Annotated in this window: 113 protein-coding genes and 1 tRNA gene (2 of these 114 only partly in view); 71 read left to right on the top strand and 43 right to left on the bottom strand. The window is 61.4% G+C overall.

Features of this window, described 5'->3' with window-relative positions:
• Together ACXYMO_RS16295 and ACXYMO_RS16290 are read left to right on the top strand one after the other, a co-directional pair.
• Nucleotides 1-519, top strand: partial view of a trypsin-like serine peptidase gene (locus ACXYMO_RS16295; protein ID WP_458879789.1) — the 3' portion only. 315 nt of this gene lie to the left of the window's left edge; only the last 519 of its 834 coding nucleotides appear in the window; its start codon lies beyond the left edge, outside the window; its stop codon occupies nt 517-519.
• Between the two features lie 135 nt (nt 520-654).
• Nucleotides 655-1122, top strand: a complete 468-nt coding sequence (locus ACXYMO_RS16290; RefSeq protein WP_458879788.1) for an Hsp20 family protein — start codon at nt 655-657, stop codon at nt 1120-1122.
• A 75-nt stretch (nt 1123-1197) separates the two neighbouring features.
• On the opposite strand, the gene ACXYMO_RS16285 is transcribed toward ACXYMO_RS16290, so the two are convergent.
• Nucleotides 1198-3162 (bottom strand): vWA domain-containing protein, encoded by a 1965-nt coding sequence (locus ACXYMO_RS16285; protein WP_458879787.1) that lies wholly within the window; start codon nt 3160-3162, stop codon nt 1198-1200.
• A complete protein-coding gene (locus tag ACXYMO_RS16280) occupies nt 3159-3695 on the bottom strand; it encodes an RNA polymerase sigma factor (RefSeq protein ID WP_458879786.1) in 537 nt (178 codons plus the stop codon). Before ACXYMO_RS16280 ends, ACXYMO_RS16285 begins: the two co-directional genes overlap by 4 nt.
• A gap of 189 nt (nt 3696-3884) precedes the next feature.
• On the opposite strand from ACXYMO_RS16280, the gene trhA reads away from it, so the two are divergent.
• Nucleotides 3885-4532, top strand: coding sequence for a PAQR family membrane homeostasis protein TrhA (trhA, locus tag ACXYMO_RS16275; protein WP_458879785.1), 648 nt, complete (start codon nt 3885-3887; stop codon nt 4530-4532).
• Between the two features lie 161 nt (nt 4533-4693).
• On the opposite strand, the gene ACXYMO_RS16270 is transcribed toward trhA, so the two are convergent.
• The gene (locus ACXYMO_RS16270; protein ID WP_458879784.1) at nt 4694-6169 is read right to left on the bottom strand and encodes an NAD-dependent succinate-semialdehyde dehydrogenase; all 1476 of its coding nucleotides are present in this window, start codon (nt 6167-6169) and stop codon (nt 4694-4696) included.
• Between the two features lie 84 nt (nt 6170-6253).
• On the opposite strand from ACXYMO_RS16270, the gene ACXYMO_RS16265 reads away from it, so the two are divergent.
• Nucleotides 6254-7045, top strand: a complete 792-nt coding sequence (locus ACXYMO_RS16265) for an alpha/beta hydrolase (RefSeq protein ID WP_458879783.1) — start codon at nt 6254-6256, stop codon at nt 7043-7045.
• Between the two features lie 22 nt (nt 7046-7067).
• On the opposite strand, the gene ACXYMO_RS16260 is transcribed toward ACXYMO_RS16265, so the two are convergent.
• Entirely contained in the window at nt 7068-8204 is a 1137-nt protein-coding gene (locus ACXYMO_RS16260; protein WP_458879782.1) for a Hint domain-containing protein, read from the bottom strand.
• A gap of 324 nt (nt 8205-8528) precedes the next feature.
• Between ACXYMO_RS16260 and ACXYMO_RS16255 the strand changes: the two genes are divergently transcribed.
• From ACXYMO_RS16255 to ACXYMO_RS16215, 9 genes are all read left to right on the top strand, one after another.
• Nucleotides 8529-9737, top strand: coding sequence for an aminopeptidase P family protein (locus ACXYMO_RS16255; protein WP_458879781.1), 1209 nt, complete (start codon nt 8529-8531; stop codon nt 9735-9737).
• Nucleotides 9738-9940: 203 nt separating this feature from the next.
• Entirely contained in the window at nt 9941-11017 is a 1077-nt protein-coding gene (locus ACXYMO_RS16250; RefSeq protein ID WP_458879780.1) for a hypothetical protein, read from the top strand.
• A 51-nt stretch (nt 11018-11068) separates the two neighbouring features.
• Complete coding sequence (locus ACXYMO_RS16245; protein ID WP_458879779.1) at nt 11069-11317, top strand: hypothetical protein; 249 nt, start codon at nt 11069-11071, stop codon at nt 11315-11317.
• The gene (locus ACXYMO_RS16240; RefSeq protein WP_458879778.1) at nt 11318-12439 is read left to right on the top strand and encodes a hypothetical protein; all 1122 of its coding nucleotides are present in this window, start codon (nt 11318-11320) and stop codon (nt 12437-12439) included.
• A gap of 57 nt (nt 12440-12496) precedes the next feature.
• Entirely contained in the window at nt 12497-14440 is a 1944-nt protein-coding gene (locus ACXYMO_RS16235; protein WP_458879777.1) for an AAA family ATPase, read from the top strand.
• A gap of 96 nt (nt 14441-14536) precedes the next feature.
• Nucleotides 14537-14830, top strand: coding sequence for a hypothetical protein (locus ACXYMO_RS16230; protein WP_458879776.1), 294 nt, complete (start codon nt 14537-14539; stop codon nt 14828-14830).
• Complete coding sequence (locus ACXYMO_RS16225) at nt 14827-16173, top strand: DUF6638 family protein (RefSeq protein WP_458879775.1); 1347 nt, start codon at nt 14827-14829, stop codon at nt 16171-16173. Before ACXYMO_RS16230 ends, ACXYMO_RS16225 begins: the two co-directional genes overlap by 4 nt.
• Nucleotides 16174-16175: 2 nt before the next feature.
• Nucleotides 16176-16451: a hypothetical protein gene (locus tag ACXYMO_RS16220; protein ID WP_458879774.1), complete on the top strand. Its 276-nt coding sequence runs from the start codon at nt 16176-16178 to the stop codon at nt 16449-16451.
• Between the two features lie 10 nt (nt 16452-16461).
• Nucleotides 16462-17139, top strand: a complete 678-nt coding sequence (locus tag ACXYMO_RS16215; RefSeq protein WP_458879773.1) for a DUF1523 family protein — start codon at nt 16462-16464, stop codon at nt 17137-17139.
• Between the two features lie 103 nt (nt 17140-17242).
• Here the strand turns inward: ACXYMO_RS16215 and ACXYMO_RS16210 are convergent, their stop codons facing one another.
• A complete protein-coding gene (locus tag ACXYMO_RS16210; protein WP_458879772.1) occupies nt 17243-18820 on the bottom strand; it encodes a DUF5928 domain-containing protein in 1578 nt (525 codons plus the stop codon).
• 258 nt (nt 18821-19078) lie between these two features.
• On the opposite strand from ACXYMO_RS16210, the gene ACXYMO_RS16205 reads away from it, so the two are divergent.
• The 5 genes from ACXYMO_RS16205 (at nt 19079) to ACXYMO_RS16185 (ending at nt 23078) form a co-directional block, all read left to right on the top strand.
• Nucleotides 19079-19897, top strand: coding sequence for a sulfotransferase family protein (locus tag ACXYMO_RS16205; protein WP_458879771.1), 819 nt, complete (start codon nt 19079-19081; stop codon nt 19895-19897).
• A gap of 141 nt (nt 19898-20038) precedes the next feature.
• Complete coding sequence (gene smpB, locus ACXYMO_RS16200; RefSeq protein ID WP_458879770.1) at nt 20039-20515, top strand: SsrA-binding protein SmpB; 477 nt, start codon at nt 20039-20041, stop codon at nt 20513-20515.
• 143 nt (nt 20516-20658) lie between these two features.
• The gene (locus ACXYMO_RS16195) at nt 20659-20940 is read left to right on the top strand and encodes a hypothetical protein (RefSeq protein ID WP_458879769.1); all 282 of its coding nucleotides are present in this window, start codon (nt 20659-20661) and stop codon (nt 20938-20940) included.
• Nucleotides 20941-21036: 96 nt separating this feature from the next.
• The gene (gene sseA / locus ACXYMO_RS16190; protein ID WP_458879768.1) at nt 21037-21894 is read left to right on the top strand and encodes a 3-mercaptopyruvate sulfurtransferase; all 858 of its coding nucleotides are present in this window, start codon (nt 21037-21039) and stop codon (nt 21892-21894) included.
• Nucleotides 21894-23078: an amino acid aminotransferase gene (locus ACXYMO_RS16185; RefSeq protein WP_458879767.1), complete on the top strand. Its 1185-nt coding sequence runs from the start codon at nt 21894-21896 to the stop codon at nt 23076-23078. Before sseA ends, ACXYMO_RS16185 begins: the two co-directional genes overlap by 1 nt.
• 214 nt (nt 23079-23292) lie before the next feature.
• Here ACXYMO_RS16185 and ACXYMO_RS16180 read toward each other — a convergent pair whose 3' ends face one another.
• Nucleotides 23293-24630 carry an ammonium transporter gene (locus tag ACXYMO_RS16180; protein WP_458879766.1) on the bottom strand — a complete coding sequence of 446 codons (1338 nt, stop codon included), beginning with the start codon at nt 24628-24630 and terminating at the stop codon, nt 23293-23295.
• Nucleotides 24631-24660: 30 nt separating this feature from the next.
• Entirely contained in the window at nt 24661-24999 is a 339-nt protein-coding gene (locus tag ACXYMO_RS16175; RefSeq protein ID WP_458879765.1) for a P-II family nitrogen regulator, read from the bottom strand.
• A 252-nt stretch (nt 25000-25251) separates the two neighbouring features.
• On the opposite strand from ACXYMO_RS16175, the gene ACXYMO_RS16170 reads away from it, so the two are divergent.
• Complete coding sequence (locus tag ACXYMO_RS16170; protein WP_458879764.1) at nt 25252-27474, top strand: transglycosylase domain-containing protein; 2223 nt, start codon at nt 25252-25254, stop codon at nt 27472-27474.
• A 6-nt stretch (nt 27475-27480) separates the two neighbouring features.
• On the opposite strand, the gene ACXYMO_RS16165 is transcribed toward ACXYMO_RS16170, so the two are convergent.
• Together ACXYMO_RS16165 and ACXYMO_RS16160 are read right to left on the bottom strand one after the other, a co-directional pair.
• On the bottom strand, nt 27481-28074 hold the full coding sequence (locus ACXYMO_RS16165) for an MlaC/ttg2D family ABC transporter substrate-binding protein (RefSeq protein ID WP_458879763.1): 594 nt from the start codon (nt 28072-28074) through the stop codon (nt 27481-27483).
• Between the two features lie 4 nt (nt 28075-28078).
• Entirely contained in the window at nt 28079-28861 is a 783-nt protein-coding gene (locus ACXYMO_RS16160) for an MlaA family lipoprotein (RefSeq protein WP_458879762.1), read from the bottom strand.
• Between the two features lie 220 nt (nt 28862-29081).
• Here ACXYMO_RS16160 and ACXYMO_RS16155 point away from each other — a divergent pair, with 220 nt between their 5' ends.
• The 6 genes from ACXYMO_RS16155 (at nt 29082) to ACXYMO_RS16130 (ending at nt 34933) form a co-directional block, all read left to right on the top strand.
• Nucleotides 29082-30806 (top strand): type I secretion system permease/ATPase, encoded by a 1725-nt coding sequence (locus ACXYMO_RS16155; protein WP_458879761.1) that lies wholly within the window; start codon nt 29082-29084, stop codon nt 30804-30806.
• Nucleotides 30803-32104, top strand: coding sequence for an HlyD family type I secretion periplasmic adaptor subunit (locus ACXYMO_RS16150; protein WP_458879760.1), 1302 nt, complete (start codon nt 30803-30805; stop codon nt 32102-32104). The genes ACXYMO_RS16155 and ACXYMO_RS16150 overlap by 4 nt, the downstream gene beginning before the upstream one ends.
• A 68-nt stretch (nt 32105-32172) precedes the next feature.
• Nucleotides 32173-32631, top strand: coding sequence for a RidA family protein (locus ACXYMO_RS16145; protein WP_458879759.1), 459 nt, complete (start codon nt 32173-32175; stop codon nt 32629-32631).
• Nucleotides 32628-33398 (top strand): glycerophosphodiester phosphodiesterase family protein, encoded by a 771-nt coding sequence (locus ACXYMO_RS16140; protein ID WP_458879758.1) that lies wholly within the window; start codon nt 32628-32630, stop codon nt 33396-33398. The genes ACXYMO_RS16145 and ACXYMO_RS16140 overlap by 4 nt, the downstream gene beginning before the upstream one ends.
• Before the next feature lie 48 nt (nt 33399-33446).
• Nucleotides 33447-34634, top strand: coding sequence for a GNAT family N-acetyltransferase (locus ACXYMO_RS16135; RefSeq protein ID WP_458879757.1), 1188 nt, complete (start codon nt 33447-33449; stop codon nt 34632-34634).
• Nucleotides 34631-34933, top strand: coding sequence for a 4a-hydroxytetrahydrobiopterin dehydratase (locus ACXYMO_RS16130; RefSeq protein ID WP_458879756.1), 303 nt, complete (start codon nt 34631-34633; stop codon nt 34931-34933). Before ACXYMO_RS16135 ends, ACXYMO_RS16130 begins: the two co-directional genes overlap by 4 nt.
• Before the next feature lie 42 nt (nt 34934-34975).
• On the opposite strand, the gene ACXYMO_RS16125 is transcribed toward ACXYMO_RS16130, so the two are convergent.
• Nucleotides 34976-35464, bottom strand: a complete 489-nt coding sequence (locus ACXYMO_RS16125; protein WP_458879755.1) for a redoxin family protein — start codon at nt 35462-35464, stop codon at nt 34976-34978.
• A gap of 91 nt (nt 35465-35555) precedes the next feature.
• Between ACXYMO_RS16125 and ACXYMO_RS16120 the strand changes: the two genes are divergently transcribed.
• Genes ACXYMO_RS16120 through ACXYMO_RS16110 form a run of 3 tightly spaced genes read left to right on the top strand, consistent with a single transcriptional unit; the run spans nt 35556 to nt 37959 of the window.
• Complete coding sequence (locus tag ACXYMO_RS16120; protein ID WP_458879754.1) at nt 35556-36767, top strand: NAD(P)/FAD-dependent oxidoreductase; 1212 nt, start codon at nt 35556-35558, stop codon at nt 36765-36767.
• A complete protein-coding gene (rsmD, locus tag ACXYMO_RS16115) occupies nt 36764-37318 on the top strand; it encodes a 16S rRNA (guanine(966)-N(2))-methyltransferase RsmD (protein WP_458879753.1) in 555 nt (184 codons plus the stop codon). Before ACXYMO_RS16120 ends, rsmD begins: the two co-directional genes overlap by 4 nt.
• Nucleotides 37315-37959 (top strand): HAD family hydrolase, encoded by a 645-nt coding sequence (locus ACXYMO_RS16110; RefSeq protein WP_458879752.1) that lies wholly within the window; start codon nt 37315-37317, stop codon nt 37957-37959. The genes rsmD and ACXYMO_RS16110 overlap by 4 nt, the downstream gene beginning before the upstream one ends.
• 11 nt (nt 37960-37970) lie before the next feature.
• On the opposite strand, the gene map is transcribed toward ACXYMO_RS16110, so the two are convergent.
• Both map and sfsA read right to left on the bottom strand, forming a co-directional pair.
• Nucleotides 37971-38795, bottom strand: coding sequence for a type I methionyl aminopeptidase (map, locus tag ACXYMO_RS16105; protein WP_458879751.1), 825 nt, complete (start codon nt 38793-38795; stop codon nt 37971-37973).
• A gap of 51 nt (nt 38796-38846) precedes the next feature.
• Nucleotides 38847-39551: a DNA/RNA nuclease SfsA gene (gene sfsA / locus ACXYMO_RS16100; RefSeq protein WP_458879750.1), complete on the bottom strand. Its 705-nt coding sequence runs from the start codon at nt 39549-39551 to the stop codon at nt 38847-38849.
• 48 nt (nt 39552-39599) lie between these two features.
• On the opposite strand from sfsA, the gene ACXYMO_RS16095 reads away from it, so the two are divergent.
• Genes ACXYMO_RS16095 through ACXYMO_RS16080 form a run of 4 tightly spaced genes read left to right on the top strand, consistent with a single transcriptional unit; the run spans nt 39600 to nt 42578 of the window.
• Entirely contained in the window at nt 39600-40325 is a 726-nt protein-coding gene (locus ACXYMO_RS16095) for a competence/damage-inducible protein A (RefSeq protein WP_458879749.1), read from the top strand.
• On the top strand, nt 40325-41056 hold the full coding sequence (locus ACXYMO_RS16090; RefSeq protein ID WP_458879748.1) for a GNAT family N-acetyltransferase: 732 nt from the start codon (nt 40325-40327) through the stop codon (nt 41054-41056). Before ACXYMO_RS16095 ends, ACXYMO_RS16090 begins: the two co-directional genes overlap by 1 nt.
• Nucleotides 41053-41625 (top strand): peroxidase-related enzyme, encoded by a 573-nt coding sequence (locus ACXYMO_RS16085; RefSeq protein ID WP_458879747.1) that lies wholly within the window; start codon nt 41053-41055, stop codon nt 41623-41625. The genes ACXYMO_RS16090 and ACXYMO_RS16085 overlap by 4 nt, the downstream gene beginning before the upstream one ends.
• On the top strand, nt 41622-42578 hold the full coding sequence (locus ACXYMO_RS16080) for an OmpA family protein (RefSeq protein ID WP_458879746.1): 957 nt from the start codon (nt 41622-41624) through the stop codon (nt 42576-42578). Before ACXYMO_RS16085 ends, ACXYMO_RS16080 begins: the two co-directional genes overlap by 4 nt.
• Before the next feature lie 5 nt (nt 42579-42583).
• Here the strand turns inward: ACXYMO_RS16080 and ACXYMO_RS16075 are convergent, their stop codons facing one another.
• Nucleotides 42584-44611 (bottom strand): FAD-dependent oxidoreductase, encoded by a 2028-nt coding sequence (locus tag ACXYMO_RS16075; protein WP_458879745.1) that lies wholly within the window; start codon nt 44609-44611, stop codon nt 42584-42586.
• A gap of 303 nt (nt 44612-44914) precedes the next feature.
• On the opposite strand from ACXYMO_RS16075, the gene ACXYMO_RS16070 reads away from it, so the two are divergent.
• Both ACXYMO_RS16070 and ACXYMO_RS16065 read left to right on the top strand, forming a co-directional pair.
• The gene (locus tag ACXYMO_RS16070) at nt 44915-45397 is read left to right on the top strand and encodes an RNA pyrophosphohydrolase (RefSeq protein ID WP_458879744.1); all 483 of its coding nucleotides are present in this window, start codon (nt 44915-44917) and stop codon (nt 45395-45397) included.
• Complete coding sequence (locus ACXYMO_RS16065) at nt 45394-45885, top strand: hypothetical protein (RefSeq protein WP_458879743.1); 492 nt, start codon at nt 45394-45396, stop codon at nt 45883-45885. The genes ACXYMO_RS16070 and ACXYMO_RS16065 overlap by 4 nt, the downstream gene beginning before the upstream one ends.
• On the opposite strand, the gene ACXYMO_RS16060 is transcribed toward ACXYMO_RS16065, so the two are convergent.
• The 3 genes from ACXYMO_RS16060 to nth are packed head-to-tail and all read right to left on the bottom strand — an operon-like array spanning nt 45882 to nt 48113.
• Nucleotides 45882-46481, bottom strand: coding sequence for a GNAT family N-acetyltransferase (locus tag ACXYMO_RS16060; protein ID WP_458879742.1), 600 nt, complete (start codon nt 46479-46481; stop codon nt 45882-45884). The genes ACXYMO_RS16065 and ACXYMO_RS16060 overlap by 4 nt on opposite strands.
• Before the next feature lies 1 nt (nt 46482).
• Nucleotides 46483-47472, bottom strand: coding sequence for an adenosine kinase (locus ACXYMO_RS16055; protein WP_458879741.1), 990 nt, complete (start codon nt 47470-47472; stop codon nt 46483-46485).
• A complete protein-coding gene (gene nth, locus ACXYMO_RS16050; protein ID WP_458879740.1) occupies nt 47469-48113 on the bottom strand; it encodes an endonuclease III in 645 nt (214 codons plus the stop codon). Before nth ends, ACXYMO_RS16055 begins: the two co-directional genes overlap by 4 nt.
• A gap of 278 nt (nt 48114-48391) precedes the next feature.
• Here nth and ACXYMO_RS16045 point away from each other — a divergent pair, with 278 nt between their 5' ends.
• From ACXYMO_RS16045 to ACXYMO_RS16030, 4 genes are all read left to right on the top strand, one after another.
• A complete protein-coding gene (locus ACXYMO_RS16045; RefSeq protein WP_458879739.1) occupies nt 48392-49345 on the top strand; it encodes a calcium/sodium antiporter in 954 nt (317 codons plus the stop codon).
• A gap of 223 nt (nt 49346-49568) precedes the next feature.
• On the top strand, nt 49569-50420 hold the full coding sequence (locus ACXYMO_RS16040) for a methylated-DNA--[protein]-cysteine S-methyltransferase (RefSeq protein WP_458879738.1): 852 nt from the start codon (nt 49569-49571) through the stop codon (nt 50418-50420).
• Between the two features lie 130 nt (nt 50421-50550).
• On the top strand, nt 50551-51207 hold the full coding sequence (locus ACXYMO_RS16035; protein ID WP_458879737.1) for an OmpA family protein: 657 nt from the start codon (nt 50551-50553) through the stop codon (nt 51205-51207).
• Between the two features lie 108 nt (nt 51208-51315).
• On the top strand, nt 51316-51858 hold the full coding sequence (locus ACXYMO_RS16030; protein WP_458879736.1) for an NADPH-dependent FMN reductase: 543 nt from the start codon (nt 51316-51318) through the stop codon (nt 51856-51858).
• A gap of 8 nt (nt 51859-51866) precedes the next feature.
• Here the strand turns inward: ACXYMO_RS16030 and ACXYMO_RS16025 are convergent, their stop codons facing one another.
• Entirely contained in the window at nt 51867-52265 is a 399-nt protein-coding gene (locus tag ACXYMO_RS16025) for a VOC family protein (protein ID WP_458879735.1), read from the bottom strand.
• Nucleotides 52266-52306: 41 nt separating this feature from the next.
• Between ACXYMO_RS16025 and ACXYMO_RS16020 the strand changes: the two genes are divergently transcribed.
• Entirely contained in the window at nt 52307-53122 is an 816-nt protein-coding gene (locus tag ACXYMO_RS16020) for an HTD2 family dehydratase (RefSeq protein ID WP_458879734.1), read from the top strand.
• On the opposite strand, the gene ACXYMO_RS16015 is transcribed toward ACXYMO_RS16020, so the two are convergent.
• The gene (locus ACXYMO_RS16015) at nt 53114-54148 is read right to left on the bottom strand and encodes an NAD(P)/FAD-dependent oxidoreductase (protein ID WP_458879842.1); all 1035 of its coding nucleotides are present in this window, start codon (nt 54146-54148) and stop codon (nt 53114-53116) included. The two genes, ACXYMO_RS16020 and ACXYMO_RS16015, sit on opposite strands and share 9 nt — an antisense overlap.
• Before the next feature lie 63 nt (nt 54149-54211).
• Between ACXYMO_RS16015 and mnmD the strand changes: the two genes are divergently transcribed.
• Together mnmD and ACXYMO_RS16005 are read left to right on the top strand one after the other, a co-directional pair.
• Complete coding sequence (mnmD, locus tag ACXYMO_RS16010; RefSeq protein ID WP_458879733.1) at nt 54212-54883, top strand: tRNA (5-methylaminomethyl-2-thiouridine)(34)-methyltransferase MnmD; 672 nt, start codon at nt 54212-54214, stop codon at nt 54881-54883.
• Nucleotides 54880-55752, top strand: a complete 873-nt coding sequence (locus ACXYMO_RS16005; RefSeq protein ID WP_458879732.1) for a DMT family transporter — start codon at nt 54880-54882, stop codon at nt 55750-55752. Before mnmD ends, ACXYMO_RS16005 begins: the two co-directional genes overlap by 4 nt.
• Here ACXYMO_RS16005 and ACXYMO_RS16000 read toward each other — a convergent pair.
• Nucleotides 55726-57696 (bottom strand): lytic transglycosylase domain-containing protein, encoded by a 1971-nt coding sequence (locus tag ACXYMO_RS16000; protein ID WP_458879731.1) that lies wholly within the window; start codon nt 57694-57696, stop codon nt 55726-55728. The two genes, ACXYMO_RS16005 and ACXYMO_RS16000, sit on opposite strands and share 27 nt — an antisense overlap.
• Before the next feature lie 141 nt (nt 57697-57837).
• On the opposite strand from ACXYMO_RS16000, the gene dapA reads away from it, so the two are divergent.
• Nucleotides 57838-58713, top strand: a complete 876-nt coding sequence (dapA, locus tag ACXYMO_RS15995) for a 4-hydroxy-tetrahydrodipicolinate synthase (RefSeq protein WP_458879730.1) — start codon at nt 57838-57840, stop codon at nt 58711-58713.
• A 303-nt stretch (nt 58714-59016) separates the two neighbouring features.
• Nucleotides 59017-60459, top strand: coding sequence for a hypothetical protein (locus ACXYMO_RS15990; RefSeq protein WP_458879729.1), 1443 nt, complete (start codon nt 59017-59019; stop codon nt 60457-60459).
• Between the two features lie 123 nt (nt 60460-60582).
• Here the strand turns inward: ACXYMO_RS15990 and ACXYMO_RS15985 are convergent, their stop codons facing one another.
• The 7 genes from ACXYMO_RS15985 to ACXYMO_RS15955 form a co-directional block, all read right to left on the bottom strand.
• Nucleotides 60583-61110, bottom strand: a complete 528-nt coding sequence (locus ACXYMO_RS15985) for a helix-turn-helix transcriptional regulator (protein WP_458879728.1) — start codon at nt 61108-61110, stop codon at nt 60583-60585.
• A gap of 39 nt (nt 61111-61149) precedes the next feature.
• Complete coding sequence (locus ACXYMO_RS15980; protein WP_458879727.1) at nt 61150-61674, bottom strand: cytochrome b/b6 domain-containing protein; 525 nt, start codon at nt 61672-61674, stop codon at nt 61150-61152.
• A 62-nt stretch (nt 61675-61736) separates the two neighbouring features.
• Nucleotides 61737-61988: a PepSY domain-containing protein gene (locus ACXYMO_RS15975; protein ID WP_458879726.1), complete on the bottom strand. Its 252-nt coding sequence runs from the start codon at nt 61986-61988 to the stop codon at nt 61737-61739.
• Between the two features lie 163 nt (nt 61989-62151).
• Complete coding sequence (locus ACXYMO_RS15970) at nt 62152-63024, bottom strand: dimethyl sulfoxide reductase anchor subunit family protein (RefSeq protein ID WP_458879725.1); 873 nt, start codon at nt 63022-63024, stop codon at nt 62152-62154.
• 1 nt (nt 63025) lies between these two features.
• Entirely contained in the window at nt 63026-63763 is a 738-nt protein-coding gene (locus ACXYMO_RS15965; protein ID WP_458879724.1) for a 4Fe-4S dicluster domain-containing protein, read from the bottom strand.
• A gap of 85 nt (nt 63764-63848) precedes the next feature.
• Complete coding sequence (locus ACXYMO_RS15960) at nt 63849-66665, bottom strand: molybdopterin oxidoreductase family protein (protein WP_458879723.1); 2817 nt, start codon at nt 66663-66665, stop codon at nt 63849-63851.
• 122 nt (nt 66666-66787) lie between these two features.
• Nucleotides 66788-67921: a citrate/2-methylcitrate synthase gene (locus ACXYMO_RS15955; protein ID WP_458879722.1), complete on the bottom strand. Its 1134-nt coding sequence runs from the start codon at nt 67919-67921 to the stop codon at nt 66788-66790.
• 35 nt (nt 67922-67956) lie between these two features.
• Between ACXYMO_RS15955 and ACXYMO_RS15950 the strand changes: the two genes are divergently transcribed.
• The gene (locus tag ACXYMO_RS15950; RefSeq protein ID WP_458879721.1) at nt 67957-68808 is read left to right on the top strand and encodes a phosphate acyltransferase; all 852 of its coding nucleotides are present in this window, start codon (nt 67957-67959) and stop codon (nt 68806-68808) included.
• A gap of 6 nt (nt 68809-68814) precedes the next feature.
• On the opposite strand, the gene xsc is transcribed toward ACXYMO_RS15950, so the two are convergent.
• Both xsc and pdxR read right to left on the bottom strand, forming a co-directional pair.
• A complete protein-coding gene (gene xsc / locus ACXYMO_RS15945) occupies nt 68815-70590 on the bottom strand; it encodes a sulfoacetaldehyde acetyltransferase (RefSeq protein WP_458879720.1) in 1776 nt (591 codons plus the stop codon).
• Nucleotides 70591-70709: 119 nt separating this feature from the next.
• The gene (pdxR, locus tag ACXYMO_RS15940) at nt 70710-72167 is read right to left on the bottom strand and encodes a MocR-like pyridoxine biosynthesis transcription factor PdxR (protein WP_458879719.1); all 1458 of its coding nucleotides are present in this window, start codon (nt 72165-72167) and stop codon (nt 70710-70712) included.
• A 134-nt stretch (nt 72168-72301) separates the two neighbouring features.
• Between pdxR and ACXYMO_RS15935 the strand changes: the two genes are divergently transcribed.
• The gene (locus ACXYMO_RS15935; RefSeq protein WP_458879718.1) at nt 72302-72610 is read left to right on the top strand and encodes an ArsR/SmtB family transcription factor; all 309 of its coding nucleotides are present in this window, start codon (nt 72302-72304) and stop codon (nt 72608-72610) included.
• On the top strand, nt 72603-73631 hold the full coding sequence (locus ACXYMO_RS15930) for a permease (RefSeq protein ID WP_458879717.1): 1029 nt from the start codon (nt 72603-72605) through the stop codon (nt 73629-73631). The genes ACXYMO_RS15935 and ACXYMO_RS15930 overlap by 8 nt, the downstream gene beginning before the upstream one ends.
• 38 nt (nt 73632-73669) lie before the next feature.
• Here the strand turns inward: ACXYMO_RS15930 and ACXYMO_RS15925 are convergent, their stop codons facing one another.
• On the bottom strand, nt 73670-75061 hold the full coding sequence (locus tag ACXYMO_RS15925) for an aminotransferase family protein (RefSeq protein WP_458879716.1): 1392 nt from the start codon (nt 75059-75061) through the stop codon (nt 73670-73672).
• A gap of 381 nt (nt 75062-75442) precedes the next feature.
• On the opposite strand from ACXYMO_RS15925, the gene ACXYMO_RS15920 reads away from it, so the two are divergent.
• The 3 genes from ACXYMO_RS15920 (at nt 75443) to ACXYMO_RS15910 (ending at nt 78608) form a co-directional block, all read left to right on the top strand.
• Nucleotides 75443-76453 (top strand): taurine ABC transporter substrate-binding protein, encoded by a 1011-nt coding sequence (locus ACXYMO_RS15920; protein ID WP_458879715.1) that lies wholly within the window; start codon nt 75443-75445, stop codon nt 76451-76453.
• Between the two features lie 83 nt (nt 76454-76536).
• The gene (locus ACXYMO_RS15915) at nt 76537-77343 is read left to right on the top strand and encodes a taurine ABC transporter ATP-binding protein (protein WP_458879714.1); all 807 of its coding nucleotides are present in this window, start codon (nt 76537-76539) and stop codon (nt 77341-77343) included.
• Nucleotides 77340-78608: an ABC transporter permease gene (locus tag ACXYMO_RS15910; protein ID WP_458879713.1), complete on the top strand. Its 1269-nt coding sequence runs from the start codon at nt 77340-77342 to the stop codon at nt 78606-78608. Before ACXYMO_RS15915 ends, ACXYMO_RS15910 begins: the two co-directional genes overlap by 4 nt.
• 4 nt (nt 78609-78612) lie before the next feature.
• Here the strand turns inward: ACXYMO_RS15910 and ACXYMO_RS15905 are convergent, their stop codons facing one another.
• Genes ACXYMO_RS15905 through ACXYMO_RS15895 form a run of 3 tightly spaced genes read right to left on the bottom strand, consistent with a single transcriptional unit; the run spans nt 78613 to nt 81702 of the window.
• Nucleotides 78613-79665 (bottom strand): ABC transporter substrate-binding protein, encoded by a 1053-nt coding sequence (locus ACXYMO_RS15905; RefSeq protein ID WP_458879712.1) that lies wholly within the window; start codon nt 79663-79665, stop codon nt 78613-78615.
• The gene (locus tag ACXYMO_RS15900) at nt 79662-81038 is read right to left on the bottom strand and encodes a sensor histidine kinase (RefSeq protein WP_458879711.1); all 1377 of its coding nucleotides are present in this window, start codon (nt 81036-81038) and stop codon (nt 79662-79664) included. Before ACXYMO_RS15900 ends, ACXYMO_RS15905 begins: the two co-directional genes overlap by 4 nt.
• Nucleotides 81031-81702, bottom strand: coding sequence for a response regulator (locus tag ACXYMO_RS15895; RefSeq protein WP_458879710.1), 672 nt, complete (start codon nt 81700-81702; stop codon nt 81031-81033). Before ACXYMO_RS15895 ends, ACXYMO_RS15900 begins: the two co-directional genes overlap by 8 nt.
• A 147-nt stretch (nt 81703-81849) precedes the next feature.
• On the opposite strand from ACXYMO_RS15895, the gene ACXYMO_RS15890 reads away from it, so the two are divergent.
• The 3 genes from ACXYMO_RS15890 to ACXYMO_RS15880 all read left to right on the top strand — a co-directional run bounded on the left by ACXYMO_RS15890 (nt 81850) and on the right by ACXYMO_RS15880 (nt 84879).
• Complete coding sequence (locus tag ACXYMO_RS15890; protein WP_458879709.1) at nt 81850-82839, top strand: Bug family tripartite tricarboxylate transporter substrate binding protein; 990 nt, start codon at nt 81850-81852, stop codon at nt 82837-82839.
• A 66-nt stretch (nt 82840-82905) separates the two neighbouring features.
• Entirely contained in the window at nt 82906-83337 is a 432-nt protein-coding gene (locus ACXYMO_RS15885; RefSeq protein ID WP_458879708.1) for a tripartite tricarboxylate transporter TctB family protein, read from the top strand.
• Nucleotides 83338-83346: 9 nt separating this feature from the next.
• Nucleotides 83347-84879 (top strand): tripartite tricarboxylate transporter permease, encoded by a 1533-nt coding sequence (locus ACXYMO_RS15880; protein WP_458879707.1) that lies wholly within the window; start codon nt 83347-83349, stop codon nt 84877-84879.
• A gap of 171 nt (nt 84880-85050) precedes the next feature.
• On the opposite strand, the gene ACXYMO_RS15875 is transcribed toward ACXYMO_RS15880, so the two are convergent.
• Together ACXYMO_RS15875 and ACXYMO_RS15870 are read right to left on the bottom strand one after the other, a co-directional pair.
• Nucleotides 85051-85126: transfer RNA gene (locus ACXYMO_RS15875), tRNA-Ala, on the bottom strand.
• 78 nt (nt 85127-85204) lie between these two features.
• A complete protein-coding gene (locus ACXYMO_RS15870; protein WP_458879706.1) occupies nt 85205-85531 on the bottom strand; it encodes a TIGR02300 family protein in 327 nt (108 codons plus the stop codon).
• Between the two features lie 101 nt (nt 85532-85632).
• Between ACXYMO_RS15870 and ACXYMO_RS15865 the strand changes: the two genes are divergently transcribed.
• The 5 genes from ACXYMO_RS15865 (at nt 85633) to ACXYMO_RS15845 (ending at nt 89821) form a co-directional block, all read left to right on the top strand.
• Nucleotides 85633-86331 (top strand): M48 family metallopeptidase, encoded by a 699-nt coding sequence (locus ACXYMO_RS15865; protein ID WP_458879705.1) that lies wholly within the window; start codon nt 85633-85635, stop codon nt 86329-86331.
• 38 nt (nt 86332-86369) lie between these two features.
• The gene (locus tag ACXYMO_RS15860; protein WP_458879704.1) at nt 86370-87017 is read left to right on the top strand and encodes a GntR family transcriptional regulator; all 648 of its coding nucleotides are present in this window, start codon (nt 86370-86372) and stop codon (nt 87015-87017) included.
• A gap of 181 nt (nt 87018-87198) precedes the next feature.
• Nucleotides 87199-88212, top strand: coding sequence for an ABC transporter substrate-binding protein (locus tag ACXYMO_RS15855; RefSeq protein WP_458879703.1), 1014 nt, complete (start codon nt 87199-87201; stop codon nt 88210-88212).
• A 42-nt stretch (nt 88213-88254) separates the two neighbouring features.
• A complete protein-coding gene (locus ACXYMO_RS15850; protein ID WP_458879702.1) occupies nt 88255-89022 on the top strand; it encodes an ABC transporter ATP-binding protein in 768 nt (255 codons plus the stop codon).
• A complete protein-coding gene (locus ACXYMO_RS15845; RefSeq protein ID WP_458879701.1) occupies nt 89015-89821 on the top strand; it encodes an ABC transporter permease in 807 nt (268 codons plus the stop codon). Before ACXYMO_RS15850 ends, ACXYMO_RS15845 begins: the two co-directional genes overlap by 8 nt.
• Nucleotides 89822-89864: 43 nt before the next feature.
• On the opposite strand, the gene ACXYMO_RS15840 is transcribed toward ACXYMO_RS15845, so the two are convergent.
• Nucleotides 89865-90827: an acetyl-CoA carboxylase carboxyltransferase subunit alpha gene (locus ACXYMO_RS15840; protein ID WP_458879700.1), complete on the bottom strand. Its 963-nt coding sequence runs from the start codon at nt 90825-90827 to the stop codon at nt 89865-89867.
• 81 nt (nt 90828-90908) lie between these two features.
• A complete protein-coding gene (locus tag ACXYMO_RS15835) occupies nt 90909-91505 on the bottom strand; it encodes a LysE family translocator (protein WP_458879699.1) in 597 nt (198 codons plus the stop codon).
• A gap of 72 nt (nt 91506-91577) precedes the next feature.
• On the opposite strand from ACXYMO_RS15835, the gene ACXYMO_RS15830 reads away from it, so the two are divergent.
• Nucleotides 91578-92030, top strand: a complete 453-nt coding sequence (locus ACXYMO_RS15830) for an Lrp/AsnC family transcriptional regulator (RefSeq protein WP_458879841.1) — start codon at nt 91578-91580, stop codon at nt 92028-92030.
• A gap of 42 nt (nt 92031-92072) precedes the next feature.
• Here ACXYMO_RS15830 and ACXYMO_RS15825 read toward each other — a convergent pair whose 3' ends face one another.
• Nucleotides 92073-93029: an L-malyl-CoA/beta-methylmalyl-CoA lyase gene (locus ACXYMO_RS15825; protein WP_458879698.1), complete on the bottom strand. Its 957-nt coding sequence runs from the start codon at nt 93027-93029 to the stop codon at nt 92073-92075.
• 274 nt (nt 93030-93303) lie between these two features.
• On the opposite strand from ACXYMO_RS15825, the gene dgcN reads away from it, so the two are divergent.
• The 5 genes from dgcN (at nt 93304) to ACXYMO_RS15800 (ending at nt 97688) form a co-directional block, all read left to right on the top strand.
• Nucleotides 93304-94305 (top strand): N-acetyltransferase DgcN, encoded by a 1002-nt coding sequence (dgcN, locus tag ACXYMO_RS15820; RefSeq protein ID WP_458879697.1) that lies wholly within the window; start codon nt 93304-93306, stop codon nt 94303-94305.
• Between the two features lie 42 nt (nt 94306-94347).
• The gene (dgcA, locus tag ACXYMO_RS15815) at nt 94348-95313 is read left to right on the top strand and encodes an N-acetyl-D-Glu racemase DgcA (protein ID WP_458879696.1); all 966 of its coding nucleotides are present in this window, start codon (nt 94348-94350) and stop codon (nt 95311-95313) included.
• Nucleotides 95314-95323: 10 nt separating this feature from the next.
• The gene (locus ACXYMO_RS15810; RefSeq protein ID WP_458879695.1) at nt 95324-96184 is read left to right on the top strand and encodes a D-amino-acid transaminase; all 861 of its coding nucleotides are present in this window, start codon (nt 95324-95326) and stop codon (nt 96182-96184) included.
• A 36-nt stretch (nt 96185-96220) separates the two neighbouring features.
• Nucleotides 96221-96646, top strand: a complete 426-nt coding sequence (locus tag ACXYMO_RS15805; protein ID WP_458879694.1) for an EamA family transporter — start codon at nt 96221-96223, stop codon at nt 96644-96646.
• An 85-nt stretch (nt 96647-96731) separates the two neighbouring features.
• Nucleotides 96732-97688, top strand: a complete 957-nt coding sequence (locus ACXYMO_RS15800; protein WP_458879693.1) for an alpha/beta fold hydrolase — start codon at nt 96732-96734, stop codon at nt 97686-97688.
• 2 nt (nt 97689-97690) lie between these two features.
• On the opposite strand, the gene ACXYMO_RS15795 is transcribed toward ACXYMO_RS15800, so the two are convergent.
• Nucleotides 97691-98005, bottom strand: coding sequence for a DUF1244 domain-containing protein (locus tag ACXYMO_RS15795; RefSeq protein WP_458879692.1), 315 nt, complete (start codon nt 98003-98005; stop codon nt 97691-97693).
• Nucleotides 98006-98082: 77 nt separating this feature from the next.
• Nucleotides 98083-98820, bottom strand: a complete 738-nt coding sequence (locus ACXYMO_RS15790; RefSeq protein WP_458879691.1) for an N-formylglutamate amidohydrolase — start codon at nt 98818-98820, stop codon at nt 98083-98085.
• A 115-nt stretch (nt 98821-98935) separates the two neighbouring features.
• Here ACXYMO_RS15790 and pyk point away from each other — a divergent pair, with 115 nt between their 5' ends.
• The 4 genes from pyk to rplT all read left to right on the top strand — a co-directional run bounded on the left by pyk (nt 98936) and on the right by rplT (nt 101335).
• Nucleotides 98936-100381: a pyruvate kinase gene (pyk, locus tag ACXYMO_RS15785; RefSeq protein ID WP_458879690.1), complete on the top strand. Its 1446-nt coding sequence runs from the start codon at nt 98936-98938 to the stop codon at nt 100379-100381.
• Between the two features lie 34 nt (nt 100382-100415).
• Nucleotides 100416-100640, top strand: a complete 225-nt coding sequence (locus tag ACXYMO_RS15780; RefSeq protein WP_458879689.1) for a hypothetical protein — start codon at nt 100416-100418, stop codon at nt 100638-100640.
• Nucleotides 100641-100753: 113 nt separating this feature from the next.
• Entirely contained in the window at nt 100754-100954 is a 201-nt protein-coding gene (rpmI, locus tag ACXYMO_RS15775) for a 50S ribosomal protein L35 (RefSeq protein WP_120634484.1), read from the top strand.
• Nucleotides 100955-100969: 15 nt separating this feature from the next.
• Nucleotides 100970-101335, top strand: coding sequence for a 50S ribosomal protein L20 (gene rplT, locus ACXYMO_RS15770; protein ID WP_458879688.1), 366 nt, complete (start codon nt 100970-100972; stop codon nt 101333-101335).
• Between the two features lie 60 nt (nt 101336-101395).
• On the opposite strand, the gene ACXYMO_RS15765 is transcribed toward rplT, so the two are convergent.
• The 4 genes from ACXYMO_RS15765 to ACXYMO_RS15750 all read right to left on the bottom strand — a co-directional run bounded on the left by ACXYMO_RS15765 (nt 101396) and on the right by ACXYMO_RS15750 (nt 106425).
• A complete protein-coding gene (locus ACXYMO_RS15765; protein WP_458879687.1) occupies nt 101396-102436 on the bottom strand; it encodes a hypothetical protein in 1041 nt (346 codons plus the stop codon).
• Nucleotides 102437-102462: 26 nt separating this feature from the next.
• A complete protein-coding gene (locus ACXYMO_RS15760; RefSeq protein WP_458879686.1) occupies nt 102463-103968 on the bottom strand; it encodes a hypothetical protein in 1506 nt (501 codons plus the stop codon).
• 114 nt (nt 103969-104082) lie between these two features.
• Nucleotides 104083-105255 carry a YbfB/YjiJ family MFS transporter gene (locus ACXYMO_RS15755; RefSeq protein ID WP_458879685.1) on the bottom strand — a complete coding sequence of 391 codons (1173 nt, stop codon included), beginning with the start codon at nt 105253-105255 and terminating at the stop codon, nt 104083-104085.
• A 24-nt stretch (nt 105256-105279) separates the two neighbouring features.
• Complete coding sequence (locus ACXYMO_RS15750; protein WP_458879684.1) at nt 105280-106425, bottom strand: serine hydrolase domain-containing protein; 1146 nt, start codon at nt 106423-106425, stop codon at nt 105280-105282.
• Between the two features lie 128 nt (nt 106426-106553).
• Between ACXYMO_RS15750 and pheS the strand changes: the two genes are divergently transcribed.
• The 4 genes in view from pheS to ACXYMO_RS15730 are tightly spaced (at most 40 nt apart) and all read left to right on the top strand, a layout consistent with a single transcriptional unit that may run on beyond the window.
• A complete protein-coding gene (pheS, locus tag ACXYMO_RS15745) occupies nt 106554-107627 on the top strand; it encodes a phenylalanine--tRNA ligase subunit alpha (protein WP_458879683.1) in 1074 nt (357 codons plus the stop codon).
• The gene (locus ACXYMO_RS15740) at nt 107624-107965 is read left to right on the top strand and encodes a DUF2513 domain-containing protein (RefSeq protein WP_458879682.1); all 342 of its coding nucleotides are present in this window, start codon (nt 107624-107626) and stop codon (nt 107963-107965) included. The genes pheS and ACXYMO_RS15740 overlap by 4 nt, the downstream gene beginning before the upstream one ends.
• Nucleotides 107962-110358 (top strand): phenylalanine--tRNA ligase subunit beta, encoded by a 2397-nt coding sequence (pheT, locus tag ACXYMO_RS15735; RefSeq protein WP_458879681.1) that lies wholly within the window; start codon nt 107962-107964, stop codon nt 110356-110358. Before ACXYMO_RS15740 ends, pheT begins: the two co-directional genes overlap by 4 nt.
• A gap of 40 nt (nt 110359-110398) precedes the next feature.
• Nucleotides 110399-110808 carry the 5' portion of a YtoQ family protein gene (locus tag ACXYMO_RS15730; RefSeq protein ID WP_458879680.1) on the top strand. 40 nt of this gene lie beyond the right edge of the window, so the window shows 410 of its 450 coding nt (coding positions 1-410); it begins with the start codon at nt 110399-110401; its stop codon lies off the right edge, out of view.

Below are 110808 nucleotides of genomic sequence, written 5' to 3'. Positions count from 1 at the left end.
CGCACGGTGGCCCACATCGCCGCCCATTCGGAATACCTGCCGCGGGCGGGTGTGAATGCCGAGAACGTGCGCTTTGATGTGGCGCTGCTTCAACTCAGCGCGCCGATCTACAGTTCGGATGCCGATCCATTTGTTCTCCATACCGGGCCCATCGGCAGCAGCCAGGTCAGCGTCGTTTCCTATGGCAAAGGCCGGGCCGAGGCGCTGTCGCGCCAGAATGCCTGCCAGATACTGGGGCGCGAACGTGATCTGATCGCCTTTGATTGCGATGTGACCTACGGATCGTCCGGGGCGCCGGTTTTCGTCAAGAGCGGCAGCCGCTCGCGCATTCTGTCGATTATTTCCAGCGGAAATCTCAGCAAGGAGAACAAGACTTCCTTCGGGATGGTCCTGCCCACCGTGGTGGCTGAGCTGAAATCGCAATTGCGCCGCTCGGCGCCGCGCCTGTCCTCGGGGGCCCGCCGCATTACCGTGGACAGCGGCAAAAGCATCACGGGCGCAAAATTCGTGCGGCCCTGACAGGGTCTTGAAACCCGAAAATTCCATGCCCATCTGAACAGTGTCGGAATGCCTCTATAGGGTTCCGGCGCAAGGTATATGCCCGTCCGAAACGGAGGGCTCATGTAAATCGCTCAACTGATGAGGATACACAAAATGCGTACGTTTGATTTTGCACCCCTGCACCGTGCAACCGTCGGCTTTGACCAGTTTGCCGACCTGATGGACCGGGTCCTGACAAATGATGTCAGCCAGCCGACCTATCCCCCCTATAACATCGAAAAAACCGCTGCGGATGCGTATCGCATCTCGATCGCCGTTGCCGGATTTTCGGAATCCGACCTGATGGTCGAGGTCAAGGACAAGAGCCTGGTTGTCTCGGCCAAAAAGGCCGATGACGATGGCGAGCGGACCTTCCTGCATCGTGGGATCGCCACCCGCGCATTTGAGCGCCGGTTCCATCTGGCCGACCATGTCCGCGTGACCGGGGCCAGCCATGTCGATGGCATGTTGCATATCGATCTGGAACGCGAAGTGCCCGAAGCACTGAAACCGCGCCGGATTGAAATTGCCAGCGCCAAACCGGTCGAGACCGACGTGGTCGACGCCAAAGCGGTCAACTAAGGTCTCCTCCCCAACGGCTGACCGTTCAGGGCCCGGGCGCATTTGCGTCCGGGCCTTTCTGTTTTGGTCGGGCGGCTATCTTTGCGACAGGCTTTGAGCCAGGCGTATCAGTTGCACCGCTTCGGCGCGGTAGCCGAAGGCATCCGCGCCCTTGTTGGCGCTTGCCAGCGCGATTGCGTCACCCCAGCTCCAATCCCCCAGATAGGTCGACCCCCGCAGAAGTTGGCCGAACCCGGCAACGGCGATGGCAAACCCGGCATCGGGGTGCGGCTCCAGGTTGGCCGTGATCGGCATTTCGATCAGACGGCTGTCACGGTCGCCCGGCGCCTTGTACCGCAGTCTGAGGAACCCCAGCTCGTCGCTCTGCGCCGGGCGGTCCGCACCGGAGCGATAGCGCAGCGGGTCAGTCAGTTGTGCAGGCGATCCGATCGGCGTCACCTCGTAAAGTGCGGTCACCTGGTGCCCGGCCCCGATATCGCCCGCGTCGACCTTGTCATTGTTGAAATCCTCGCGTCGCAGGGCGCGGGTTTCGTACCCGATCAGGCGGTATTCGGCGATTTGGGCCGGGTTGAATTCGACCTGGATTTTCACATCATCCGCAATCGGGAACAGCGCGCCGCTCAACTGATCGACAAGCACCTTTTGCGCCTCGCTCAGCGTATCGATATAGGCCGCCGTGCCGTTTCCGTTCTGCGCCAGCGCCTGCATGGTGGCATCGTCCAGATTGCCCCGGCCAAAACCCAGAACGCTAAGATAAGTCCCGCTGTCCCGTTTCCCGGCGATGAAATCCTTCAGCGCGTCGGGATCCGACAGGCCGACGTTGAAATCGCCATCCGTGGCGAGAATGACGCGGCTCACCTCGCCATCGTCGGTCATGCCCTCGGCCACGGTATAGGCCTGTTGCAACCCGGCCTGCCCGGCGGTCGATCCGCCAGTGCCCAGCCGGTCCAGCGCATTCAGGATCGTTTCACGGCTCGCCGCGGCGGTCGGTTCCAGCACCTGACCAGCACTGCCGGCATAGGCGACGATGGCCACTTGATCGGTGGGGCGCAGCTGGCCCAGCATCAGCGTAAAGGACCGTTTCAGCAGCGGTAGCTTGTTCGGAGAACTCATCGACCCGGATGTGTCGATCAGGAACACAAGGTTCAGCGGTGGACGCTCCTCCAGATCGGGCAATTCACCCTGGATGCCGATATGCACCAGTTGCGTGCCCGCGTTCCATGGGCTTGAGCTCACCGAAACGGTGGGGCGAAAGGCGTCGCCATTCTTAGGCGCGGCATAGTCATAAGGGAAATAGTTCATCATTTCCTCGACCCTTACCGCCTCTTTCGGGGGCAAAACGCCCTGCATCAGGGAATTACGCACCACGGAATAGGATGCCGTGTCCACGTCGATGGAAAAGGTCGAAACCGGGTCTTCGCTGACGATTTTGAGAGGATTGCTTTCAGTGTTCGAAAAGGTTTCGGAACCGGCTTCGGGCCGGGGAAGGAAGCTGTCATCGTCACGCGGAAGGGGGGCGGATATGCTGGACCGCTTGCGTACTTCAGCATTGGCCGCAGACTGGCCCAAAACCTCGCCACCCCGCGACACGCTTGTGTCTGCCAATTCACTCACGATCGCGGGGGCGGGCAGGGGCGTGGGTTTCGTCGCGGTCGGCGCCACTTGGGCCCGCAACTGCGCATCGCTGTCTGCGGCAACGATGGATCTGGGTAGCGCAGCTGGTTCCATTGACCCATCTTTGGCCGGAATTGTCTGCCTCATCTGCTCGCCCAGCGGCGTCAGAAAGATGAACCCGACGGCCACGATGGCAGTACTGGCGACCAAGGCGCCGCGCGATGTCATTACGTTGAACATATGTCGTACTCCTGTCCAAAGCCCCCCAGCGGGGCGATCAGACTTGGGACGCGCGCCGTCGCGCGATCCTTGGAGTTGTTCGAAATTTTTCTGCGCCAGCGCCAGATGCGCGGCCTTTTTCGCCCCGTCGGGCGCGGGGGTTGTGGATTTCATCGCCGCCTTCAAGTCATTCAGATGATCGCTCATGCCTGATCCTCCGTTTCTCGCAGGGCGCTGAGTTGTTTCTTGGCCTGTGACACCCGCCAGCTGATCGTACCCTCGGACACGCCCAGAATGGTGGCGGCTTCGGCGTGGGTCATGTCATCCAGCACTAGGGCCAGCGTGTCGCGCAGATCCTCGGGCAGACGGGCCAATGCCCCCATCAGCCAATCGACCTGCTGGGCGGTTTCTGCCAGTTCGGCCTGTCGTGCCTTTTCCCAGTCGCCCCACCCATCGGCGGTGCGTGCGTGGCTGGCTTGCCTCCGGCGGTGATCATGGGCGGCATTCACCGCGATACGGTAGAGCCACGTGGAAAACCGCGCCTCACCGCGAAACCCGGACAGCTTGCCGGGCAGGGCGGCGCAAATGTCCTGTGTCAGATCTTCGGCCTCGGCCCGGCTGCCGGTCAGGCGGAACGCCAATCCGAACAGCCCGTCATAGCGCCGTTCCAGCAGCGTCGAAAACGCCACCCCGTCGCCCCCCGCCGCCGCACGGGCCAGATCCTCATCACTTGAATTCATTCGCATCACGTTCCTTTGACGCGCGCGGTTGGTCAATCCTTGGGGAGAAGTACAAATTTTCTTAACGTGCTATGTCTGCTGTGCGGACGGAGCGGTCATCTGTCGCAGCTCCGAGATCCGGCGCGTCGAAAGAATGGACACTCCGTGTGACTGGATGTAGCGCCAGATAAACCTTTGCCGGGAACCAAGATGACGGAAACGACATATCCAAGCCCTGTCCATTCGCACCGCCATGCCGACATTGCCGTCCATGCGATCGGGCTTGTGGCGATACTGACGGCCGGCGGATTACTTGTTTCCAAATCAATCCTCGGCCTCGAACCTATACTGGTTTTTGCGGTCGTAGTTTACGTGCTTTGCGCGCTGGCATCCAATTTGGCATCCATCGCCTATCACTTTTCCACGTGGCACCACCGGCGCAAACTATTGCGACGCATTGATCACGCCGCGATCTACCCCAGCATTTCGGGTACTTTCACACCCTTTTTCGTATTGGCAGGCACGACATGGACTATGGCCTTGCTGTGGATTTGTTGGGGGCTGACAGCCTTGGCCGTCTGGAACAAGATCACGAACGAAACGGTAAAGTCACGATGGTCAACTGCATCCTACCTTGGACTGGGCGCAATTGGGTTGAGTGCCCTGCCTGACTTCACGAATGTACCTATCGCGACATTGTTGTGCATCTTGGCTGGGTCCGCCGCCTATGTAATTGGAACGGTGTTTTACGCCCGAAAATCCATGCCTTACCGGTATGCTGTTTGGCACAATTGGGTAAATATCGGCGGAGCGCTGATGTTTGCAGGCATATGGGTAGCCTTATCCACGCAATGGTAGATTTTGTAGAGGCAGGGAATATCTGTTTCGCAACCGGAGTGTTGAACATTGCAGTGGAATTATAGGTCTGCTTAGGGCTCAATCCAGACATCCACGGTGTCTTCGAACAAAAAACACCTCTCCGTTTCCGGAGAGGTGCATTTGGCAAACTGCTTTTCAGATCAGATCGACATGCAGAGGTATTTCATTTCCATGTATTCCTCGATCCCGTGGTGGCTGCCTTCGCGGCCCAGGCCGGATTGTTTGACTCCGCCGAAAGGCGCGACTTCAGTCGAGATGATGCCGGTGTTGATCCCGACCATCCCGTATTCCAAGGCTTCGGCCACCTTGTAAACGCGGCTGATATCCTTGGCATAGAAATAAGACGCCAGACCAAAGATCGTGTCATTGGCCATTTCGATCACTTCTTCCTCGGTCTCGAATTTGAACAGCGGGGCGAGGGGGCCGAATGTTTCGTCCTGCGCGACCATCATGTCCTGCGTGACACCCGTGACGATGGTCGGTTCAAAGAACGTCCCGCCCAGTTCGTGGGCCTTGCCGCCGGTCAGAACCGACCCGCCGTGCGAGGTGACGTCGTTGAGGTGTTCCTTGACCTTTTCCACCGCGTCATCGTTGATCAGCGGCCCGGTTGTTACGCCGGGGGTCAGCCCGTCACCGACGTTCAGTTTTTTCACCGCTGCGGTCAGTTTTTCGGCAAAGGCGTCATACACCCCGGCCTGAACGTAAATGCGGTTGGCACAGACGCAGGTCTGACCGTTGTTGCGGAACTTGCAGATCATCGCGCCTTCGACGGCGGCATCCAGATCGGCGTCGTCAAACACGATGAACGGAGCGTTCCCGCCCAATTCCATGCTGCATTTCATCACCTGGTCGGCGGCCTGTTTCAGCAGAATGCGGCCCACCTCGGTCGATCCGGTAAAGGTCAGTTTGCGCACCTTGGGGTTTTCGCAGAATTCCTTGCCGATGTCGCTGCTGCGCGATGACGGCACCACGTTGAACACGCCCGCCGGAATGCCCGCGCGTTCGGCCAGCACCCCCAGAACCAGCGCCGACAGCGGCGTTTCCGCCGCCGGGCGCGCCACGAACGCACAACCGGCCGCCAGCGCCGGTGCGGCCTTGCGCGTGATCATCGCGTTGGGAAAGTTCCACGGCGTGATCGAAGCGGCCACGCCGATGGGCTGTTTGATCACGGTGATCCGCTTGTCGCGCTGATGGCCGGGGATGGTTTCGCCGTAGACCCGTTTGGCCTCTTCCGCGAAGAATTCGACGAAGGACGCGCCATAGCCGATTTCGCCAACCGCCTCGGCGTGGGGCTTGCCCTGTTCGGCGGTCAGGATGGTGCCCAGATCATCGGCATGTTCCATCATCAGATCGAACCATTTGCGCAAAATCCCGGCACGTTCCTTGCCGGTCATGGCGGCCCATTCCTTTTGCGCGCCATAGGCGTGATTGATGGCCCCCGCGACCTGATCGCGGCTGAGGTCGGCCACATGCGCGATCACATCGCCGCGCGCCGGGTTGGTTACGCCGAACGTGCCATTGTCGCCATCGATCCACTTGCCCCCGACATAGGCCTTGGTGGCCAGAAGATCGGGGTCGTTCAGAAGGGATTTGAGATTGGTTGTGTCGTCCAGCATGGCAGGCTCCTCCGGTAATAACCACTCGCGAAGAAGAACCATTTGGGGCAGGGTTTGTCTAGGTCAACATCAAGGGACGATGGGATGGAACTGGACGATGCTTATGCCAATGCGGCGTATATTCCGCAGGCGGATACCTTTCCGCCGCGCTGGCAACAACAGGCCCGGGCCTTTGTCGACGGGCTGAGCGCGCAGGGGCGGGCGCGGATGGGTGTCAGCTATGGCGAGAGTGAGCGGAGCCGGTTCGACCTGTTCCTGCCCGAAAGCGCGCCCGCGGGCCTGATGATCTTTGTGCATGGGGGCTACTGGCTGCGGTTTGACCGGTCCTATTGGTCGCATCTGGCCGCCGGGGCGCTGGCGCGCGGCTGGGCGGTGGCAATGCCGTCCTATGACCTGTGTCCGGATGTGCGCATCGCCGACATCACCCGTCAGGTCGCCCGTGCGGTGCAGGTGATCGCTGAACATGTGGCCGGGCCCATCGCCTTGACCGGGCATTCGGCGGGCGGGCATCTTGCGGCGCGGATGCTGGCGCCGGGCATGTTGCCCGCGGATGTGGTGGCGCGGATCAGAACGGTTGTGCCAATCTCACCCGTGGCGGACCTGCGCCCGTTGCTGCGCACCTCGATGAACGCCGATTTCAGGATGGATGAACAGGCCGCCGCCGCCGAAAGCCCGGTGTTGCAGCCCGCACCGTCGGTGCCGGTGACAATCTGGGTCGGCGCCGATGAGCGCCCCGCATTTCTGGATCAGGCGCGCTGGCTGGCGCAGGCCTGGGGGGCCGATCAGGTCATCGTCCCCGGCAAGCACCATTTCGATGTGATCGAGGCATTGGAGGATCCGGACAGTCAGATCGTCCGCCTGCTGACAGAGATCTGAACCGAGTCAGGTCAACTTCGCGTCAAGACGCCAGTTCAAAGGCTTCTCTGGGTGTCGAAACAAACCCGGCTGCGATCACGGGCTTGCCGTTCTTGCCAAGGCGCGCGGCAAATTTCTTTTGCTGTCGCGGCGTTGGAATATGGCGTGCACTGGCGCTTAACCCAAACCGTTGGGCCATGTCGGGACAGGTTGCAAAGATGTTTTCTATGACCTCGTCGCCCAATCCGACGCGGGCCTCATCCCCGAGCAACAGCGTCTCTGCCGGAGCGCCATTCGCAAGAACGATTTCGTGGCGGTCGCACAAGATATGCCAATACGTGATCAAGCCCAGTTTCGGAGCGAGCGAAATACCCGGCAGGCCGACCAGTTTCTTGGCCGCAACCAGAACATCGGGCTGGTTGAACATACGCGCGGCCACGATGGAATTGGCCAGGATGCGATGTTGCGGCGAGACCCACAAATCCTGCTGCGGCAACCCGTTCCCCAATGCGCCTGCCTCGATCTGAACAGGGCGTGTCGCTTCGATGACGGCCACTGTGCGCGATCCGATCCAGCGGATTTTCTGCGCTCCGTGATCCAGGGTGTCGACGGTGTCGCCGACGGCCAGTTTTTCCACCGGCGTCTGACCCGAAGGCGTCGCCAACAGGGTGCCTTCGGCAAAACAGACCATGAAGGCGCTGAGCTGGCGGTCGCCGCTCAGCCCGCTCAGGTTGGTGTTCCTGTTTACACTGTCCAGTGTCAGGGACTGGATCGGTTTGGCCTCGAGGGCGGTCTGGTCGCCATTGGGCGAAAATTCGGGTGCCAGGTAGGTGTTGCCAGCGCTGTCCTGAAAAATCACCGCAGTGATTCCGGCGGTCGTGCCGTCGGTGTAGGTGATGGTCGCGTTGTAAATGGCCGTCCCGTCAAAAACCTGATCGGCCCCACCGTCGATGGTGAACGTTTCGGACGGAATATTATCCATGTCATAGGCGTTGTTTGTTCCACCGGCGAACCCGGTCGAACCCGGCGACAGCGACTGGATCTGTTCCCACAGGGGGTCAGTCACCGAGCCAATAGTAAGCCCGACCAGAGCGGCCGCGCCTTCGGCGTTGTTGTTGCCCTCGACAGTGTCGATATCGGCCTGAACACCGAGATACAAAACATTGAACGTTGTTGGCATCTTACCTTAGTTCCCATCGTTACGCGTCACCCGGGGCCGCTGGCCCGCTGGCGGATTCAGCCCCTTGTATCACCGCTGCGCGGAAAAGTGCAGTGATTATTAACAGATCATTAACGTTTGGGAGCAAGAAAAGTGGCGTTGATCATCCGGCGAGCATGGTGGTCAAAACAGGCCCGGCCGGATGCCCCGGCATGTTAAAAATCACTTGCTTCAGACCTGATTTCTGGGCACCTGTTCCGTGAACCGGTCGATGGCGTCGTTCGGTCGTGTTTTGCACCGTATTTGTCCTGAACGCCGGGACCTTTCTGCAAAGGAGGGTCAGCCATGACCGAACGTCCTGAAATGTACCGCTTTCACAACGGCGAAAAAGCCGTGCTGCCATTCGAGGTCGCCGAATACGAGGCGCGCATCACCGAGTTGCGCGAACGGATGGAGACAGCGGGTGCCACAGCGGCCGTATTCACGTCGATGCACAACATCGCCTATTATTCGGGGTTTCTCTATTGCGCCTTCGGCCGCCCCTATGGGCTGGTGGTGACGGAAACCGATTGCGTGACGATCAGTGCGGGAATCGATGCCGGGCAACCCTGGCGGCGGTGCTTTTGTGACAACATCACCTATACCGACTGGCAACGCGACAATTACTGGCGCGCGATCAAATCGGTCACCGGGACCGGCGGCATTGTCGGGTACGAGGGCGATCACCTGACACTGGTGCAGCGGGACAAGATGGAAGATTTCCTGCAGCCACTGACCATGGTCGATCTGTCCGAGACGACCATGCGCCAGAGAATGCACAAGTCCGAGGCCGAAATCGCCCTGATCCGCGAAGGTGCGCGGGTGGCGGATGTGGGCGGCTATGCGATCCGCGAGGCTGTGCGCGCCGGGGTGCGCGAAATCGACGTGGCCATGGCCGGGCGCGATGCGATGGAACTGGAAATCGCACGCGCGTTCCCGGAGGCCGAGTATCGCGATACATGGGTCTGGTTCCAGTCGGGGCTGAACACGGACGGTGCGCATAACCCGGTGACCGGCCGGGTGCTGGAGCGCGGCGATATCCTGTCGCTGAACACCTTTCCGATGATCTCGGGCTATTACACGGCGCTGGAGCGCACCCTGTTCGTGGGCGAAGTGGACGATGCGTCGCTGAAAATATGGGAGGCCAACGTGGCCGCCCATGAATACGGGATGAGCCTGCTGCAGCCCGGCGCCTCCTGTGCCGAGGTCACCGAAAAGATCAATGCCTTCTTTGCCGAACGCGACCTGCTGCAATATCGGACTTTTGGCTATGGCCATTCCTTCGGCGTGCTGTCGCATTACTATGGCCGTGAGGCCGGTCTGGAACTGCGCGAGGATATCGACACGGTTCTGGAGCCGGGCATGGTGATTTCGATGGAGCCGATGCTGACAATCGCACAGGGGCAGCCGGGTGCCGGGGGGTATCGGGAGCACGATATCCTTGTCATCACCGAGGGCGGGAACGAGGATATCACCAAATATCCCTATGGACCTGAGTTCAACGTGGTGGGGTGAAATTGAATGACCCCATCGGGGCCATGCCTCCGGCGGGAGTTTATCTTGCAAGATGAAGACAGGGCGCATCGGAATTTCGATGTGCCCTTCCTTTTGCGCTGCGGTTTTGCGACACTCCGGCCAAAATCCGCGAATGCGGGGATGTAAATCTCCATAACATTACCTAGGTGGTTGTTAAGGTATTAAAAAACGAGGAGCGATTGATGGTTGATTTTGAAGAAATGGTGCGTGAATCGCAGGAAAAGGTCAAAGCAAGTCAGGCCGAGATCCGGCAAATGACCAGCCGCATCGAAGCGGCGCGTGCAAAGATCGAAGCCGGGGAATCCGCCGATATCGACATCGAGAACGCGACCCTTGAGGACGTGCACGCCCATACGGACGTCATGAACGCCAATATCGCCGAGTTGATCATGGGGCTGGACGATGTGACATCGGCCTTTTCCAAGGATTTCGACGAGATGCGTTCGAAGACCGGCTGGGAAAGCTTTGTCGGTATCTTCAGCAACGCAAAATCGGAATCCATGCGCCAGGAACGGATGCGCACGGCGAGCATCGATGACAAGCTGCAGGACCTGATTTCGAAATCGGACATCATCGTGCAACTTCTGCAAGGGCAGCTGAGCATGCTGGAAGAGCAGAAGGTCAAGGTTGAAGGCAATCTTGTCGGCACGCTGGATGAGCGTGAATTCACCGTCGGGGAGCTGGAAACCCTGCGCGCCGAGATCGTGGCGATGGACCCCAAGATCATCGAACTGGAAAACAAGATCAGCGTCGAACAGGACGCCGCCGCGCGCACCAAGCTGGAAACCGAACTGGCCGAGTTGAACAATCAGTACAACCAGATGGTGCAGAACGAGCAGGTCAAGCTGGCCAAGTCCCAGACGCTGGAACGGTATATCGAAAAGGGCAAAACCTGGGTCGACAGCCTGCAGAACCAGGCGGCGACGCAGATGGTGCTGATCAACAAGTTGCAGACGGACACCAAGCAGCGGGTCGTTCTCTATGATGCACTTTCCAAATCGCTGAAAACCGCGCAGCAGCAGGACGTGGCCCACCGCATCAACGAGATCGGGGTCAAGACCGACCAGGAGGCCCAGACCGCCATGGCCTCGATCGGCACCGCGACCAATAAGAAGATGGCCGACATGCTGGAAGCGCACGAGGACCATATGGTGTTTGCGCGCGATGTGCTGGAAGCCAAGGCGAAGGCGGACGAACGTTTTGCCCGGCGGTTCTCGGCCATTGTCGAAAAGCATGACAAGAATCTGTATGGCGGATAGGCGGTTCAAATGTCGAACCAGACTGACAAGGGAACGTGCCAACAACGCGTCATGGGTGATCTGATCGCTCAAAGGATCATGATGATTTCGATCATGAGCCTGGTTGCGGGACTCGGTGTTGTCGCCGCCTTTGGCAAGACGTATCTGGAGCCGTTTGTGCTGGCCTTTCTGTTTGGGTGGGCGTTGCTGTTTGCGTTTTATGTCATTTATCCGCTTCTGCGTTTGGTATTGCGCAAGACGAAATATCAGGTCGCAGCGCTGGACCGGTTCGATGGCTGGCTTTTGGCCGAGGTCGAATGAATGACTGAAATTGCCGAAGACCATACCGGCCTGACGGACACGTTTTCGTCGCGCAGGTATTTCCGCAAGTTCGAAACCATCACCCAGCATTTGATGCGGGTGGCCGGGGTTCTTGAGGCCGAAGGCGCGATGACGAAGACCGAGGTCAAGATCCTGACCCGATACGCGATGGCACTTACCTTTACCTTTCGCGCGCTCAGCATGAAGTACCTGATGGTGGGGCGCGATACGGGGCGGTTCTTCGGCTCGCTTTCCATCGACACACGCGACAGCGGGTTTCCGGTGGTGACCGAGTTGATGACCATGGCCAACGACGCCCAGCAGGCGGCCAGCCATCTGGCCAACATGCCTGACGAAGGGGCGCTGAAAAACGACATGATCAGCGCAATTATCAGCGAACGCAGGGTCCCGACCAAGCTGCAATTTGCGATGTCGCAGCGGCTTTATTATCAGGAACTGCTCAAAGGGGAGCTGTTCTGGGTGCAGAACGATCCCGAATGCCAGTGGCTGGGCAATGTGGCGGACGACCGTCGAAAATTCCTGGTGCATTGGGCGACCTATGACAGCCAGACCAACCTGCCGGTGGTTTACTTGATGGACCTTGAGGATACCGGGCGCACGGCCCTGCCCAAGGACGAACGCCGCTGGCCCGAAGTTCAGGCGCATCTGACCGCACAGGCGTTGGGCGGGCTGAAACTGCTGACCATCGCCAAGGGGTTTGACGAGGATTTCGACGATCTGCACCCCAAGCGGCTGCGCCGTTATCACATCGGGCCGATGTACAGCCATGCGTTCACCCAACAGGCCGGACCGCTGAGCAAGGTGCTGGCCGATGCCAAATCGCCCGAGGGGCAGGATTGGGCGCTGGTCTGGACCCTTGAGGATTTGACCAGTGAACGGGTGATCGAGGAACGGTCCGGCTGGTTCGGGAGGGTCGAGCGTGAAGTGTTCGCGTTGGACCCGTTTGCCGGGCGCGGGGCCGATACCGGCGCCACGCTGACCGAGCGGTCGATCATCCTGCCCCAGCGCCCCTTTCAGGTGCTGGCGGAACAGAATCCGCCGGGGTTTGCCAGCGTGCGCAAATTCGTGGTCAGCCCACAGGGGCGGGTGTTGAGATACTGAGTTTTCCGCCTCCGGCGGGAGTTTATTTGGCAAGATGAAGATGGGAATATTTTTGATATGAGCCTGACCAGCGACCAGATGGAATTGCGTGAAGAGGACATCGTCAAACATTATCCGGCGGTCGAGGCGATGCTGGACGGGTTTGATCATACGCCGCGCATTGCCACCGCCACTGCCAGTGCGCCGGCCCAGGCACAGGAGCGGTCCTCGGGGATCGGGACGCGGCGGCGATTCCGCTCGACCACGCCCGGTCTGGTCACGCGGTCGACAGCGCGGCCCGAAGGTGTGCAGCTGATTGCGCGGATCGAGGCGTCGGATGGCGATGATGTTCTGACCTCGCCTCAGCAGGCGACCGTCATGCACACGCTGCGCCGGGCGCTGGCCATTTCCCTGGCCGTGGCACAGAATTTTTCCGAGGCAACGGCGCTGGCCGACCTGAAACGCGCCAATCTGGCCGGGGATCTGCCCGCGGCGCGCAAGACCGAATTTTCCGAGCTTTTGGCCGCCGAAGCGCTGATTTCGCTGTATGTCTTTGGCAATGCACTGGCCTACCTGCTGTCTTCGCACCTGGGCGAAGTCACGGTCGAGGTGGGCGAGGCGCAGGAAATTCTGACCGACAATGGGCAACTGGCCCTGCACGGCGCCCTGTGGGAGCTGGATCAGGACATGGCCAGCCATGCAACCGACGATGCGCGCCTTGTCGCGACGGTGTCGGCCTTTGCCGAACAGTTGATGGAAAAGGTCGCCCTGCGCGCCCAGACCGCCCCGCATCTTGAGGCGTTCAATGCCGCCGCCTGGCACATCGAATCCGACGATCTGACGATCCGGGGCTTTACCCCCGCGTCCAAGGCGAAATCGACCACCCTGACCATGACGTTCAAGAAGCCGAACGAGGTGGTGGGCAACCACATCGCCAAATACCAGGCGATGAAGCTGTCCAAGATGCTGATGGCCTATGATTTCGACCGCCGCCTGAACCCCTTTGCCGAACTGGGCGGGTTCATCTTTACCTTCATGGGCGATGGCAAGCCGGGCACCGGGAAAACCACGCTGATCCAGATGATGGCGGGGCTGATCAACGACTATTGCCTGAACGCGGGCTTTCCGTTCCGCTATCAGAACCTGAGCACCGACAATATCGACAGCTATCAGGGGAAATCGGGCCAGAACGCCAAGGCCTTCATCAACACCATCATCGACCCCGGCGTGATCGGCTTTGGCACCATCGACGACATCGACCAGCTGGCCGGCAAGCGCGGCGACCGGCAGTCATCTTCAGGGCAGCTGGAAATCACGGCCGTGCTTATGGAGAGCTTTGCCGGCGCCAATACGGTGGTGCGCGGGAACTGTACCTTCGGGATGTTCAGCAACTATCCCGAAAACGTCGACGATGCCCTGCGTCAGCGGGCCGGTGCACGGTTCCTGGTCGACGGACCGCAAACGCGCGAGGATTACATCGACATCCTCTATCTGCTGATGGGCAAAAACCACGACATCCCGCTGGGCGAGCACGAGGTTTACGCCGCACAGGAAATCAAAAAGGCCGTCGCCGCCAGTTTTGAAAGCCACGCCCGCCCGCACGAAGAGGGGCTGCTCAACGTGTTCGACCGCGTGCATGCCCAGGTGGGCGAACTCGACACCATCGCCAAGATGGGCACCTACCTGAAAGGTATTCAGGAGGCGGATGAACGGTTCACCGGGCGCGCGATCAAGAACATCACCGACGCGGTCAAGGTGCGGGCGATGGATTTCGAGCTGCCCGACGAATGGATGGAAAACCCCGACCTGTTCCTGTCCAAGGATTACGACACCAAGCGCGACATGATCGCCGACCTGCGCCAGCCAATCACCACCGAAATGGTGCTGCAGGAAATCAACCGCTATGCGGATTCTGAATTCCGCTATGCCGACAAGTCGGACGAGGTCGCGATCGAAAATATGGTGCGTGAGTTCGGACGTCAGGAGGAGGCGAAGAGAAGGTATTTGGAGGGGAAGGGGTGATGACAGTCAGAAAGGCGAAGGCGGATGATGTCTTATAGCGCTTTGACACTAGCCTATTCGCTGTGTGTGTTGCTCATTTCGTGGGCTGTTCTTTCCATGGCTTTGAAAGTGATGGATCGTTTGGGTCTATCGACCGCCGTTCCAATTTCATTAATGATGGCCTGCGTGTTTGCTTTGTTGGCGGCATTGAACGCACAGATGGCAAATTTTATTTCAACTAAATCCGTTCTTTATTCTCTGACGGGAAATATTTCAGTGCCGGAAGCACACGAAATAGGTGGTAATCTGCGAAAGAGTTGGATGCTTATTTTGTTGGTTTTCGCGTATGTGGCAAAACAGGTTTTTGGGAATGATGACGCGGCCCAACCAGGATTAGGTGAATCCTCATGAAACGCCTCATCCAACGCGGCCTGATGTATGGCAACCTGTTTCACGTCTCCAGCCCGGCGCTGGTGGACCGGTATAACCGTGCGCTGGAACATCTGACCGGCAAGACCACGCAACTGAGCGATTTCCACATCGACATTTCCGGTTTTTCCCCTGAAATTGGGGATGAGTTCGACGATAACCTTTATCTCAACCACAACGGCGTGAACCGGCAATTCATCCTGCTCAGCACCGATCAGAAACACTGCCCGCTGCTGCATGTGAAATTCTCGACCAGCCGCGACATCCTGCGCGATTTCATCAATGACAACGAGGCGCAGTTGTTCGCCCTGACGGCTACCGATGCCGTGGCGGGCGAGTTGGTGAATTCGGTCTTTGACGTGTCCGACCCGGCCAAACTGTTCGATATCTCACGCATCCGGATCGAGGCGGACACGACCCGCGGCACCCTGCGCCACGCTGAAAAGCTGGGCAAACTGGTGAACCGGTTCAAAACCGAGGAAGACGCCTGGTTCGACGATGTGCTGATCGCCGACATGATCACGCTGGCCGGGAAATCGGGCGATATTGCCCGCAACCCTGTCGAACTCAGGGCGCGCGAATACAATCAGCCCGATTTCTGGACCGCGCATTTCGGCGGGCTCTACCTGTTTCAGTCGGTCGATCACCCGGCCATCATCGCGCGCGGCGACAAAAGCGACCTGACCGGCCTGCCCATCAAATACGTGTTCAATTTCAAGGACCGGAACCAGATCGCCAAGTTCCTGGAATACAACGATCTGGTCGAACCCATCGTCAAGGCGCGCGGCATCGACGCCGCCGCGATCCTGCGCCAGAAGATGGATTTCATCGTGATCGACGCGGCGGCCGATCTGGGCCTTGACCTGACCGGGCTGACCCGCGCCGACCTGCGCCGCCTGGCACGTCAGAACGCCGCCGGCCTGCCGCCCGAATATCACGAGCTGCACGCGCTGGCGCGCTGGGCCGAAGAGGGCGGGAAATGGCCGCGCATCACATCGGATGATCCGGCCTATTTCTATTCCCTGCGCGCGGCCGATACCGAACACCACGATCTGGTCAACATGCTGCTGGCCGAACTGTCCCCGCTCGACATCCGCCAGCTGTTCATCTGCCACAAGGAGGTGTTCTATCACCACTACGCCACCTGGCCCGACGCCAAACGCGCCTTTGTGGCCGAGTTCCTGGAGCGCGAATATCAGGTGGACAAGGTCGGCGCGCGCGCGGCACTCTTCGGGCGCGAGGCCGACATGAAGGGCCGAACACCCAAGGCCCCCGAACAGGACCTCATCCGCAGGGTTGGCCCCTGGGGCACGGTAAGGAGATAGCAATGGGATTTCTCAGACTGATCGTCTTTGGCTTTATCGGCCTCAGCATCATCTACCTGATGATCGCGTTCTATTCCCGCTCGGTTCGGCGCGAAAAGCTTGAAAACCAATGGGCCGAAGATCACCCCGACGGCGGCGACCCCATTGCACGTGATGCCTTCATCAACGAAGGCATGGCGCGCTATCAATCGGGGATCCGCCCAAAACTGATCCTGCTGGTTTACGTCGTGCCCATGATCTTGGTCGCGGTTATCCACATCCTGACGACCTATTACTGAGGGCTCCGACATGCGTAAAATCAAAAGAACCTTCCTGCTGCTGGTCTTTCTGCTGGTCGGCGGATTGCTGCACTACGTGCTGCCTCAGCATGACATCGTCCGCATCACCTCGACCGAGGTGATCCGCATGGATTTCAACTGGCTCAACCGCCCCTTCTTTGCCCAGGCCGACAGCGGCACGTCTGACCTCTCGACCCGCGACATGCGCCTGATCAACACCGAAAAGAAAAAGACATGGCTGTTCGGGTTCGTCCCGCGCGACAGCACCCGGGTCATGGTCTATCGCAACGAAGATACCGGCTGGATCTGGCCGCCCTATTTCAAGTTCGACAGCTCGGACCTCCAGGCCCAGGCCGCCGCCAACATCTCCCCGGTGAACGATGAACGCTGGGCGGTGATCACCCATTACGGATGGCGCAACAAATACCTGACCATCTATCCCAATGCGATCGGCATCCGCCCGGTCTCGGGCCCGGATGTGACCGTCATCCCATGGTTCAACATCTTCTTCTTCATCTTCCTCGCTGTGGCCATCGGCTTCATCCGGTTGATGTGGCGGCAGTTCCGCGAGCGCACGATTGATCCGGCACTCCATGACCTGGAGGAACGCTTTGACACGGTCAGCGGCAGCTATTCGGAAAAGCGGGGACGCCTTGGCCGCTGGCTCGATTCCTGGCGCGCCAAGTAACCTTCATCTTGCCGAAAAAACTCCGGGGTTTGGGGCAGAGCCCCAATCCGCACGCAGTGCGGCCAACAAAAGAAATGCGCCGCCGGCGCACCGCTGGCCTGGGTCAGTCGGCAAAAAGATAATCGGTTTGCGCGATTTCCAGCGCCTTGTCGGTCGACAGGCTCAGGAATTCGGCCAGCTTCTCGGCGTTGGTCTCTGCCGAATCCGCTTCGGACATGCGCCCGTACCGGGCGAACCCGGCATCGCGGATACGGTCGGCCTCGTACACCATGTCATTTCGGATCGTGGGCAATAACCGTTCCAGCGTGGCCTGACTGGTCTGTTCCCCGGCCAATCCGACACGGCGCGCGTGACCGATCAGATACTCGTCGGAAAACACGCACTCGATCTCCAGCATCCGCGTGACTGATCGGTCGGAAAAGAAATCCTGCATCAGGTCAAGGTTGCCCGGGTCCATGCAGACGATCAGACGGTCCGTGTCGTAATATTCAAACAGCATCCGCATCAGTGCGCGGCGATGGCGCGTGCGTTTCTCCAGCGTTGCCTGAATGCCGCCCAGATCCGGCAGGGGCGTTTCCTCTTCGGTGAAAAGGTATTCGATGGCCGGCACATTCGTGACCTGCCGGATCCGCTCCAGCAGACGCTTGGCTACGTGCCATTTCTTGCAAACCACAATCATCAGTTCGCGCTCGCGCCCCAGTGAGCTTTCGGTTTCCCAGAACCGCGTGGCAAAGCGGCGCCCGACCCGGCCGCGCCCAGTCAGGAACTTGAACAGGCTGCGCCCTTCGTTGGAAATCTGAAAATGCACATCCGTCGCCGCATAAAGCCGGCCCAGCCGCGCCTTGAGCTCTTGCGCCTCGGGGCTGATCTTGCGGGCGAACAGGAAATCCTGGCTCAGCAACAGATCATAGTGGTCGTTGTAAAAGGTCACCGGCATTCCGTAGTCCGAAAACATCAGAAAGGTCAGCGTCCGGGTGCGAATTTCATCCTCGGGCACCAGGTGGCGCACCAGTGTCTGAAAGAACGTTTCATCCGGGATCCACGTGGTGCGAAAGAACCGCATGACATCGGGCCGCTGGCGCGTCATGTCCAGAATCCACTCGATCGTTTGCCGACGCAGGCACCACCACTGGCTGCCGATCTGAACCTGAATGTCGCTGGGCACCTCGCGGGTCAGTCCCAGCCGTTCCTGCAGTTTGTAGGATGCGTAAAACAGGCGTTTCTGGGTGCGCTCGTTGAACCAGTGACGATAGATCAGCCGGTCTTCCTTCATCCCGGTCTTGATCCAGTCGCTTTCGAAGAAATCGAAACTCTCGATGAAATCGACGTCGTTTTCATCGAGGAACCTGTGGGCATATTCCGCGGTCTTCACCGCCATGCAATCGCCCGACAGCATATAGAAATGGGTGGCGCGGGGAAATGCCTCGACCGCCGATTCTACTGCGTACAGGGTCGCCTGCACCAGTGACCATTCCCCCCACCCGCATTTGATCCGCTTGTGGGCAAAGGTGACGTTTGGGTTGTCCTCCAGCGCGGCGCGTATCTTGCGGTAATGTTCGGGCTTGGCGCTGGCGTCGAAATGGATCGACATGTAATCGCCCACGGCCGTCAGCCGCTGCGCCTGTTGAATGATCGCATCAGGGTCTTTGTGACACAGCAGGATATACGCGATTTTGGCCATGTCTTGTGCTGGACGCCTGTTGTTTGTTCGTCGTTTACATAGATAAAGATGAACACGCTTTGAATAAACCGGCTTTCCGTCGTTTTTTGTGCCCTGCGACCTGTCTGCGCCGGTCGGATGATGCAATGGCCGGGCGGGTGCGCATTTTTTTGATTTCCGGCGTGCCGTGGACCTTTCCAAAACAAGGTTTGTTTAGGCATTTCAAGGTTGCTATAAGCGGGTAACGAAAAAAGACGCGAACGTCTGGAGGCGAGGCAGATGGGGTTTCCGGGAACCTGGATGACCGAAACCGAGAGCATGGTTTATCGGGTTGTTCCGAAATGCGCCTGCTCGACCATCGGGCAGATCATGTATTATTCGGATCACGGCGAATTTTTCGACGGTGACATCCACGATGCCCAGTCAGGCATGCACAAGTGGGCGCTTGAGGCCAGTCAGGACCCGATCACCCGCAACGTGCAGAACCACGAATCCTATGCCTTTACCTGTGTGCGTAACCCCTACACCCGCATCCTGTCGTCGTTCTTTGACAAGATTTGCGGCATTCAGCGCAACGGCAAACGCTATCGCGGCAATCTGGTGCCGATGCTGATCTACAAATACGGGATCGAAGTCGGGGGCGAGGACGGCAAAGCCGACTTTGACCAGATCCAGTCGTTCCGCCGGTTCCTTCTGTTCGCGCGCGACACGATTCGCTGGCGTCGCCCGATGGACCCTGACATCCACTGGTCTGCCATGTCGGGCCACGTCAGCACCTTTATCGTGAACGGCGGCACCTACGACAAGATCGTCTGGACCGAGCATTTCAACGACGGCATGGACGAGGTTCTGAAATCAGTTGAAACGCCGCACGCGTTGGATTTGGCAACCATCCCCCGCTTCAATGAAAGCGAAGGACACGGCCCCAAGCGCGCGCATCCGGTCGAGGATTATTTCGACGACCTGTCGATGCATCTGGTCTATGAAATCTACAAGCGCGACTTTGACTTGTTCAAATACGATTTCGAGAATCCGGGGAACAAGATGCCGACCGGTGAGATTGATCTGGACGAGGTGCACGCAAAACTGGGCGACTGAGCCGGTTTTGCATGTCATGCAAATTGGGGCTTTGCCCCAAACCCCAGAGTTTATTGGCAAGATGAAGGGCGGGAGTATCATTTGCACGCCCGGTGGCGCGCATCTTGCGTCCGGGCAGTCCACCGCCTACATCTGCCAGCCATGGCACAGACAAAATCAGACCCCAACTATAAGGTGATCGCCGAGAACCGGCGGGCGCGGTTCGACTATGCCATCGAGGAGGATCTGGAATGCGGCATTCTGCTGGAAGGGTCCGAAGTGAAATCGTTGCGCCAGAATGGGGCCAATATCGCCGAAAGCTATGCGGCAGTCGAAGATGGCGAGCTGTGGTTGGTCAATTGCTATATTGCCCCTTATGACCAGGCCAAGACATTCCGCCACGAAGAACGCCGACGCCGCAAGTTGCTGGTGTCGCGGCGCGAATTGGCCAATCTCTGGAATGCGACCCAGCGCAAGGGCATGACGCTTGTGCCCATCGTGATGTATTTCAATCACAAGGGGTTGGCCAAGCTGAAGCTGGGCATCGCCAAAGGCAAAAAGAACTACGACAAGCGCGAAACACAGGCCAAACGGGATTGGTCGCGCCAGAAACAACGCCTGATGAAAGACAACGGTTAGAGCCGGTCGCATCCGGAACTGCCGCCCGCGCCCGGACGGGGAAGGCGGGTGAAAATTTCCCTGCCTGAAAAATTTGCATTGCATGGTATGTTTGCTCCCGCACGGGTCCCGCGAATGGGGCTGGGACAGGAGAGGAATACACTATGGAATTGATTATCGGTCTGCTTTCGGGCGCAGTCGGCGGCAACGTTGCCGGCGGACTTCTCAAGAATCTCAATCAGGGCGTTCTGATCAACTCGCTCTCGGGGATTGTCGGGGGCGGTCTGGGCTCGACCATTCTGGGCATGCTGGGCGGCGGTGACATGGCCGCGGCGGCCGGTGGCATGGATATTGGCACCATCATCTCGCAAGTGGCGGGCGGCGGTGTCGGCGGTGGCGTCGTGCTGGCCATTGTCGGTATGCTGCGCAACGCGATGAGCAAATAAGCTGCGACACCGGGTTGCCCCCTGACGGGGCAGCCCGGTCTTGCCTCGAACCGCCGTGAGTTGTAGGTCAAACCATGACCGAAAGAGGCGCGTCCGATGGCACATGATGATCCCAAAACCCTTGTTTCAACCGATTGGCTGGCGGCCCATCTGAAAGATCCCGATCTGCGGGTATTGGACGGATCGTGGTATCTGCCCGACGCGGGGCGCGACCCCAAGGCGGAATACGACGCGGCGCACATCCCCGGCGCCCGGTTTTTTGATATCGATGACATATCGGACCACCGTTCGGACCTGCCGCATATGGCGCCCCCGGTTGAGAAGTTCATGTCCCGGCTGCGCGCCATGGGCGTGGGCGATGGCCACCAGGTTGTGGTTTACGACGGTGCGGGCCTTTCGTCCGCTGCGCGGGTGTGGTGGTTGTTCCGCCTGATGGGGCAGACCAACGTGGCCGTTCTGGACGGCGGGCTGCCCAAATGGCAGGCCGAAGGGCGCGAGATCGAAGACATGCCGCCCGTGGTGCGCGACCGGCACATGACGGTACGGGTTCAGAACAGCCTGGTGCGCGATGTGACCCAGGTCTCGGCCGCGACCAAGCTGGGCGATCACGTTATCGTCGATGCGCGTTCGCCCGGGCGGTTCAAGGGCGAGGCCCCGGAGCCCCGCGAAGGGTTGCGCGGCGGGCATATTCCCGGATCGCGGAACGTGTATTTCATGGACCTGCTGAACAAGAACGGCACGATGAAATCACCCGATGAGTTGCGCGCCATTTTCGAAGCCGCCGGTGTTGATTTGTCCAAACCCGCCATAACCACCTGTGGGTCGGGGGTGACGGCCGCGGTTCTCAACCTTGCGATGGAGCGGATGGGGAAAAGTGACCATTCGCTTTATGATGGGTCCTGGGCCGAATGGGGTGCATTCTCGACTCTGCCAGTTGCCACCGGAGACGCGTGATGTTCGAACATCTGAAACCACAACCCGCCGACAAGATCCTGGCCCTGATGCAGGCCTTTCGCGAAGACCCGCGCAGCGACAAGATCGATCTGGGCGTCGGGGTCTACAAGAACGCCCAGGGCGTGACCCCGGTGATGCGGGCAATCAAGGCTGCAGAACACCGCCTGTGGGAAGAACAGACAAGCAAATCCTATGTCGGTTTGCTGGGCGATCCGGGGTTTGGCGATGTGATGATTGACCTGATCCTGGGGCGCTCGGTGCCGCGCGCCGCGGTGGCGGCCGCCGCGACCCCCGGCGGAACCGGCGCCGTGCGACAGGCGTTTGAACTGATCCGCATGGCGAACCCGCAGGCCCGCGTGTTCGTGTCCAACCCGACCTGGCCGAACCATACGTCGATCCTGAACTATCTGGGGATTGAGACCGTCACCTACCGCTATTTCGACAGTGCCACCGGCGGTGTCGATTTTGACGGAATGATCGAAGATATCAAAACTGCCCGCGCCGGGGATGTGATCCTGCTGCACGGGTGCTGTCACAACCCGACCGGGGCCAACCTGAACCCGGTGGAATGGCAGACCGTTGTCGAGGTCATGCAACAGACCGGTGCGATCCCGATGATCGATCTGGCCTATCAGGGTTTTGGCGACGGGCTTGAGGAAGACGCCGCCGCAACGCGGCTGGTTGCCGCGCAGATGCCGGAATGCCTGATCGCGGCCAGCTGTTCGAAGAACTTTGGCATCTACCGTGAGCGCACCGGATTGCTGATGACCATAGCGCAGGATCACACGCGGACCGGGTTGAACCAGGGTACGCTCGCGTTTTTGAACCGGCAGAATTACTCGTTTCCACCCGATCATGGTGCCCGTCTGGTGACGATGATCCTGAACGACACTGATCTGCGGGCCGACTGGGCCAGCGAACTTGAAGATGTGCGCCTGTCGATGTTGCGCCTGCGCAAATCGCTGGCGGATGAGCTTCAGCGCCTGTCCGGGTCCGATCGCTTCGGGTTTCTTGCGCAGCACCGGGGCATGTTCTCGCTTTTGGGGGCAAGTCCGGACAAGGTTGAAAAGCTGCGCGTCGAACACGGGATTTACATGGTGGGTGACAGCCGGATGAACATCGCCGGGCTGAACGCGGATACGGTTCCGATTCTGGCACAGGCGATCATCGACGCCGGGGTGTGAATGTACCACGGTGCAATCTGACAACCGACCGAATGCTCTGGTACGGGCGATCATATTTTCACACATGGTGAATATGTCGGTGTTACCCACGGCGCGCCTGATCTTTTTGTTATCCACCTCGGCGGTTTGCCCTGCGCGCCCTGTCCCAGCCCACGAAAAAAGGCCCCGGTGCTGCATCACCGGGGCCTTTCTTGGCTTTGTTGACTGGAATTGATCAGCCCTTGGAGAATTCCGGGTAGGCTTCCATGCCCAGCTCGGCCATGTCGAGCCCGTTGATCTCTTCCTCTTCGCCGACGCGGATACCCACGATGGCCTTGAGGATCAGCCAGACGATGCCCGAGGAGACGACAACAAAGGCGCCAACCACGATGATCGAGTAGAGCTGTTTGCCCAGGGACGCGTCACCATTGGTAAAGACAACCGCGATGGTGCCCCAGATACCGGCGAACAGGTGAACCGGGATCGCGCCGACGACATCGTCGATCTTGAGCTTGTCCAGGAACGGAACCGCGAACACGACGATGATACCACCCACGGCACCGATCAGCGTGGCAGACCCCAGACCGGGCGTCAGCGGCTCGGCGGTGATCGACACCAGACCGGCAAGTGCACCGTTCAGGATCATGGTCAGGTCCGGCTTCTTATAAAGAAGCTGGGTCAGGATCAGCGCGGCGATGGCGCCACCGGCGGCTGCGGCGTTGGTGTTGGCAAAGATGCGGCTGATGTCGGCGACGTTACCGGCAGTGTCCATGTAAAGCTGCGAACCGCCGTTGAATCCGAACCACCCCATCCACAGGATGAACGTACCCAAGGTGGCGAGGGCAAGGTTCGAACCGGGGATCGGAATGGTCTTGCCGTCCTTGTACTTGCCGATACGCGGCCCCAGGATGATCGCGCCTGTCAAAGCGGCCCAGCCACCGACCGAGTGCACAACGGTCGAACCGGCGAAGTCGAGGAAGTCGGTCACGCCTTCTTCACCTGGTGCCAGGAAACCACCGCCCCATTTCCAGGACGCCTGGATCGGATAGATCAGGGCGGTCAGGATGATGACGAAGATCAGGAACGGCCACAGTTTGATCCGTTCGGCCAGCGTGCCCGAAACGATCGATGCGGTGGTCGCACAGAACATCAGCTGAAAGAAGAAATCGGACCCAACCGACGCATAGGTCAGGTCGGTTTCGGTGTCCGCCAGGCCAACGGCCTCAAGGACGGCTGGGCTGAACGCACCGATGATGCCATTGATCGTCCATTCGTCGCCCGGATACATCAGGTTGTACCCGATCAGGTAATAGAACAGCGCCGCCAGCGAAAACAGCGCGATGTTCTTGGTCAGCTGCATGGTGACGTTCTTGGAACGCACCAGGCCCGCCTCGAGCATGGAAAAGCCGGCGGCCATCCAGAACACCAGGAACCCGGTGACCAAGAACATGAAGGTTGTAAAGATATAGCCGATTTCGCCGTTCGGCGGCGTCATGTCGGCCTCTTGTGTCAGGCCCAGCGTTGGCAGCGCGATCAGCGCGGCGGCAACGGGAAGTGTCTTGAGAAGTGTCATGAGTATTTGGTCCCTTGGCTCTGCTGTGCTTTACAGCGCGTCTTCGTTGGTTTCGCCGGTCCGCACGCGAACCGCCTGCAGTACATCCAGCACAAAGATTTTACCGTCGCCGATTTTACCGGTTTGCGCGGTTTTGGTGATCGTTTCTACAACCATGTCGGCCATGCCCGCCGAGACAACGATTTCCAGTTTGATCTTGGGTACGAAGTTCACTTCGTACTCGGCCCCGCGATAGATTTCGGTATGGCCCGACTGGGACCCGAAGCCTTTGATTTCCGTGACCATCATGCCGCGCACACCGGCTTCGGTCAGTGCTTCACGGACCTCTTCCAGCTTGAACGGCTTGATCGTTGCAATGATGAGTTTCACCTCTATCCCCTTCACTTGGCGGGTTCCCCCGCGTTTATCCCCGGCTAGATGGCGTCTTCATCGCTGAAATTGGAACATTCAGGCCTGCTGTTCGGGCGGGCAGTCCATCAAAGTTGCACAATTTTTGCACAAACTTTGGGGTTTGATTAATTTTTGTGCATGAAATGAATGCATCGCGGGTTGTGCAAGGCTCTACAAATCCCAATTGCCGGGGTAATGTGCGCAAAAGACAAAGGCCGGGCAGGGCTAAACATGAGCAACAAATCACCGCGAAAACCACCTCTGGTTGCCGACAAACGCTACCCATCGGCGATGCGGGGCGGTGCGTCTGCGAAACCCAAGGCCAAACCGAAAACAGCCGCGAAAAAGACGGCCGCCAAACCGGCGGCACGCAAGCGCAAGACAACGCGCAAGAAAAGCGGTCCGGGCGGCATTCGCGGCTTTTTCGGGGCTATTTTGGGCTGGATCCTACGCGTGATCTGGCGGCTCACATGGCGGTTCGGCCTAGTCGTCTGCCTGCTGGTCGGGCTGGCGGTCGGTTACATCTACACGACCCTACCCGACGTGCGCGACCTTTTTGACGGGCGCGCGCGCGGGTCGGTCACCCTTTTGGATCATACCGGTGCCGTTTTTGCCTGGCGCGGCGATCAGTTTGGCGGCGTGGTCACGGCCGGTTCGGTCTCGCCGAACCTGAAAAACGCGATCATCGCGACCGAGGACAAGCGGTTCTACCGGCATCTGGGCGTCAGCCCCCGCGGTGTGGCCAGCGCCGTGCGCATCAACCTGCGCGAAGGGCGCGGCCCCCTGTCGGGCAATGGGGGGTCGACCATCACCCAGCAGACGGCGAAACTTTTGTGTCTGGGTGTCGAATATGATCCCTCCGCATGGGAAAGCGAAGCGGCCTACGAGGCCGACTGCCGTCAGGGATCGCTGTGGCGCAAGGGGAAAGAGGCGATTTTCGCCCTCGCGATGGAAGCGAAATACTCCAAGGACGAAATCCTCACGATCTATATGAACCGCGCGTTCCTGGGGGCCGGCGCACGCGGGTTCGAGGCGGCCAGCCAGCGCTATTTCGGCAAGTCGGCGGCCAATGTCAGCCCGGCCGAGGCCGCGATGCTGGCCGGTCTGCTCAAGGCGCCCACGCGGTACGCCCCGACCAACAACCTTGAACGGTCGCAGAACCGCGCCGCCACGATCGTGCGGCTGATGAACGAACAGGGCTATCTGACCGATGCACAGGCCAAGGATGCCCAGGACAACCCCGCCGTTCTGTCCGAGGCCGCCGAGGCCAAGGCCGGCGGCTATTTCGCGGACTGGGTCATGTCCAGCGGCCCCGAGTTCCTGACCCGGAAAACGACCGAGGATGTGATCATCCGCACCACGCTGGACCGACGCCTGCAAACGGCGGCCGAGGATGCGATGCGTTTTGTTTTTGAAAACAAGGTGCGTGACGGGTCCAAGGCGCAGGCCGCCATCGTGGTGATGTCCGCCGACGGGGCCGTGCGCGCGATGGTGGGCGGGCGCAACACCAAGGTGTCAGGCGGCTTCAACCGCGCGACACAGGCCCTGCGCCAAACCGGATCGTCGTTCAAGCCGTTCGTTTATGCCACCGCGCTGGAATTGGGGTATTCGCCGCTGGATACGATAGTGGACGAACGGTTCTGCATGAACATTCCCGGTTCGGGCGAATGGTGCCCGGAAAACTATACGCGCAAGCATTACGGCCAGGTGACGCTGACCCGTGCACTCAAGGATTCGCTGAACGTGCCTGCGGTCAAGGTGTCGGAACGGGCGGGCCGCGATCTGGTGCGCCAGGTGGCCGACGGGTTTGGCATCAAAAGCGATCTGGCGCTTGGTCCGGCCCTTGCGCTGGGGGCATCGGAAAGCACGCTCATCGAGATGACAGGGGCCTATGCGGGAATTCTGAATGGCGGGTCATCGGTAAAACCCTACGGGCTTATTGACCTGAAACTGCTTGGGGACGCCGAACCGTTGATCGGAACCGAGGGCGGTATCGGTGAGCGGGTGATCCAGACCGCCGCAGCCGAACAGCTGATCTGGATGATGGAAAAGGTCGTCTCCGAAGGCACCGGCGGACGCGCCGCCATTCCGGGGTGGCAGGTGGCGGGCAAGACCGGCACGACACAGGCCGCGCGCGATGCCTGGTTCATCGGCTTTACTTCGCAATACGTGGCGGGTGTCTGGATGGGGTATGATGACAACACACCCCTGACCGGCGTCACCGGCAGCGGTCTGCCCGCTGAAATCTGGCATGAAACCATGGTGCGCGTGCACGAGGGTCTTACCCCGGCGCCGCTGCCCATGCGCCCGCCGCAGGGCCTTGCGCGGGCGCGCGACCCGGGGCCGGCCCGACAGAAAAAAGACCCGGTCGGCACGGTGATCGACCAGGTCCTGCGTGATATCTTTGGCGGTGGTGGCGGCGGCCAGGCCCCCAAGGTGGATTCCAACCGCTGACCGTGATCAGCTCAGTTTCGAGAGATCCTGAATAAGCAGGTCAATGTTGCCCTTGCGTTTGTCCAGCATCGCGCCAATCTCGGTGCGTTCGGTCAACAACAGGTTCACGCCTTCGATGAACATGTTGAAAAACAGGTTCTTGCCCGACTTGTCGGAAACAAGAAACGTTACTTCGAACGGCGCCTGTCCACTCAGATAGGCCATGCTTCGGATCTCATATCCGGCCTTGATCTTGCGGGAAGATTTGACTTCGATCCGGCCACCGATGAATTCGCGGAACCGCCTGCCATACTTGCCAGCGATGTAGCCCTGGAATGCGCGGGTAAAGGCCGTCAGCTGTGCTCTTGATGCGCGCCGCGCATCCACACCCAGCGCATATCGGGCCATGATCGGCACATCGGCGTAGCGCACGAAAATCTTTTCGAAGTCGCGGATCATCGACGCTTCGGACTTGCCCGATCCGATGACGCGGTTGATTTCGCCCACGATCGAGTCGACCAGCTGGCGCGCGCCGCTTTCGGACAGGGCAAGCGCAGGAACAGGAAGGGCCGTCAGGCCGAGACCGGCCAAGGCCGAGGCGACAAAAGAACGTCTGTGCATAGGTTTACTCGTCATAGGGGTTCTCATAAGGGTCTGCATAATCATCAGCGTAGGGGTCATCATACACTTCACCCCCTTCCCCGGCCAGTTCGAACCGGCGGTTCTGAAGGTATATCACACGGGCCTGTGCGTAACTGTCAGCACTTTCGTACAGGATCGAATCATAGGTGTCCGCGAACCGGCCACGCTCGCCCATGCGCTGGAATACTTCGGCATAGATGCTCGCGTTTTCCATCGGGTTGTTGGTGGCGTACGAGAGCGGATTGGTAAAGAAATCCACGACCGTGCCAACCGCATCGCGCTGGTTTGACGGGCCGATGAAAGGCAGTTCGATATAGGCCCCTTCCCGCACGCCCCAGACATGCAGGGTTTCGCCGAAATCGGTATCGGCCTCGGGAATGCCGAATTCCGTGGCAGGATCAGCCAGCCCGGCAAAACCGATGGTCGTATTCATCAGGAAACGCGCCGTTGCCGCGCCGGCAGCTTTCAAATTGCCCTGCAGCAGAGAGTTCACGATATTTCGCGGCATCGACAGGTTGTCGGCGAAATAGCTCATGCTCTCGACGATCGGTTCGGGAACGACCGAGACATATCCCTTGGACGCGGGCCGAAAAAACAATTTGTCGACGCCACGGTTGAACTCATGAATGCCGCGGTTAGTCTTTTCATAGGGATCGAAAACATCACCGGTCGATTGATGATCCGATTTCCCTGTGGCACAAGCGCCGAGCAGCCCGACGATAAGAAGGACACCGACGATCCGGGTGTGTTGCAACCTTGCTCTCATACTGACAAAAGTCCAATTTATCGGTCTGTTCACGGTTTCGAACCGCATATGTAGGTCATACATCGGCAGTTCACAGATGTTGATTAGTCACTTAAACAATTTGTGGCACTTAAGGAACAGATACGATTCCACATTGGTGGATTGATGCCGTCTTGCGATCAGATGACACCGGTCCATGTCTTGTATGTGCAATGACGACGTAAAAAAGGCAGAGCAGTCAATGACACCCCAAAGCGGCCAAGAAGAACTTCGCGCAGCGCGACGTCAAAGCCGATCGCTCTATTGGACGGTTGGACTGTTCAGCATGTTTGCCAACCTGCTGATGCTGACCGGGCCGCTTTACATGTTGCAGGTCTATGACCGCGTTCTGGGCAGCCGGTCCGAAGAAACCCTTGTCGCATTGTCGCTTCTGGTCGTATTCCTCTACGGCATCATGGGCGTGCTTGATTACACGCGCGGGCGCATCATGGCGCGGGTTGGTGCGCGGTTCCAGGCGGCGCTGGATCAACGGGTGTTCGATTCGATGATCCGCCGGTCCGCGGTTGCCGCGGATCCCGGCGCACAGACCGGTCTGGCCGATCTTGAATCGGTCCAGCGACTGATCGCCTCGCCTGTCGTCATCGCCGTGTTCGACCTTCCCTGGACCCCGATCTTTCTGGCCGGGATCATGCTGTTCCATCCGTGGCTGGGCATGCTTGCCCTTGGGGGCGGTGCGGTTCTGGTTCTGATCACGCTGGCAAACCAGTTGCTGTCGCGTCGCCCGCTGACGCAGGCGAATAAATCGTCCCACCGGGCCAGCATGATTTCGGACCAAATTCGCAATGAATCCGAGATGATACAGAGTATGGGCATGCGGGGCGCCGCCTTCCGCCGCTGGCAGGAGGCGCGCGACAAATCGCTGGTCGAAACCGTCGCCGCCAACGATGTGAGCGGGTCGTTTTCGTCGCTGACGAAAACCCTGCGCATGTTCCTGCAATCGGCGATGCTGGGCCTTGGGGCCTATCTCGTGCTGCAGAACGAATTGACGCCGGGCGCGATGATCGCCGGGTCCATCCTGCTGGGCCGAGCGCTGGCCCCGATCGAGGTGACGATTGGTCAGTGGGCCCTGGTTCAGCGCGCGTCGAAAGGGTGGAAAAGCCTGGCCGAATTGCTCACCAAAGTTCCGGCCGAACAGCCCCGCACCGCCCTGCCCAAACCGCGTGCCCGTCTGGACGTTCAGTCACTGACCGTGGTGCCGCCGGGCGATACGCGCGCATCCCTCAAAACGATCAGTTTCAATGTCGAGCCGGGGCAGGCCGTCGGCGTGATCGGCCCGTCGGGTGCGGGTAAATCCACGCTTGCCCGGGCGCTGACCGGGGTCTGGCGCCCCGCGGGCGGGACCATCCGTCTGGATGGGGCCGGGCTGGATCAATACGGCCCGGACGTTTTGGGCCAGCACATCGGGTACTTGCCGCAACGGGTACAGTTGTTTGACGGCACGATTGCCGAGAATATCGCCCGGCTCAGCGCGCAACCCGACAGCGAAAAGGTGGTTGCCGCCGCGAAAAAGGCGGCCGCTCATGACATGATCGTGATGATGCCGGACGGATATGACACCCGCGTCACCGCCAATGGTGGGCGCCTGTCCGGCGGACAGATGCAGCGTATCGCGCTGGCGCGCGCACTTTATGACGATCCGGTCATCGTGATTCTGGATGAACCGAACTCGAACCTAGACAATGACGGGTCCGTCGCGTTGAACCACGCGATCCGCGCGCTCAAGGCGGACGGGCGTTCGGTTCTGATCATGGCGCACCGCCCGGCGGCGATTCAGGAATGCGATACGCTGTTGGTCTTGCAGGACGGGATCCGCGCCGCATTCGGACCCAAGGAAAAGGTGCTGCGCGAAATGGTTGCCAACCATGAAGAATTGCAGAAAACCGCAGCCATGGGAGGCGTGAGATGAGCGATCGCGTCTGGTCCGCCCGCCGCCCGGTTGTGATCGGCATTCTGGGTCTGGCATTGCTGGTCGGGGGCTTTGGCACCTGGGCGGTAAGAAGCAATATCGCCGGGGCGATCATTGCCTCGGGCCGGATCGAGGTGGATCGTAACCGCCAGATCGTTCAACACCCCGATGGCGGTGTCGTGGCCGAAATCCTGGTGGATGAGGGCGACTCGGTCGAATTGGGCGATACGCTGATCCGGCTGGATTCGAACCTGTTACGCTCTGAACTTCTCATCACCGAGGGGCAGTTGTTCGAACTCATGGCCCGCCGCGGCCGGCTGGAGGCGGAACGCGATGGCACCGATGCGATCACCTTCGAACCCGAACTTCTGGCCGCCGCGCAGAACAACGTGGACGTCGAAGACCTGATCGCGGGTCAAAACCGTCTGTTCACCGCGCGCCGTGAATCGGTCGCGCGCGAGACCGAGCAACTTGAAAAACGCCGTGGCCAGATCCGAAACCAGATCGAAGGCATCAAGGCACAGCAAAACTCGCTCAGCATCCAGCTTGAGCTGATCGGGCAGGAACTTGGCAATCAGCAATCCCTTCTGGACCGCGGGCTGGCGCAGGCGGCAACGGTCCTGAACCTGCAACGCACCTCGGCCAACCTTGACGGCACACTGGGCGAGCTCAAGGCGTCCGAGGCCCAGGCCGAAGGGCGCATCACCGAGATCGATATCGAGATTCTGAAACTCGGTACGCGTCAGCGCGAAGAGGCGATCACCCGCCTGCGTGACCTGCAATACCGCGAACTGGAACTGGCCGAACAGCGCCGCTCGCTTCAGGAACGTCTGCAACGACTCGACATTTCCGCGCCTGTGTCCGGCATCGTCTATGGGCTGCAAGTGCACACACCCCGATCGGTCATCCGCCCGGCCGATCCGGTGCTCTACCTTGTCCCGCAGGACCGGCCGTTGGTGATTGCCGCGCGGGTCGAACCTATCCATGTCGACCAAATCTCGGTCGGCCAGTCCGTGGCATTGCGCTTTTCGGCGCTGGATCAGCGCCAGACACCGGAACTGTTTGGTACGGTGACCAAGATCTCGGCGGATGCGTTCGAGGACGCCAACAGCCAGCTGTCCTTTTACCGCGCGGAAATCGTGCTGAACGATAGCGAACAGGCAAAACTGCCCGAGGGAACGGTGCTGATCCCCGGCATGCCGGTCGAGACCTTCATCCGGACCAAAGACCGCTCGCCCCTAGCCTATTTCGTCAAGCCGCTGGCCGATTACTTCATCAAAGCCTTCCGCGAAAGCTGAGCTTGGGGCTTTTCGCGCGGCGCTGTCCCGGCTAGCGTGCGGCCAAACCTCAGCAAAGGATTGCCTCAATGAGCATCGAAGCCAAACTTGCCGATCTTGGCGTCACCCTTCCCGACGCACCCGCCCCGGCCGCCAATTATGTACCTTTCGTCAAGACGGGCGACATCGTTTACATTTCCGGTCAGATTTCGAACGATGAAAACGGTCTGATCCTCGGGAAACTGGGCGACACCATGGATGTCGAGGCTGGCGCCGCCGCGGCCAGACGTTGTGCCATCAACCTGCTGGCGCAGGTGCGGGCCGCCTGTGACGGCGATCTCGATCGGCTGGTTCGGGTCGTGAAACTGACCGGCTTTGTCAATTCGACCGCGGATTTCACCAACCAGCCCCAAGTCGTGAACGGAGCCTCCGATTTCCTGGTCGAGGCGCTGGGCGATGCTGGCCGCCACGCTCGCTCCGCCGTGTCCGCCGCGGCGCTTCCGTTGGGCGTTGCGGTCGAAATCGAAGGTATCTTTCAGATCCGATGACCCCCCAACTGCCAGAGGTGTTCCTGCGTGTGCCGTTGGCACATCGTGCTCTGCATGATGTGGCGCAGGGTCGCCCGGAAAACAGCCGCGCGGCGGTTCGTGCGGCCGTAAAGGCCGGGTACGGGATCGAGATTGACCTGCAACTCTCTGCCGACGGGCGCGCAATGGTCTTTCACGATTATGACTTGTCCCGCCTGACCGGCGAAACCGGCCCCGTGCGCCGCCGCACCGCCGGCGAACTTGCGGCCATCCCCCTCACGGGTGGGGATGGCGAAACCATTCCCACGCTGGAACAGGTTCTGGACCTTGTCGCCGGTCAGGTACCCGTTCTAATCGAGCTCAAGGATCAGGACGGCGGCATGGGTGCGGACATCGGCCCGCTCGAATCGGCGACGGCGGCAGCGCTGACCCACTACACAGGGCCGGTGGCGGTGATGTCGTTCAATCCCCACAGCGTCGCGGAAATGGCCCGTCTTGCGCCGGATCTGCCACGTGGCCTGACAACTGGCGATTACGACCCGGCCGACTGGCCGCTCAGCACGCAAAGCTGCGACCGGCTGCGCGACATCCCTGATTTCGACCGCGTGGGCGCCGCTTTCATCAGCCACCAGCAGGATGACCTGACCCGCCCCCGCGTTCAGCAACTGCACGCTGCTGGCGTCCCGGTCCTGTGCTGGACCGTCCGCTCGCCCGAGGCCGAAGCCGAAGCGCGCAAAACGGCCGACAACATCACCTTCGAAGGTTATGCGGCGCCATTCCCGGCTTGAACCGGGCCGGATGGGCCACACATAAAGACAGGGCGCAACGGGGCGGACATGGATCAGGCACAGATTGAAATTCAGGTCCTTGGATCGCTGTCGCAGGTCGCGGCAGACGACTGGGATGCCTGTGCCTGCCCCGAGGCGTCCGACAACGGACGCCCCTTTGACCCGTTTACCACGCACCGGTTTCTGAGCGCGCTGGAAGACAGCGGATCGGTCGGCCCCGGCACCGGCTGGCAACCACAATACCTGACCGCCTATCTGGACGGGATGCTGATTGCCTGCGCGCCGATGTATGCCAAATCCCACAGTCAGGGCGAATATATCTTCGATCACAACTGGGCCCATGCCTATGAACGGGCGGGCGGGCGCTATTATCCAAAATTGCAGATTGCCGTGCCCTTTACACCCGCCACCGGCCGGCGCCTTCTGGTGCGCCCGGGGTATGAAACGGTGGGCCAGTCGGCATTGGTGCAGGGCGCGGTGCAACTGGCCTCTGACAACGGGGTGTCGTCGATCCACATCACCTTTTGCACCAAGGCCGAGGCCGACGCAGGCGCGCAGATGGGCCTGATGGCCCGGACCACGCAACAATTTCACTGGGTCGATCAGGGGTACGGCGATTTCGACGGGTTTCTGGCCAGCCTGTCGTCGCGCAAACGCAAGAACATCCGCAAGGAGCGCGCGCAGGCCAACGGATTTGGCGGCACGATTCGCGCCTATACGGGTGATGAGTTGCAGCCCGAACACTGGGATGCTTTCTGGCGGTTCTATCAGGACACGGGCGCGCGCAAATGGGGCTCACCCTATCTGACGCGGCAGTTCTTTGACATTGCGCAGGACACAATGCGCGAGGATATGGCGTTGGTACTGGCCGAACGGGATGGCCATTACGTGGCCGGGGCGCTTAACTTCATCGGGCGCGAGACGCTGTTTGGCCGCTATTGGGGCTGCGCCGAACATCATCCCTGCCTGCATTTCGAACTGTGCTATTATCGCGCCATCGACCTGGCGCTGTCGCTGGGCCTGAAACGGGTCGAGGCGGGGGCGCAGGGCGAACATAAACTGGCACGCGGCTATCTGCCCACGGAAACCTACAGCCTGCATTGGGTGGGCGATCCGGGCTTTGCCGATGCCATTCGCAATTACCTTGCCGCCGAACGTGAGGCGGTCGAGGAAGAAATAGAAATCCTGACCGACTATGGTCCGTTCAAGAAAATTCAGGTGGAGGAACAGGAATGACCGAGCGACTGTCCGAAGAGACCCGTGGCCCGCTGCTGAACCCGCTGCTCGGGAACGGCTGGAGTGTGGTCGACGGCCGCGATGCCATCGCCAAGACCTTTGAGTTTGAAAATTTCGTGGATGCGTTCGGCTGGATGACCCGCGTGGCATTCTGGGCCGAGAAATGGGATCACCACCCCGAATGGCGCAATGTCTACAACAAGATCCAAGTGGAACTGACGACGCATGACGTTGACGGCCTGAGCGCGCTGGACGCCAAACTGGCCCGCAAGATGGACAGCCTGGCCGCCGGGCACTGATCGTCCGGTCGCGCCCCGACCAAAGGCCGGGGCGCAGTCCGATTACATCGTCTCAAGCAGGCCTTCACCAGCGGAAATCTCGCACTCGCCCGGCGAGGATTCGGTGTTGAGCTGTTTCACGACACCGTCCTCGACCAGCATGGCATACCGCTTGGAGCGGGCCATCAGGCCAACGGGCGGGGCGTCGAAATTCATGCCGATCGCGGTGGTGAACGCGCTTTGCGCATCGGCCAGCATGGTGATCCCGGCGGCACTTGCCCCGGTTGCTTCGCCCCAGGCATTCATCACGAACGGGTCATTGACGGACACACAGATGATTTCGTCCACGCCCTTCTGATCGAACTGTTCCTTGGTGCGGATAAAGCTGGGCACATGTGCCGAATGGCAGGTTGGCGTAAAGGCGCCCGGCACGGCAAAGATCACCACTTTGCGGCCTGCGGTCTTATCGGCCAGCGAAACCTCTTGCGGACCTTCGGCCCCCATCTGAACCAGCGTTGCCTCGGGCAGCTTGTCGCCTGTCGAAATTGTCATTTTGCGTCCCCTGTTGGTTTGCCTTTGCAGTTTCGCAGAATATAGGGTCGTTTCAGCGAATGACGAACAAAATCGGAAGGGCGGGGCAGGTATGACCCATATAGTTGTAATCGGGGCCGGGCAGGCGGGGGCGTCGCTGGTTGCCAAACTGCGCAACGACGGGTTTGAGGGGCAGATCACCCTGATCGGCGCCGAACCGGTGCCGCCCTATCAGCGCCCGCCCCTGTCCAAGGCCTATCTGCTGGGTGAAATGGCGCTGGAACGCCTGTTTCTGCGCCCGGAAAGCTTTTATGCGGAACACGACATCACCCTGAAACTGGGCCAGCCGGTCACCCACATCGACCGCGCGGCCAAAACCGTTAGCTTGCCCGACGAGGTGATTTCCTATGACGAGCTGGTCCTGACCACCGGGTCCGATCCGCGCCGGTTGCCGGCGTCCATCGGCGGCGATCTGGACGGCGTGTTCACCGTGCGCACCCTAGCCGATGTCGATGCCATGGCCTCTTCGGTGACCGAAGGCGCGCGCGCCCTGATCGTCGGGGGTGGCTACATCGGGCTTGAGGCGGCCGCCGTCGTCGCCAAACGCGGGGTTCAGGTGACGCTGGTGGAAATGGGCGACCGCATCCTGCAACGCGTCGCGGCCCCTGAAACCAGCGATTATTTCCGTGCGCTGCACACCGATCACGGGGTCGATATCCGCGAAGGCATCGGGCTTGAGCGGTTGACCGGCGACGCAGGCCGCGTCACTGGCGCGGTGCTGTCCGACGGCACCACGCTTGCCGTGGATTTCGTCGTGGTTGGCATTGGCATCGCGCCTGCCACCGCGCTGGCAGAACAGGCCGGGCTGGACATCGACAATGGCATTTGGACCGATGCACAGGGGCGCACCTCGGATCCGCACATCTGGGCGGCGGGCGATTGCGCCTCGTTTCCCTATCGCGGCGGGCGGTTGCGTCTGGAAAGCGTTCCCAACGCGATCGACCAGGCCGAATGCGTCGCTGCAAACCTGATGGGGGCGAACAAGGACTATGTGCCAAAGGTGTGGTTCTGGTCCGACCAATATGACGTCAAACTTCAGATTGGCGGGCTGAATACCGGGTATGACCGGATCGTGACCCGGCCCGGTGAGGGGCAGACGGTTTCGTTCTGGTACTATCAGGGCGACACGCTGCTGGCTGTCGATGCGATGAACGACCCGCGCGCCTATATGGTTGGCAAACGTCTGATCGACGCGGGCAAATCCCCGGATCCGGCCCTGATTGCCGATCCAGAAACCGATATGAAGGCCCTGTTGCGCGCGTGAGGATCATCGCCGGAGAATTCCGCGGTCGCGCGCTGGCCTCGGTCGGCAAAGGCGATCCCGGCGCGCATCTGCGCCCGACCACAGACCGGGTGCGCGAAAGCCTGTTCAACGTGTTGATGCATACTGGTGTGATCCCCGATGCCCGGGTGCTGGACCTGTTTGCCGGGACGGGCGCCCTCGGGCTTGAGGCGCTGTCGCGTGGCGCGTCCCATGTGACATTCGTCGATGACGGGCGCATGGCCGCCACGCTGATCCGCAAGAATATCGCCCTGACACACAGCGCCGACCGTACCGATTTCATCCGGCGCGACGCCACCAAACTGGGGGACAACCCCGCCGCGCCCTATGATCTGGTGTTCCTCGATCCACCCTATGGCAAAGAGTTGGGCCAAATCGCGCTTGAGGCCGCTCTGACAGGCGGCTGGCTGGCACCCGGCGCCCTGATTGTGTGGGAGGAAAGCAGCCCGCAAACCGCGCCCGACGGCTTTGTGCTGGAAGACACGCGCCGGTATGGCGATACCCATGTCACCCTGCTGGAGGCCCCGGAATGACGGCTGACCTTGTGATTTTCGACTGCGACGGCGTTCTGGTCGATTCCGAAGCCACGACGCTCGAATTGATCGCGGCGGATCTCAGGACCCGCGGCCTCGATCTCAGCGCGGGTGGGGCGCGTTCCCTGTTTCTGGGCGGAACGATGGATACGGCCCGCGACGCGGCCGTCCGCATGGGCGCGGACCTGCCCGAAGCATGGGTCGATCACATGTATGGGGTAATCTATGCGCGGCTGGAACAGGGGGTTCCAGTCATTCCCGGCGTTCTCGACCTGATCGAACGCATCGAAGACGCCGGTATGCATATCGCTGTCGCCTCGAACGGGCCGATGCAGAAAATGCGCCACTCCCTGACGCCCTCGGGCCTGTGGGACAGGTTGCAGGGGCGGATTTATTCGCGCGAACATTTTGCCCCGAAACCGGCCCCCGACATGCTGTTGCATGCCATTGACGTGACCGGCGTCGACAAAACCCGTGCGGTGATGATCGACGACAGCGCGCCTGGCTGCCGCGCGGCCCGCAATGCGGGCGTGCGCTGTTTCGGGTTCGCGACCGAAGGGCAGGACGCGTCTCTTGCCGCCGAAGGGGCAGACGTCGTCGACCGGATGGAGACCATCGCCGGGCACCTTGGACTGGGCTGATCTGCCCGGTCTTAGTCGTAGGTTGGGTGGAACTTGTTCGCGGGTGACAGCGTGAAAATTTCAAATCCGTCGGCGGTCACACCGACCGAATGTTCGAACTGAGCCGACAGCGACTTGTCCCGTGTCACGGCGGTCCATTCATCAGCCAGCGTCTTGGTTTCCGGGCGGCCCAGGTTCACCATCGGTTCGATGGTAAAGAACATGCCTTCTTCCAGTACCGCGCCGGTGCCCGGGCGCCCGTAGTGCAGAACATTGGGCGGGGCGTGGAACACCCTCCCCAGACCGTGGCCGCAGAAATCGCGCACGACGCTCATCCGGTTGGCCTCGACATAGGTCTGGATCGCGTGGCCGATATCACCGAACGTGTTGCCCGGTTTGACCATCTCGATCCCGCGCATCAGGGCGTCATGTGTGACGTCGATCAGGCGTTCGGCCTTGCGCGGCAGTTTCCCGGCCACATACATGCGGCTGGTATCCCCGAACCAGCCATCGACGATCACCGTCACGTCGATGTTCAGGATATCGCCGTCCTTCAGCGTCTTGGGGCCCGGGATGCCGTGACAGACCACGTGGTTGACCGAGATACAGCTGGCATGCTGGTACCCCTTATAGCCGATCGTGGCGGATTTGGCGCCCGCCGCCTCGACCATGTCGTTGATTTTCTGGTCGAGCACCTCGGTCGTCTGACCAACAAAAACATGGTCCGCAATATCATCCAGAATGCGCGCGGCCAGTGCTCCGGCTGCATGCATCCCGGCAAAATCCGCTGTGTCATAAATTCGGATACCGTCCTTCGTCAGACGGCCGCGCAGTTCATTATTCACCAAATGCTCCATAGTGGCTTGACCGGTTATTTAGTGCCCTCGGCCCAAAAGGACCAGAGGCCGTCAGATCAACGATGACAGTGCAGGGCCCAATTCAACGCCCTTTGGTGTAATTTTTGTACCATAGCACAAGATTTCAACACCCTCTTGATATGCATCATCAAAGGCCCTGCCGTATGTCGGGTCGATATCACGGGCAAGATCAAAGGACGTGCAATCGGTGCGCTGCACCAGATAGAGCATCACCGCCCGGTGCCCGTCACGCACCATATCGGACAATTCGGCCAGATGTTTCGCGCCGCGCGCCGTCACGCTGTCGGGAAATTCGGCGAGTCCCTCACGCCGACACAGCGTGACGCTTTTCACCTCGACATAGATGTCGGGCAGGCCCGGCTGGCTCAGCAGGAAATCGATGCGGCTGGACTGACCGTATTTCACCTCGGGGCGCACGGTTTCGTATTTGGCGAATTCGGGAATCTGCCCGTCCTCCAGCGCCGCACGCAGGGCACGATTGGGCACCGACGTGTCGACCCCGGTGAAATGCCCGTTCTCGTGATCGACCAACCGCCAGCCGTATTTCAGCTTTTTCTTCGGATCGTCGTTGGGTTGCAGCCAGATTTTCATGCCCGGCTCGGCCAGTCCCATCATCGATCCGGGGTTGGCACAGTGGGCGGTCACCTCGCGCCCGTCCTCCAGCGTGCAATCGGCAAGGAACCGTTTGTAGCGGCGGATCAGGCGGGCGGGCACAAGAGGGGTTTGAAAGCGCATGGAACGCGGCCTATACCCAGCTTAACCGCCATTCAAGGGAGTGCTGACATGGCCAACCCAACCGCCGCGATGCTCGTGATCGGGGATGAAATCCTGTCGGGCCGCACCCGCGATGCAAATACCCACCATCTGGCCGGGGAGCTGACCAAACACGGGATCGACCTGAAAGAGGCGCGGGTCGTCAGCGATGACCGCGATGCGATCATTGCCGCGGTGCGCGCCTTGTCCGAGGCCTGTGACCACGTGTTCACCAGTGGCGGGATCGGGCCAACCCATGACGATATTACCGCCGATTGCATCGCGGCGGCCTTTGGCGTGCATATTGACGTGCGCGACGATGCGCTGGCCCTGCTTCAGGCCCATTATGACCGTACGGGCCTAGAACTGAACGAGGCGCGGCTGCGCATGGCGCGTATTCCCGATGGCGCGGCGCTGATCGAAAACCCGGTGTCTACGGCGCCAGGTTTCACGCTGAAAAACGTGCATGTCATGGCCGGGATACCGTCGATCTTTCAGGCGATGGTGGCCAGTGTCCTACCCACCCTGACCGGCGGCGCGCCGGTTATTTCGGAAACTCTTCAGGTCAATCACGGCGAAGGTGACATTGCCCAGATCCTGAATGATCTGGCCGCGCGCCATGACGATCTGTCCATCGGCTGCTATCCGTTCCAGAAGGACGGAAAACACGGCGCCAACGTCGTTGTCCGCGGTCAGGATGGCGGGCGTGTCCATGCCGTGATCGAAGAATTGTCGCACGCGATCCGGTCGCTTTGATGACCGCGCCCGATTGGTACGCTGTCGTTGACGGCACCTGGCCTGCGGCGCGCTATGAACGCCTGGGCCCCTGGATGCTGCGCCATGGGGAGGGCGGCGGCAGCCGTGTGTCTTCGACCACTCAGGAAGGGCCCTTTGAGGCCAGTGATATCGACGCCGCCGAGGCCGCGATGGGCGCGATGGATCAGCGGCTGATTTTTCAAATCCGCGATGGGCAGGATGATCTCGACGCCGCATTGGCCGCGCGCGGGTATGACATCATGGACCCGGTCAACATTTACGCCTGTCCGATCGACCAGCTATGCGATCAGGCGATCCCGCCGGTCACGGTGCTGCGCGTGTGGGAACCGCTCGCCATCATGCGGGAAATCTGGGCCGCAGGGGGCATCGGCCCGGCGCGCCTTGCCGTGATGGAGCGGGCCAAGGGCCCAAAAACCGGCCTTTTGGGGCGGCACAAGGACAAACCGGCCGGTGTCGCCTTTGTCGCGATCCACGACGGCGTCGCCATGGTCCACGCGGTCGAGGTGGTGCCGTTTCAGCGCCGCGCTGGAATGGGGCGCTGGTTCATGCGCGCCGCTGCACTTTGGGCGCGCGACCAGGGGGCATATACCCTGACGGTGATCTGTACCCGCGCCAACACCGCGGCCAATGGTCTCTATACTTCCCTCGGGATGCAGGTTGTGGGACAGTACCATTACCGACACTTGCCAACGGAGCACCCCCAGACGTGACCGATCCGAATTCACCCACCGCGCTTGACCTGCCGATGGTCGATCCGCTGCCCGAAGCGACGCAAAAGTATTTCGACATCTGCATGGACAAGCTGGGCATGATCCCGAACGTCCTGCGCGCCAATGCCTTTGACGTCGACAAGCTGAACGCCTTCACGGGCATGTACAATGACCTGATGCTGGCCGACAGCGGGCTGAGCAAGCTTGAGCGCGAGATGATCGCGGTTTGCGTCTCCTCGATCAACAAGTGCTTTTACTGCCTCGTCGCCCATGGTGCCGCGGTGCGCCAGTTGTCGGGCGATCCGATGCTGGGCGAAATGCTGGTGATGAACTGGCGCGTCGCGCCGCTGGACGCACGCCAGCGGGCGATGCTGACCTTCGCGGAAAAAGTCACGATCGCCAGCGCCACCATCGAGGAAGAGGACCGCAGGGCCCTGCGCGATGTGGGCTTCACGGATCGCGATATCTGGGATATCGCCAATGTGACTGGCTTCTTCAACATGTCAAACCGAGTGGCAAGCGCAACAGGCATGCGCCCCAACGAAGAGTATCACGCCCAATTCAGATGATCCGATTTCTTGCCGCCTTTGCGGCGCTGTCCTGTTTTGCGCTTTCTGCCGCCGCGTTGGAACTGTCCCTTCCGGCGGGGGCGCGGCAGGTTTCGGACCGGTCCAGCCAGATGGACAGCTATGCCCTGCCGGTAGGGCCGTATCTGGATGACAGACTGCGCCAGCAACGGTTCGAAGGCCGGATCGAGCGGCAGACCTGGCGCATCGACGGACCGGGCCTGACGACGCTGCAAGTTCTGGCCCCGCTGCGCGCGCAGATTTCCGAGGCCGGGTTCGACATCATTTTTCAATGTGAGGACCGGGAATGCGGGGGATTTGATTTCCGCTTTGCAACCGAGGTCGTGCCCGCCCCGGACATGTATGTCGATATTCACAACTTTCGCTTCCTGTCGGCCCTGCGAAAGTCGGGCGAGGCGGTCAGCCTTTTGGTCAGCCGCAGCCGTGCGGCGGCCTTTGTGCAGATCATCTATGTGAACCGCCCGGACGGGTTTCAAATCCGGACCGATAGCGGTGAACCGGCCGCCTCACCCCCACCCGTGGGGGGCGACGCGCCGGTTACACCGCTGGCAGGGGCCAAGGACCGCATTGCGGACCTGGTCGCGATGGGCCATGTCGTTCTGGACGATCTGGACTTTGCCACAGGGTCCGGCAACTTGAACGGGGGGACTTATGACTCGCTGGAACAGCTTGCGGGATACCTCAGGGACAATCCCAATGTTGTCATTGCGCTGGTCGGCCACACCGACAGCGTCGGTGTGTTGGATCGCAATATCGCCCTGTCAAAACGGCGGGCCGAAACAGTGCGCACCTATCTGATCGACACTTATGACGTTGCCCCGGCCCGTATTCAGGCCGAGGGCATGGGGTATCTTTCGCCCGTCGCGTCCAACCTGACGGCCGAGGGCCGCGAAGCCAACCGCCGGGTCGAAGCCATCCTGCTGTCTGACGGGTAGGCGCCTTACAATGCCGCCGCCAGACGCGTGCCCTGATTGATCGCCCGTTTCGCATCCAGTTCCGCAGCCACATCCGCACCGCCGATCACGTGGGCAGAGATGCCCTTGGCCTCAAGCGCATCGGCCAGTGACCGTTCGCTCAGCTGTCCGGCGCACAGAACGATGGTGTCCGCCTCGATCAGGGTTGGCTTTTCGCGCGCTTCGCCAAAGGATACATGCAGCCCGTCGGCATCGATCCGTTCGTAATTCACGCCCCCGACGAATTCGACATCCTTCATCTTGAGCGCCGCGCGGTGAATCCATCCGGTTGTCTTGCCCAGCCGTTTGCCGTGTTTTTCCGCCTTGCGTTGCAAAAGGGTTATCGCGCGGGCCGGGGCGTGCGGGTGCGGGCCTTCGGGGGCCAGACCGCTGCGGTGTTCGGCCGGGTCGGCGACGCCCCATTCCTCCATCCACAAGGGGATGCTTTCGGCCGGGCTGGTGTCTTCGTGGGCCAGATATTCGGACACGTCGAACCCGATGCCGCCCGCTCCGATCACGGCGACCTTTTTGCCAACTTTGGCCTTGTCGCGCAAAACGTCGATGTAGCTGAGCACATTGGGCCCATCCTGGCCCGGAATGCCGGGGTCGCGCGGGATAACGCCGGTGGCGATGACAACCTCGTCAAATCCGCTCAGATTGTCGGCTGTTGCAACCGTGTTCAGACGGGTTTCGATGCCCAGATCGGCCACCATGGCGCGGTACCAGTCGACCAGCCCCCAGAATTCTTCCTTGCCGGGCACCTGCTTGGCCATGTTCAACTGGCCGCCAATCTCGCCCGCCTTGTCGATCAGGGTCACACTGTGCCCGCGCTGGGCGGCGGTGATTGCCACCGACAGGCCCGCAGGACCGGCGCCCACCACGGCGATTGTCTTGGGGGCATCGGTCGGGGTGATGGTCAGTTCGGTTTCGTGACAGGCCTGCGGATTGACCAGGCAACTGGTCAGCTTGCCGCCGAACGTATGGTCCAGGCAGGCCTGGTTGCAGGCGATACAGGGCGCGATCTTGTTCGCGTTTCCGGCCGCGGCCTTGGTCACGAAATGCGGGTCGGCCAGCATCGGGCGCGCCATCGACACCATGTCGGCGCAGCCGGTCGAAAGAACCTCTTCGGCGACCTCGGGGGTGTTGATCCGGTTCGACGTGATGATCGGGATGCCGACCTTGCCCATCAGCTTCTTGGTAACCCAGGCAAAGGCCGCGCGCGGCACCGATGTGGCGATGGTGGGAATGCGCGCCTCGTGCCAGCCGATGCCGGTGTTGATGATCGTGGCGCCAGCCTTTTCGATTTCCTGCGCCAGTTGCACCACCTCGTCAAAGGTCGATCCGTTGGGCACCAGGTCGATCATCGAAAGGCGGTAGATGATGATGAAATCCTCGCCCGTCACCTTGCGCGTGCGGCGCACCACCTCGATCGGCAGGCGCATGCGGTTTTCATAGCTGCCGCCCCAGCGGTCGGTGCGCTTGTTGGTGTGGGTGACAAGGAACTGGTTCAGGAAATACCCTTCGGACCCCATGATCTCGACCCCGTCATAGCCTGCCAGCTTGGCCTTGCGGGCGGCCTCGGCGATGTCGGCGATCTGTTTCTCGATCCCGTCTTCGTCCAGTTCGGTCGGCGGAAAGGGGGAAATCGGCGATTTCACCGGGCTGGGTGCGACGCATTTGGGGCCATAGGCATAGCGGCCTGCATGCAGGATCTGCATGGCGATCTTGCCGCCTGCCTCGTGCACGCGCCCGGTCACGATGGAATGGTTGGCGATGTCATCCTCGGTGGTCATCATCGCCGCACCCGGCAGGACCGAGCCTTCGAGATTGGGGCCAATCCCGCCGGTGACCATCAGCGCCACGCCGCCGCGCGCACGTTCGGCGTAAAACTCGGCCACCCGGTTCCAGTCACGGGTTTCTTCGAGGCCCGTGTGCATCGACCCCATCAGCACGCGGTTTTTCAGCGTGGTAAAGCCCAGATCAAGTGGTTCCAGCATATGCGGATAGGTGGCCATGAGTCGCTCCCTGTTTCATGTTGCGCGCAGGATCACCCTGCGCACGCTGCTTGTCACCCCGGACGCAGCGTCACCCGCATTTGGACCGAAATGGCCACAAATGCCAAATCCCGTTGACGGAAAATCAATGGGTTAGGGGAAATTTGTTTCGCGCGCGAAACATTTCACCATGTATAAACCTTTGATAATAAATGGGTAACCTTCGCAGGCATCTGGAATTTCGGGGCCTGAAACCTTATCTTGAAACCAAACAGCCAATCCGGCACCAGTTGCAGGATATGCAAGACAGGACCCGAGACCCCGATGACACCCGAAGAAATCGTCAAACTGCCCTATCGTCCCTGTGTCGGCGTCATGCTGATGAACAAGGACGGCCATGTTTTCGTGGGCCAGCGGCTGGATCGCGATACCGAGGCCTGGCAGATGCCGCAGGGCGGTGTTGACGAGGGCGAGGACCCGCAGGACGCCGCCCTGCGCGAATTGTGGGAAGAAACCGGCGTTACCGGCGACCTTGTGGAATATGTGGGGGAAACTGAAGGGTGGCTGCCCTATGACCTGCCGCACGATCTGGTGCCCAACATCTGGAAGGGCCGGTATCGCGGGCAGGAGCAGAAATGGTTCCTGCTGCGGTTCACCGGCACGGACGATCAGGTCAAGATCGAAACAGACCACCCTGAGTTTTCGGAATGGCGCTGGCAGCCGGTCGATGAGCTGGTCGACAAGATCGTTCCGTTCAAACGTGCGGTCTATGCCCGCGTGGTGGCCGAGTTTTCGGTTCTGTTTTGAAACAGGTTTTCATCGCCCTGATCCTTGCCCTTTGGTGCAGCCCGGCCTTTGCCCTGTCCTGTCTGCGCCCCGACGCCGCGGCCACGTTCCGCCGGGTCGCCGACGCGCCGGAAACCTATGTGGTGCTGCATGGGCATCTGATTTTCGACGAGGCGAAATTGCCCAAACGACCGCGCGTTGCGCCCTCGGACGGGCCGCGCCCGACGCAATCGGTCATGGCGCGATTCAAGGGGCAGGCGCTGAACACGCGCGGGTTTGGCACGCCATTTGACCGCGAGATCCGGGTCGATCTGACCTGCGCCGGGGCGTGGTGTGCCGCGATCGAAAACGAAGAGCGGTATCTGGCCTTTGTCGAACGGCGCGCCGAAGGGTTCGTGTTGAACGTGGACCCGTGTTATTCCGACCTCTTTCCCGCGCCCGAGCCCAAGGTTCTGAAACAGATGCAATCCTGTTTCAGCGGCGGCCCGTGTCTGCCGAGGCGGCGTTAACGGTAAATCGGAATCTGCGGCCCGGCGGTTTCGGGCAGTTTGCCGGTAACGCGGGGATCGTCTGCGATTTCGACCTGTTGGCGGATCGGGGTGAACCCGCTGCGCCGATAGAATGACAGGGCGCCGGGGCTGTCCAACGTGCAGGTGTGCACGTGAAACCGGGTGATCGGGGCCGCCCATGCGCGGCTGATCGCGTGGTTCATCAGGTGCCGCCCCGCGCCGGTGCCGATCAGGGCCCTGGTCAGCCCGAAAAACGCCAGTTCGCAGTCACCGGGCTGGCGGAAATCCAGTTCCAGCAACCCCTGAGCGACGCCGTCGCGTTCAACGGCGTAAACCTCGACCTTGGGGTCGTTCAGGATGGTGTGCAGGTCGTCCCTGCCCATGTTCAGCCGCGAAAACCACAGCCAGTCCTGCCCGCCGACGCGCAGGAACAGGTCGCGGTACCAATCGGTAGCGGGGGCGTCGATGCGGCGAATGGTTATGCCATCCGGGGCAGGCACCGGGCGCAGATTGGCCCGGGCGCGCATTTCCAGATGGGTGACGATGGTTGCGACCTTGCCCGCGGGCACGTCAAAGACCCCGTCGCCCAGCTCCATCTTACAGCAGCCCGGCGTCGCGCAGCAGCTGGGGCATGTTCGCCTCGGGGCGGGGGCCGATGTGGCTGATTACTTCGCGTGCACAAACGCTGCCGATACGGGCACAGGTTTCAAGATCGCGCCCCGTGGCCATGCCGTAAAGGAACCCGGCGGCAAACTGGTCGCCCGCGCCGGTGGCATCGACCGGAACGATCTTTTCAACGGGCACGTCGATGCGCGATGTGCCTTCCATCACCGAAACGCCATCGCCCGACCGGGTGCAGACCACAAGCGGGCACAGCCCGGCGGTGAGCATCAGCGCATCGTCCAGATGATCGGTTTCGAACAGCGACTGAATCTCGGCCTCGTTTCCGATGACGAAATCCAGTTCATGTTCGATCAGCGACAGGAAATCGCCGCGGTGCCGGTCAACGCAGAATGGATCGGAAATCGCGATGCCGGTCTTGCCGCCGTTCTTTCGGCAGTTGCGAGCGGCCTCGAGGAAGGCGGATTTGCCCTTGTCCTTATCGAACAGATACCCTTCGAGGAACATGATCTGCGCGCGGCTTGTCACCTCTTGCGGAACGTCATCCGAGCTGAGTTCCGACGAAATGCCAAGGTAGGTGTTCATCGACCGCTCACCATCGGGCGAGACAAAGATCATCGACCGCGAGGTGGGCAATTCCCCCCCCACCACCGGCGGATTGACGAAATCGATACCGTTTTCGTTCATCGCGTCGGCATAGAAATGCCCGAGCGCATCGTCGTGCACGCGCCCGATGAACGCGCTTTCAAGGCCCAGCGCCCCGGCGCCCGCGATGGTGTTGGCGACCGACCCACCCGGCGTCTGGATTCGGCTGTCCATCGACCCGAACAGAACCTCGGCGCGGTCGCGTTCGACGAGCTGCATGATGCCCTTTTCAATCCCCATATGATCGAGAAACGTATCGTCGGTCTGTGAAATGACATCGACAACCGCATTGCCGATCCCGACGAGTTGGTAGGTCTTCATTGGGTCTTGTCCTCGAATTGGCACAGATCACGGATCAGGCAGGTGGGGCACATGGGTTTGCGTGCCTTGCAGTGGTACCGGCCGTGCAGGATCATCCAGTGATGCGCGTGCAGTTGAAAGTCGACCGGGATGTTGTCTTCGATGGCGCGTTCGACCGCGTCCACGGTTTTGCCGGGCGCGATGCCCGATCGGTTGCCGAGGCGAAAGATGTGGGTATCGACCGCCTGCGCTGGATACCGCCACCACATGTTCAGAACCACGTTCGCGGTCTTGCGTCCAACACCCGGCAGGGATTGCAGCGCGGCACGTGAATTGGGCACCTCGCCATCATAGTCCTCGACCAGAATACGGCTCAGCTTGATCACGTTCTTGGCCTTCTGGCGGAACAGGCCGATGGTTTTGATGTGGTCGATCAGCCCTTCTTCGCCGAGATTCAGCATTTTCTGGGGCGTATCGGCGACCTTGAACAGGGCGCGGGTGGCCTTGTTCACGCCGGCGTCCGTCGCCTGCGCCGAAAGCGCCACGGCCACGACCAGCGTATAGGCGTTGACGTGATCCAGTTCGCCCTTGGGCTCAGGTTCAGCCGCATGAAAGCGGGTGAAAATCTCACGTATCGTATGATAATCGAGTTGCTTTGCCATCTGCGCCTTAATGCCGTGCGATGCGCGCGCCCGCAACGGGAAACCGGTGGGGTGATGCGCGGCTTTTCCTCCCGCGCCTCGTCAGTCAGGTGATTTGGCGCAGCCGTATGCGCTGTCTCAGTCTCATACGCGACAGCATTTTCGCAGACTACCGCAAAGGCGGTTTTGAGCCTAAAGCGACCGATGCTGCGCACATGACGAAAGTCTGCTTGGGGTCTTGCAACGCAGTTCCAAATGCCCAAATCTGCACCGAAATTGTGTAGAAAGACCCTCGCAAAATGAGTGCGTCACTTCTCGTCATTTTGGGCCTTCTCGGTCTGGTCGTCGGCGGCGAACTTCTGGTTCGCGGCGCGGTTTCCGCTGCGAAATCATTCGGCATCTCACCGATGGTGATCGGACTGACACTGGTTGGCTTTGGAACCTCAACGCCGGAATTGGTCACAAGCCTGCAAGCTGCGCTCTCCGGGTCTTCCGGCATCGCGGTCGGAAACGTTGTCGGCAGCAATATTGGCAACGTTCTTCTTATCCTTGGCATCGCTGCCTTGATGGCGCCTGTCGCGGTTGACCCGAAAGCATTCCGGCGCGACGGAATGGTGGTCGTGCTTGCGACGCTCCTGTGTCTGGGGGCCGTTCTGGTTGGCGAAATTGGTCGGCTGGCCGGTGCGGGACTTGTGCTCGCTTTGGCGGCATATCTTGCGTTCACGCTTTGGTCTGAGAAACGGTCAGGGGGAACGCCAGCCGGCGATCTCTATGAGAGTGAAGCCGAAGCCGTGCCCGGACCAGAAACCTCGCTCGTCGTTTCGCTGCTGATCGCATTGGCGGGTTTGGCGATTACCATATTCGGTGCACGCTTATTGGTGCCGGGTGCCGTGTCGATTGCACAGGATGCGGGGCTTTCGGAAACGGTGATCGGTTTGACCATCGTTGCAATCGGAACGTCGATGCCGGAACTCGTCACCGCGATCATTGCTGTTCGAAAAGGCGAAGGAGCCGTCGCCTTGGGAAACGTCCTGGGCAGCAACATCTTTAACATTCTGGGTATTCTCGGGGTCACCGCTCTTGTCCAGCCCATGGTCATTCCAAGCCAGATTGTGACCTTGGATATCTGGGTTTTATGTGCCTCGACGCTCGTCCTTATCGGCTTTGCCCGAACGGGCTGGACAATCTCTCGGCGTGAAGGTGGGCTCTTTGTTCTGGCCTATGCGGTCTATCTTGGTGTGCTGCTGACCTGAAGAGAGGTAGGGACTGCAGGCGAGTGACGGAAAGCGAACCTTTGGCGTGTCTTGATGAATGGCAGCTTTGTCCCGCAAAGCGGACAGAGCCCGACTTCGAGTGAGGGCCTCCCAAACGAAGCTAAATGCTGAACGCCCTGGCGGATGCCCGATTAAACCGCAGGAATCGGGTCGCGCCGGGGGGGTGGGCACCTTAAGTTTAAGGCGTGACAAGGAGACAACCATGAACGTTCAGGCCCCCGATCAGGAATATCATTACGGCGTGATGCGGCGCGCGATCGAGTTGATCGATCAGGGCGGCGATGGTCTGACGCTTGAGGAACTGGCGCGGCAAATGGACATGAGCCCGGCGCATTTCCAGCGCCTGTTTTCGGCCTGGGTCGGCGTGTCGCCCAAGCGGTATCAGCAATATCTGAAACTGGGCCATGCCAAGGCCCTGTTGCAGGACCGGTTCACCACGCTTGAAACCGCCCATGCGACCGGGTTGTCGGGGGGCGGGCGTCTGCACGATCTGTTCCTGCGGTGGGAGTCGATGAGCCCCGGTGAATTCGCCCGTGGCGGCGAGGGTCTGACCATCTTTTGGGGCTGGTTCGAAAGCCCCTTTGGTCCGGCGCTGGTCATGGGGACGGAAAAGGGCATATGCGGGATCGGGTTTGCCGCCGAAACCGGCGAAGAGGCCGCAATGGAGGATCTGGTGGGGCGCTGGCCCGGAGCCGAGTTTGTGGAGGACCCGATGATGCTGCGCCCCTGGGTGCTTAATGCTTTTGGCGCAGGGACCGGCGACCTGAGCGAGACGCCGCTGTTCCTGATCGGCGCGCCGTTTCAGATCAAGGTCTGGGAGGCGCTGCTGAGCATTCCGACCGGACATGTGACCACCTATTCCGAAATCGCCGAAGCGGTGGGCAATCCGCGCGCGGTGCGCGCTGTGGGCACTGCGGTAGGGCGCAACCCGGTCAGCTGGTTGATCCCGTGCCATCGGGCGCTGCGCAAGTCCGGCGGTCTGGGGGGATACCATTGGGGATTGCCGGTGAAACGCGCGATGCTGGCCTTTGAGGCGGCCCGCAGCGAGGCCTGAGCAGACCCGCCATGGGCAGAGATCCGCCTAGGGCAGGCAAAATTTGGCTTGAGAGCTTGGGAACAATAGGTGCAGTTATACGTTTAGGAAGCCCGAGTATACGGGTCAAAAGCATATGGCAGGTACTGACATGACATTCAAAATGACCGCAATTGCCGCACTGAGCGGCGTTCTGGCGCTGGGCGCGTGCACCGATCCGGGATCGCTGACTGACCCCAACAATCCCAACCGCAACCGTGATCAGGGCGTTCTGCTGGGTGCCGGTCTGGGTGCCGCATTGGGCCAGATCATCGGCGGCGACACCGAGTCGACGGTTGCTGGCGCCGCAGTGGGCGGCATTGCCGGCGGTCTGATCGGCAACAACCTCGACAAGCAAGAGGCCGACCTGCGCCGCGATCTGGGCAACGACAACGTCAAGATCACCAACACGGGCGACCGCCTGATCGTGACCTTGCCGCAGGATATCCTGTTCGCCACCGACAGCTTTGCCGTGCGCGCCGATCTGCAGCGCGATTTGCGCAGCGTGGCGGGCAACCTGCAGGCCTATCCGAATTCGACCGTTCAGGTCCTTGGCCACACCGATAACGTGGGCGATGCGGCCTATAACCAGGATCTCTCGGAGCGACGTGCGCGGGCCGTGGCCAACGTGCTGATCGACTCCGGGACCGCCCCGGGCCGTATCCGCACCATCGGCCGGGGTGAGGACGCACCGATCGCCTCGAACCTGAGCCCGGAAGGGCGCGCGCTGAACCGGCGCGTGGAAATTGTGATCCTTCCCAACGCTTGATCCGTACAAGGGATCAGACACGAGATAAGCGCCGGTCCTTCGGGACCGGTCGCCTTTTGGTTTGTCCCCATGCCATAAGGGGGCACACCACCGAGCATGGGGATAGGAATGAGCAAGTATAACCTGGTTGGCCTCTCTGGATCGTTGCGCCGCGAGTCGAGCAACAGAAAACTGATCCGCGAGGCGGCGCGGCTTTTCGACGCCGAAACCTTTGTCGAAGCCGATCTGAATTTCCCGCTCTACGATGGCGACCTCGAAGACGCAGAAGGCGCACCCGACGCGGTCAAGCGCCTGTCGCGCCAGATCGACGAGGCCGACGCGGTCGTGATTTCCACCCCCGAATACAACAAGGGCCCGTCCGGCGTTCTGAAAAATGCGCTGGACTGGATCAGCCGGGTCAAACCGCATCCCTGGCAGGGCAAACCGGTTGCGGTGATGTCCGCATCCTCGGGGCGGTCGGGCGGGGAGCGGTCGCAACTGATCCTGCGCACGTTCATGGTGACGTTCCGCCCGCGCATCATGCAGGGACCCGAGGTGCATCTGGCCGATTGCAACAATCAGTTTGACGAAAACGACCACCTGAAGGGTGAGTTGTACGTCAAGACGCTTCAGGAACTGATGGACAACCTGCGGGCCGAGATCGGGCGCTAGGCGGTCGATCAGACCGGTGTGCTGACCTCGATCAGGTTGCCGTCTGGATCGCGCAGGTACAGCGACAGGATCGGCCCTGTTGCGCCGGTGCGCTGGATTGGACCCTGTTCAATTTGAACCCCGTGTTTGCGCAGGTGGCTCTGCCAGTCCGTCAGCGACGTTTCAGTCAGAAAACACAGATCGGCGGTGCCGGGTGCCGGGGCGGCGGCCTTTGGGTCGAATTCCCCGCCTTTGGGGTGCAGGTTGATCTTTTGTGCCCCGAACTTTAGCGCCGTGCGGGTTGATCCGTCGGCGGGGTGAAAAACCTCGGGCGTCATGCCCAGAACCTGCGTGTAAAACGCCACCGTTGCGTCGATGTCGGCGACGGTCAGAACCAGGTGATCCAGAGAAGACACACGAGGGGCCATGGGAGATTGTCCTTTGGGTTTGGCAGCTTTACGGTTTTGCCATGAAAACGGAACAAACCACCATGGAAAAGCAGAGGGATGTGATGGACCCGGCCCGCGCCGCGGCCTTTCAGGTGGCGATGGGTCAGTCGCCCGCGATCAGTGCGGGCAGTGAATTGCCGCCGTTCTTTCACCAGCTTTATTTCTGGTCCCCGCGCCCGCCTGACGGATTGGGCCGCGATGGGCATCCGCGCGTGGGCGATGGCGGGCTGATCCCCGACATGGGTCTGCCCCGCCGCATGTGGGCCGGGGGGCGTTTGCGGTTCACCAGACCCCTGCGCGCCGGGCATGAGGCCATCGGCGAAAGCGTGGTGGAACAGGCCCGCCACAAGGCCGGACGCAGCGGGCCGCTGGCCTTTGTGACCCTGCGCCATGATATCCGTCAGGACGGGCAGCTGTGCCTGAGCGAATGGCAGGATCTGGTCTATCGCGAAGACCCTGACCCAAATGCGCCGCGCCCGGTGCCGCCCAAGGCGCGCGAGGATGAAACCGACAGCCGCGACGTGGCCTTTGATACGACGCTTTTGTTCCGATACTCGGCGCTGACCTTCAACGGGCATCGCATCCACTATGATCTGGACTATGCGCGGGATGTCGAAGGCTATGACGGGCTGGTCGTGCATGGGCCGCTGCTGGCCCAGCACCTGATGCTGATGGCGACCGATCTGTTGGGGCCATTGCGCGAATTTGCATTCCGGGCCTCGTCCCCGCTGATGCATTTCGAAACGGCGACCCTGTGCCGGGCGGGCGATGAGTTTTGGGTGCGCGGACCGGACGGGCGCCAGTGCATGAGCGCGGTCGCCACCCCGTCAGAGTGACGCTTCGGGGCGGAAATCGTCCGGGATTTCATCGCGCCCGTCCAGAACAAGGCCGGCCATGACCTCGGCCACCTTGGGGGCCATGCCAAAGCCGATCTTGAACCCGCCATTGGCGATGAACTGACCGGCGTTCAGCGGGTGCTCGCCCAGTATCGGCGCGCGGCTTTTGCTGCGCGGGCGCAGACCGGCCCAGCGCTCGATCACCTCGGCCCCATGCAGCAGCGGCAGCGCGGCGCAGGCTCGGGACAGGATGTCGTCGAGCTGTGCATCGGTCGCGGTGGGGTCGTCATAGTCGCGCTCGCTGGTCGATCCGATGGCGACGGTCCCGTCGTCATGGGGGATGATGTGCAGCGCGTCGGCAAACAGCTGGGGCACAATGCCCGCGTCGTGACGCAAAAGCGCCGCCTGACCTTTGACCCCGTTGCCAATGGCCTTGCCCAGGGCGGCGTTGATGTCCTCCAGGCCTGCAACGCCATTGGCCCAGATCACCTGACCCTGATCAGGGGCCTCGGCAACGATGTCGACACTGCGCACCGTCAGTGCCGCCACCAGCGCGGCGCAGGCGCGACGCGGGTGCATCCGCGCGCTGAGCGTGTCGTGGATGACCATGCCCGTCGCGCTGGGCGGGGCCCAGGGCCCGTGATCGCCGACCGGGGTCACGCGCCATTCGGCCAGCCCCTGCCACAGGGTTTTGGCGGTTTCGCCGCGTTGCAGGGCAAGGTCCAGCGCGCGATCGTCGGCGATGGGCTGCAAGCGTCCGGTGCGGCCATAGCCAGCCGACACGCCGCCCTGTTCCTGCACTTCGGCCCAGAAGGGTTTGGCCATGATGAGGCTGTCGAACTGGAACGCCTTTTTCGCTTTCCAGTTTTCCGGCACATGTGGGGCAAGCGCACCGACGATGCCGCCACTGGCCCCGGCGCCGGGGCCGTTGGGGTCCACCACGCGCACGGATGCGCCGCGCCGGGCGCAGGCCCAGGCAATCGACAGGCCGAAAATGCCCGCGCCGCGGATGGTGACATCGACCATTGCCAATTCTGCGTCCTTTCGCCAGTGTCGCGCCGTTCAAGACCGGTCTTAGAGACATCCATAATGCAGCACCAGCAGGCAGAGATCGAGTGGCGCGATGGGAAGGTGCCCGTATCACGCCAGTTTGATGACCCCTATTTCAGCCTTGAAAACGGGCTGGCGGAAACGCGTCATGTGTTTCTGGCGGGCAATGACCTGCCCGCGCGGTTTGCCGATGGGGTCCGGATTGCCGAGCTGGGCTTTGGCACCGGGTTGAATTTCCTGGCCACGGTGCAGGCCTGGCGGGATGCGGGGGCGCCTGGGCGGCTGCAATTCACCAGTTTCGAGGCGTTCCCGATGGCGGCCGATGACATGGTGCAGGCGCTGGACCATTTCCCGGAACTGGCCGATCTGGCCGCATCCCTGATCACGTTCTGGCGCGGCGGGCGGCGCGACTTTCAGGGCGACGGGATCACCCTCGATCTGATCGAGGGCGATGCGCGCAGCACCCTTCCCGATTGGCAGGGGCAGGCGGATGCGTGGTTTTTGGATGGGTTCTCCCCGGCCAAGAACCCCGAATTGTGGGGGGCGGATTTGATGGGCGAGGTTGCCCGCCATACCGCGCCGGGCGGAACGGTGGCCACCTATACTGCCGCCGGGTTCGTGCGTCGCGGCCTTGAGGCGGCGGGCTTCACGGTTGAGCGCGTGCCGGGCTATGGGCGCAAGCGGCACATGACGCGGGCAAGGCTGGCATGACCCCGCAAAGCAACAACGTTCCGGCGGGCGTGGCCCTGATGGTCGCAACGACCATCGTCTTTGCCCTGCAGGACGGAATCTCACGCCATCTGGCGGGGGAATACAACACGCTGATGGTGGTAATGATCCGCTATTGGTTCTTTGCGGCCTTTGTCATCGTGGTGGCATCGCGCAAGGCGGGGGGCGTGCGCGCGGCGGCGCGCACGGCGCAGCCGCTCATCCAGATCACGCGGGGCGTTCTGCTGGCCGCCGAAATCTGTGTCGCGGTTCTGGGCTTCACCATCCTTGGGCTGGTGGAAAGTCACGCGGTTTTTGCCTGCTACCCGCTGATGGTCGCGGCGCTGTCGGGGCCCATTCTGGGCGAGAGCGTCGGCTGGCGGCGCTGGACGGCAATCGGGGTCGGGTTCATCGGTGTTCTCATCATCCTGCAGCCGGGCATGGGCGTATTCAACCCGATGGCCATCATCCCGCTCGTTTCGGCAGTGATGTTCGCGGTCTACGGTTTGCTGACGCGCTATGCCGGGCGGCGCGACCGCACGGCGACCAGCTTTTTCTGGACCGGCACCATGGGGGCCATCGCGATGACCGCCGTGGGCATCTGGTTCTGGGAGCCGATGTCACCTGAGAATTGGCGCTGGATGGGCCTGTTATGTTTGACGGGCGCCTTTGGCCACTGGTTGCTGATCCGCTGTTACGAGGTGGCCGAGGCCAGCGCGGTACAGCCTTTTGCCTATTTCCAGTTGGTGTTCGCCTCGGCGCTGGGGATGGTCGTGTTCGGGGAAACCCTGCGCTCGAACGTGATGATCGGGGCGGCCATCATCGTGGCGGCGGGGCTGTTCACCCTATGGCGCGAACGCACGCAGGGTTGATCCGGTCAGTTCCGCGGAAAACGGGATCGGCAGCGGGTCCTGGCCCAGACGCGCCCGGTAAACCGGCAGGCTTTCGGTGACCCGCATGACATAGTTGCGGGTTTCGTTGAACGGGATGTGCTCGATCCAGTCGACCATGTCGATTTCACCCGCAGATTTGGCGCGGCGCGGATCGCCAAACTTTTCGGCCCATTGCAGCGGTCGGCCTGGCCCGGCGTTATAACCTGCCGCCATCATCACCACGTTTCCGTTCAACTCGCCTGCCAGCTTGGCCAGATAGTTGGCACCCAGTTGCGCGTTATAGCGCCACTCCGAGGTCAGCCGGTCGGTATTGTGCCCGCCCAGAATGCCCATTTCCTCGGCCACGGAGCGGGCGGTTCGCGGCATCACCTGCATCAGCCCCCGCGCGCCCGCGCCGCTGACCACGACGGGGTCGAATTCGCTTTCGCGGCGGGCGATGGCAAGGGTCATTTCCGGCGCCATGGGCAGCTCCATTTTCGCGACGGGGTGGATGGGGTAATAGGCGGAATGCAACACGACCGCCTGACGCGCGGCACGCTTGGCGATCATGACGGCTAGGTGGGGCCGATCCAATTCCAGGGCCATCTCGCCAAGTTGCGCGGCGGCGATGGCATCCTGCGATTCCACCAGATGCGTCAGAAACCGTTCAGCCAGTGCGGGTTCATCGGCGGACAGCAACAGCAGCGCCGCCTGTGCAACGCTGGAGGTCATGAAGTCCGCGTCCCGCCAGGCCGGCACCGCAGGCGGTGTCACCAGCAGCGGATCAAAAGGGAGGCCGGCGCGTTCGGCCGCCAGCAACCCGTAGAACGAGGTCTGGTATTTTGCCCCTTCGGCATAGGCGGTGCGCGCCGATGTGGCATCGTTCAGCGCATCATGCGCCCGGCCCAGCCAATAGCCTGCGCGCCCCTTGGAAATGGGCGAGGCAACAGCCGCATCAAAGCGCTGGAAATGGCGCAGGGCCGTGGTTGCATCGTTCAGCTTGCGCAGGGCGAGGAACCCGGCAAGCCATTCCAGTTCGGCATAGGCCGAGCCGTCACTCAGGTGATGACCCGCAGCGATATGATAGGCGCGCACGGGGTCGCCCGCCCGCATCAGGCTGCGTGCGATATTGGTCCGGCGCCGCGCCCATTTGTCAGGCTCGCCCAGCGATTCGGCACTGGTCGAACGTTCGAGCAAAAGTTCGATGGCATCGGCATCGCGCCCCTTGCGGTCGCGCCAGACAAACCGGTCATATGCAAGACCGGCTGCGGATTTCAGGGTTTCGGGCACCGCTTCGATCTTGGCATCCACGCCCGGGGTACGGTCCTGTAGGGCGATACGTGCCTCGGCCAGGGCGCGCTGACCGTCTTTGACGAGGGGCAGCATGCGTCCCGCGCTATCCTTGTGGCCATCCCACAGCATCCGGTCCAGTCGGGCGGCGTGGTGCGGGGCGAGCAGCTTGGCATGCGCCTTCAGATAGGACTCCTGTATCTGCCGACCCATCGGCATGGTGCGCCAGGCCAGGACCAATGCGGCCTCGGCATCGCCCTTGTACCCTGTTTTCAAAAGCGCATTCGCGTGGTCCAGAACACCTTCGGCGGTTTGCGGAGGCGACTTGCGGTAATAGGCCAGCGTGACGGCCGGATCGGCCGAGGCGATGGCAGGCTCGCTTTTGCGGCGCAGATAGGCAAGGCCGGGCCAGTCGGGTCGCCGGTTCAGAAAGGCAATGACGTCTTGCGCCGTACCGCGACCAGCGCGCAACCGGTGCCATTCGATCAGGTCGCGTTCGACCGACCCGCGCCGCCCGGCAGAGCCAAGGGCCGCGTCCCAGTCGCCTTTGCGCATCTGGTCCATGGCGCGGGCAAGCCCCGAGGCCCCGTCGGCCGCCGCGGACAGGGAAAATGCCGTTGAAATAAGGATCACCAACGCCAGAAGTCGTGTCATGCCTTGCATTTCCCGAGCAACCAAGGATACAGCCTGTGAGGATAGACTGTGCCGTGGCGGGATCAACTCACTTTCGTGCCACAGGTGCAACATTGGCGGACAGATGCCCGCCGCAACCGCAAAGCAAAAAGGAGCGCGCACATGTTCTCAGGCTCAATGCCAGCCCTCGTCACACCGTTTCGCAACGGCGAGTTGGATCTGGAAGCGCTCAAACAACTGGTTGAATGGCACATCGGCGAAGGGTCAAGCGGGCTGGTCCCGGTTGGCACCACGGGGGAAAGCCCGACGCTGAGCCACGAGGAACACGAGCTGGTCGTCGAAGAGGTGGTCAAGGCCGCAGGCGGCCGGGTGCCGGTGATTGCCGGGGCGGGGTCGAACAACACGCTCGAAGCGATCCGTTTCGTGCAATTCGCCAAGAAGATCGGCGCCGATGCGGCGCTGGTCGTCACGCCCTATTACAACAAGCCCACGCAACGCGGGCTGATCGCGCATTACACCGCGCTGCACGATTGCTGTGAACTGCCCATCGTCATCTACAACATCCCGCCGCGTTCGGTGATCGACATGTCGGTCGCCACGATGGCGCAACTGGCTAAACTGCCCCGCATCATCGGGGTCAAGGACGCAACCGGCAAGCTTGAGCGCGTCAGCCAGCAGCGCGCGGCCTGTGGCGCGGATTTCGTTCAGCTGTCGGGCGAGGATGCCACGGCATTGGGCTTTAACGCGCATGGTGGCGTCGGTTGCATTTCGGTCACCGCCAACGTCGCGCCGCGCCTGTGCGCGGAATTTCAGGCGGCGACCCTGGCCGGGGATTATGCCAAAGCGCTGGAGTATCAGGATCGTCTGATGCCCCTGCACGAGGCGATCTTTATCGAACCGGGTCTGGTCGGTGCCAAATACGGCATGTCCCAGTTGGGCCTGTGCACGGAAGAGGTGCGTTCACCCCTGACCGGGCTGGAAGACAGCACCAAGGCCGCTATCGACGCCGCGATGCGTCATGCCGGTTTGATCGACTGATCTTACGGCCTCTTAAAAATCTGCTGCCACGGAAGATCCGTGGCAGCAGACATTTTCCACATATCAACCGTTTTCGGGCATCTGCGGTCGCGAACCGTTGGTTCTGACTGCGCGCCGACGCAGCGAACGCATGGACCGTTGGTATTTGGCGGCCGTTCAACAGAAACCATTGCGAAAATCCGGCCCGGACAAGACGACGCTTGCAGGCCAAAGCAACCTGTGCGGTATTTATCTCGTATCAGACCCGTCGACCAAATCCTGAAGATGTCGGGTTTCTGCAAAGACGCGGGCAAGAGGTGAATAATGTTTCGAATTCTGTCCATTTTGGGTTTGGTCACCAAGGTGGCGGGGTCTGACAAAACTTTCTTTTGGAAATATTGTGTATTTCTGATCATCGCTCTGATCCTCTATCTGGTCGTGCCAAGTGGGCAGGCCGGGATGCTTCTTGCTTCAACCGTGCCCCCGCTGGCGTTGATGCCTTTCATTGCAACGGTGCTCGCCTATATCGCGGTCCTGGCACCTGCGGCTTACGCAATCAGCCACAAGGCCGGCACGTCGCGCATTCTGTATTTCTGCGCCTCCGGAGCTTTGCTGCTTGGCCTTGCCTTTGGGGCACCGATGGCAATTCGTGCAGGACTGAATACAACAAAGTTACGGTTTGACTCTGCGGCTGTGACCACGCCACCGGCAGAGAACATCCCAACCGCCGAGCTGATCGGTTTTACGGCTGAACGACGGTGTCAGCGTCTGTGCCGTTCACTGCTTGTCGATCGGAAACTTGATTGGGTCCGGGTTATCGAGCCAACCTGGCGCAATCCCCGGGCGGACATGACAACTTTTGGACTGGGCAGGGGCGACGCCTGCCTGAACCCCGATGCGGAATTTTGCATTCAGATCCTGCCCAACACCACAGCCCCCGCGCAATTGATTGCCGAACTGAAAACGATAGATCCCGATGATCAGGGTCCCTTTGCCAGACAGGCGGCAAGATTTCAGGACACCCGAATTCTTGAAATCCGGAACAAAGACGGTGAGGTTTTTGGGCGGCGGTTCGAACTGATCGCAAGAAAGCCGAAAATGCCGGCCGTTCCGATCAAGGACCTGTTCAGCTCATCGTCATTCGATCCGGTTCCCATCTTTTTGTACGATGAGATGACCATGGCCTTGATCGACGCACCGGCGACCTTTGCTGACTTGGGGCTGGTGCCCAAAACTGTCGCAGAACCACCGAAACAGGACGTCACCACAGAAGGTCATTCAGTCGAACGAAAAGGCACTGTCACCATCACGCGCAATGATTTGCGGCCCAGCGACGCACATTCGCAATACATCAAGTCACTTCTTGATGACCCCGGCCGAGTGTTGACCCCGTACGAAAAAGTCGAACTGAACAATTGGATCAGCTTGTTGTCGAACGTCAGCGACTGGCCACCGCATATGGTTGACCTGGTGGCCCAGGTCCTGGCGGATGATCGTTTCCAGAAGAAAAATCTGTGGGTCCTGGCAGAACCGATGGCCGGGGTGCATGACCTCGGCTTGCGCATATTGCCCCTGGCCCTGGACCAGATCGCGTTGGATCGGTCCGATGCCAAAAGCTTTGCCAGCTTGGTCGGCGCGCTGGCGCGGACAAACATCGGGCCAAAATTACTAGCGGCCAATTCCGATGCTTATTTTCGGGTCTTGCAGAGTGCCGATCCGGAACTTCGCCGGGCAATGCAGCCATTGGCGGATCTCTTCCCCAAATAACCCTGGCTGTTCCTGGGTGCAGGCGCGTCAGCTTTGCGCCGGCGGGCTATCTTGCGGTCACGGTCGTGATGAAACTGGCCGTGGCCCCGCCGCCGAACCCGTTCGGCAAGCGCCGGGTTTGGCTTAGCCGACGAGGGCCGGGGCGGCACCGTCATTTTTCGTCGAAGGCGTATCGTTCGCGCGATTGACTAGCAACCCATCGATCAGAACACTCAGTAATTCGCCCCGGCTGTGGGTGCCGGATTTGCGGTAGATCGCATTCAGGTGCGCCTTGACCGTGCCCTCGGCACAGCCGCGCACCCGCGCGATTTCTGCGATCTCAAGCCCCTTGACCAGAAAGTTGGCAACATCCGTTTCCGACGGCGACAGTTGCCAGTTCTCGAAATGGGCGTTGATCACGTCATGGACCGCGGCGCTGGCCAGTTGCAGGCTGTTTTCCAGATGGGCTTTGCGGCGTAGCAGTTTCACCAGATGGTAGGTTTCGAACGCGATCGCAGCGACAAGGCTGAGCGTGGCGAGCGCCTCGATACTCAAGTGCAGCGGGAAGCCTGCGGAGGGACCCTGTTCGCGGTAATCGGTGATGACATCGCTGGTGAAGAACACGGTACAGATGACCTGTATCGTAATCAGCAGGAGGATACCTGCGGGCATCCGCGATTCTGGTTTGATCTTCAATCCCATACAGGCATTTTACCGCTCGGGGAGGTCCTTGTAACCCTTGACCATAGCGCTGGGCAGGTTGACGCCGGTGCGCTTGCTTTCGAAGATCACGGCAAGGATGTGCAACACGACGCTGATCTCGGTCCAGGTGACAGAGACCTCGTGCACCTCTTCGGGCCATTCCACGCCCCAAAACATGTCGGTGGTCATCAGGTGACCGGACAGCCCCACGACCAGAAGCGACAGCAGAAGGTTATAGATCATCAACGCGCCAAGCGGGGTGTGGCCGATGTGGATGTGTTTCCGTCCGGCGGCGATTTCGCTGACCTGCCCCATCGCACCTGTTGCACTGGGCGGAAAACTGGAGAAACGGGCGTATTGGGTGCCCATGAACCCCCAGAGGATGCGGAACAGAACCAGAGCGACAACGAAATAGCCGACCCATTCGTGCAGTTTGCTGTCATCGTCGATCACCAGGGCATTGGCGGCAAAGGCCACCACGAGCGACCAGTGGAATAGTCGGACCGCGGGGTCCCAGACTTGAATGCGCTGCATGGTCTTTCTCCTCGGTCTCGCCGGCGGGCGGCCTGGTGGGCCGCCCTAACCGGGGTTTGGTCTCAGTCTTCTTCGGTCCGGATGACGGCAAAGTCGCCATCAAGGAAGACTTCGTATTTCTTGCCGTCCTTGCGGGCATAGGCCTCGTACATGCCGTCTTCGATCTTGATCTTGCCGACTTCGTATCCCTGTTCGGTCAGCATTTCACGGATCTTGGCGGTGTTCGCGTCGTTCAGTTCAACCGGCTCAGCGGCAAAGACTGCGGTGGCGACTGTGGCGGCCAGAAGGGCGGGCGCGATGATTTTCTTGAACATGGTAGGCTCCTGTAGATTTTGGGGTCCGGCAGGGCGGTTGAGTGCATCCCTGCGCCAACCGGACATGGCCGTTGGAGCCGTGCCAGAGTATTGGCCGCCAGTTGCAATGGCACCCGATAGAACGTTCGTTGAGGGAAATATAACCCGGGTTTATGAAAACGGCCTATCGCTGGCCGTAATAGAGCCCGACCACATGTTCGGCCTTAGCGAAAAACAGCCAGCGTGACACCAACACGCCGACCAGATGGCTGAGCACGGCGAGCGCGGCCATGACGTGGCTGAACGGGATCAGAAGGCACAGCACGGGCAGAATCGACATCAGCACCAGGGCGATGACGCGCAGTTTGGCAGCGTGTTTGCGCCCGACGACGTGGACCATTTCGCGCAGCAGGTAATTGGTGCCGGTATGTGGCGGTTCAAAGGCGCGCACGGCGCCGCGTCCGCCCAGACCTGTGGCGCTGGCCAGCGTGGTGCCGGACCGCGCAAGGGCACCGTCACCGACCATCCAGTAGGCCAGTTGCACAATCCCGGCTGCCGCCAAAAGCCAGATCGCAATATCGGTCTGGCCCGCCATGAGAGCGCCCCCTGCAAGGGCAAGGCTAAGGAACAGAACCGGGGTCAGGGGCATGTTCCAGCGCGGTATGGTCTTGAGTTGGGCATAGATCATCGAGGTCGCGAAAACCGTTGCCAGGCTGGCCAGCCCACCGAGCCAGCCCAGAAGGGTCAGGCGGATGTCGAAAAACACCAGCCCCGCGCCATAGACCGCCATCAGGATCAGGGCCGTCACGGAAATCCACGCCTCACGGCTGAGCCAGCTGGTCTGCCACTGGCTGAACGCCTTGAGCGCGCGTTCCGGGTGGCCGAGGTGAAAGGTCGAGGCCAGTAACCCGCCGACCGCCAGAAGATAGGCGATCGAGAAAAAGACAAAGGCCACCATGCCGGTTGATCCGGGAAAGCCGAAGCCAAGCCAGAACAGCAGGCCAAAGCCGAGCCCGGACAGGGTGGTGAACAGAATGACGGACGGGGCGGGGTGCATGTCAGAGTTTCTCCAGCGCCTTGTCGAGCCAGCCGAGAAAGCCCGTCGGCTCTTGCGCGACGGGGGCCAGCAGGGGCGCCAGCACGTCGATCTGGTCCTTGGGGCGGGGCGGCAGGTATTTGTTGACCGGCTTGGTGCCCTGTTCCGGCATCAGGTCCATGCCGCCGCGGTCGGCGGTGAGTTTTGAGACGTTGCTTTCGGGATCGGCAAAATCGCCAAAATGGCGCGCCCCGGCCGGACAGGTGCGCACGCAGGCGGGTTCGCGGTCTTCTTCGGGCAGGTTTTCGTTATAGATGCGATCGACGCAGAGGGTGCATTTCTTCATCACGCCTTCGGCGGCGTCGAGTTCGCGCGCGCCGTAAGGGCAGGCCCAGGCGCACAGGCCACATCCGATGCAGTCGCTTTCGTTGACCAGAACGATGCCGTCCTCGACCCGTTTATAGCTGGCCCCGGTGGGGCAGACGGTGACGCAGGGCGCGTCGGTGCAGTGCAGGCAGGATTTGGGAAAATGCACAAGCTGCGCCGCGCCCTGATCAGGCTGGACCTCATAACTGTGCACACGGTTGAGGAAGGTGCCCGATGGGGAGGCGCCGTAGGGGTCCTGATCGGACAGGGGCGCGCCATAGTTTTCGGTGTTCCAGCCCTTGCAGGAAATGACGCAGGCATGACAACCAACGCAGGTGTCGAGATCGATCACCAGGCCGAGTTGTCTTTCGGTTTGGTCGGGAAGCTGGGTCATGCGGCCCCTCCTGCGCGAATGGTGAGGGCGGAGCCGGGGCTCTGCCCCGGACCCCGGAGTTTATTGGGCAAGATGAAGGGGGAGGTCATTTTTTCACCTGCCAGGTCAACGCGTCGAGGCCGGATCCGATCGGGGAGGAGATCGGCGGCAGGGAAGGTTGGCTTTCCTTTGGGGCAGTGGTTTTTTCGATTTTGACCTTGAGGTCGAACCACGCGGCCTGACCCGTGATGGGGTCGGAATTGGACCAGCGCAACCCGTCGCCCTTGGGTGGGAGGAGTTCGTGGATCAGGTGATTGAGAAGGAAGCCTCTGGTTGCCTCGGGGGCGTCCGGTTCAAGCTCCCATGCGCCTTTGCGTTTGCCGATGGCGTTCCATGTCCAGACGGTGTTTTCGTTGAGCGCGGCCATTTCCATGACCGGAACGGTGATGGCGCCGTGGGGCGATGTGACACGCGCCCAGTCGCCATCGGACAGGTCATGAGCGCGCATGAGTTTTGTCGGCACGTAAAGCGGATTCATCCCGTGGATTTGGCGCAGCCAGGCGTTCTGGCTGCCCCATGAGTGGTACATGGCCATGGGCCGCTGAGTCAGGGCGTGGACAGGGTAGTCGCCGGGGGCTGTGGTCGTGTCATACCAGAGCGGCAGCGGGTCCATGCGTTGTTTGATCTGGTCGCGCAGGTGATCGGGGGGCTGGCGGGTGCCGTGACCTTCGGCGGCCAGCTGGAACCGGCGCATGGGTTCGCTGTAGAGGTTGAACAGGTAGGGCTGCGGGCTATCGAAAAGGCCGAGGTTGACAGCCCAGTCCTGGTAGGCCGCGTTCCAGGGTTTGTAGTAACTTGCCTCTTGCGGGATATGCCCGACCCAGAACCCACCATTTTCGATATAGCGGTCAAGCTGGTCCGGGTTGGGCGCGCCGCGACCCGTGCCGGAGCCCTTTGCGCCACCCCGCCATCCGGCCAGCGGGCCGATGCCGGGCTTGCGTTCGTGGTTCACGATATAGTCGGCATAATCGGTGTATTTCGCGCTGCCGTCGTCCTGCGTGAAACCGGGCAGCTTCATTTTGTTGGCCAGTTGGACCAGCACCGTCTGGAACCCGCGCACGTCGCGGTCGGGATCGACCACGGGCCAGCGGATGGCGTCGGCGGCGGCGTCGGCCTCGCAGATGGGACGATCCAGCAGCGAGATGCAGTCGTGCCGCTCCAGATAGGTGGTATCGGGCAGGATCAGGTCGGCATAGGCGACCATTTCCGATGAATAGGCATCGGAATAGATGATGTGCGGGATAACGTAGTCGCCGTTTTCATCCCGGTCGGTCAGCATGTCGATCACGCCCGAGGTGTTCATGGAGGAATTCCACGACATGTTGGCCATGTACATGAACAGGGTGTCGATCTTGTAAGGGTCCCCCGCGTGGGCGTTGGAAATGACCATATGCATCAACCCGTGCGCGGACATGGGGTTTTCCCATGTAAAGGCCTTGTCGATGCGCGCGGGGCTGCCATCGGGTTTGAGCGCGAGATCGTCGGGGCCATGCACAAAGCCGAGGTGGGGACCGTCAAGCGGGGTATTGGGCTGAACGCCACAATGGGGTTTGGGGTGCGCTTCGGGCGGTTTGGGGTAGGGCGGTTTGAACCGGAAACCGCCGGGCACCTCGACCGTGCCGAGCAGGATTTGCAGCACATGCAGGGCGCGACAGGTCTGAAACCCGTTGGCATGCGCACTGATCCCGCGCATGGCGTGAAAACTGACCGGGCGGCCCGTCATGGTCTTGTGCGTTTCGCCGCGAAAGTCTGTCCATTCGATGTCGAGTTCGAACGCCTCGTCAAAGGCGACGCGGGCCAGTTCGGCGGCGATCGCGCGGATGCGGGACGCGGGGATGCCACAGCGGTCCGCCACGGTTTCGGGGGCGTATGCGTCCGACAGGTAGCGGTCCGCCATCAGGTGGAACACGGGGCGGTGGGTGACGCCCGCATGGCGGTAGGATCCGGACAGATCGGGGCGGACGCCGGGTTGGTCAAACGGCGTGAGCTTGCCCGTGGTGCGGTCGATCACCAGCGGCTTGCCGTTTTCGTCCCGCATCAACAGGCCGTGCTCGGGCGATTTGTCATCGCCGTTCACCAGCACTGGCGCATTGGTAAACCGCGCGAGGTAATCGAGGTCGATCTTGCCCGCCTGCATCAGAGTGTGGATCAGCGACAGGATGAACAGCCCATCGGTTCCCGGGGTAATACCGACCCAGTCATCGGCCACGGCGTTGTATCCGGTGCGGATCGGGTTGACGCCAATGACCCGCGCGCCGCGCGCCTTGATCTTGCCGATGCCCATCTTGATCGGATTGCTGTCATGATCCTCGGCCACGCCGAACAGCATGAACAGTTTCGTGTGGTCCCAGTCGGGCTGCCCGAATTCCCAAAAGGCGCCGCCCATCGTGTAGATGCCCGCCGCCGCCATGTTGACCGAGCAGAATCCGCCGTGCGCGGCATAGTTCGGCGTGCCGAAATTCTGCGCCCAGAAGCTGGTAAAGGATTGCGATTGGTCACGGCCGGTAAAAAAGGCGAGCTTTTCCGGATTTTCGGCACGGATCGGCGCCAGCCACCCGGTTGCGATCTCCAGCGCCTCATCCCATGAGATTTCTTCGAATTCTCCCGATCCGCGCGGACCGACACGTTTGAGGGGCGCGCGCAGGCGGGACGGGGCGTTGTGCTGCATGATGCCGGCGCTGCCCTTGGCGCAGAGTACGCCCTTGTTGACCGGGTGATCGCGGTTGCCTTCGATATAGGCGACCTGACCATCCTTCATGTGCACGTTGATGCCGCACCGGCAGGCACACATGTAACAGGTCGTTTTACGCACCTCGTCCGAGATTTTGGGCGATGTGTCCAACCGGGGCTGTTTCAGGGCCATGAGCTACCTATTCATCGTGTCGCACGAGCCTAGGGGCATTCCGCGAGGCTCGCGACAATTTTCTGGTTTGAAGGGGGAATGCAAAACGAATTTGTGCATTTTGCCGTTCAATCGGAAATCGGTCATCGGTCCCCCAATGGCACATAGGCGCGCGGGTCCGGTCCGTTGTACAGGGTCAGCGGGCGGATCAGGATATTCCCGCGCTGTTGTTCGATGCACTGGATCACCCAGCCCGGCATGCGCCCAATGGCAAAGATCGGAACATACAGATCCATCGGGATGCCATGCAGCTGGTAAATCACGCCTGAATAGAAATCGACATTCACGTTCAGACCATGGCGCGCATAAGGTTTCATGGCCTCAACCACGGCCTGAAGAATTTCGTACCATTCGGGCGCGCCCATTTCATCGCCCAGTTTGCGCACACCATCCCGCATATGGCGTGCGCGCGGGTCTTCGGCGCGGTAAACGCGGTGGCCAAACCCTGTCACGGCCTCGCGCGCGGCGCGTTTGGCTTTGACATAGGCCGCGGCGTTGTCGGGCGTCCCGATCTCATGGACCATTTTCATCACGTCCTCTGCCGCGCCGCCGTGTGCCGGGCCGGCAAGGGTGGACAGGGCGGTGACGATGGCCCCGTGCAGGTTTGCCTCGGTTCCAACCGTGACGCGGGCGGCAAAACTGGATGCATTGGCGCCGTGTTCCGCGTGCAGGATGAAATCGACATCCGCCAGATGGGCCGCGTCAATACTGGGCTTTTCACCCTTTAGCATCCACAGCCAGTTGGCGGCATGGCCAAGGTCGGGATCAGGGGCAACAGGTGTGCGACCATTGCGAATGGCCTCGTGCGCGGCGATCAGGGTCGGGACCTGCGCGATCAGGCGAATGCCATTGTCCACGAATGCGTCTTCGCCGGTTTTCTGGCTGACCGGGTCCACAGCGGCAAGGGCCGATACCGAGGTGCGCAAAACGTCCATCGGGTGGCCATCCTTGCAGGCGGCGATGATGTCGTGAATGGCATCAGGCACGCCCCGCGCCACGCGCAAACGGCCGTCAAATTCGGCCAGTTCCGCAGCAGTTGGCAATTCGCCGTGGATCAGGAGGTAAGAAACCTCTTCAAACGTGGAGTGGGCCGCAAGATCATGGATGGAATAGCCGCGATAGCTCAGTTCACCCTCCGAACCGTCGATGTCACTGACGCCGGATCGTTCAAAGTACACGCCCTTCAGGCCACGGTTGATCTTGACGGGTTCGCTCATTTCAGGCTCCTTCAGGGGCAGGATTGGGGGCGGGAATGGCAATTCTGGAACAGGTGTTCAAAACGGCAAAAGCGCGACAGGCGCGGGTGGTCTTCCCCGAAATGGAGGACCCGCGTGTGGCCGAGGCCGTTGCGCGGCTGCGCGCAGATGAGATTTGCGTGCCAGTCGGTTTGAGTGATGTCTCGGACGCGCATGTCGCGGCGCTGGAGCGCACGCGCGGTCTGAAACAGGCGATTGCGCGCCGGATGTTGCAGAAACCGCTGTATCGCGCGGCGGCCATGGTGGCCTGTGGTGAGGCGGACGCGATGGTTGCCGGGGCCGACAGCCCGACCAAGCGGGTGATCGAGGCCGCTGCCATCGGCATCGGGCTGGCCGAGGGGGTCAGCGCGCCATCGTCGTTTTTCCTGATGCTGTTCCCGGATGGGCGCAACATGGTGTTTGCCGATTGTGCCGTGAACGTCAGTCCGGATGCGCCCACGCTTGAGGCGATTGCGCGGGCGTCGGCGGCCACGGGCGCGGCGCTGCTGGGCGATGCACGGGTCGCGATGCTGTCCTTTTCCACCGGGCAATCCGGCAGCGGCGACAGCGTCGATCTGGTGCGCTCGGTCTGCGAGGCCACGGGGTTCACCGGCCCGATACAGGCCGACGCGGCCCTGAATGCCGGGATCGCTGCCAAAAAGGGAATGGGCGCGGGTGATGCCAATGTATTGGTCTTCCCCAATCTGGATGCAGGCAACATTGCCTATAAACTCTGTCAGGAACTGGCGGGTGCGCAGGCGCTGGGCCCGTTCCTGCAAGGGTTCGCGCGCCCCGTGTGCGATCTGAGCCGGGGCGCGCGGGTGGAGGATATCGTGGCGGCCACCGCCGTGACGGTGGCCCTGGCCTGAGTGGTCTCAGACCTTCTGCGGGCGCATGTCGGCCGCGTCGATCCCGGCGACATGTACCGGTTTTTTCATCGCGTCGCGGCGGAAGGGTTCGCCCAGTTCCTGATTGATCATCGCCTCGATCAGGGTGGTCCGGCCATGTTTCATCTGATCCGTGATCGCCGTGTTCAGCGCGGCGGTCAGCCCTTCCATCGTGTGGGCCTGAACCCCTTGCAACCCGCAGGCGCTGGCGATTCCCGCGTAGGATACGCTTTCGTCCAGTTCCGTGCCGACAAAGTTGTCGTCGAACCACAGGGTCGAGTTTCGTTTCTCGGCGCCCCACTGGTAGTTGCGGAAGACGATCATGGTGATGGCGGGCCATTCGCTGCGCCCGATGGCCGTCAGTTCGTTGCAGGCGATGCCAAAGGCGCCGTCCCCGGCAAACCCGACAACCGGCACGTCAGGGCAGCCGATCTTGGCGCCGACGATGGCCGGCAGGCCATAGCCGCAAGGACCAAACAGGCCGGGCGCAAGGTATTTGCGCCCTTCTTCGAACGACGGGTAGGCATTGCCGATGGCACAGTTGTTGCCGATGTCCGAACTGATGATCGCGTCTTTGGGCAGGGCGCTTTGAATGGCGCGCCAGGCCATGCGGGGGCTCATCCAGTCGGGTTTGGCGGTGCGGGCCCGTTCGTTCCAGGTGGTGCCAGGATCGTCGTCTTCGTGGTCCATACCCGAAAGCTGCTGCGCCCAGGTGGATTTGGCCTTGGCAATCTTGTTCTTGCGCTCTTCGCGGCCTTCGTCCCCGGCACTGTCGCTGAGATTGGCCAGAATGCCTTTGGCGACCTTCTTGGCATCCCCGACGATGCCGACGGTGACCTTTTTGGTCAGTCCGATGCGATCGGGATTGATATCAACCTGGATGATCTTGGCGTCAGTCGGCCAGTAATCCATGCCATAGCCCGGCAGGGTCGAGAACGGGTTCAGGCGCGTGCCAAGGCACAAAACCACATCTGCGTCTTTGATCAGCTCCATGCCCGCCTTTGATCCGTTGTAGCCCAGCGGACCGGCAAACAGGGGGTGCGACCCGGGGAAGGCATCGTTGTGCTGATAGCCAACGCAAACCGGAGCGCTCAGCCGTTCGGCCAGTTCCATGGAGGCGGGGATGGCACCGGCCAGAACAACACCAGCGCCATTCAGGATGACTGGGTTCCTGGCGCCGGACAAAAGGTCGGCCGCCGCCTCGACCGAATTTTCGCCGCCGGGCGAAACTTCGAACTCAATCGGCTCGGGAATTTCGATGTCGACCACTTGTGTCCAGAAATCGCGCGGGATGTTCAACTGGGCCGGGCCGGACAGGCGTTTGGCCTTTGAAATCACGCGGGTCAGAACCTCGGCCACCCGGGATGGGTCACGCACCTCTTCCTGGTAGGCGACCATGTCCTCGAACAGTTTCATCTGTTCGACTTCCTGAAATCCGCCCTGACCGATGGTCTTGTTCGCGGCCTGCGGCGTGACCAGCAACAAGGGCGTGTGATTCCAGTACGCGGTTTTCACGGCGGTCACGAAATTGGTGATGCCGGGGCCGTTCTGGGCGATCATCATCGACATCTTGCCGGTCGCGCGGGTGTACCCGTCCGACATCATCCCGGCGCTGCCTTCATGCGCACAGTCCCAAAAGGTGATTCCGGCGCTGGGAAACAGGTCCGAAATGGGCATCATGGCCGACCCGATGATGCCGAATGCGTTGTCGATCCCATGCCGTTGCAGGGTTTTTACAAACGCCTCTTCGGTGGTCATTTTCATTGTGAAATCTCCCCTGAAACACAAACAGCCCGGCGCGGCGCGCAGAGTGTTGGTTGAACGTTTCTAGGCGCTTGGCCCGGGGGCGGTTAGGGCCAGTCTGTTTGGCTGGTTAGGTCCAGCTAGGGCGCAAGCGCGGCAGCTAATCGGGCAATGCCCGGCTCAATGCGCGATTCCGGAATCGAGGAATAGCCCAGCCGATAGAAATCGCGCGGCTTTTCCGGCCCGGAAAAGAACGGGGCGCCCGGTTCGATCAGGACGGATTGAGCGCGCAACTGTGTGGCCAGGACATCGGTATCGACCCCGTCGGGCGCCCGCATCCACAGCGACGACCCGCCATAGACACCGCGCCCGGCAATTGTCAGGCCGTGTTGGGCGATGGCCGTTTCCAGCGTCTTGCGCCGCGCGTGCAGCGCCCGCGACATGCGCCGGATTTGTGCATCATAGTGGCCCAGCGACAGAAAATAGGCGGCGGTGCGCTGGATGTTGCCCGGCGGGTGGCGCAGCACCGAAGCGCGCAGGGCGCGGGCCTGACGGATGAACGGCTCGGACCCAACCAGATAGCCCAGCCGCAGCCCGGGGCAGAGCGACTTGGAGAAGCTGCCGACGTAGATCACCCGCCCATCGCGGTCGATCGATTTCAGCGCCGGATAGGGGGCGCCCAGAAAGGACATTTCGAATTCATAGTCGTCCTCGACGATCAGCGCGTTCAGATCGCGCGCCCGGTCAAGCAGGTCCCGGCGGCGCTTCATCGGCATGGTGGCGGTTGTCGGGCTCTGGTGGCTGGGGGTGCAGAATATGACGTCCGTTTCGGGCGGAATGGCATCCGGCGGCAGCCCGTCCGCATCCACGCGAATGGGCGATACCGGACAGCGCGTATGCATGAGCAGATCGCGCAGGGCGTGGTAACAGGGGTCTTCGATCGCGGCGCGGCGGCGTTTGCTTAACAGCACCTGGGCCGTCAGCCACAGGGCGTTCTGCGCCCCCATCGTGATGAGGATTTGTTCCGGCCGGGCTGTGATCCCGCGCCGGGGCAGGGTGTGGCGGGCGATGAATTCGACCAAAAGCGGATCATCGCGGTCGTAATAATCTGCCGTCAGCGAATTGAAATCTTTTTGCCCCAGCGCGCGCAGCGCGCAGAGCCGCCAGTTGGCGTGGTCAAACAGCGTCGGATCGACCTGCCCATAGATGAAGGGATAGCGATAGGTCTGCCAGTCCTGCGGCTTTTCGGGGGTGTCGCCTTCGGTAAAGCTGCGGGTGATGGCACGGGACCAGTCGACCGTATCCTCGGACCGGGGGGAAGGGTCATAAACGGGTGGAACCGGGGCGTTTTCCGACACGTAATACCCCGAGCGTCCACGCGAAGTGAGGTAATCATTAGCCAAAAGCTCGGTATAGGCGAGCGTGACCGTGATGCGGCTGACCCCGAGATGCGTGGCCAGTTTCCGCGTCGAGGGAAGTTTTTCCCCGTGATGGAACCGGCCCGACAGGATCCCCCGGGCGATCATCTGTTGAATGCGCGCCTGCAACGTGCCCTGCACGTCCGGATCCAGAAAGAAGGTCTCGACCGAAATTGCCATGTCAGCACAATAGGCTGGACTTACAGGGGCTGCAATCTGGACTTAGTCCGCTCGTGCCGTTCAGGGCGGCGCGGCCTATTGACGGATCAGAAGAATCGAAATAACTAGGTTTATAGTTATTTAGGAGATGAAAGATGTGGGAAACCGCCGCACAGGGGTTTGCAGCGATGGGGTCCGAGGCTCGGCTGCAGGTCCTGAAAACCCTGGTACGGGCCGGAGAGGCCGGTCTGAGCGTGGGTGAAATTCAGGATCGCACCGGCATCGCCCCTTCGACCCTGGCGCATCATCTCAAGTTTTTGGCCGCCGGCGGGTTGGTCGAGCAGCAAAAGGTCGGGCGCACGGTCATCAACCGGGCCTGTTACGCCCATTTGCGTGACCTTGCGGGCTTCATCCTGAGCGAATGCTGCGCGGACGCAGTGAGAAAGGCGGTCAACGATGGCTGACACGACCCAACCCCCGCGGGCGGGCCTGTCCCTTGCCGCGCTGAAAACCCCCTGGGCGCTGAGCGCGGCGATCCTTTTGGCCGTCGCTGTTTTGGACCCGGAAAACCTCGGCACCGTGGCGACATTTGCTGTGCGTGCGCTGGGGGGAACCGCGCCCTACATCCTGTTTGCCGTTCTGTTGCTGGCCTATCTCAAGGCAACCGGCGCCGAGGTCATGGTGGCGCGTGCCTTTCAGGGGCGCGAGGGGCGGATGATCGTTCTGGCGGCCCTGTTCGGTGGCCTTGCCCCGTTCTGCTCCTGCGAGGTGATCCCGTTCATTGCCGGGTTGCTGGCGCTGGGCGCGCCGCTGTCGGCGGTCATGGCGTTCTGGTTATCTTCGCCGCTGATCGACCCGCCGACCTTGTTGATCACGGCCGGCGCGCTGGGCTGGTCCTTTGCCATTGGCAAGGCGGTCGCCGCGGTGGCGCTGGGCCTGTTTGGCGGTTTGATCGTGCGCGGGCTGATGCGTCAGGGCGCCTTTGCCGCGCCATTGAAGGTCTATCAGCGCAGCGGATGCTGCGGCTCGGGCCCGAAACTCGACGGCAAACCCGAATGGCGGTTCTGGTCCGAGCCTGCCCGGCGCGAAACCTTCCGCGCCGAGTTCATCAGCAACGGGGTGTTCCTGCTGAAATGGATGACGCTGGCCTATGTGCTTGAGGCCGTGCTGGTGCAATATGTGCCCGCAAGCCTGATCGCGGGCGTGGTTGGCGGCGACGGGGTCGGGTCCATCGCGATTGCCGCGCTGGTTGGGATGCCCGCCTACCTGAATTCATACGTTGCGCCGCCGCTTTTGGCCGGGCTTATGGAACAGGGGATGAGCGCGGGCGCCGCGATGGCCTTTATGATTGCAGGGGCGGTCAGTTCGATCCCGGCGATGGCGGCCGTCTGGTCGCTGGTCAAACCGCGCGTCTTTGCGGCCTATCTGGGATTGGGCGTGCTGGGCGCGATCCTGTCGGGGATGCTGTTCCAGCTGGTGGTCTAAGGGCTGGCCCCGGACGATGCGCCGGGGCCAGCGATACGTCAGCCGAATACCTTAGTCAGGGCCTTGTCCACGGCATCGGTGATTTCGTCGATGTCGTCCGCCTTTGCGATCAGGGCCGGAGAGAAACACAGGCAGTTGTTCTTGCCCGGAACCGACCGGTTCGACGCGCCGATCACGACGCCCTGTGCCATGCAGTCGCCGGTTACTGCGGCGATCTGGGCCTCGGAAACCGGCTCTTTCGTGTCGCGATCCGTGACCAGTTCAAGACCGCAGAACAGACCCTTGCCACGCACGTCGCCGATGACCTTGTGCTTGTCCATCAGGGCATTCAGGTTGTCCATCATATGCGCGCCCATGGCATTGGTGTTTTCAAGCAGGTTCTCATCCTCGATGATGCGCATGTTTTCCAGCGCGGCCACGGGGCCGGATGTGCAGCCGCCAAAAGTGGAAATATCGCGGAAATGGTTCAGCTTGTCGGCGGGATCGTCCTTGAAGTAATTGAACACCTCTTCGGTGGTGACCAGACAGGCAATGGCGGCATACCCACTGGCCACGCCCTTGGCCATCGTGACCATGTCGGGCTGAACGCCATATTGCTGATAGCCGAACCAGGTGCCGGTGCGCCCGATGCCGCAGACGACCTCATCGATATGCAGCAGGATATCGTACTTGCGGCAGATCTCCTGCACCTTTTGCCAGTAGCCTTCGGGCGGGGTGATGACGCCGCCGCCTGCGGTAACGGGTTCAAGGCAGAGCGCGCCCACCGTGTCAGGACCTTCGCGCAGGATGGTCTGTTCGATCTGATCGGCGGCCCACTCACCGTAATTCTCGACCGGCGCGCCATCCTGTTCGTGGCGGCGATATTCCAGACAATGGGGAACGCGGACAAAACCGGGGGTGAAGGGGCCGTATTGCACGTTGCGTTCGTCCTGGCCGCCCGCACTCAGACAGGTGATCGTCGTGCCGTGGTAATCGCGGTCGCGATACAGGATCTTGTTCTTTTTACCGCCGTATTTCTTGTGCGCGATCTGGCGCACCATCTTGAACGCTTTCTCATTTGCCTCGGACCCGGTGTTCAGGAAATAGACGCGTGACAGGCCCGGCATTTTCGAGATCAGCTTTTCCGCGAACAACGCCCCGGGAATCGATCCGGCAGACCCGGCAAAGTAATTCAGCTTCAGCAACTGGTCGCGCACCGCGTTGGCAATGCTTTCGCGGCCATAACCGACATTGACTGTCCAGACGCCGCCTGACACGGCATCCAGATGTTCCTTGCCATACTGGTCCCACACCCGCATGCCACGTCCTTCGACGATGATGCGCGGGTCGCTGGTTTCATAGGGTTTGTGTTGGCTCAGGTGGTGCCAGACATGCGCCTTGTCGGCCTCGACCACATGAGAAATATCGTTGTCACTGAACATGCCTTCCATGCCGGGCCCTTTCGAATTTGGAGAAGAACGCAGGCCGCGCGCCACGGCGGGGCCTGTGTTTGATCAAAAAACAACAGCGCGAAAACACGGCAGAATATAGGGCCAGTTGCTGTGCAGCACTAAGTCCAAAAACAAGAGAAACAGCGGGAGCAGTGGTATCTGAATTTCACTAAGCTAATGAAAACAGGATGATTTAACCCTTTCGGCGCATCTTGCAGCGCGTCTCACGGCGAAAGGAAATGTCCCTGGACTCCAGAAAAAACATTGATCGCCAAGGGGATTTCGTTTCGGATCAGGTCAGACGTGCGGAGCCGGAGACGGTGCACCGTACGCGAGTCAGAACGAAAGCGCCGCACAAGCGGACCATTCAGGGAGACAACTATGCAGACAAAATTCAAATTGATGGGCGCCGTTGCCGGGGCCGCCATGAGCGTGGCGGCAATGCCCGCGCTGGCCGCGGGGCATGGTGGCGAAGTCACCGTTGGCTATTTCCTGGAATGGCCGATGCCGTTTCAATACGCCAAGGTGAATGGCACCTATGACGAAGAAATGGGCGTCAAGGTCAACTGGGTCAGCTTTGATACCGGCACCGCGATGAGCGCGGCCATGGCGTCGGGGGACGTACAGATCAGTGTCAGTCAGGGTGTACCGCCCTTCGTTGTGGCCAACAGTGCCGGGCAGGACATTCAGATCGTGGATGTGGCCGTATCCTATTCCGACAATGATAACTGTGTTGTCTCCAGCAGTCTTGAGATCGACAAGGACAGCGCCGGCGAACTGGCTGGCAAGAAGGTTGCCGTGCCGCTGGGTACCGCCGCGCATTATGGCTTCCTGAAACAGATGAGCCATTTCGGCATTGATGTGGGCGGTCTGACGGTCGTCGATATGGCCCCTGCCGAAGGGGCCGCGGCCCTTGCACAAGGCAGTGTCGACATGGCCTGTGGCTGGGGCGGCGCGCTGCGCCGGATGAAGGAACACGGCAACGTCCTGCTGACCGGCGCCGAAAAGGAAGAACTGGGCATCCTGGTCTTTGACGTGACCAGCGCCCCGGCCGGGTTTGTCGCCGAAGAAAGCGAATTGCTGGCCAAGTTCCTGAAAGTGACCGCAGATGCCAACGCGATGTGGAACAGCGGCGAGAACACGGCAGAGATGCTGCCCGTGATCGCGAAAGACGCCGGTATGGATGCGGAAGCGACTGAATCCACCATGGCGACATTCGTGTTCCCCAGTGTCGAAGAGCAGCTTTCGGCCAAATGGCTGGGCGGCGGCAGCCAGGAATTCATGAAAGGCGTGGCGGATGTGTTCGTCGACGCCGGCAGCATCGACGCGGCCAAGGATTCCTATGACAGCGCCGTCAATACCGGTCCGCTTCAGGCGGCGGCCGGCATGTAAGTGATTTCCCCGGTCCGCAGCTCTGCGGGCCGGGGGCAAGAACGCAAGAGGCGGATGCCATCCGCCCAGACAACAGGTGGGATATGTCCGGGCTTTCCATAGAAAATATCTCGATGCGGTTCGATCTGCCTAACGGCGGCGCGGTGCAGGCATTGAAGGACGTTTCGCTTGATCTGAAAGCGGGCGAATTGCTCAGCGTTCTGGGCCCGTCAGGCTGTGGCAAGACCACGCTTTTGAATATCGTGGCCGGATTTCTGGCCCCGACCGAGGGCCGGATCGTTCTGAACGGGCATGAGGTGACCGGCCCGGATGCCGAACGGGGCATGGTGTTTCAGCAGGGCGCGTTGTTCGAATGGATGAACGTGCGCGAAAACGTCGGGTTCGGCCCGTCGATGAAGGGCATGGCCAAGGCGGAAAAGGCGCAGGTCGTCGATCACCTGCTTGAGGTGGTGGGCCTGCAGGATTTCAAGGACAAGGCCGTATATGAATTGTCCGGCGGGATGCAACAGCGCGTGGCGCTGGCCCGCTGTCTGGCCAATGACCCCGATGTCATCCTGATGGATGAACCGCTGGGTGCGCTGGATGCGCTGACCCGCGAAAAGATGCAGTCGCTGGTTCTGAAACTGTGGAAGGAAACCGGCAAGACCATCATCCTGATCACCCATTCGGTCGAAGAGGCGCTGTTGCTGGGCGAACGTTTGCTGGTGATGGCCCCGCGCCCGGGGCGCATTCATCGCGAATATCGTCTGCCGTTTGCCGAAATGGGCGTTGGCGCGGATCTGCGCGACGTCAAGAAACACCCCGAATTCGCCGAGCGGCGTGAGGAAATTCTGGCGATGATCTGGGACATGGAAGAAGAGATCATGGGCCGCACGGAGGCAAGCGCATGATCCCTTTCTTGATTTACGCGGCCATTTTTGTCGTCGCCTTCGTTGTTGTCGGGCAGATCAGCAAACGCGCGCAGCGGCATGATTTCACCTCGCTGAAAACGGTCACATTCGGCGACGAAAGCGCGGTGCAGCCGAACCGGATGGCCTCGGTCATTTCGATCCTGACGCTGTTCTTGCTGTGGGGCATGTTCACCGGGTCGGCCTTGCTGCCCAAATTCCTGCATGCGCCCGGCCCGTTCGAAGGGCTGGCAACATTCGAATACACGGCCGAGACACCGGATGGTCAAAGCGACACGGCGACGGTCACGGTGCTGGTGCATCCGATCGATCAGGAGGTGGACCTGCCCCAGGTCGATCCGGGCGACGGGTGGGCCAAGAATGACGCTGCCAAGGTCGGCGTCTGGCGCAGCGGGTTGATCCGCGTGGACAGGAATGACGACTTCGGCCGCGACGACGGGGCAGAAATCACCCAAGTGAACGGTCAGGATCTCGCCCCCGGTGGCGAAGTGATCACCGAGTTCGGCCGCGTGGGGATGAGCCCGAAAGGCACGTTGAATTTCGAACCGGCCAAGGGCTGGCAGATGGAGCCGATCTGGCTCCCCTCGCCCGAGGCGGTGGTGAAACGGGTGGGCGAGATTGCAGGCCAGGGGTTCCGGGGCAGCACCCTGTGGGAGCACCTGGGATATTCCCTGTTTCGCGTTGTGGTCGGGTTTTTCTTTGGTGCGTTGGTCGGCATTCCGCTGGGCTATGCCATGGGGCTGAGCAACTGGTTCCGCGGCTGGTTCGATCCGATTGTCGAATTCATGCGCCCGGTGCCGCCGCTGGCGCTGATCCCGCTGGTCATCATCTGGGCCGGTATCGGGGAGGTCGGCAAGATCATCCTCCTGTTTCTTGCGGCCCTCTGGATCATGGCGATCGCGGCGCGATCGGGCGTGTCGGGGGTCAATATATCAAAGGTGCACGCGGCCTATTCGCTGGGTGCAAGCAAGGCGCAGATCATGCGCCATGTGATCGTGCCCAACAGCCTGCCGGAAATCTTCACCGGGGCGCGGGTCGCCATGGGCGTTTGCTGGGGCACTGTCGTTGCGGCGGAACTGGTTGCCGCTGAAAAAGGGGCCGGCATGATGATCATGGTGGCGTCGAAATTTCAGAACACCGATATCGTGATCATGGGGATCATCCTGATCGGCATCATCGGGTTTGGCATCGACATGCTGATGCGCTGGGCCGAGCGTTTGCTGGTGCCGTGGAAAGGCAAGGGGTAAGCGCCTATTTCACCGGAAAGCTTTTGCGCCAGAGGTCGATGAACCTCTGGCGTTTTTGCTGGTCCAGCGCAACGATCAGCGCCGGGCTCAGACCGATGGGGCGCAATGCGGTTTCCGACAGGGTGGGGTGTTCATCCTGCGTGTCCTTTCCGGTCAGCGGGGTGATCAGCAAAACCTCCCGCAGGGCGGCTTTCCCGTCGGGGGACACAAGGAAATCCAGCAGGTCGCCCGCCGCCTCGCGGTTGGCAACGGTGCGCGGGATCATTAGTGCGCGGCTCAGGACAAGGGTATAGTCATTGGGCAGTACGATACCGATGCGCGGGTCGCGCTGTGCAGCGACCTGGGCGTAGGATCCCAGGACGTTATACGCGATCAGGTAAGTTCCATTGGCCACGCCGTCGATGATTTCGGCCGAACAGCAGGTCGCCACCGCGCCGCTGCGTTCCAGGCTTTCCAGAAGGGCGCCAAAGGTCGTCGCCTCACGCGCGTCGGAAAATGCAAAGAGATAGCCGAGCCCGGAGGACTCCACGTCATAGGTGGCCACCCGCCCGGCATAACGCGTGCGTTGCGGGCGCAGCAGGTCAAGCAAATCAAACCGGGTGCGCGGCACTTCGATACGGGGCACCAGATCGCGGTTATAGACCATCACCGCCGGTTCGCGGGTGATGCCCCATAACTCGTCCCGCCAGCGCAGCGCCTGGGGCAGGTCTGCCGTCAGGTTTGATCGGTGCGCGGCGGCGCAGGCGTTGTTGACCAGGTGGACCATCTGATGCACGCCCGAAGAAATCACCACATCGGCCCCGAACCGCCCGGCGCGGCAATCCTGCAGGCTGATGTCATAGAGCGCGTTCGACCCCCATTGTTCATAATCGATGGCCAGATCGGGCCGGGTACGCAGATACGCGTCCATCACCGGGCCGAACACGGCGATGTCAGTGGTCGAGCGGACCAACAGGCGGGTGTCGGCAGTGTCCGGGCCAAAGCTTTGGCGCGCCTCCTGCGCATTGAGCGGCGCGGCGGCGAGGGTAAGAAGAAGGGCAAACAGACGCCGGATCATGACTGCCCCTCAGCCAGAGGCAGAACAAGTGCGGCGCGAAATCCGGTGTCGGTGGGGGTGAGAGTCAGATCGCCGCCATAGGCCCGCGCCACCGCGTGGGCGATCGACAGGCCCAGGCCCGACCCCTGGCCAGCGGCGTTTCCCCGGTCGGTAAACCGCGCGCCGATCTGGCCGAGTGTCGCGGCATCGGGGCCCGGTCCGCTGTCATCGACCCACAGAATTGCCTGACGGTCCTGCACCCCTGCGCCAACGGTGATTGGGGATTTTCCGTACCTGACCGCATTGGCCAGCAGGTTCTTGGCCGCCTCGGCCAGGGACAGCGTGTCGGCGGCCACCATCACCGGCGTTTCGGTTATGGCCAGGCGGATGTCCGTACCGGGGGTCGTCAGGGCGTGATCGTCGGATTCGGTGACCTCAAGCGCGACGTCGCGCAGATCGAACCGCTCGCGCCGCAGGTTTTCGGTGCGGTGAATGACCAGCGCCCGCGACAACATCTGATCCAGCAGGTGCCCCAGATCGACAGTGCGCTGGTGGATGCGCTGTACGATGGCCGAGCGGCGGCTGGCGTCGGGTTCTTCGGCGGCCAGATCGGCCTGCGCGCGCAGCGCGGCCACGGGGGTGCGCAGTTGATGAGCGGAATCCGAAATCAGCGTGCGCATGGAGGACACCTGTTGGTCGATGCGCCCCATGAACCCGTTCAGCGCCTGCACCATGCCGGCGGCCTCTTGCGGGACATGGGCCTCAACCGGGGTCAGATCATAGGGGTCGCGCGCGGCAAAGGCCGTGGTCAGCCGGTCCAGCGGGCGCAGGGCGGATCGGACGACAAATCCGGCCAACAGCGCCATGGCTACCCCGGTGATGGCCAGAACGATCAGCGCCCGGCGCGTGATGTCGAGCGCAAGGGCCCGGCGCGCCAGCCGGGTCTGGCCGACGATCACCTGCACGGAGCCGGATATGTCGCGTTCGGCGAACTGGCGGCTGACGGCGGCGTAGCGGGCCGGTTCATCGATGAACTTAGCGTCGTAAAATGCAATCTGCCCCGTGGGGGCATCCGGCGGGTCGGGCAGGTCACGGTCCCCGGTCAGAAACTCGCCACCCGGCCCCATGACGCGATAGGCGATGCGATCATTCGGGGCGAGGGCAAGCAGTTCAAAGGCCGACGTGGGCAGGTCGACAATCAGCCCTTCCGGGCCGACCGAGACCGAGGCGGCAATGTCGTTGGCGGCCCCGACAAGCAGGCGGTCATAGGCCTCTTGCGCGGCTTGCCGGCCATAGGCAAAAGCGGCCACAGAGACCAGAACGCCCCCCGCCGCCAAAAGGATCGCGACGGCCAGCGCCACGCGGGCGCCCAGGGACAGGTCGCGCCTAGGCATCCAGATCCAGCTTGTAGCCCAGCCCCCGCTGGGTTTCGATCCGCACGCCGCTGCCGACCAACTTTTTGCGCAGCCGCGCGATATAGAGCTCGATCGCGTTCAGCCCGACATCGGCATCGTCAAACGAGAACAGCCCTTCGAACAGGCGTTCCTTGCTCATCACCTTGCCCCGGTTGTGAATCAGCAGGCCCAGCAGCGCCAATTCGCGGCGCGTGACCGGCAGGGGCTGCCCCGCAACCGTGACAAGCTGGGCCGTTGGGTTGAATGTCAGGTCGCGCAGGGAAATATCTTCGCCCTTTTGCGCCTGGTCGCGGCGGTAAAGGGCCTGAATGCGGGCCTCAAGTTCGCGTTGATCAAAGGGTTTGACCAGATAGTCGTCGGCCCCGAGGTTGAGCGCTGACACCCGGTCATCCACCGAAAACTGCGCCGTCAGCATCAGGACCGGTGTGCGCGTGCCCGCCGCCCGCAGGTCGCGCAACAGATCGGTGCCCAGCCCGTCGGGCAGGTTGATGTCGAGAACGATGACGTCATAGGCCTGAACATCCAGAAAGCCGCGCGCCTCGTCCAGGGTGGCGGCCACATCGCAGGCAATTCCGCTGCGCCCAAGGCGGATCGCAATCGCCTCGGCCATGTCGGATGTGTCTTCGACAAGCAGCAAGCGCACCCTGCGGACCCCCAAGTTCAGCCGGTGTCGGCGCGTTGGCGCCGGTTTCTGGCAGAGTGTGACAGGTTGCTGACAGGTTCAACCACTAAGACGCGGAGTCACATAGCGCCGGGAAAACCGGCCTGATCATGAACGGAGGAGTAAGTCATGACATTTTCATTTGCGCGCAGCGCACTGGCCGCAGCGGCCTTGGGTCTGTCCGCCCTGACGGCGGGCGCCCAGGGGTTCACACCGGAAAACCCCGAATGTATCGCCCCCGCGAACCCGGGTGGCGGATGGGATTTCACCTGCCGTCAGGTGGGCAAATCGCTGCAGGACCTGGGCCTGCTGGACAAGACGATGCAGGTTGTGAACCTGGCCGGGGGCGGCGGTGGCGTTGCCTTTGCCGAGGTGGTCAACAAGCGCGGCGATGACAACGACCTGATCGTCGCCGCCTCATCCGCGACGGCCACACGGCTGGCGCAGGGCGCCTATCCCGGCAATACCATGGACCAGGTGCGCTGGCTGGCGACCATCGGGGCCGATTACGGCGTGATCGCCGTTGCTGCCGACAGCTCGGTGCAAACCCTGCCCGAACTGCTGGACATGATTAAAAACGACCCGACCAGCGTGGCGATTGCCGGTGGTTCCGCTGTGGGCGGATGGGACCACCTCAAGGTGCTGATGGCGGCCAATGCGCATGGGATCGAAGACGTGCGCAAGGTGAAATACATCGCCTTTGACGGCGGCGGCGAGGCGGTGACGCAATTGCTGGCCGGGTCGGTTCAGGCCTTTACCGGCGATCTGTCCGAGGCGAAGGGGTTCGTGGACAGCGGCGACATCCGCGTGATTTCGGTCCTGTCGCCCGAGCGTCTGGACGGTGAATTCGCCGATTTCCCGACCGCCAAGGAACAGGGTGTCGACGTGGTTGGCGCCAACTGGCGCGGGTTCTATGCGCCGGGCGACATGTCGGACGCGGCCTATGACGCCTGGGTTGAAAAGCTGGCCGCGCTTTATGCCTCGGACGAATGGAAGGCGATCATGGCCGCCAATGGTCTGGCGCCGCTCGACCTGCAGGGCGATGCGTTTCAGGAGTTCGTGTCGAACTCGGTCTCGCAAATCCAGACGATCAGCCGCGATATCGGCATCATCAAGTAAAATCATGACCGGGGCGGGGTCACCGCCCCGGTCATCCAGAACTGACATTTAGGGGAGGGTGAGACCATGAGTGACCGCGTTTTTGGGGCCTTCGGGCTGATCCTGGCGCTGGGCTATGCCTGGGCGGCGCTGTTGATCGAGGAAAGTTTTCTGTCGGATGCGGTGGGGCCAAAGGCGTTTCCGCTGATCATCGCGGCCATTCTGGCGCTGTCGTCCCTAGCCATCGTTCTGCGTCCGGATACCGAACCGGAATGGCCCGCCGTGGGCCGGTTGGCCGAAATCGGCGCGGCGGTGGTTGTCATGATCCTTTATGCCCAGTTCCTGCCCGTCATCGGGTTTGTCATCGCAACCGCGGTGGCCGCCACCTACCTCACCTGGCGGCTGGGAACGCCGCCGTTGGGCTCGCTTTTCACGGGCGCTTTCACCTCGGGCGGGATCTATGTGGTGTTCCATTTGATCCTGGGTCTTTCACTGGCCCGCGGGCCGCTTGGGTTCTGAGGGGAAATCATGGAAACCTTGAGTTCACTGGGCGACGGGTTCGCCATCGCGCTGAGCTGGCAGAACCTGCTGCTGGCGCTGCTGGGGTGTTTTCTGGGCACGGTGATGGGGGCCCTGCCCGGCCTTGGGCCGTCAAACGGCGTGGCAATCCTGATCCCTCTGGCCTTTACCCTGGGGCTGGATGCGACGGCGGCGCTGATCCTGCTGACCTCGGTCTATTACGGCGCGATGTATGGCGGGCGGATTTCGTCGATCCTGCTGAATATTCCGGGCGATGAACCGGCAATGATGACCTGCCTTGACGGATACCCGATGGCGCAAAAGGGCCGTGCGGGCGAGGCGCTTGCCCTGTCGGGGATTGCGTCCTTTGTTGGGGCGTTTCTGGCGACCTGGGGGCTGATCCTGTTGGCGCCGCAACTGGTCAAGATCGCGCTTTTGTTCGGTCCGGCGGAATATTTTGCCCTGTTCGCGCTGGCCTTTGCCACGCTGGGTGGGGTGAGTTCGACCAATCAGGCAAAATCGGCCTTTGCCGCGATGCTGGGGCTGGGCCTTGCCATGATCGGGGTCGATACCCAGACCGGCGTTCCGCGGTTTACCTTTGGAGAGGTGCATCTTTATGACGGCATCGATTTCCTTGTGGCCATTGTCGGCCTGTTTGCCCTGTCCGAGGTGTTCATCTTTCTTGAACACCGCCACGGCAGCGCGGAGGCCGCCGGCCGCAAGATCGAGATTGGCCGCCTGACGCCCTCCTTTGCGCTGCTGAAATCCTGCACGCCGACGATGCTGCGCACCTCATTCCTGGGGTTCATTGCAGGTGTGTTGCCGGGGGCGGGGGCGTCATTGGGGTCGTTCATTTCCTATTCGATGGAAAAGCGGCTGGTGGACAAGGACGGCACATTCGGCACTGGCGATCCGCGCGGTGTGGCCGCGCCCGAGGCCGGCAACAACGCCGCCGCGGGGGGCGCGCTGGTGCCGATGCTGGCGCTGGGCGTGCCGGGGTCGGGCACAACGGCGGTTCTGCTGGCTGTGCTGCTGTCGCTGAACATCACGCCGGGTCCGTTGCTGTTCACGCAGAACCCTGATGTGGTTTGGGGTCTGATTGCGGCGCTGTTCATTGCCAATTTCATGTTGCTGGCGATGAACATCCCGATGGTGGGCCTGTTTACCCGCGTTCTGCTGGTGCCGCCGCGCATCCTCATGCCGGTTGTGGCCATGGTCAGCTTTGTCGGGATCTACGGGATCTCGGGGTCCAGTTTCGACCTGATCGTGATGGTCGGATTCGGCGTTATCGGCTGGGTCCTGCGCAAGCTGGACGTGCCGCTGGTGCCGGTGATCCTGGGCACATTGCTGGGCAATGCGATGGAATCGAACCTGCGCCGCGCCGTGACAATCGACGATGGCGATTGGTGGACCCTGATCGACAGCCCGCTCGCCATAATCCTGTGGAGTGTTGCAGCGGTGGGGTTCATCCTACCGATCATCGTCGGCAAGACCGTCAAACGCCGCATGAAGCGTTCCGACGAGGGCGCGCTGACCGACTGAAACGCTGCAGGGTCCGCGCATGCGGGCCCTCGCCTTCATCGGTCAATTCAGCAGTGTGTCGCCGTTTTAAGTGTCACATAGCTTTGCCAGGGCACGGACCAAGCACGTCTTAACGGCATGCGAATGCACCTGTCGGATCAGACATATTATGTGGTGAATGGGGAGGAGTTTTGGTGGAGCCTAGGGGGATCGAACCCCTGACCTCTTGCATGCCATGCAAGCGCTCTCCCAGCTGAGCTAAGGCCCCAAAACCGTGCGCCGGTGTCTAGGCGCATCGCCGGGCAGGATCAAGCAAAAAAATCCAGCCCGGCTTTAATTGTTCAGATCACTCTTCGTCATCCGCGGCGACGTCTGCGATTTCGTCCAGAGAGACGTCATCATCTTCGTCGTCGTCGTCCAGAATGTCATCTCCCAGATCGACATCGAGCGCGTCGTCATCTTCGAGAACGGCATCGTCATCTGTCTCGGCAGCTTTTTTGGCTTTCACCGTGGCCGCGTCTTCGGCATCGGCCGCGATCATGCGCGCCTTGCTGACATCCACTTCCATGACCTCGCCCGTGTACGGGCTGACGATCGGAGTCTTGTTCAGGTCGTAAAAACGTTTACCTGAGGTCGGGCATAGGCGTTTTGTGCCCCATTCTTCCTTGGGCATTGGCAATCCCCTTGATTATGGCTTGAGTCGCATCGACGATTCCGGTCACGTGCCATATGACGTGGGCACTGTCAAAGGCTTTAGCAAGTAGAGTTGCATCCATGACCGACCATCACCTGCCGGGCAATCCCCCGGTGCCGCTGACTTTGAGGCGTTCGGGGCGTGCGCGCCGCATTTCGCTGCGCATCTCGCATCTGGACGGGCGGGTGACATTGACCGTGCCAAACCGGGTTGCCGAGCGCGAGGCGCTTGAGTTCGCCCGCAGCAAGGAAAACTGGATCCGCGACCATCTTTCGGACCGGCCCGACGATGTCTTCGTGGGGTTTGGCGCGCTGGTGCCGGTCGAGGGACGCCCAAGGCGCATCGTACCGGCCTCGGGGCGGCGGGTGGTGATGTCCGATGATGAGATCGCCGTGCCCGAGGATCGCGTCGGCGTGCGCTTGCAGACCTGGCTGCGCGAACTTGCGCGTGATCGCCTTGCGCGCGCCGCAGACGGATACGCCGGCGAACTGGGGCGTCCCTATCATCGTCTTACCTTGCGCGATACGCGGTCGCGCTGGGGGTCATGCACGTCTGACGGCGGGCTGATGTTTTCCTGGCGTCTGATCATGGCCACGCCCGAGGTTCTGAACTATGTCGCCGCGCATGAGGTCGCCCACTTGGCCGAGATGAACCATTCGCCTGCCTTCTGGGCGGTGGTCGAGCGGCTTTACGGTCCGCATCACACGGCGCGCAAATGGCTGCGCGGCGAAGGGAGCGCGCTGCATCGCTATCGGTTCGAGAGTGCTGCGTCGAAATAGCATTTGACCCGCTGGCGATTTGTGATCACAAAAGTCCTATGATCAATCCACGTGTTTCAGATGTTGTCCCGGCGGCCCATGACCGGGTCTATCGTGCGCTGCGCACGCGTATCATGCATGGTGATATCGCCCCCGGTCAGGCGTTGACACTGCGGGGTATCGGCAAGGAATTCGATGTTTCGATGACCCCGGCGCGCGAGGCGGTGCGCCGTCTGGTGGCCGAAGGGGCCCTGTTCCTGTCCAGTTCGGGACGCGTTTCGACACCTGAACCCGGCCATGACCGGATCGAGGAACTTGCCGCCTTGCGCGCATTGCTGGAAGTCGAGCTGGCCAGCCGTGCATTGCCGCGGGCGCATATGGCGCTGATCGACCGGTTGCAGACGATCAACAACACGATCGGCGAGGTGATCATCAACCGCGATCCGGTGGGGTACATCCGCACGAACCTGGAGTTTCACCGAACCCTGTATCTGCGCGCCCAGGCCCCTGCGATGCTGGCCATGGCCGAAACCGTCTGGCTGCAACTGGGTCCGACGATGCGCATGCTGTACGGGCGTTTGCGGCGCACCGAACCGCCGCATTATCACAAACTGATCATCGCCGCGCTTAAGGCGGGGGATGAGCCGGGTTTGCGGCTGGCGGTTCGCTCGGACGTGACGCAGGGCCTTCGGATGCTGACCGCCTGAACCGGGTGCGCGGCGGTTTAGCGGGCGATCCAATCACAAGCTGATCCATTCGGTGGGCTGCTTGAACCTGAACATGTGGTATTTCAGGCGATTGCGCCCGCGCGGTATTGCGTTCTAGGATCGGCCCAGCGGTGCACCCCTCCAGACAGGAGGCCAAGCATCGAATTTGGGAGGATTTTACATGAACAATTTCACACGCCGTGGTGCATTGGGACTGGTGGGTGGCGCCGCAGCGCTGCCAATGCTGGGGTCGCCTGCACTGGCCAATACCAAGATGACCGTTGGCGCCCTGCGCTTTACCAGCCACGCGGCCAGCTTTGTCGCCTTTGAACGCGGGTATTTCGCGGACGAGGGGCTGGATGTCGAATTCAAGTTCTTTCAGGCGGCCCAGCCAATGGCGGTGGCCATTGCATCCGGCGATGCAGATTACGCGGTGACGGCCATTTCCGGCGGTCTGATCAGCCTTGCCGAAAAAGGGGCGGCCAAGGTGATCGGCGGCGCGCTGAGCGAAGAGCCGGGCATTGACGGGCAGTTGATCCTTGCCTCGAACGCGGCCTATGACGCCGGGCTGACCAGCCCCGCGCAGTTGGACGGAAAAAGCTTTGCGGTGACTCAGCCGGGGTCGTCCTTTCACTACATGGGGTCGAAAATCGCCGCGGCCGAGGGCGCGAAACTCAGCTTCAAGCCGCTGCAAAAGGTGGGTGCGATCATTGGCGCGATGAAATCGGGCCAGGTCGACGCTTGGTCGATTGTCCCCCACATCGCCAAGGCGCTGGCCGGCGGCGGGGCGGTCAAGGTCATCGGCAACGTCGCCGATTATCTGCCGAACTATCAGGTCACGACCGTCTTTACCTCGGCCGCCAACGCGGCGAATGAACGTGCCAGGACCGAGGCGTTCATGCGCGCCTTTTCCAAAGGGGCGGATGATTTCAACGCCGCGCTGGTCGACAAGACCGCTGGCGATGACGCCGCCGAGGATATGGTGAAACTGATCCACAAATACGTCTATACCGACCGTGAATACGCCAAGGCGCGCGGCTCGATCATCAATGGCGCAATGCGGATCAACAAGAACGGCGCGCTGAACATGGCGTCGGTCAGCGATCAGCTGAACTGGTTCAAATCCGAAGGTCTGGTCAAGGACAGCATCACCACCGATACGCTGGTCGATCCGTCCTATGCCGAAATGATGTAAGGAAAAGGGCGGCGGCGCACCGGGCGCCGCCCCCGCCAAGACATGGACCTGACCCTGGACTCCCTCACGCACCACTATGGCGGCATGCCGGTGTTGCAGGATGTTTCGCTGCGCATTCCGGCCGGTGAAATCCTGTGTATCGTGGGGCCGTCGGGCTGCGGGAAATCCACCCTGTTGCGGCTGATCGGCGGGCTTGAACGGCCCGATCAGGGGCAGGTCTTGCAACTGGGCACGCCGCCGGCTGAGTGCCTCAACCCGCTGACCTACGTGTTTCAGGATTTTGCCCTGTTGCCGTGGCGCAGTGTCGGGGGGAACATTTCGCTGGTGCTTGAGGATCATGGCATTCGCGGCGCCCGGGCCGATGCCATCATCGACGACGTTCTGGCGCGCACAAAACTGAGCGATTTTCGCGCCGCCTTGCCCCGGCAATTGTCGGGCGGGATGAAACAACGGGTGGCCATTGCGCGTGCCCTGGCGGTGAAACCGGCGGTGATGTTGCTGGACGAACCGCTTTCGGCACTGGATGCGCAGACGCGCGAATTGCTGATGGAGGATTTGCTGGCCCTCTGGACGCGCCAGCCCTTTACCGGGGTCTACGTGACACACAACCTGGCCGAGGCCGTGCGCCTTGGGCACCGCATCGCCGTTCTGTCGCGCCGCCCGGGCCGTGTGCGCGAAGTGATCGAAGTGGACACACCGCTGGCCGAACGGCGCAGTGGCGACCCGCATCTGGAGGACCTGCAGGCCCGGCTGTGGTCGCTGATGAAGGAAGAGGCCATGGCCGCCGATCAGGAATTGCTGAATGTCTGAACCCGGCGTCGCCACCACGCATCCGGTCGCCTTTCGCGGCGGCGGGTTTCGCCCGACGGCCAAGCGCGGGACAGGGGCGATTGTCTTTGTCCTTTTGCTGATCGTGATCGAATGGGGGACACGGGCCGGATGGATCGGCAACCTGACCCTGCCGCGCCCGTCGGATGTGGCGCTGACGCTGAAACAGCTTTGGCAGTCGGGCATGCTCTGGACCCATATGGCGCCGTCGCTGACGCGCCTTGTGGTTGGCAGCCTGCTGGGGATCAGCGCGGGCATCGGTGTCGGCGTGATGATCGGGTTGTTCAGCTATGTCCGGGCCGGGCTGGTGCCCGTGGTCGCGGCCATGTTCCCGATCCCGAAAATCGCGCTGCTCCCGCTGTTCGTGATCTGGTTCGGTATTGATGAGGGCAGCAAATATGCCCTGATCGCGCTGGGCACGTTCACCCCGACGGTGGTGTCGACCTATGGCGCGGTCGATAATGTGGACCGAACGCTGGTGCGGATGGGGCAGAGTTTCGGGCTGAGCTGGCTCAGCATCGTGCGCAAGATCGTTCTGCCCGGTGCGCTGCCGGGGATCCTGTCGGGCCTTCGCGTGTCGATCGCGATCGGGATCATCCTTTTGGTCGCCGCCGAAATGCTGGGCGCGGAATATGGAATTGGCGCTTATATCCTGCAGGCCGGCGCGCTCTATGATCTGGAGCGCCTGTTCGCCGGCGTCGTGATCCTGTCGGCGCTGGGTGTGCTGACCAGCTGGAGCATCGGATTGCTGGAAAAGCGGCTGTTGCGCTGGAGAAGTTGAGGCAACGCGGCGCAGGCCGGAATCCGAATAGGCACCCGGCCCGTTACGCCGCCAGACCCTTGGACCCCATCTTGAGGAACTTGTTGCGCCGGTCGGCGACCAGTGCCGGACCGTCCTTTTTCGCAAGCGCATTCAGCATCGTGCCGATGGCCTTGCCGACCGCGGCAATGGTGGCATCCTTGTCGCGATGCGCCCCGCCTTTGGGTTCGCTGATGATAGTGTCGATCACACCCAGGGCCAGCAAATCCTGCGGTGTCAGGCGCAGGGCTTCGGCGGCTTCGCGCATCTTCTCGGAATCCTTCCACAGGATCGAGGCGCAGCCCTCGGGGCTGATCACGGAATAGACGGAATGCTCCAGCATCGCCACGCGGTTGGCCGTGGCAAAGGCGACCGCGCCGCCTGATCCGCCTTCGCCGATGATGACGCTGACCAGGGGAACGGGGATTTGCAGGCAGGTTTCCGTGGCGCGGGCGATCGCCTCGGACTGGCCACGTTCCTCAGCCCCTTTGCCGGGGTAGGCGCCGGGCGTGTCGACAAGGGTGATCACCGGCAGGCCGAAACGGCCGGCCATCTGCATCAGGCGGATCGCCTTTCGGTAGCCTTCGGGACGGGCCATGCCGAAATTACGTTCGATGCGTGATTTCGTGTCGCTGCCCTTTTCATGGCCGATCACCATGACAGGCGTATCGTTGAACCGGGCCAGCCCGCCCATCACGGCGTGATCGTCGGCAAAGTTCCGGTCACCGGCCAGCGGAGTGTATTCGGTAAACAGGGTCTCGATGTAATCGCGGCAGTGCGGGCGTTCGGGGTGACGCGCGACCTGACATTTCCTCCAGGGGGTCAGATCCCGGTAAAGATCGCCGAGAAGCGCGGCCGCCTTGGCGTCAAGCGCGGCGGCCTCATCTGCCACATCCATTTCTTCGTTCGCGCGTCCGAGGGCGCGCAATTCTTCCGCCTTGCCTTCGATTTCGGCGAGCGGTTTTTCGAAATCCAGATACTGCGTCATCCGGTGCCCCGTTGATGTTTGTCTGACCGTATATGACCTTGCCGGGGAGGGTTTGCAACTCGCCAGCGGCTGCAATCGGGGTCAGTTCGGCCAGAGAACGGGATAGAGTGACCCGATCAGCAGCGCGGCCATAGTCCAGTTGAACGCCACCATCCGGCGCGGGTTGGTCAGGAGGCGGGCCATCTGCTGGCCAATCAAGGTCCATGACCCGACCGAGGGCAGGTTGATGGCGCCGAAAATCGCGCAGACCAGAACCACGGCGCCCATGCTGTGGTCGGGCGTATAGGCCGTGATGGCGGTGACCGCCATCGCCCAGGCCTTAGGGTTGACCCATTGAAACGCGGCGGCCTGAAGAAAGGTCATCGGTGTCCCTTCGCTGCGCCGTGCCCCCACGGGCGCGGAATGGGCGATTTTCCAGGCCAGATAGCCCAGGTAGAGGACGGACACGATTTTCAGAATCGTGTGGCTGACCGGATAGAGGTCGAACAATTGGCCCAACCCCAGCCCCATCAGCAGGATCATGAACACGAACCCCAGCGCCACGCCCATCATGTGCGGCAGCGTGCGCCGAAACCCGAAATTCGCCCCGGACGCCATCAGCATCAGGTTGTTCGGCCCCGGTGTGATGGACGAGACAAAGGCAAAAAGGATAAGGCCAAAAAGCAGTTCGCTGTTCATGCCCGCATAATTGCGCGGTTTGCGCGGAATGTAATTGCCTTTTCATGCGCGTTTGGGAGTTAATCGCAACTAATAGCGAAGAACAATCAAATAAACGACCGAATATTGCAGGAATTGCAACGGGACGGCCGGATCAGCAATGTGGACCTGGCCGAGCGTGTCGGGCTGTCCCCTTCGGCCTGTCTGCGCCGGGTGCAGGAGTTGGAACGCAGCGGTGTCATTTCCGGGTATCGCGCCGTTGTGCCCCCCGAGGCGCGCGGCATCGGGTTCGTGGCCTATATCGGCGTTGGACTGGGGGAGCATACAAAAGCCGCCCAGCAAGGGTTCGAACGGGCGGTGTCACGGGCGCCCGAGGTGACCGAATGCCACAACATCACCGGCACGATCGAATACCTGTTGCGCGTCGAATGCGCCGATCTGAAATCCTACAAGACGTTTCACACCGACGTTCTGGGCACGCTGCCCCATGTCACGTCGATCACGTCATATGTGGTGATGGGATCGCCCAAAGACCTGCGGGCGTAGCAGGGAAACCGGCCCCGGAATGGCTCCGGGGCCGTTTCAGGATCAGCCGGCGATCAGCTCGGCCTGTTTGACGATCACTTCGGCCTGTTTGATGCTGGCGATGTCCACCAGACGGCCCTTGTAGACGGTCGCGCCCGAGCCCGATTTCTTGGCCTCTTCCATTGCGGCGAGGATTTCGCGGGCTTCGTTCACCTTTTCCTCGGACGGGGTGAAGACCTCGTTCGCCAGGGCAATCTGCTTGGGGTGGATCGCCCATTTGCCCACCATACCCAGCGTGGCCGAGCGCAGCGCCTGTGCGCGGTACCCTTCATCATCGCTGAAATCACCGAACGGGCCGTCAACCGGAAGCAACCCGTGCGTGCGGCAGGCGGCCACGATGGCGGTTTGTGCCCAATGCCAGGGGTCGGACCAGTATTTCTGACCCTCGCGCAGCATGTAATAATCTTCTTGCGTGCCGCCGATGCCGGTGGTCTGCATACCCATCGACGCGGCGAAATCCGCAGCACCCAGGCTCATCGCCTCAAGACGGGGCGAGGCGGCAGCGATTTCTTCGACATGGGCGATCCCGGCCGCGCTTTCGATGATGACCTCAAGCTTGACAGGTTTGGTGCGGCCCTTGGCGCGTTCGACCGCGGTGATCAGCGCATCAACCGCATAGATATCGGCGGCACAGCCCACCTTGGGGATCATGATCATGTCCAGACGGTCGCCCGACTGTTCCAGCAGATCAACCACGTCACGGTACCAATAGGGCGTGTCCAGGCCGTTGATGCGCACGGCCAGCGTTTTGGTGTTCCAATCGACGTCGCCGATGGCCTGGATGATGTTTTTGCGTGCCTGTTCCTTGTCGTCGGGGGCCACCGCATCCTCAAGGTCGAGATTGATGACATCCGCCGCGCTGGCCGCCATTTTCTCGAACAGTTTGGTGTTCGATCCGGGGCCAAACAATTGGCATCGGTTGGGACGGGCCGGGGCGGCGGGCTGAATGCGGAAGCTCATGAGGCAGCACCTTTCGGGTAAGGAAATTGCGGATTCTTGCGCTCAGGAGGTATTAAATTGCGTGGCCCTGCGCAAGGTTTATTGTGCAGTTGCAGAAAGTGCGACCTGACTTGCGTCAATTTTGGCGTAGTAAGGGCGACTTGTGCAAAATTATTCTATGATAGAGCGGCCTGTTCGAAGAAAAGTGAGTAATCGATGCATTCTGCGCTGCAAAAAGCAAAACACTCGTTTTCAATCGGTTCTACCCTGTGAGGGAATCACAGGAGGCTGCGCCATGATCGAAACCCCGTATCTATTGTTCCTGGGCGATGCGCCCGATCAGCTTTCGGCCAAGGTGGCCCAGGGCATCAAGGACTGGCGCCCCGAAAACGCGGTGGGCCAGTTGCGTCTGGACGGATGCGGTGCGGATGTCGGGCTGACTGACATGACGCTGGAACAGGCGCGCGCGGCCGGGGCCAGGACGCTGGTCATTGGCGTGGCCAATCGGGGCGGGGTGATCAGCCCCACATGGAAGGCGGTCCTGATCCAGGCGCTGGAAATGGGGTATGATCTGGCCTCGGGCCTGCACAACCTGTTGCGGGACGAGGGCGATCTGGTCGCCGCGGCGCAAACGCACGGCGGCACATTGCACGATGTGCGGGTGCCGAGCGTCGGATACCCGATTGCCAACGGGGTCAAGCGTAGCGGCAAACGCGTGTTGGCCGTGGGCACCGATTGTTCGGTGGGCAAGATGTATACCGCGCTGGCGCTGGACGAGGCGATGCGCAAACGGGGTCTGAAAAGCACGTTTCGCGCCACCGGTCAGACTGGCATTCTGATCACCGGGCAGGGCGTGCCGCTGGATGCGGTGATCGCCGATTTCATGGCCGGATCAGTCGAATATCTGACCCCCGACAACGACGACGATCACTGGGACATCATCGAAGGGCAGGGCAGTCTGTTCCACGTGTCCTTCTCGGGTGTGACCATGGCGCTGATCCACGGCGGCCAGCCCGATGCGCTGATCCTGAGCCATGAGCCATCCCGACCGCACATGCGCGGGCTGCCGGATTACACCCTGCCGTCGCTTGAGGTGCTGCGCGACACCGCGCTGCCGCTGGCACGGGTGGCCAACCCGGCCTGCGAGGTCGTCGGAATATCGGTCAACACCCAGCACATGGGCGAGGATCAGGCGCTGAGCTATCTGGCCGAAACCGAGGCCCGGATGGGCCTGCCTGCGGTCGACCCGTTTCGGCAGGGGGCGGACCGGTTGGTGGATGCGCTGGCCGGGCTGTGATTTAACCCGGTCAGGCATTGAAAGAACCAAAGGGGAAAGCCGGTGCAGATCAAGGTAAGCCGTGACGTGTTCCGGCTGGCGCAAGTGTTCACCATCTCGCGCGGCTCAAGGACCGAGGCGCAGGTGCTGACCGCGCATGTGACCGACGGGGGCGCGACGGGCCGGGGCGAATGTGTGCCCTATGCGCGGTATGGTGAGACGCTGGAGTCGGTCACCGCCCAGATCGAAGGCTTGCCCGACAGTTTCACGCGCGCCGACCTGGCCGGTCTTTTGCCAGCGGGCGCGGCCCGCAACGCGGTGGACTGTGCCCTGTGGGATCTTGCGGCGAAACAGTCGGGCAAACGGGTCTGGGAACTGGCCGGTCTGACCCGGCCCGGCCCGGAAATCACCGCCTATACCCTATCGCTGGACACGGCCGACGCCATGCGCGCACAGGCGCAGAAAAACGCGCATCGCCCCTTGCTCAAGATCAAGCTGGGCACACCTGACGATATGCCCCGGCTTGAGGCGGTGCGCGCCGGGGCTCCGGATGCACGCATCATCGTGGACGCCAACGAGGGGTGGAGCGCCGCAGTTTACGCCGATCTGGCCCCGCATCTGGTGCGTCTGGGTGTGCAACTGGTCGAACAACCCCTGCCCGCGGGCGAGGATGACGCCCTGATCGGGATGGAACGTCCCGTGCCCGTCTGCGCCGACGAAAGCTGCCATGACCGCGCCAGCCTTGCGGCATTGAAGGGCAAGTATGATGTGGTGAATATCAAGCTCGACAAAACCGGCGGCCTGACCGAGGCGCTGGCGCTGCGCGATGCGGCCCTTGCGCAGGGGTACAAGGTGATGGTCGGCTGCATGGTCGGATCGTCGCTTGCCATGGCGCCTGCGACGCTGGTTGCGCAGGGTGCGGCCGTTGTAGACCTTGACGGGCCGCTCTTGTTGGCCGAAGACCGCAACAACGCCCTGATTTTTGACGACGCCGGAGTGCACCCGCCGAGTGCCGCACTCTGGGGATAGGAGATACAAGATGCGCACCGTTTACGTGAATGGAGAATACTTGCCCGAAGATGAGGCCAAAATCTCGATCTTTGATCGCGGCTTCCTGATGGCGGACGGCGTGTATGAGGTGACATCGGTCCTGGATGGCAAGCTGATTGATTTCGACGGCCACGCCGCACGGCTGGAACGGTCGCTGGCGGAATTGGACATGGCTTGCCCCGTCACCATGGGCGAATTGCTGGCCATTCACCGCGAACTGGTTGCGCGCAACAACATCGTTGAGGGCATGGTATATCTGCAGGTGACGCGCGGCGCGCCCGGGGATCGTGATTTTGCCTTCCCCGATCCGGACGAAACCCCATCGACCATCGTTCTGTTCACCCAGAACAAGCCGGGTCTGGCCGACAACCCGGTTGCGAAAAAGGGCATCAAGGTCATCAGCATCGACGATATCCGCTGGGGCCGGCGCGACATCAAGACCGTTCAACTGCTGTATCCCAGCATGGGCAAGATGATGGCGAAAAAGGCCGGGGCCGACGATGCGTGGATGGTCGAGGACGGGTTCGTGACCGAAGGCACATCCAACAACGCCTATATCGTCAAGGGCAACAAGATTATCACCCGCGCGCTGAGCAACGACATCCTGCACGGCATCACCCGCGCCGCCGTTCTGCGGTTTGCCCGCGAGGCGCAGATGGAGGTCGAAGAGCGCAACTTTACCATTGATGAGGCGCGCGCGGCGGACGAGGCATTTGTCACCTCGGCCAGCACCTTCGTGATGCCGGTTGTCGAAATCGACGGTGCAAAGATTGGCGAAGGTGTTCCGGGACGCGTTGCGCCCCGGTTGCGCGAAATCTATCTCGAAGAAAGCCTGAAGGCCGCAATTTGACGTGATTTTCACGCGCGCCTCTGCTAGGCGTTGCGGATGATGCAGAGTTGGCAATTCTGGGCGTTGCTGTCGGCCGTTTTTGCGGCTTTGACCGCCATTTTTGCCAAGGTCGGCGTGTCGGATATCAATTCCAATTTCGCGACGTTCCTGCGCACCATTGTCGTGATCGTCGTATTGGCTGCCCTGCTCTGGGGCACCGGCGGTTTTGAGCCGGTGTCGCAGATGCCGCCCAAATCCTTGGTGTTCCTCGTGCTGTCCGGTCTCGCGACCGGGGCCTCCTGGTTGTGCTATTTCCGGGCGTTGCAGATCGGCAAGGCCTCGCAGGTTGCCCCGATCGACAAGCTCAGCGTGGTTTTCGTCGCCATCATCGCCGTCCTGTTCCTTGGTGAAAGGCTGAGTGCTGGCGGCTGGAGCGGCGTGGCGCTCATTTCAGCAGGGGCTTTGGTTCTGGCGCTGTCGTGATGCGTTTGCCGCTTGTTTCGGGCAGACATTTCTACACAGCCCCTTATAGTTGCCCGAAGTCCTGACCCGCGCCGAGGAGCATTCCATGTCGACACTGTTTTCCATCCTGTGGATCATTCTTGTTGCGGCCCTTGTTCTGGCCGCACTGTTGTATCTGTGGACGGGGTCCATGGCCCGGCAGGCGGAAAAGGCAATTCCCCAAACCGGTCCGAAACAGCCGGTCAATGGCGGGTCCATCCATTACGTCGAGATGGGTCCGGAAAATGCCCCTCCCGTCGTGTTGATCCACGGGCTGTCCGGTCAGCTCCAGCATATGACCTATGCGATCTCCGATTTGCTGGCGCAGGATTTCCGCGTGATTGCGATTGATCGGCCCGGCTGCGGGTATTCGGATCGTGACTCCGACGATCTGGCCGCGCTGGACGAACAGGCGCGCATGATCTGGGAATTTCTGGATGCAAAGGGCATCGAACGCCCGGTTCTGGCGGGCCATTCGCTGGGTGGGGCGCTGTCGCTGGCAATGGCACTGCACGACCCCGACAAGGCGGGCGCCCTGGCGTTGCTGGCCCCGGCGACCCAGCACGAGGATGAGGTCGCCCCCATCTTTCAGGGGCTGGCAATCGAATCCCCGGTCATGCGGCGGATGGTGGCCAATACGATTGCCATTCCCATGGGCAAATTCATGGCCGACAAGGTCATCAAGGCCGCCTTTTACCCCGAGCCGCCGGTGAGCGATTTCCTGATCCGCGCCGCCGCAGTTCTGGGCATGCGGCCCAAGGCCTTTGTCGGGGCCTCGGCCGATCTGGTGATGTTGGAGGACGGGTTGCCGCAGCAGTCGGCGCAATATCCGCAGCTGAAGGTGCCGGGCGGAATTCTTTACGGGGACAAGGATGCGCTGCTGTCATGCGAGGTGCATGGCAAGCCGATGCAGGCGTTCGGCTTGCAGTACGAAGAACTGGCCGGGCGCGGTCACATGATCCCGATGACAGCGCCCGCCGAATGCGCCGATTTCATCCGCAGGATGGCGGCCCTGCGCACGTAATTTCAGTCCTTGCTGCCGACATTTTCCTCGAACGCGACCTTGAAGGCGGCCTGCTTTTCCGGGCTGGCCTCGGTCTGATAGTTGGCTTTCCATTCATCCATGGTCATGCCGTAATAGATTTCGCGCGCCTCGTCCTTGGACATTTCGATGCCGCGTTCGTTGGCGGCCTCCTGATACCAGCGGCTCAGGCAGTTGCGGCAAAACCCGGTCAGATTCATCATGTCGATGTTCTGCACGTCCGTTCGGTCCTGCATCAGGTGTTGGCGCAGACGACGGAAGGCAGCGGCTTCGATTTCGATCTTGGTCTGTTTGTCCATGGCGGGCTCCTGATGTCTGTTTGATACTGATCTAAGGCCCCGCCGCCGACCTGTCACCCCCGCTGACCTGTCGGAGCTTACAAATCGGTCTGTTCCATCGCGGCGATCAGAATAGGGGCCAGCCGTTCGGCCCAGTGTTTCTGGCCCTTGTGATCCGCGATCAGATCATTGCGCAATTCGATCAGCACATTGGGGCGCCCTGATGCGATGGCATGCTTGTCGATGGCATCGCCGGGCAGATGGCCCGAATAAGGTTCATTGTCCCCCACGACCAGATCGTCCTCGGCCTCGAGCAGGGAAATCAGAGGTCTGGCAAGCCGGTCATCCCCGGCATAGAGCACGCCGACATCCCATGGTCGCGGCTCGCGTCCGCGCAGCTGGCGGGTGAAACTGTGCACCGAAACGATGATGGCATGGGGCAGCGCCGCCAAGCGCGCCAGTTGTTCGTGATAGGGTCGGTAACACAGGTTCAGACGGCGTTCGATCTCGGCCGCGTCCGCATTGCGGTTGGCGGCAATGATCGACCCGTCATAAAGTTTCATTAACAGGGTCGGATCGTCCTCACCGCGGTTGGGATCAATCACCAGGCGTGAGAAATTGGAGGCGATGACAGGCGCGTTCAGCAGCGTTCCAAGATGCTGGGATACCCCATAGGCGCCCACGTCATAAGCGATGTGACGCTCCATATCCTCGCGCGAGAGGCCCAGGTCGCCGCCGCCAACGGAGGGGGGGACAGTGTTGGACGCGTGGTCGCAGGTTACCAGCCAGGGGCCGGGCCGGGTTTCGCCGTGAATGAAAAATGGGGTATATGTCATTTGCCTGTCACCTGTTTGCTGACAGCTTTAGGCCAGTTGCCCGCGAATGGGAAATGCGCCATAACCACGCTGTGAATGTTTGCGGTAACATTTCTGAAAAAAGGAAGACTGACATATGAGACGTCTGCGCAACGTCAAGATCGTGGCCACGCTGGGCCCTGCCTCGGAAACCTATGACATGATCCGGGCGCTGCACGAGGCCGGAGCAGACGTTTTCCGCCTGAACATGAGCCACGGAACGCATGACGAACTGCGCGAAAAACACCGCATCATCCGGCAGGTCGAAAAGGATCTGGACAGTCCGATCGCCATTCTGGCCGACCTTCAGGGGCCGAAATTGCGGGTTGGCACCTTTGCCAACGGATCGGAGGAATTGGAAGAGGGCGGATCATTCCGTCTGGATCTGAACCCGGCCGAGGGCGACGCAACCCGCGTCTGCCTGCCGCATCCAGAGATTTTTCAGGCGCTGAAAATGGGCGCGCATCTTCTGGTCAATGACGGCAAGATCCGTCTCAAGGTCGAAGACTGTGGCGATGATTACGCCGATTGCTCTGTCATCACGGGCGGGACCATTTCGAACCGCAAGGGCGTGAACGTGCCCGATGTGGTGCTGCCGCTGGCGGCGCTGTCGGAAAAGGACCGCGACGATCTTGAGTTTGCGTGCACCTTGGGCGTCGACTGGCTGGCGCTGTCCTTTGTACAGCGGCCCGCCGACGTGGAAGAGGCGCGTGGGCTTGCAGATGGCCGTGCCGCGATCCTGTCCAAGATCGAAAAGCCCTCGGCCGTCGATAATTTCGACGCCATTCTCGAGGCATCGGACGGGATCATGGTCGCGCGCGGCGATCTGGGCGTCGAACTGCCGGTCCAGGCCGTTCCGCCGATCCAGAAACGTCTGGTGCGCAAATGCCGTGCCGCCGCAAAACCCGTGATCGTGGCGACCCAGATGCTGGAAAGCATGATCGAAAGCCCGATGCCGACACGTGCGGAAGTCTCCGATGTGGCGACGGCGATCTATGAAGGCACCGATGCGATCATGCTGTCGGCTGAATCCGCCGCGGGCCTGTACCCGGTTGAGGCGGTCACCACGATGGACAAGGTCGCCATCGAAGTCGAAGCTGACCCCAACTATGTTCAAATCATCGCTGCATCGCGCGGCGGGCGGCAATCCGGCGTGGCCGACGGAATCGTGGCGGCGGCGCGCGAAATTGCCGAAACGACAGATATCAAGGTGATCTGCTGTTTCACCCAAAGCGGCACAACGGCCCTGTTGACGGCGCGCGAACGCCCCGGTGTTCCGATCATCGCGATGACATCGCTGCGCGGCACGGCCCGGCGGCTGGCCCTCAGCTGGGGATGCAATTGCGTCATGACCGGCGAACTGGAGCGGTTCAAGATGGCTGTCGTCAATGCCGCGCGCGCCGCGCGGGCGGGCGGGTTTGCCGATACAACCGATCAGATTGTCATCACGGCGGGTGTTCCGTTCAACGTTCCCGGCACAACCAACATTTTGCGCGTCGCCCCGTGCGATGAACGTTTGATTTACAATACCGATCCGGGATAAGACCCGTTCAGATTTTTTATGAGGTGGATTTGGTATGGATCCGGACATTCTGTTGACTGTGGGCCTGATCCTTGGAGGGTTGTCCGTTCCTTCGGTGCTGTCGGCACTTAGTGATGGTCGCGCGCCGCGTGCGTCCGCGATTACCATCATGATTGCCGGATCGCTGATTCTCATCGCGACGACGTCAAAGCCGACCGGGTACACCCTGGATCAAATCCCTGACGTGTTTTTTGGCGTCATTGGTAAGTTCATCGGCTAATTACCCCTTGCCAGCGTGGCCCGTCTTTCGTAAACGGCGCCTCTGACCGCGCGACCGGCCTAAGTGGCATGCCGAGTCGTGCATTCTACCGATCTTAAGAACAGGAGACGGAAATGCCCAAGATGAAGACGAAATCCAGCGCCAAGAAGCGCTTCAAGGTCACGGCGACCGGAAAGGTCCTCGCGGGCCAGGCCGGTAAGCGTCATGGCATGATCAAGCGCACCAAGAAATTCATCCGCGATGCGCGTGGCAATACAACGCTGTCCGCCCCGGACGCAAAAATCGTCAAGGGCTTCATGCCCTACGACCGCTGATAGGAGGCTGATCATATGTCACGTGTAAAAGGCGGAACCGTCACCCACGCTCGTCACAAGAAAATCGTAAAGGCCGCAAAAGGCTATTATGGTCGCCGTAAGAACACCTTCAAGGTGGCAACGCAGGCGGTTGACAAGGCGAACCAGTACGCAACCCGCGACCGCAAGCAGCGCAAGCGCAACTTCCGCGCCCTGTGGATCCAGCGGATCAACGCCGCCGTCCGCAGCCATGACGAGGCGCTGACATACAGCCGCTTCATCAACGGTCTGAACCTGGCTGGCATCGAAGTGGACCGCAAGGTTCTGGCCGATCTGGCCGTGCACGAGCCCGAAGCCTTTGGTGCAATCGTCGCACAGGCACAGGCCGCGCTGACCGCCTGATCCGGGTACAGTCTGAAATGCCAAGGGCCGCCTCATTGGGCGGCCCTTTTGCGTTTCAGATCACATGTTGCGGGGCAGAAACAGGTCGGCCCACAATTCCAGCCCCTCGAGCCATTGCCGGGCGGATTCGCGGTCATGCTTGAACGTGTGGTACCGGCGGAAATAGGTTGCGTATCCCATCGCGTAACCGCGGCATTCGCGGCAGTCCAGGTTGGGGCTGCAGCATTTTTCTTCGCTGATGGTGGCGTCCGATTTGTAATGGCGGTGCCATTTGGTCAGACGGTTCCCGCAATCAATGGCCACGTTGTTCTCGTCGAACTCCATCACCTGATCCAGGGGTTGGGTGATCCAGTCGTGATAGTGTGGCGAATAACGGACGGTATCCGGATAGAGCGTTCGGGCCTCGTCGATTTGATCCTTGGCGCGGGCAAAGGAGGCGGCGTTGTGGCGCAGGTCCCCGTCACCATCGCCAAGACGGAAATACTGATTGTCCTTGTTTGCCCGGCTGGCCATGAACACATTGTATTCTTCGGTCGGTGAGAAAAAGTTGAATGTGACCGGCAAGCCGTGCTCGTGTCCAAGGCGCGAAACCTCGACGATTTCATGGGTGTTCTGGGCGTTGACGGTAAACACCAGAACGGCGCGATCGTCCCCGGCATAATTGCGGAATGCCTTGGCGTTTACGTCCGCCCCGCGCAGTTTGTCGCTGTTGTCGCCCAGCCCCCACATCGACACATGCAGGCGATAGGGAATGTCGGCATCGATCCTGCGGGTGCCATTGGTGAAGACGACGCCGTAGGGGATGTGCCGGGCCGCCGCGCGCACACGTTCCATTGTCATCGACGGCTCGGCCCCGGCGAGATAGGCAAAGTTGATGCCGCGTTCGGCCTCTGCCTTGAACAGGGTGTCCCACGTTATATCGCCCGCTTCGCTGTCGATACGGTCCTTGGCGGGCTTTGCGAAATAAAGACAGCCCTCACAGGTCAGGTTGCAGGTGTTGGAAACGTCATAATTGCTGCTTTTCAGCCGGATGAGTTTCTTGCGCAGGGCGGCCAGCCGACGGGCGGGGGATTGCTCTGGCGCGTCCAGAATTTGCAGCATTTTCGACCTGTCCTTTTTGGATTTTGTCAAACCAGTGCGCGCAGCAAAGGCAGAAACGAATTGTCGGTAATATAGTCCGGAAGGACCAGATGCTGATTGGTGTCGCTGAGCGGCTTTAATTCGACGCCGTCCAGATCGCCTAGATTTTCAGCATGCAGGCGATCCTCCCGCCGGTTGGCAGAATATGTGATTAAGGTTTTGGGCACATGGGCACTGGCCTGAAACCGGGCCCGCAGATCCAACAGATCGCGCGGTTCGATATTGGCCAGCCGCTTTTGCACGATGCGCCCGCGGCTGTCGTTCATTGCGTTCAGGAATGCGGGCGACACGTTTGTCGGTGGCGAAAACATCAGCAATGTTTCGGCTTCCAGATCGCAGCCAAAGTTGCCTGCAGCCATGCCGCCGGCCGAGGTGGACATGATGGCCAGGCGATTGGCACCGGGAATTTGACCAAGGATCTCGCGCAGTCCTGCGACGGTTCCGTCATAACTGTCGGCGATCTGGTGAATGCCACCCAGACAAAGGGTGCGTTTCCCGTCGCGCAGGTAAAGACCGGTGATGCCGCTGGCCGCCAGATAGGCGTCGATAAGGGAAAACGGAAACCGATGCAGATCGCCCAGCCCGGCGATGACGATCATCACCAGATCAGACGGCCCAACGGGGCTCACCTGCACCTCTTTTTCCGGGTCATTGCGAAGCAGATCGCGCTGCAGAACGTCGGGCGTCAGCTGGGTCTTTAAGGCATTGAAAACCTTGGGGTCAGGCGACGTTGCCCGCCAGTCTTCCAGAACGGCATTCAACTGCGCAGCGCGCGATCCGGGACCAGCCGTGTCATCCGGCGCCGGCGAGGATGTCTGCGGCCGAAGAATATGCATCAGGCCTTTTACAGTCGGATCATCGGGCCATGTGTCTGCGGCGCGGCGGGCCAGGACGGCAATCGCGGGTGACAGGTTCCCGAAGGCACTGTGCAACTGTTTGAAGGCCACCGCGTGGGCGGGCCCTCCGTCGGGGCCAAAAACCGCGGATTCCAGCGTTGCGGGCCATTCTTCCTCGGGGCGGGACAGAAACAGCGTGGTGTAGCGCGCGTGGATCAACCGGTGACTTGGACTGGTCATGTCGATCAGGCGTTTCCAGAACACCGGGTCATTGTTCCAGCGCTCCAGCGCGTCGTGACTGTGCGCAATGCCAAGGCATTCCGACACGGTCAGTTTCACCTCTGCATCCAGCAAGGGCGCGGCATGTTCAAGGACCGCTTCGGCATCCCCGCCGTCCAACGCGATATTCAGCCCCAGACGATGTGCACGTGTGCCGGACAGACCCAATGCGCGCGATTTGTCGAAATGCGCCCGGGCCTGTTTGATCTTGCCCTCGGCCAGGGAAATCCGCGCAAGGAGAGCGAAGGGCCCGGGTATTCGGGGCCACTTCTGCGCCGCTGCGCGGGCGAGTTTGCGGGCACGGTCAAATTTTTTCTGGTCCAGAAGGGCGCGAATATCCTGCGCCATCTTCTGCCACGAGACAGTGATTTCGGTCATTGGGTATGCTTGTTTCGTATCAATGTTCTGATCGGCGCGTGAGGTCTGTCCATGTTTAAGGTGGCGGTGTGGAAAGTCCATAAACCGGCACATGAATTGCCGTTCGGATTTGTGTCAGGACAAGGGGCGCTGAAGCAGCGCAATCGCGGCCCCGAGCATGAGGACGCAGGCGGCGACGATCAGGCTGTCGCCGATGTTTCCGGTCAGGTCCCCGATCAGTCCCGCACCATAGGGGCCGATGGTCTGGGCAAAGGCGAAGACCACGGTGAACAAGCTTATGGACGCGCCCCAGCTTTCCATCGGCAGGTTATGACGGGTGAAACTTGTCACCGCGCCCGGTGCCATGAACACCGACAGGCCAAAGACGATTGCCGACAGGACCAGCCCCGGCCCTGTTGGCACAAGAACGGGAAGAACCGAACCCGTCGCAATGCACGTCAGGATCATGGCCAGCGGCAGGCCCGATTTGAACCGGGCAAAGACTGGGCGCCAGACGAACGGCGACAGGCACAGGCAAATACCCAGCATCACCCAGACCATTGCAATCAGCGCGGCACTTGATCCCTGTTCGGTCATCCATGCGCTGAGAAAGGTAAGATAGACGATATACCCCAGCCCAAACCCCGCGTATCCGGCCATTTCGGCCAGCATCCTGCGCAGGGGCAGGGGCTGTTTGACGTCCGTCTTTTGCAGTGGAGGTTTGACGCTGTTGGCCGCCCAGAGACTGAGTGGAAGCATCAGGAAACAGGTGGTCCCGATCACGGTCCAGGCATAGGGCCAGGACCCGTTGCCGTAACGTTCGATCATGAGAGGCAGCGCCGCCCCGGCCAGAACGATCCCCAGCCCGCCGCCAAACCCGAACAGAAGGGCAATGGCCAGCGCATTGCGGCGCTTATCAGTCTGAAATAGTTGTGCCGTAAGCGCACCTGCCGTGGAAAACGACATCGCCCCGAAAATGCCCGCAAGAATTCGCCACAGCGATTGCCACCACAGCGCCGGATCATAGCCGGTCGCAAACAGGGCTACCGCCGTTGTCACCAGGCCAAAGTTGAAAAGATGCGATGGGTTGATCCGCGAAATCAGAACCATCGTTATCACCGCCCCCGCGATATAGCCCAGGGCATTGGCCGTGTTCAGCCACCCGGCCTGGGCATAGGTCCAGCCCAGTTCGGATTTCATCGCAGGCAGGATCAGACCATAGGCAAAGCGCGCAAACCCGTTGGTGACGCAGACGCCCAGGGCCAGACCGAACAGCACCAGCCAGGGGCGCGCGGGTTCAGTGCTCATGCCTCTGCCGCGAGGGTGGGGCGCTTACAGATCGGCATAAACGGCCCGTTCATAGGCATCATAGGTTTTCAGCATTCCGGGGTCCAGAAACGGCAGCGACTGGGTCATGATGACGGCGGCCACGTCCCTGGCCGGGTCGATCCAGTAATGGGTGTTGCACACCCCCGCCCACCCCTGCGACCCGGCGCTGCGTTTGCCGGGAATATCCTCTTCGTTGCGCACAAAGGCAAAGCTGTGAGTGACCTTGGTGCCCGGGAACATGTCGACATCCGCGCTGACGTTCGGCGCGACGCTTTTCATCGGTTGAAAGGTCAGGCCGCGCATCTGGTCGGCCATCATCACCTCGAACGCCGCGTCCGACAGGATGCGCTGCCCGTCCAGCTGCCCCCGGTTCAGAACCATCCGCAGGAACCGGACATAGTCCGGCGCCGTGGAGTAGAGCGCATGCCCCATGCCGTAGACTTCCGGGTGCGGCGGCGGCGCCAGTTCGACCCCGCGAAACCCTTCGCCCGGAACGGCGGCTGAAACCACGGCCAGCCGATCGACCAGAGTGTCGGGTTCAAACGCGGTGTCCTTCATGCCCAGCGGATCAAATATCTCGTCCTGACAAAAGGCATCGATGCGGCGTCCATCGACCGCCTCGACCATCTGACCCAGCCAGTCGATGGACGGACCATACCCCCACCGCGTTCCCGGGTCCGAGGTGAGCGGGTACATCATCGACGATTTCAGACCCGACAGGATGCTCGGCAGGCCGGTGGCCTCCATGTAGCGGGGCACATCCGCATTCCAGAACTCGTAATCCATCCCGCTGGTATGGGTCGCCAGATGGCGCAGGGTCGCCGTTGTTTTCGGCGCACGCAGGATCGGCGCGTCGCCGTCCCACCCGTCAAGCACCTGAAGATCGTTCCACTGCGGCAGGACATCGCCAACCGGCGTGTCGAGCGTCAGTTTGCCCCGGTCGACCAGGATCATCGCGGCCAGCGCGCCGATGCCCTTGGTCATCGAGAAAATGCGAAAGGCCGTGCTCTCATTTGCGGCACGCCCCGGCGCGGCATCTCCGGCGGCGCCGCTGAATGTGACCCCGTCGGCATTTGCCGTCATCGCCACCGCAAAAGGCACATCTCCGGCGGACACCGCGTGTGCAAGGACCGTGTTCAAATTCGACATCTGTTTCTCCCCCCGATCTGTGCTGTCACGGTATCTGTAGGCGGATTGATCTGTCCATTGCCCATTTGGCCGACTTGCATTCGCGGGGCGCTGCGGCTAGCAGGTCGTGAAACCTTTTGGGGGCCGACATGGACGAGTTGAAAGCGAAATATCTGGGCCAGATTGCCGACGCGGGCGACGAGGACGCGCTGGAAGCGATCCGTCTGGCCGCCGTGGGCAAGAAGGGCGAAGTCGCGCTCAAGATGCGCGAACTGGGCAAGATGACCCCGGAAGAGCGCCAGGTCGCCGGCCCGGCGCTGAACGCGCTCAAGGATGAAATCAACTCGGCCATCGCCGCGAAAAAGGCCGCCCTTGCCGACAAGGCGCTGGATGAACGTCTGCGCAGCGAATGGCTGGACGTGACCCTGCCCGCGCGCGACCGGCGTCAGGGCACCATTCACCCGGTCAGCCAGGTGACCGAGGAACTGACCGCGATCTTTGCCGAAATGGGCTTTGCCGTGGCCGAAGGGCCGCGCATCGACAATGACTGGTACAACTTCGATGCGCTGAACATTCCCGGCCACCATCCGGCCCGCGCCGAAATGGACACGTTTTACATGCATCGGGCCGAGGGCGACAATCGCCCGCCCCACGTGCTGCGCACCCATACCAGCCCTGTGCAGATCCGCACGATGGAGGCACAGGGCGCCCCGTTGCGCATCATCTGCCCCGGCGGCGTGTACCGCGCCGATTACGACCAGACGCACACGCCCATGTTCCACCAGGTCGAGGGGTTGGCCATCGACAAGGATATTTCGATGGCGAACCTGAAATGGACGCTTGAAGAATTTTTCAGCGCGTTCTTTGAAATCGACGGGATCAAGACGCGGTTCCGCGCGTCACACTTCCCGTTCACCGAACCATCGGCCGAGGTTGATATCCAGTGTTCCTGGATCGACGGGCAATTGCGCATCGGCGAAGGTGACGACTGGATGGAGGTTCTGGGGTCTGGCATGGTGCACCCCAAGGTGCTGCAGGCGGGCGGGATCGACCCGAACGAATGGCAGGGCTTTGCCTTTGGCATGGGGATCGACCGGATCGCGATGCTGAAATACGGCATCCCGGATCTGCGCGCGTTTTTCGACAGCGACCTGCGCTGGCTGCGCCATTACGGGTTTGCAAGTCTGGACCAGCCGAACCTGCATGGGGGGCTGAGCCGGTGAGACGGGACCTAGACTATTTGCGTGAACTTCTCTTTGAGGTGGAAGCTGCTGAATCAAATGTTGTCTTGTTTTCGCGGACGTCGGAATCGGATGACCGAGAAATTCACCACGTAGACCTATTGTGTGACGCTGGTTTCTTGGAGCGAGTTTCGGATTCCGGATATCGCTTAACTAACTCTGGCCATGATTACTTGGACGCGGTTCGTGGGGAAACGGTCTGGAACAAAACCAGAGAAGGCGCGGCTGCTGTTGGAGGAATGACTTTGTCTATGATGAAGGACTTGGCGATTGCCTACGTCAAACAAGAAGCAGCCGAAAAATTAGGAATTCAACTATGAAATTCACCCTTTCCTGGCTGAAAGACCATTTGGACACCCAGGCCAACCTTGAGGAAATCCTTGAGGCGCTGACCGATCTTGGGCTTGAGGTGGAAGAGGTCTCGAACCCCGCCGATAAGCTGTCGGCCTTTACCCTGGCCAAGGTCAAACACGCCGAACAGCACCCGGATGCCGACCGTCTGCGCGTGTGCACCGTGGAAACCGACGAGGGCGACAAGCAGATCGTTTGCGGCGCGCCCAATGCGCGCGAGGGGATCACGGTCGTGCTGTGCAAGCCCGGCGATTACGTGCCCGGCATCGATGTCACCCTGTCGGTTGGCAAAATCCGCGGCGTGGAAAGCCACGGCATGATGGCGTCCGAGCGGGAACTGGAGCTGAGCGAAGAACACGACGGGATCATCGAACTGCCCTCCGGGCAGGTGGGGGACCGGTTTGTCGACTGGCTGGCCGAAAACGACCCGTCCCGCGTGGACCCGGTGATCGAAATCGCGATCACCCCGAACCGCCCCGATGCGCTGGGCGTTCAGGGCATCGCGCGCGATCTCGCGGCGCGGGGTCTGGGCCCGCTCAAGAACCGCGATGGCGCGCCGGTGCCGGGTGAGTTCGACTGCCCGATCAAGGTGTCGATCGACGAGGATACTAAGGACGGCTGCCCGCTGTTTGCCGGACGTCTGATCCGGGGCGTCAAGAACGGGCATTCGCCGCAATGGTTGCAGGATGCGCTGCGCGCCATCGGGTTGCGTCCGATTTCGGCGCTGGTCGATGTGACCAACTTTTTCACCTATGACCGCAACCGCCCGCTGCACGTGTTCGATGCGGCCAAGGTGCAGGGCAATCTGCGGGTGCATCGTGCCGCCGGTGGCGAGACGATCACCGCGCTGGATGACAAGGAATACACCCTTGCCCCGGGCATGATGGTGATTTCCGACGACAACGGCCCAGAAAGCATCGCGGGCATCATGGGCGGGCTTGATACCGGCGTGACCGAGGACACGGTCGATGTGTTCCTTGAATCGGCCTATTGGGACCATGTCCAGATCGCGCTGGCGGGCCGGGCGCTGAAAATCAACTCGGACGCGCGGTACCGTTTCGAACGCGGTGTCGATCCCGAATTCACAATTCCGGGGCTGGAACTGGCCACGCAGATGATCCTTGATCTGTGCGGGGGCGAGGCGTCCGAGGTTGTTGTCGCTGGTCACGTGCCCGACCATTCGCGCGCCTACAAGCTGGATGCCGCGCGGGTGCAGTCACTGGTAGGCATGAACATCCCCGAAAGCGATCAGCGCCAGACGCTGACGCGCCTTGGGTTCCGTCTTGAGGGCAACATGGCCCATGTGCCCAGCTGGCGCCCCGATGTGCAGGGCGAGGCCGATCTGGTCGAAGAGGTCGCGCGCATCGCGTCGCTGACCAAGCTGGAAGGTCGCCCGCTGCCGCGCATTACCGCAGGCATCCCCAAGCCGATCATGACACCCGGCCAGCGCCGCCAGCAGGCCGCGCGCCGCACGGCGGCGGCGCTTGGGTATAACGAATGTGTTTCCTATTCGTTCATTGATCGGGCCAGTGCCGCGCTGTTTGGCGGCGGCGATGATGCGACCATGCTGGAAAACCCGATCAGTTCCGAGATGAGCCATATGCGCCCGGATCTCCTGCCCGGTCTATTGCAGGCCGCGGCGCGCAATCAGGCGCGCGGGTTCATGGATCTGGCGCTGTTCGAACTGGGTCCGGTGTTTCATGGTGGCGAGCCCGAGGAACAAAGTACGCAGGTGAGCGGTATCCTGGTTGGTCGCACGGCGCCCAAGGACGTGCACGGCACGTCGCGCCCTGTCGACGTCTTTGACGTCAAGGCCGACGCCGAGGCGGTGCTTTCCGCCATCGGTGCCCCGGCCAAGGTACAAATCCTGCGCGGCGGCGATGCATGGTGGCACCCCGGGCGGCATGGCAAAATCTGTCTGGGGCCGAAAAAGGTTCTGGGCGTCTTTGGCGAATTGCACCCGAAAATCCTGGCCGAGATGGACATCAAGGGCCCGGCGATGGCCTTTACCATCTGGCCGGACCAGGTGCCGCTGCCGCGCAAGTCGGGCGCGACCCGCCCGGCGCTGGAACTGCGTGACCTTCAGGCGGTCGAGCGTGACTTTGCCTTTGTCGTCGATGCGGATGTCGAGGCGCTGACTCTGGTCAACGCGGCCGCCGGCGCCGACAAGACCCTGATCGAAAACGTGCGCGTCTTTGATGAATTCATCGGCGGCAGCCTGGGGGAAGGCAAGAAATCTCTTGCCGTGACTGTCCGGTTGCAGCCGACCGAGGCAACGCTCAAGGATGCTGACATCGAAGCGGTCAGCGCCAAGATCGTCGAAAAAGTGACCAAGGCAACCGGCGGTGTGCTGCGCGGGTGATCCGGCGCAGGCCCGACCGGCCTGACAAGGAGACAATGCAATGACGTTGAATGTATATCTGAGCGGTGAAATCCACACCGATTGGCGCGAACAGATCACCGAGGGCGCCACCGGCCTGGACGTGACGTTCAGTGCGCCGGTGACCGATCACGCGGCCAGCGATGATTGCGGTGTTGCCATCCTGGGCGAGGAACCCAACAAGTTCTGGCACGACCACAAGGGCGCAAAGGTGAACGCCATCCGCACCCGCAAGGGGATCGAGGATGCCGACATCGTGGTGGTCCGCTTTGGTGACAAGTACAAACAGTGGAACGCGGCCTTTGACGCGGGCTATGCCGCCGCGCTGGGCAAGTCGCTGATCATTCTGCACGGTCCCGACCATGCGCATGCGTTGAAAGAGGTCGATGCCGCCGCGCTGGCCGTGGCCGAAGACCCGCAGCAGGTTGTCGA

The sequence above is a fragment of the Arenibacterium sp. CAU 1754 genome, assembly GCF_054482635.1.
This window is presented reverse-complemented; position numbering and strand designations above follow the sequence as displayed.

Excerpts from the sequence above, each read along its gene's own strand:
- ACXYMO_RS16290 (WP_458879788.1), top strand. The coding sequence starts at position 655 with ATGCGTACGTTTGATTTTGCACCCCTGCACCGTGCAACCGTCGGCTTT.
- ACXYMO_RS16285 (WP_458879787.1), bottom strand. The coding sequence starts at position 3,162 with ATGAGCGATCATCTGAATGACTTGAAGGCGGCGATGAAATCCACAACC.
- ACXYMO_RS16280 (WP_458879786.1), bottom strand. The coding sequence starts at position 3,695 with ATGAATTCAAGTGATGAGGATCTGGCCCGTGCGGCGGCGGGGGGCGAC.
- trhA (WP_458879785.1), top strand. The coding sequence starts at position 3,885 with ATGACGGAAACGACATATCCAAGCCCTGTCCATTCGCACCGCCATGCC.
- ACXYMO_RS16270 (WP_458879784.1), bottom strand. The coding sequence starts at position 6,169 with ATGCTGGACGACACAACCAATCTCAAATCCCTTCTGAACGACCCCGAT.
- ACXYMO_RS16265 (WP_458879783.1), top strand. The coding sequence starts at position 6,254 with ATGGAACTGGACGATGCTTATGCCAATGCGGCGTATATTCCGCAGGCG.
- ACXYMO_RS16260 (WP_458879782.1), bottom strand. The coding sequence starts at position 8,204 with ATGCCAACAACGTTCAATGTTTTGTATCTCGGTGTTCAGGCCGATATC.
- ACXYMO_RS16255 (WP_458879781.1), top strand. The coding sequence starts at position 8,529 with ATGACCGAACGTCCTGAAATGTACCGCTTTCACAACGGCGAAAAAGCC.
- ACXYMO_RS16250 (WP_458879780.1), top strand. The coding sequence starts at position 9,941 with ATGGTTGATTTTGAAGAAATGGTGCGTGAATCGCAGGAAAAGGTCAAA.
- ACXYMO_RS16245 (WP_458879779.1), top strand. The coding sequence starts at position 11,069 with ATGGGTGATCTGATCGCTCAAAGGATCATGATGATTTCGATCATGAGC.
- ACXYMO_RS16240 (WP_458879778.1), top strand. The coding sequence starts at position 11,318 with ATGACTGAAATTGCCGAAGACCATACCGGCCTGACGGACACGTTTTCG.
- ACXYMO_RS16235 (WP_458879777.1), top strand. The coding sequence starts at position 12,497 with ATGAGCCTGACCAGCGACCAGATGGAATTGCGTGAAGAGGACATCGTC.
- ACXYMO_RS16230 (WP_458879776.1), top strand. The coding sequence starts at position 14,537 with ATGGCTTTGAAAGTGATGGATCGTTTGGGTCTATCGACCGCCGTTCCA.
- ACXYMO_RS16225 (WP_458879775.1), top strand. The coding sequence starts at position 14,827 with ATGAAACGCCTCATCCAACGCGGCCTGATGTATGGCAACCTGTTTCAC.
- ACXYMO_RS16220 (WP_458879774.1), top strand. The coding sequence starts at position 16,176 with ATGGGATTTCTCAGACTGATCGTCTTTGGCTTTATCGGCCTCAGCATC.
- ACXYMO_RS16215 (WP_458879773.1), top strand. The coding sequence starts at position 16,462 with ATGCGTAAAATCAAAAGAACCTTCCTGCTGCTGGTCTTTCTGCTGGTC.
- ACXYMO_RS16210 (WP_458879772.1), bottom strand. The coding sequence starts at position 18,820 with ATGGCCAAAATCGCGTATATCCTGCTGTGTCACAAAGACCCTGATGCG.
- ACXYMO_RS16205 (WP_458879771.1), top strand. The coding sequence starts at position 19,079 with ATGGGGTTTCCGGGAACCTGGATGACCGAAACCGAGAGCATGGTTTAT.
- smpB (WP_458879770.1), top strand. The coding sequence starts at position 20,039 with ATGGCACAGACAAAATCAGACCCCAACTATAAGGTGATCGCCGAGAAC.
- ACXYMO_RS16195 (WP_458879769.1), top strand. The coding sequence starts at position 20,659 with ATGGAATTGATTATCGGTCTGCTTTCGGGCGCAGTCGGCGGCAACGTT.
- sseA (WP_458879768.1), top strand. The coding sequence starts at position 21,037 with ATGGCACATGATGATCCCAAAACCCTTGTTTCAACCGATTGGCTGGCG.
- ACXYMO_RS16185 (WP_458879767.1), top strand. The coding sequence starts at position 21,894 with ATGTTCGAACATCTGAAACCACAACCCGCCGACAAGATCCTGGCCCTG.
- ACXYMO_RS16180 (WP_458879766.1), bottom strand. The coding sequence starts at position 24,630 with ATGACACTTCTCAAGACACTTCCCGTTGCCGCCGCGCTGATCGCGCTG.
- ACXYMO_RS16170 (WP_458879764.1), top strand. The coding sequence starts at position 25,252 with ATGAGCAACAAATCACCGCGAAAACCACCTCTGGTTGCCGACAAACGC.
- ACXYMO_RS16165 (WP_458879763.1), bottom strand. The coding sequence starts at position 28,074 with ATGCACAGACGTTCTTTTGTCGCCTCGGCCTTGGCCGGTCTCGGCCTG.
- ACXYMO_RS16160 (WP_458879762.1), bottom strand. The coding sequence starts at position 28,861 with ATGAGAGCAAGGTTGCAACACACCCGGATCGTCGGTGTCCTTCTTATC.
- ACXYMO_RS16155 (WP_458879761.1), top strand. The coding sequence starts at position 29,082 with ATGACACCCCAAAGCGGCCAAGAAGAACTTCGCGCAGCGCGACGTCAA.
- ACXYMO_RS16150 (WP_458879760.1), top strand. The coding sequence starts at position 30,803 with ATGAGCGATCGCGTCTGGTCCGCCCGCCGCCCGGTTGTGATCGGCATT.
- ACXYMO_RS16145 (WP_458879759.1), top strand. The coding sequence starts at position 32,173 with ATGAGCATCGAAGCCAAACTTGCCGATCTTGGCGTCACCCTTCCCGAC.
- ACXYMO_RS16140 (WP_458879758.1), top strand. The coding sequence starts at position 32,628 with ATGACCCCCCAACTGCCAGAGGTGTTCCTGCGTGTGCCGTTGGCACAT.
- ACXYMO_RS16135 (WP_458879757.1), top strand. The coding sequence starts at position 33,447 with ATGGATCAGGCACAGATTGAAATTCAGGTCCTTGGATCGCTGTCGCAG.
- ACXYMO_RS16130 (WP_458879756.1), top strand. The coding sequence starts at position 34,631 with ATGACCGAGCGACTGTCCGAAGAGACCCGTGGCCCGCTGCTGAACCCG.
- ACXYMO_RS16125 (WP_458879755.1), bottom strand. The coding sequence starts at position 35,464 with ATGACAATTTCGACAGGCGACAAGCTGCCCGAGGCAACGCTGGTTCAG.
- ACXYMO_RS16120 (WP_458879754.1), top strand. The coding sequence starts at position 35,556 with ATGACCCATATAGTTGTAATCGGGGCCGGGCAGGCGGGGGCGTCGCTG.
- ACXYMO_RS16110 (WP_458879752.1), top strand. The coding sequence starts at position 37,315 with ATGACGGCTGACCTTGTGATTTTCGACTGCGACGGCGTTCTGGTCGAT.
- map (WP_458879751.1), bottom strand. The coding sequence starts at position 38,795 with ATGGAGCATTTGGTGAATAATGAACTGCGCGGCCGTCTGACGAAGGAC.
- sfsA (WP_458879750.1), bottom strand. The coding sequence starts at position 39,551 with ATGCGCTTTCAAACCCCTCTTGTGCCCGCCCGCCTGATCCGCCGCTAC.
- ACXYMO_RS16095 (WP_458879749.1), top strand. The coding sequence starts at position 39,600 with ATGGCCAACCCAACCGCCGCGATGCTCGTGATCGGGGATGAAATCCTG.
- ACXYMO_RS16090 (WP_458879748.1), top strand. The coding sequence starts at position 40,325 with ATGACCGCGCCCGATTGGTACGCTGTCGTTGACGGCACCTGGCCTGCG.
- ACXYMO_RS16080 (WP_458879746.1), top strand. The coding sequence starts at position 41,622 with ATGATCCGATTTCTTGCCGCCTTTGCGGCGCTGTCCTGTTTTGCGCTT.
- ACXYMO_RS16075 (WP_458879745.1), bottom strand. The coding sequence starts at position 44,611 with ATGGCCACCTATCCGCATATGCTGGAACCACTTGATCTGGGCTTTACC.
- ACXYMO_RS16070 (WP_458879744.1), top strand. The coding sequence starts at position 44,915 with ATGACACCCGAAGAAATCGTCAAACTGCCCTATCGTCCCTGTGTCGGC.
- ACXYMO_RS16060 (WP_458879742.1), bottom strand. The coding sequence starts at position 46,481 with ATGGAGCTGGGCGACGGGGTCTTTGACGTGCCCGCGGGCAAGGTCGCA.
- ACXYMO_RS16055 (WP_458879741.1), bottom strand. The coding sequence starts at position 47,472 with ATGAAGACCTACCAACTCGTCGGGATCGGCAATGCGGTTGTCGATGTC.
- nth (WP_458879740.1), bottom strand. The coding sequence starts at position 48,113 with ATGGCAAAGCAACTCGATTATCATACGATACGTGAGATTTTCACCCGC.
- ACXYMO_RS16045 (WP_458879739.1), top strand. The coding sequence starts at position 48,392 with ATGAGTGCGTCACTTCTCGTCATTTTGGGCCTTCTCGGTCTGGTCGTC.
- ACXYMO_RS16040 (WP_458879738.1), top strand. The coding sequence starts at position 49,569 with ATGAACGTTCAGGCCCCCGATCAGGAATATCATTACGGCGTGATGCGG.
- ACXYMO_RS16035 (WP_458879737.1), top strand. The coding sequence starts at position 50,551 with ATGACATTCAAAATGACCGCAATTGCCGCACTGAGCGGCGTTCTGGCG.
- ACXYMO_RS16030 (WP_458879736.1), top strand. The coding sequence starts at position 51,316 with ATGAGCAAGTATAACCTGGTTGGCCTCTCTGGATCGTTGCGCCGCGAG.
- ACXYMO_RS16025 (WP_458879735.1), bottom strand. The coding sequence starts at position 52,265 with ATGGCCCCTCGTGTGTCTTCTCTGGATCACCTGGTTCTGACCGTCGCC.
- ACXYMO_RS16020 (WP_458879734.1), top strand. The coding sequence starts at position 52,307 with ATGAAAACGGAACAAACCACCATGGAAAAGCAGAGGGATGTGATGGAC.
- ACXYMO_RS16015 (WP_458879842.1), bottom strand. The coding sequence starts at position 54,148 with ATGGTCGATGTCACCATCCGCGGCGCGGGCATTTTCGGCCTGTCGATT.
- mnmD (WP_458879733.1), top strand. The coding sequence starts at position 54,212 with ATGCAGCACCAGCAGGCAGAGATCGAGTGGCGCGATGGGAAGGTGCCC.
- ACXYMO_RS16005 (WP_458879732.1), top strand. The coding sequence starts at position 54,880 with ATGACCCCGCAAAGCAACAACGTTCCGGCGGGCGTGGCCCTGATGGTC.
- ACXYMO_RS16000 (WP_458879731.1), bottom strand. The coding sequence starts at position 57,696 with ATGACACGACTTCTGGCGTTGGTGATCCTTATTTCAACGGCATTTTCC.
- dapA (WP_458879730.1), top strand. The coding sequence starts at position 57,838 with ATGTTCTCAGGCTCAATGCCAGCCCTCGTCACACCGTTTCGCAACGGC.
- ACXYMO_RS15990 (WP_458879729.1), top strand. The coding sequence starts at position 59,017 with ATGTTTCGAATTCTGTCCATTTTGGGTTTGGTCACCAAGGTGGCGGGG.
- ACXYMO_RS15985 (WP_458879728.1), bottom strand. The coding sequence starts at position 61,110 with ATGCCCGCAGGTATCCTCCTGCTGATTACGATACAGGTCATCTGTACC.
- ACXYMO_RS15980 (WP_458879727.1), bottom strand. The coding sequence starts at position 61,674 with ATGCAGCGCATTCAAGTCTGGGACCCCGCGGTCCGACTATTCCACTGG.
- ACXYMO_RS15975 (WP_458879726.1), bottom strand. The coding sequence starts at position 61,988 with ATGTTCAAGAAAATCATCGCGCCCGCCCTTCTGGCCGCCACAGTCGCC.
- ACXYMO_RS15970 (WP_458879725.1), bottom strand. The coding sequence starts at position 63,024 with ATGCACCCCGCCCCGTCCGTCATTCTGTTCACCACCCTGTCCGGGCTC.
- ACXYMO_RS15965 (WP_458879724.1), bottom strand. The coding sequence starts at position 63,763 with ATGACCCAGCTTCCCGACCAAACCGAAAGACAACTCGGCCTGGTGATC.
- ACXYMO_RS15960 (WP_458879723.1), bottom strand. The coding sequence starts at position 66,665 with ATGGCCCTGAAACAGCCCCGGTTGGACACATCGCCCAAAATCTCGGAC.
- ACXYMO_RS15955 (WP_458879722.1), bottom strand. The coding sequence starts at position 67,921 with ATGAGCGAACCCGTCAAGATCAACCGTGGCCTGAAGGGCGTGTACTTT.
- ACXYMO_RS15950 (WP_458879721.1), top strand. The coding sequence starts at position 67,957 with ATGGCAATTCTGGAACAGGTGTTCAAAACGGCAAAAGCGCGACAGGCG.
- xsc (WP_458879720.1), bottom strand. The coding sequence starts at position 70,590 with ATGAAAATGACCACCGAAGAGGCGTTTGTAAAAACCCTGCAACGGCAT.
- pdxR (WP_458879719.1), bottom strand. The coding sequence starts at position 72,167 with ATGGCAATTTCGGTCGAGACCTTCTTTCTGGATCCGGACGTGCAGGGC.
- ACXYMO_RS15935 (WP_458879718.1), top strand. The coding sequence starts at position 72,302 with ATGTGGGAAACCGCCGCACAGGGGTTTGCAGCGATGGGGTCCGAGGCT.
- ACXYMO_RS15930 (WP_458879717.1), top strand. The coding sequence starts at position 72,603 with ATGGCTGACACGACCCAACCCCCGCGGGCGGGCCTGTCCCTTGCCGCG.
- ACXYMO_RS15925 (WP_458879716.1), bottom strand. The coding sequence starts at position 75,061 with ATGGAAGGCATGTTCAGTGACAACGATATTTCTCATGTGGTCGAGGCC.
- ACXYMO_RS15920 (WP_458879715.1), top strand. The coding sequence starts at position 75,443 with ATGCAGACAAAATTCAAATTGATGGGCGCCGTTGCCGGGGCCGCCATG.
- ACXYMO_RS15915 (WP_458879714.1), top strand. The coding sequence starts at position 76,537 with ATGTCCGGGCTTTCCATAGAAAATATCTCGATGCGGTTCGATCTGCCT.
- ACXYMO_RS15910 (WP_458879713.1), top strand. The coding sequence starts at position 77,340 with ATGATCCCTTTCTTGATTTACGCGGCCATTTTTGTCGTCGCCTTCGTT.
- ACXYMO_RS15905 (WP_458879712.1), bottom strand. The coding sequence starts at position 79,665 with ATGATCCGGCGTCTGTTTGCCCTTCTTCTTACCCTCGCCGCCGCGCCG.
- ACXYMO_RS15900 (WP_458879711.1), bottom strand. The coding sequence starts at position 81,038 with ATGCCTAGGCGCGACCTGTCCCTGGGCGCCCGCGTGGCGCTGGCCGTC.
- ACXYMO_RS15890 (WP_458879709.1), top strand. The coding sequence starts at position 81,850 with ATGACATTTTCATTTGCGCGCAGCGCACTGGCCGCAGCGGCCTTGGGT.
- ACXYMO_RS15885 (WP_458879708.1), top strand. The coding sequence starts at position 82,906 with ATGAGTGACCGCGTTTTTGGGGCCTTCGGGCTGATCCTGGCGCTGGGC.
- ACXYMO_RS15880 (WP_458879707.1), top strand. The coding sequence starts at position 83,347 with ATGGAAACCTTGAGTTCACTGGGCGACGGGTTCGCCATCGCGCTGAGC.
- ACXYMO_RS15870 (WP_458879706.1), bottom strand. The coding sequence starts at position 85,531 with ATGCCCAAGGAAGAATGGGGCACAAAACGCCTATGCCCGACCTCAGGT.
- ACXYMO_RS15865 (WP_458879705.1), top strand. The coding sequence starts at position 85,633 with ATGACCGACCATCACCTGCCGGGCAATCCCCCGGTGCCGCTGACTTTG.
- ACXYMO_RS15860 (WP_458879704.1), top strand. The coding sequence starts at position 86,370 with ATGATCAATCCACGTGTTTCAGATGTTGTCCCGGCGGCCCATGACCGG.
- ACXYMO_RS15855 (WP_458879703.1), top strand. The coding sequence starts at position 87,199 with ATGAACAATTTCACACGCCGTGGTGCATTGGGACTGGTGGGTGGCGCC.
- ACXYMO_RS15850 (WP_458879702.1), top strand. The coding sequence starts at position 88,255 with ATGGACCTGACCCTGGACTCCCTCACGCACCACTATGGCGGCATGCCG.
- ACXYMO_RS15845 (WP_458879701.1), top strand. The coding sequence starts at position 89,015 with ATGTCTGAACCCGGCGTCGCCACCACGCATCCGGTCGCCTTTCGCGGC.
- ACXYMO_RS15840 (WP_458879700.1), bottom strand. The coding sequence starts at position 90,827 with ATGACGCAGTATCTGGATTTCGAAAAACCGCTCGCCGAAATCGAAGGC.
- ACXYMO_RS15835 (WP_458879699.1), bottom strand. The coding sequence starts at position 91,505 with ATGAACAGCGAACTGCTTTTTGGCCTTATCCTTTTTGCCTTTGTCTCG.
- ACXYMO_RS15825 (WP_458879698.1), bottom strand. The coding sequence starts at position 93,029 with ATGAGCTTCCGCATTCAGCCCGCCGCCCCGGCCCGTCCCAACCGATGC.
- dgcN (WP_458879697.1), top strand. The coding sequence starts at position 93,304 with ATGATCGAAACCCCGTATCTATTGTTCCTGGGCGATGCGCCCGATCAG.
- ACXYMO_RS15810 (WP_458879695.1), top strand. The coding sequence starts at position 95,324 with ATGCGCACCGTTTACGTGAATGGAGAATACTTGCCCGAAGATGAGGCC.
- ACXYMO_RS15805 (WP_458879694.1), top strand. The coding sequence starts at position 96,221 with ATGATGCAGAGTTGGCAATTCTGGGCGTTGCTGTCGGCCGTTTTTGCG.
- ACXYMO_RS15800 (WP_458879693.1), top strand. The coding sequence starts at position 96,732 with ATGTCGACACTGTTTTCCATCCTGTGGATCATTCTTGTTGCGGCCCTT.
- ACXYMO_RS15795 (WP_458879692.1), bottom strand. The coding sequence starts at position 98,005 with ATGGACAAACAGACCAAGATCGAAATCGAAGCCGCTGCCTTCCGTCGT.
- ACXYMO_RS15790 (WP_458879691.1), bottom strand. The coding sequence starts at position 98,820 with ATGACATATACCCCATTTTTCATTCACGGCGAAACCCGGCCCGGCCCC.
- pyk (WP_458879690.1), top strand. The coding sequence starts at position 98,936 with ATGAGACGTCTGCGCAACGTCAAGATCGTGGCCACGCTGGGCCCTGCC.
- ACXYMO_RS15780 (WP_458879689.1), top strand. The coding sequence starts at position 100,416 with ATGGATCCGGACATTCTGTTGACTGTGGGCCTGATCCTTGGAGGGTTG.
- rpmI (WP_120634484.1), top strand. The coding sequence starts at position 100,754 with ATGCCCAAGATGAAGACGAAATCCAGCGCCAAGAAGCGCTTCAAGGTC.
- rplT (WP_458879688.1), top strand. The coding sequence starts at position 100,970 with ATGTCACGTGTAAAAGGCGGAACCGTCACCCACGCTCGTCACAAGAAA.
- ACXYMO_RS15765 (WP_458879687.1), bottom strand. The coding sequence starts at position 102,436 with ATGCTGCAAATTCTGGACGCGCCAGAGCAATCCCCCGCCCGTCGGCTG.
- ACXYMO_RS15760 (WP_458879686.1), bottom strand. The coding sequence starts at position 103,968 with ATGACCGAAATCACTGTCTCGTGGCAGAAGATGGCGCAGGATATTCGC.
- ACXYMO_RS15755 (WP_458879685.1), bottom strand. The coding sequence starts at position 105,255 with ATGAGCACTGAACCCGCGCGCCCCTGGCTGGTGCTGTTCGGTCTGGCC.
- ACXYMO_RS15750 (WP_458879684.1), bottom strand. The coding sequence starts at position 106,425 with ATGTCGAATTTGAACACGGTCCTTGCACACGCGGTGTCCGCCGGAGAT.
- pheS (WP_458879683.1), top strand. The coding sequence starts at position 106,554 with ATGGACGAGTTGAAAGCGAAATATCTGGGCCAGATTGCCGACGCGGGC.
- pheT (WP_458879681.1), top strand. The coding sequence starts at position 107,962 with ATGAAATTCACCCTTTCCTGGCTGAAAGACCATTTGGACACCCAGGCC.